The 115,343-nt window shown below is 60.8% G+C and carries 100 protein-coding genes (2 of these 100 cut by a window edge); 36 read left to right on the forward strand and 64 right to left on the reverse strand.

Translation table 11 applies throughout. The annotated features are described in order from the left end of the window. The 4 genes in view from ACB034_RS00220 to ACB034_RS00235 are tightly spaced (at most 59 nt apart) and all read left to right on the forward strand, a layout consistent with a single transcriptional unit that may run on beyond the window. On the forward strand, positions 1–727 hold the 3' portion of the coding sequence (locus ACB034_RS00220) for a FecCD family ABC transporter permease (RefSeq protein WP_371171770.1). 290 nt of this gene lie to the left of the window's left edge; the window shows 727 of its 1,017 coding nt (coding positions 291–1,017); its start codon lies off the left edge, out of view; the stop codon is at positions 725–727. 7 nt (positions 728–734) lie between these two features. Next, entirely contained in the window at positions 735–1,772 is a 1,038-nt protein-coding gene (locus ACB034_RS00225) for an iron ABC transporter permease (protein WP_342010766.1), read from the forward strand. Beyond that, positions 1,772–2,575 carry an ABC transporter ATP-binding protein gene (locus ACB034_RS00230; protein ID WP_371171771.1) on the forward strand — a complete coding sequence of 268 codons (804 nt, stop codon included), beginning with the start codon at positions 1,772–1,774 and terminating at the stop codon, positions 2,573–2,575. Before ACB034_RS00225 ends, ACB034_RS00230 begins: the two co-directional genes overlap by 1 nt. A 59-nt stretch (positions 2,576–2,634) precedes the next feature. After that, on the forward strand, positions 2,635–3,552 hold the full coding sequence (locus ACB034_RS00235) for an ABC transporter substrate-binding protein (RefSeq protein WP_371171772.1): 918 nt from the start codon (positions 2,635–2,637) through the stop codon (positions 3,550–3,552). A gap of 74 nt (positions 3,553–3,626) precedes the next feature. On the opposite strand, the gene ACB034_RS00240 is transcribed toward ACB034_RS00235, so the two are convergent. The 10 genes from ACB034_RS00240 to ACB034_RS00285 form a co-directional block, all read right to left on the reverse strand. Beyond that, entirely contained in the window at positions 3,627–3,989 is a 363-nt protein-coding gene (locus tag ACB034_RS00240) for a copper-binding protein (protein ID WP_371171773.1), read from the reverse strand. Positions 3,990–4,020: 31 nt separating this feature from the next. Continuing rightward, positions 4,021–7,170, reverse strand: coding sequence for an efflux RND transporter permease subunit (locus ACB034_RS00245; RefSeq protein ID WP_371171774.1), 3,150 nt, complete (start codon positions 7,168–7,170; stop codon positions 4,021–4,023). Positions 7,171–7,243: 73 nt separating this feature from the next. Beyond that, positions 7,244–8,758 carry an efflux RND transporter periplasmic adaptor subunit gene (locus tag ACB034_RS00250; RefSeq protein WP_371171775.1) on the reverse strand — a complete coding sequence of 505 codons (1,515 nt, stop codon included), beginning with the start codon at positions 8,756–8,758 and terminating at the stop codon, positions 7,244–7,246. Positions 8,759–9,023: 265 nt separating this feature from the next. After that, positions 9,024–9,533, reverse strand: coding sequence for a hypothetical protein (locus tag ACB034_RS00255; RefSeq protein WP_371171776.1), 510 nt, complete (start codon positions 9,531–9,533; stop codon positions 9,024–9,026). Between the two features lie 144 nt (positions 9,534–9,677). After that, positions 9,678–12,788, reverse strand: a complete 3,111-nt coding sequence (locus ACB034_RS00260) for an efflux RND transporter permease subunit (RefSeq protein ID WP_042028511.1) — start codon at positions 12,786–12,788, stop codon at positions 9,678–9,680. A 9-nt stretch (positions 12,789–12,797) separates the two neighbouring features. Continuing rightward, positions 12,798–13,997 (reverse strand): efflux RND transporter periplasmic adaptor subunit, encoded by a 1,200-nt coding sequence (locus ACB034_RS00265; protein ID WP_042028515.1) that lies wholly within the window; start codon positions 13,995–13,997, stop codon positions 12,798–12,800. A 315-nt stretch (positions 13,998–14,312) separates the two neighbouring features. Beyond that, positions 14,313–15,119, reverse strand: a complete 807-nt coding sequence (gene xthA, locus ACB034_RS00270; RefSeq protein ID WP_342016812.1) for an exodeoxyribonuclease III — start codon at positions 15,117–15,119, stop codon at positions 14,313–14,315. 251 nt (positions 15,120–15,370) lie between these two features. Next, positions 15,371–16,333, reverse strand: coding sequence for an ion channel (locus ACB034_RS00275; protein ID WP_338610473.1), 963 nt, complete (start codon positions 16,331–16,333; stop codon positions 15,371–15,373). Between the two features lie 49 nt (positions 16,334–16,382). Further along, positions 16,383–18,029 (reverse strand): tetratricopeptide repeat protein, encoded by a 1,647-nt coding sequence (locus ACB034_RS00280; protein WP_371171777.1) that lies wholly within the window; start codon positions 18,027–18,029, stop codon positions 16,383–16,385. A 152-nt stretch (positions 18,030–18,181) separates the two neighbouring features. Beyond that, on the reverse strand, positions 18,182–19,225 hold the full coding sequence (locus ACB034_RS00285) for an FAD:protein FMN transferase (RefSeq protein ID WP_371172054.1): 1,044 nt from the start codon (positions 19,223–19,225) through the stop codon (positions 18,182–18,184). Positions 19,226–19,520: 295 nt separating this feature from the next. Here ACB034_RS00285 and azu point away from each other — a divergent pair, with 295 nt between their 5' ends. Further along, positions 19,521–19,961, forward strand: a complete 441-nt coding sequence (gene azu, locus ACB034_RS00290; RefSeq protein WP_026457528.1) for an azurin — start codon at positions 19,521–19,523, stop codon at positions 19,959–19,961. 153 nt (positions 19,962–20,114) lie between these two features. Here azu and ACB034_RS00295 read toward each other — a convergent pair whose 3' ends face one another. The 15 genes from ACB034_RS00295 to ACB034_RS00365 all read right to left on the reverse strand — a co-directional run bounded on the left by ACB034_RS00295 (position 20,115) and on the right by ACB034_RS00365 (position 34,796). Continuing rightward, the gene (locus ACB034_RS00295) at positions 20,115–20,570 is read right to left on the reverse strand and encodes a PD-(D/E)XK nuclease superfamily protein (protein WP_342010775.1); all 456 of its coding nucleotides are present in this window, start codon (positions 20,568–20,570) and stop codon (positions 20,115–20,117) included. Between the two features lie 100 nt (positions 20,571–20,670). Continuing rightward, the gene (locus tag ACB034_RS00300; RefSeq protein ID WP_371171778.1) at positions 20,671–21,234 is read right to left on the reverse strand and encodes a HutD family protein; all 564 of its coding nucleotides are present in this window, start codon (positions 21,232–21,234) and stop codon (positions 20,671–20,673) included. Between the two features lie 82 nt (positions 21,235–21,316). Continuing rightward, a complete protein-coding gene (locus ACB034_RS00305; RefSeq protein ID WP_371171779.1) occupies positions 21,317–21,976 on the reverse strand; it encodes a YceH family protein in 660 nt (219 codons plus the stop codon). Between the two features lie 127 nt (positions 21,977–22,103). Beyond that, positions 22,104–24,242 (reverse strand): diguanylate cyclase domain-containing protein, encoded by a 2,139-nt coding sequence (locus ACB034_RS00310; RefSeq protein WP_371171780.1) that lies wholly within the window; start codon positions 24,240–24,242, stop codon positions 22,104–22,106. After that, positions 24,239–25,432 (reverse strand): extracellular solute-binding protein, encoded by a 1,194-nt coding sequence (locus ACB034_RS00315; RefSeq protein ID WP_371171781.1) that lies wholly within the window; start codon positions 25,430–25,432, stop codon positions 24,239–24,241. Before ACB034_RS00315 ends, ACB034_RS00310 begins: the two co-directional genes overlap by 4 nt. A 162-nt stretch (positions 25,433–25,594) precedes the next feature. After that, positions 25,595–25,813, reverse strand: a complete 219-nt coding sequence (locus tag ACB034_RS00320; RefSeq protein ID WP_026457390.1) for a YdcH family protein — start codon at positions 25,811–25,813, stop codon at positions 25,595–25,597. Positions 25,814–26,079: 266 nt separating this feature from the next. Continuing rightward, on the reverse strand, positions 26,080–26,691 hold the full coding sequence (locus ACB034_RS00325) for a hypothetical protein (RefSeq protein ID WP_371171782.1): 612 nt from the start codon (positions 26,689–26,691) through the stop codon (positions 26,080–26,082). 11 nt (positions 26,692–26,702) lie between these two features. Further along, positions 26,703–28,049, reverse strand: coding sequence for an MATE family efflux transporter (locus tag ACB034_RS00330; RefSeq protein ID WP_268855941.1), 1,347 nt, complete (start codon positions 28,047–28,049; stop codon positions 26,703–26,705). A 122-nt stretch (positions 28,050–28,171) separates the two neighbouring features. Further along, positions 28,172–29,995, reverse strand: a complete 1,824-nt coding sequence (locus ACB034_RS00335; protein ID WP_371171783.1) for a SulP family inorganic anion transporter — start codon at positions 29,993–29,995, stop codon at positions 28,172–28,174. A gap of 70 nt (positions 29,996–30,065) precedes the next feature. After that, positions 30,066–30,656, reverse strand: coding sequence for a nucleotidyltransferase family protein (locus ACB034_RS00340; protein ID WP_371171784.1), 591 nt, complete (start codon positions 30,654–30,656; stop codon positions 30,066–30,068). Further along, positions 30,643–30,903, reverse strand: coding sequence for a GNAT family N-acetyltransferase (locus tag ACB034_RS00345; protein ID WP_026457815.1), 261 nt, complete (start codon positions 30,901–30,903; stop codon positions 30,643–30,645). The genes ACB034_RS00340 and ACB034_RS00345 overlap by 14 nt, the downstream gene beginning before the upstream one ends. A gap of 144 nt (positions 30,904–31,047) precedes the next feature. Then, positions 31,048–32,232 (reverse strand): iron-containing alcohol dehydrogenase, encoded by a 1,185-nt coding sequence (locus tag ACB034_RS00350; RefSeq protein WP_342010782.1) that lies wholly within the window; start codon positions 32,230–32,232, stop codon positions 31,048–31,050. Between the two features lie 17 nt (positions 32,233–32,249). After that, positions 32,250–32,768: a hypothetical protein gene (locus ACB034_RS00355; protein ID WP_371171785.1), complete on the reverse strand. Its 519-nt coding sequence runs from the start codon at positions 32,766–32,768 to the stop codon at positions 32,250–32,252. Continuing rightward, positions 32,749–33,339: a TetR/AcrR family transcriptional regulator gene (locus ACB034_RS00360; protein WP_042028531.1), complete on the reverse strand. Its 591-nt coding sequence runs from the start codon at positions 33,337–33,339 to the stop codon at positions 32,749–32,751. The genes ACB034_RS00355 and ACB034_RS00360 overlap by 20 nt, the downstream gene beginning before the upstream one ends. Positions 33,340–33,353: 14 nt before the next feature. Further along, the gene (locus ACB034_RS00365) at positions 33,354–34,796 is read right to left on the reverse strand and encodes a coniferyl aldehyde dehydrogenase (RefSeq protein WP_371171786.1); all 1,443 of its coding nucleotides are present in this window, start codon (positions 34,794–34,796) and stop codon (positions 33,354–33,356) included. 212 nt (positions 34,797–35,008) lie between these two features. Between ACB034_RS00365 and ACB034_RS00370 the strand changes: the two genes are divergently transcribed. Further along, the gene (locus tag ACB034_RS00370) at positions 35,009–35,302 is read left to right on the forward strand and encodes a hypothetical protein (protein ID WP_026457877.1); all 294 of its coding nucleotides are present in this window, start codon (positions 35,009–35,011) and stop codon (positions 35,300–35,302) included. Positions 35,303–35,521: 219 nt separating this feature from the next. After that, positions 35,522–36,496 carry a nucleoside hydrolase gene (locus ACB034_RS00375; protein WP_342010849.1) on the forward strand — a complete coding sequence of 325 codons (975 nt, stop codon included), beginning with the start codon at positions 35,522–35,524 and terminating at the stop codon, positions 36,494–36,496. 38 nt (positions 36,497–36,534) lie between these two features. On the opposite strand, the gene fliB is transcribed toward ACB034_RS00375, so the two are convergent. Further along, complete coding sequence (fliB, locus tag ACB034_RS00380; protein ID WP_371171787.1) at positions 36,535–37,725, reverse strand: flagellin lysine-N-methylase; 1,191 nt, start codon at positions 37,723–37,725, stop codon at positions 36,535–36,537. Between the two features lie 170 nt (positions 37,726–37,895). On the opposite strand from fliB, the gene ACB034_RS00385 reads away from it, so the two are divergent. Then, on the forward strand, positions 37,896–38,231 hold the full coding sequence (locus tag ACB034_RS00385; RefSeq protein ID WP_026457869.1) for a DUF3634 family protein: 336 nt from the start codon (positions 37,896–37,898) through the stop codon (positions 38,229–38,231). A gap of 145 nt (positions 38,232–38,376) precedes the next feature. Next, the gene (locus ACB034_RS00390) at positions 38,377–38,745 is read left to right on the forward strand and encodes a DUF805 domain-containing protein (RefSeq protein WP_201981346.1); all 369 of its coding nucleotides are present in this window, start codon (positions 38,377–38,379) and stop codon (positions 38,743–38,745) included. A 62-nt stretch (positions 38,746–38,807) separates the two neighbouring features. On the opposite strand, the gene tauD is transcribed toward ACB034_RS00390, so the two are convergent. From tauD to ACB034_RS00425, 7 genes are all read right to left on the reverse strand, one after another. Next, positions 38,808–39,659: a taurine dioxygenase gene (gene tauD, locus ACB034_RS00395; RefSeq protein WP_371171788.1), complete on the reverse strand. Its 852-nt coding sequence runs from the start codon at positions 39,657–39,659 to the stop codon at positions 38,808–38,810. Beyond that, a complete protein-coding gene (gene tauC, locus ACB034_RS00400) occupies positions 39,656–40,495 on the reverse strand; it encodes a taurine ABC transporter permease TauC (protein ID WP_216992636.1) in 840 nt (279 codons plus the stop codon). The genes tauD and tauC overlap by 4 nt, the downstream gene beginning before the upstream one ends. Further along, on the reverse strand, positions 40,492–41,259 hold the full coding sequence (gene tauB, locus ACB034_RS00405; protein WP_371171789.1) for a taurine ABC transporter ATP-binding subunit: 768 nt from the start codon (positions 41,257–41,259) through the stop codon (positions 40,492–40,494). Before tauB ends, tauC begins: the two co-directional genes overlap by 4 nt. A 23-nt stretch (positions 41,260–41,282) precedes the next feature. Further along, positions 41,283–42,257: a taurine ABC transporter substrate-binding protein gene (tauA, locus tag ACB034_RS00410; protein WP_371171790.1), complete on the reverse strand. Its 975-nt coding sequence runs from the start codon at positions 42,255–42,257 to the stop codon at positions 41,283–41,285. Between the two features lie 368 nt (positions 42,258–42,625). Next, a complete protein-coding gene (locus ACB034_RS00415) occupies positions 42,626–43,729 on the reverse strand; it encodes an ElyC/SanA/YdcF family protein (protein ID WP_371171791.1) in 1,104 nt (367 codons plus the stop codon). A gap of 253 nt (positions 43,730–43,982) precedes the next feature. Next, positions 43,983–44,735, reverse strand: a complete 753-nt coding sequence (locus ACB034_RS00420) for a DNA/RNA non-specific endonuclease (RefSeq protein ID WP_338610435.1) — start codon at positions 44,733–44,735, stop codon at positions 43,983–43,985. Between the two features lie 240 nt (positions 44,736–44,975). After that, positions 44,976–46,868 carry a PTS fructose transporter subunit EIIC gene (locus ACB034_RS00425; protein ID WP_371171792.1) on the reverse strand — a complete coding sequence of 631 codons (1,893 nt, stop codon included), beginning with the start codon at positions 46,866–46,868 and terminating at the stop codon, positions 44,976–44,978. Between the two features lie 521 nt (positions 46,869–47,389). On the opposite strand from ACB034_RS00425, the gene ACB034_RS00430 reads away from it, so the two are divergent. Then, positions 47,390–47,539, forward strand: a complete 150-nt coding sequence (locus tag ACB034_RS00430) for a hypothetical protein (RefSeq protein WP_167335316.1) — start codon at positions 47,390–47,392, stop codon at positions 47,537–47,539. Between the two features lie 93 nt (positions 47,540–47,632). Here the strand turns inward: ACB034_RS00430 and ACB034_RS00435 are convergent, their stop codons facing one another. The 3 genes from ACB034_RS00435 to manA all read right to left on the reverse strand — a co-directional run bounded on the left by ACB034_RS00435 (position 47,633) and on the right by manA (position 53,103). Next, complete coding sequence (locus tag ACB034_RS00435; protein WP_371171793.1) at positions 47,633–48,139, reverse strand: hypothetical protein; 507 nt, start codon at positions 48,137–48,139, stop codon at positions 47,633–47,635. A gap of 269 nt (positions 48,140–48,408) precedes the next feature. Further along, entirely contained in the window at positions 48,409–51,087 is a 2,679-nt protein-coding gene (locus ACB034_RS00440) for a GH92 family glycosyl hydrolase (protein WP_371171794.1), read from the reverse strand. 804 nt (positions 51,088–51,891) lie between these two features. Further along, entirely contained in the window at positions 51,892–53,103 is a 1,212-nt protein-coding gene (gene manA / locus ACB034_RS00445) for a mannose-6-phosphate isomerase, class I (RefSeq protein ID WP_371171795.1), read from the reverse strand. 129 nt (positions 53,104–53,232) lie between these two features. On the opposite strand from manA, the gene ACB034_RS00450 reads away from it, so the two are divergent. Both ACB034_RS00450 and icd read left to right on the forward strand, forming a co-directional pair. Further along, positions 53,233–54,108: an AraC family transcriptional regulator gene (locus tag ACB034_RS00450; RefSeq protein ID WP_042028557.1), complete on the forward strand. Its 876-nt coding sequence runs from the start codon at positions 53,233–53,235 to the stop codon at positions 54,106–54,108. 166 nt (positions 54,109–54,274) lie between these two features. Further along, on the forward strand, positions 54,275–55,528 hold the full coding sequence (gene icd, locus ACB034_RS00455; RefSeq protein WP_371171796.1) for an NADP-dependent isocitrate dehydrogenase: 1,254 nt from the start codon (positions 54,275–54,277) through the stop codon (positions 55,526–55,528). A gap of 77 nt (positions 55,529–55,605) precedes the next feature. On the opposite strand, the gene ACB034_RS00460 is transcribed toward icd, so the two are convergent. The 4 genes from ACB034_RS00460 to ACB034_RS00475 form a co-directional block, all read right to left on the reverse strand. Beyond that, positions 55,606–57,060: a SulP family inorganic anion transporter gene (locus tag ACB034_RS00460; protein ID WP_371171797.1), complete on the reverse strand. Its 1,455-nt coding sequence runs from the start codon at positions 57,058–57,060 to the stop codon at positions 55,606–55,608. 397 nt (positions 57,061–57,457) lie between these two features. Then, positions 57,458–57,634, reverse strand: a complete 177-nt coding sequence (locus tag ACB034_RS00465; protein WP_124240153.1) for a hypothetical protein — start codon at positions 57,632–57,634, stop codon at positions 57,458–57,460. Between the two features lie 293 nt (positions 57,635–57,927). Beyond that, entirely contained in the window at positions 57,928–58,380 is a 453-nt protein-coding gene (locus ACB034_RS00470; protein ID WP_371171798.1) for a C40 family peptidase, read from the reverse strand. Positions 58,381–58,543: 163 nt separating this feature from the next. Next, the gene (locus ACB034_RS00475) at positions 58,544–59,452 is read right to left on the reverse strand and encodes a hydrogen peroxide-inducible genes activator (protein WP_042028560.1); all 909 of its coding nucleotides are present in this window, start codon (positions 59,450–59,452) and stop codon (positions 58,544–58,546) included. 145 nt (positions 59,453–59,597) lie between these two features. Here ACB034_RS00475 and ACB034_RS00480 point away from each other — a divergent pair, with 145 nt between their 5' ends. Further along, positions 59,598–60,200 carry a peroxiredoxin C gene (locus ACB034_RS00480; RefSeq protein WP_026457190.1) on the forward strand — a complete coding sequence of 201 codons (603 nt, stop codon included), beginning with the start codon at positions 59,598–59,600 and terminating at the stop codon, positions 60,198–60,200. Positions 60,201–60,344: 144 nt separating this feature from the next. On the opposite strand, the gene ACB034_RS00485 is transcribed toward ACB034_RS00480, so the two are convergent. The 6 genes from ACB034_RS00485 to ACB034_RS00510 all read right to left on the reverse strand — a co-directional run bounded on the left by ACB034_RS00485 (position 60,345) and on the right by ACB034_RS00510 (position 66,590). Further along, the gene (locus ACB034_RS00485; RefSeq protein ID WP_124240150.1) at positions 60,345–61,310 is read right to left on the reverse strand and encodes an alpha-L-glutamate ligase-like protein; all 966 of its coding nucleotides are present in this window, start codon (positions 61,308–61,310) and stop codon (positions 60,345–60,347) included. A gap of 3 nt (positions 61,311–61,313) precedes the next feature. Then, positions 61,314–62,852, reverse strand: coding sequence for an inactive transglutaminase family protein (locus ACB034_RS00490; RefSeq protein ID WP_026457188.1), 1,539 nt, complete (start codon positions 62,850–62,852; stop codon positions 61,314–61,316). 3 nt (positions 62,853–62,855) lie between these two features. Then, positions 62,856–63,614, reverse strand: a complete 759-nt coding sequence (locus ACB034_RS00495; RefSeq protein WP_371172055.1) for an ATP-dependent zinc protease — start codon at positions 63,612–63,614, stop codon at positions 62,856–62,858. An 82-nt stretch (positions 63,615–63,696) separates the two neighbouring features. Then, positions 63,697–64,674, reverse strand: a complete 978-nt coding sequence (cmoB, locus tag ACB034_RS00500) for a tRNA 5-methoxyuridine(34)/uridine 5-oxyacetic acid(34) synthase CmoB (protein ID WP_371171799.1) — start codon at positions 64,672–64,674, stop codon at positions 63,697–63,699. Beyond that, positions 64,671–65,420 carry a carboxy-S-adenosyl-L-methionine synthase CmoA gene (gene cmoA / locus ACB034_RS00505; protein ID WP_026458743.1) on the reverse strand — a complete coding sequence of 250 codons (750 nt, stop codon included), beginning with the start codon at positions 65,418–65,420 and terminating at the stop codon, positions 64,671–64,673. The genes cmoB and cmoA overlap by 4 nt, the downstream gene beginning before the upstream one ends. Before the next feature lie 321 nt (positions 65,421–65,741). Next, positions 65,742–66,590 (reverse strand): DUF72 domain-containing protein, encoded by an 849-nt coding sequence (locus ACB034_RS00510; RefSeq protein WP_371171800.1) that lies wholly within the window; start codon positions 66,588–66,590, stop codon positions 65,742–65,744. A 163-nt stretch (positions 66,591–66,753) separates the two neighbouring features. Between ACB034_RS00510 and ACB034_RS00515 the strand changes: the two genes are divergently transcribed. The 3 genes from ACB034_RS00515 to ACB034_RS00525 all read left to right on the forward strand — a co-directional run bounded on the left by ACB034_RS00515 (position 66,754) and on the right by ACB034_RS00525 (position 69,635). Beyond that, positions 66,754–67,005, forward strand: a complete 252-nt coding sequence (locus tag ACB034_RS00515) for an FmdB family zinc ribbon protein (RefSeq protein WP_005337686.1) — start codon at positions 66,754–66,756, stop codon at positions 67,003–67,005. A gap of 32 nt (positions 67,006–67,037) precedes the next feature. Continuing rightward, entirely contained in the window at positions 67,038–68,804 is a 1,767-nt protein-coding gene (gene aspS / locus ACB034_RS00520; RefSeq protein ID WP_201941080.1) for an aspartate--tRNA ligase, read from the forward strand. 90 nt (positions 68,805–68,894) lie between these two features. After that, positions 68,895–69,635 carry a YebC/PmpR family DNA-binding transcriptional regulator gene (locus ACB034_RS00525; RefSeq protein ID WP_042069917.1) on the forward strand — a complete coding sequence of 247 codons (741 nt, stop codon included), beginning with the start codon at positions 68,895–68,897 and terminating at the stop codon, positions 69,633–69,635. A 375-nt stretch (positions 69,636–70,010) separates the two neighbouring features. On the opposite strand, the gene adhE is transcribed toward ACB034_RS00525, so the two are convergent. Next, a complete protein-coding gene (gene adhE / locus ACB034_RS00530) occupies positions 70,011–72,677 on the reverse strand; it encodes a bifunctional acetaldehyde-CoA/alcohol dehydrogenase (RefSeq protein WP_371171801.1) in 2,667 nt (888 codons plus the stop codon). A 970-nt stretch (positions 72,678–73,647) separates the two neighbouring features. Here adhE and ACB034_RS00535 point away from each other — a divergent pair. The 7 genes from ACB034_RS00535 to ACB034_RS00565 all read left to right on the forward strand — a co-directional run bounded on the left by ACB034_RS00535 (position 73,648) and on the right by ACB034_RS00565 (position 81,468). After that, a complete protein-coding gene (locus ACB034_RS00535; protein ID WP_042028570.1) occupies positions 73,648–74,283 on the forward strand; it encodes a YchE family NAAT transporter in 636 nt (211 codons plus the stop codon). A 280-nt stretch (positions 74,284–74,563) separates the two neighbouring features. Then, positions 74,564–76,183, forward strand: coding sequence for an ABC transporter substrate-binding protein (locus tag ACB034_RS00540; protein ID WP_371171802.1), 1,620 nt, complete (start codon positions 74,564–74,566; stop codon positions 76,181–76,183). Between the two features lie 101 nt (positions 76,184–76,284). After that, the gene (oppB, locus tag ACB034_RS00545) at positions 76,285–77,205 is read left to right on the forward strand and encodes an oligopeptide ABC transporter permease OppB (protein ID WP_371171803.1); all 921 of its coding nucleotides are present in this window, start codon (positions 76,285–76,287) and stop codon (positions 77,203–77,205) included. Positions 77,206–77,219: 14 nt separating this feature from the next. Beyond that, positions 77,220–78,131, forward strand: a complete 912-nt coding sequence (gene oppC, locus ACB034_RS00550) for an oligopeptide ABC transporter permease OppC (protein WP_042028575.1) — start codon at positions 77,220–77,222, stop codon at positions 78,129–78,131. A 118-nt stretch (positions 78,132–78,249) separates the two neighbouring features. Next, positions 78,250–79,230: an ABC transporter ATP-binding protein gene (locus ACB034_RS00555; protein ID WP_124240143.1), complete on the forward strand. Its 981-nt coding sequence runs from the start codon at positions 78,250–78,252 to the stop codon at positions 79,228–79,230. Then, complete coding sequence (gene oppF / locus ACB034_RS00560; RefSeq protein ID WP_042028578.1) at positions 79,231–80,226, forward strand: murein tripeptide/oligopeptide ABC transporter ATP binding protein OppF; 996 nt, start codon at positions 79,231–79,233, stop codon at positions 80,224–80,226. A 297-nt stretch (positions 80,227–80,523) separates the two neighbouring features. Then, the gene (locus tag ACB034_RS00565; RefSeq protein WP_061475733.1) at positions 80,524–81,468 is read left to right on the forward strand and encodes a TerC family protein; all 945 of its coding nucleotides are present in this window, start codon (positions 80,524–80,526) and stop codon (positions 81,466–81,468) included. Positions 81,469–81,661: 193 nt separating this feature from the next. On the opposite strand, the gene alr is transcribed toward ACB034_RS00565, so the two are convergent. After that, the gene (alr, locus tag ACB034_RS00570; RefSeq protein WP_124240141.1) at positions 81,662–82,888 is read right to left on the reverse strand and encodes an alanine racemase; all 1,227 of its coding nucleotides are present in this window, start codon (positions 82,886–82,888) and stop codon (positions 81,662–81,664) included. A 163-nt stretch (positions 82,889–83,051) separates the two neighbouring features. Here alr and ACB034_RS00575 point away from each other — a divergent pair, with 163 nt between their 5' ends. Beyond that, positions 83,052–83,501 carry an isoprenylcysteine carboxylmethyltransferase family protein gene (locus ACB034_RS00575; RefSeq protein WP_371171804.1) on the forward strand — a complete coding sequence of 150 codons (450 nt, stop codon included), beginning with the start codon at positions 83,052–83,054 and terminating at the stop codon, positions 83,499–83,501. Between the two features lie 70 nt (positions 83,502–83,571). Here ACB034_RS00575 and tapW read toward each other — a convergent pair whose 3' ends face one another. Together tapW and ACB034_RS00585 are read right to left on the reverse strand one after the other, a co-directional pair. Next, complete coding sequence (gene tapW, locus ACB034_RS00580) at positions 83,572–84,711, reverse strand: type IVa pilus ATPase TapW (RefSeq protein ID WP_342013602.1); 1,140 nt, start codon at positions 84,709–84,711, stop codon at positions 83,572–83,574. A 59-nt stretch (positions 84,712–84,770) separates the two neighbouring features. Continuing rightward, complete coding sequence (locus ACB034_RS00585) at positions 84,771–85,127, reverse strand: DMT family protein (protein ID WP_005337656.1); 357 nt, start codon at positions 85,125–85,127, stop codon at positions 84,771–84,773. Positions 85,128–85,241: 114 nt separating this feature from the next. Here ACB034_RS00585 and ACB034_RS00590 point away from each other — a divergent pair, with 114 nt between their 5' ends. From ACB034_RS00590 to ACB034_RS00600, 3 genes are all read left to right on the forward strand, one after another. Beyond that, positions 85,242–85,973 (forward strand): substrate-binding periplasmic protein, encoded by a 732-nt coding sequence (locus ACB034_RS00590; protein ID WP_371171805.1) that lies wholly within the window; start codon positions 85,242–85,244, stop codon positions 85,971–85,973. 102 nt (positions 85,974–86,075) lie between these two features. Next, positions 86,076–87,083, forward strand: coding sequence for a vitamin B12 ABC transporter permease BtuC (btuC, locus tag ACB034_RS00595; protein ID WP_371171806.1), 1,008 nt, complete (start codon positions 86,076–86,078; stop codon positions 87,081–87,083). After that, positions 87,070–87,855, forward strand: a complete 786-nt coding sequence (locus tag ACB034_RS00600; protein WP_371172056.1) for an ATP-binding cassette domain-containing protein — start codon at positions 87,070–87,072, stop codon at positions 87,853–87,855. Before btuC ends, ACB034_RS00600 begins: the two co-directional genes overlap by 14 nt. 80 nt (positions 87,856–87,935) lie before the next feature. On the opposite strand, the gene ACB034_RS00605 is transcribed toward ACB034_RS00600, so the two are convergent. Next, positions 87,936–88,997 (reverse strand): 3-deoxy-7-phosphoheptulonate synthase, encoded by a 1,062-nt coding sequence (locus tag ACB034_RS00605; protein ID WP_371171807.1) that lies wholly within the window; start codon positions 88,995–88,997, stop codon positions 87,936–87,938. Between the two features lie 143 nt (positions 88,998–89,140). Here ACB034_RS00605 and ACB034_RS00610 point away from each other — a divergent pair, with 143 nt between their 5' ends. Further along, complete coding sequence (locus tag ACB034_RS00610; RefSeq protein WP_042069907.1) at positions 89,141–89,521, forward strand: diacylglycerol kinase; 381 nt, start codon at positions 89,141–89,143, stop codon at positions 89,519–89,521. 81 nt (positions 89,522–89,602) lie between these two features. On the opposite strand, the gene serA is transcribed toward ACB034_RS00610, so the two are convergent. The 4 genes from serA to ACB034_RS00630 all read right to left on the reverse strand — a co-directional run bounded on the left by serA (position 89,603) and on the right by ACB034_RS00630 (position 93,914). Then, positions 89,603–90,835, reverse strand: coding sequence for a phosphoglycerate dehydrogenase (serA, locus tag ACB034_RS00615; protein WP_026456869.1), 1,233 nt, complete (start codon positions 90,833–90,835; stop codon positions 89,603–89,605). Between the two features lie 209 nt (positions 90,836–91,044). Continuing rightward, complete coding sequence (gene rpiA, locus ACB034_RS00620; RefSeq protein ID WP_026456868.1) at positions 91,045–91,698, reverse strand: ribose-5-phosphate isomerase RpiA; 654 nt, start codon at positions 91,696–91,698, stop codon at positions 91,045–91,047. Positions 91,699–91,869: 171 nt separating this feature from the next. Next, positions 91,870–92,466: a 5-formyltetrahydrofolate cyclo-ligase gene (locus ACB034_RS00625; RefSeq protein ID WP_026456867.1), complete on the reverse strand. Its 597-nt coding sequence runs from the start codon at positions 92,464–92,466 to the stop codon at positions 91,870–91,872. Positions 92,467–92,588: 122 nt separating this feature from the next. Beyond that, a complete protein-coding gene (locus tag ACB034_RS00630; RefSeq protein ID WP_342013604.1) occupies positions 92,589–93,914 on the reverse strand; it encodes a Na+/H+ antiporter NhaC family protein in 1,326 nt (441 codons plus the stop codon). A 331-nt stretch (positions 93,915–94,245) separates the two neighbouring features. Here ACB034_RS00630 and dapB point away from each other — a divergent pair, with 331 nt between their 5' ends. The 4 genes from dapB (at position 94,246) to leuA (ending at position 102,248) form a co-directional block, all read left to right on the forward strand. Further along, positions 94,246–95,058, forward strand: a complete 813-nt coding sequence (dapB, locus tag ACB034_RS00635) for a 4-hydroxy-tetrahydrodipicolinate reductase (RefSeq protein WP_342013605.1) — start codon at positions 94,246–94,248, stop codon at positions 95,056–95,058. Between the two features lie 641 nt (positions 95,059–95,699). Next, the gene (gene carA / locus ACB034_RS00640; protein ID WP_042069900.1) at positions 95,700–96,863 is read left to right on the forward strand and encodes a glutamine-hydrolyzing carbamoyl-phosphate synthase small subunit; all 1,164 of its coding nucleotides are present in this window, start codon (positions 95,700–95,702) and stop codon (positions 96,861–96,863) included. 18 nt (positions 96,864–96,881) lie between these two features. Continuing rightward, positions 96,882–100,106, forward strand: coding sequence for a carbamoyl-phosphate synthase large subunit (gene carB / locus ACB034_RS00645; RefSeq protein ID WP_371171808.1), 3,225 nt, complete (start codon positions 96,882–96,884; stop codon positions 100,104–100,106). 483 nt (positions 100,107–100,589) lie between these two features. After that, positions 100,590–102,248, forward strand: a complete 1,659-nt coding sequence (gene leuA / locus ACB034_RS00650; RefSeq protein WP_371171809.1) for a 2-isopropylmalate synthase — start codon at positions 100,590–100,592, stop codon at positions 102,246–102,248. Between the two features lie 65 nt (positions 102,249–102,313). Here leuA and ACB034_RS00655 read toward each other — a convergent pair whose 3' ends face one another. After that, complete coding sequence (locus tag ACB034_RS00655) at positions 102,314–103,342, reverse strand: sterol desaturase family protein (protein ID WP_371171810.1); 1,029 nt, start codon at positions 103,340–103,342, stop codon at positions 102,314–102,316. Positions 103,343–103,616: 274 nt separating this feature from the next. Here ACB034_RS00655 and ACB034_RS00660 point away from each other — a divergent pair, with 274 nt between their 5' ends. Next, positions 103,617–104,744: a DUF1615 domain-containing protein gene (locus ACB034_RS00660; RefSeq protein WP_371172057.1), complete on the forward strand. Its 1,128-nt coding sequence runs from the start codon at positions 103,617–103,619 to the stop codon at positions 104,742–104,744. A gap of 41 nt (positions 104,745–104,785) precedes the next feature. Here the strand turns inward: ACB034_RS00660 and ACB034_RS00665 are convergent, their stop codons facing one another. Next, positions 104,786–105,784, reverse strand: a complete 999-nt coding sequence (locus ACB034_RS00665; protein ID WP_371171811.1) for a DUF1176 domain-containing protein — start codon at positions 105,782–105,784, stop codon at positions 104,786–104,788. Positions 105,785–106,021: 237 nt separating this feature from the next. Beyond that, the gene (locus ACB034_RS00670; protein WP_026456559.1) at positions 106,022–106,975 is read right to left on the reverse strand and encodes a hypothetical protein; all 954 of its coding nucleotides are present in this window, start codon (positions 106,973–106,975) and stop codon (positions 106,022–106,024) included. 102 nt (positions 106,976–107,077) lie between these two features. On the opposite strand from ACB034_RS00670, the gene ACB034_RS00675 reads away from it, so the two are divergent. From ACB034_RS00675 to ACB034_RS00685, 3 genes are all read left to right on the forward strand, one after another. Next, on the forward strand, positions 107,078–107,257 hold the full coding sequence (locus ACB034_RS00675; protein WP_197064527.1) for a hypothetical protein: 180 nt from the start codon (positions 107,078–107,080) through the stop codon (positions 107,255–107,257). After that, positions 107,257–109,230, forward strand: a complete 1,974-nt coding sequence (locus tag ACB034_RS00680; RefSeq protein WP_371171812.1) for a methyl-accepting chemotaxis protein — start codon at positions 107,257–107,259, stop codon at positions 109,228–109,230. The genes ACB034_RS00675 and ACB034_RS00680 overlap by 1 nt, the downstream gene beginning before the upstream one ends. A gap of 69 nt (positions 109,231–109,299) precedes the next feature. Then, positions 109,300–110,175, forward strand: a complete 876-nt coding sequence (locus tag ACB034_RS00685; protein WP_185377951.1) for an OmpA family protein — start codon at positions 109,300–109,302, stop codon at positions 110,173–110,175. Between the two features lie 65 nt (positions 110,176–110,240). Here ACB034_RS00685 and gloA read toward each other — a convergent pair whose 3' ends face one another. From gloA to rsxC, 6 genes are all read right to left on the reverse strand, one after another. Continuing rightward, on the reverse strand, positions 110,241–110,654 hold the full coding sequence (gene gloA / locus ACB034_RS00690; RefSeq protein ID WP_026458785.1) for a lactoylglutathione lyase: 414 nt from the start codon (positions 110,652–110,654) through the stop codon (positions 110,241–110,243). Positions 110,655–110,804: 150 nt separating this feature from the next. After that, positions 110,805–111,446 carry an endonuclease III gene (nth, locus tag ACB034_RS00695; protein WP_371171813.1) on the reverse strand — a complete coding sequence of 214 codons (642 nt, stop codon included), beginning with the start codon at positions 111,444–111,446 and terminating at the stop codon, positions 110,805–110,807. Positions 111,447–111,460: 14 nt separating this feature from the next. Continuing rightward, a complete protein-coding gene (locus ACB034_RS00700) occupies positions 111,461–112,213 on the reverse strand; it encodes an electron transport complex subunit E (protein ID WP_124238814.1) in 753 nt (250 codons plus the stop codon). A gap of 26 nt (positions 112,214–112,239) precedes the next feature. Beyond that, positions 112,240–112,872 carry an electron transport complex subunit RsxG gene (gene rsxG, locus ACB034_RS00705; RefSeq protein WP_216992614.1) on the reverse strand — a complete coding sequence of 211 codons (633 nt, stop codon included), beginning with the start codon at positions 112,870–112,872 and terminating at the stop codon, positions 112,240–112,242. 40 nt (positions 112,873–112,912) lie between these two features. After that, complete coding sequence (gene rsxD, locus ACB034_RS00710; protein ID WP_371171814.1) at positions 112,913–113,965, reverse strand: electron transport complex subunit RsxD; 1,053 nt, start codon at positions 113,963–113,965, stop codon at positions 112,913–112,915. 29 nt (positions 113,966–113,994) lie between these two features. Next, positions 113,995–115,343, reverse strand: the 3' portion of a protein-coding gene (gene rsxC, locus ACB034_RS00715) for an electron transport complex subunit RsxC (protein WP_371171815.1). 1,195 nt of this gene lie beyond the right edge of the window; the window shows 1,349 of its 2,544 coding nt (coding positions 1,196–2,544); the start codon falls outside the window, past its right edge; the stop codon is at positions 113,995–113,997.

Genomic DNA, 115,343 nt, shown 5'->3' on the forward strand with positions numbered 1-115,343 from the left:
CAATGCCGGCGCCGTCTTCGCCCTGGTGATCGGGCTCACCTGGTTCGGGGTCGAGTCCGCCTACGGTTATCTGCTCTGGGCCGGGCTCGGTGCCCTGCTTGGCAACCTCATCGTGCTGGGGCTCGGCATGATGATAGGCCGCTCCAATCCCCTCAAGCTCATCCTGGTAGGGGTGGCGCTGTCTGCCACCTTCGGCGGCCTCTCCAACTTCTTGCTGCTCTCCAACAAGATGGTGCTGGAGCAGTACCGCTTCTGGAATCTGGGCTCCCTCGCGGGGGCCGATATGGACGCCATCATCGCCGTGCTGCCGTTCGTGCTGCTCGCTTTCGCCCTCACCCTGCTGCTCTGCCGCCAGCTGACCCTGATGCAGATGGGGGACAGTCAGGCCCAGGCGCTGGGCATTCGGCCGACCCGGGTGCGGATCGGCGTGCTGCTGGCCGCCACCCTGCTGACCGCCAGCGCCATCGCCATCGCCGGCCCCATCGGTTTCGTCGGTTTCCTCGCGGCCTATTGTGGCCGTCTGGTGGAGCCGGTGAAGCTGTCGGTGCAGGTCTGTTTCTCCGCCCTGTTCGGCATGTTGTTCCTGCTGGTGGCCGACATTCTGGCGCGCTGGCTGATCCAGCCGTTTGAGCTGCCCAACGGGGTCATCCTGGCATTGATCGGCGCCCCCGTGCTGATCGCCATCGTGCGTCGCGGGGGCTTTCGTACCCTGCTGACCGTCAAGTGAGGCGCTGATGCTTACACCGACCGATATGCTCTGCCTGCGGGCGAGCGAACGTTCCATCCTGCTGCATCTGCCGAGCTGGCGTTGGCTGACGCTGCTGGCCCTGGCCCTGGCAGCCTTGATGCTGCTGGCCTTGAGTGTCGGCAGCGGCAAGCTGGGTTTTGCCGGCGTGCTCAACACCTTGCTGGGGGAGGGCTCGCGCCTCGATGGGATCACCCTGTTCAAGATCCGGCTGCCCCGCATTCTGGGGGTGATAGTGGCGGGGGCGGCCATGGGGCTTTCGGGCTGTCTGGTACAGACCCTGATCCGCAACCGGCTGGCAACTCCCGACATGGTGGGGGTCAACAATGGCGCCTCCCTTGGCATCATCATCTTCTCCCTCTACCTGACCCTGGGAAGCTGGCCCTGGTGGGCTGCGCCGCTCGGCGCCATCTTCGCGGCGCTGGTGCTCTATGCCCTCTGCCGCAAACCTGGTGAACAGGGTTACCTGTTCGTGGTGATCGGCATTGGTCTGTCCGAGATGCTCGAGGCCCTCGGCCAGTTCGTGATGTCCACCAAGGCGCTGCTGCACTTGAGCTCCCTCTACCTGTGGAACATGGGCAGTTTCATCGCGGTGAGTTACAACACCATCACCCCCATCGTCATCTTGTTGCTGCTGCTCTGCCCCTGGATCATCTACCTCTCCCGCTCCCTGGCGGTGCTGCGTTTTGGCCCCGAGATGGCGCGCTCCCTCGGGGTCAATGGCGACAGGGTGCAGTTGGGGATCCTGGCCCAGGCCATTCTGGTAGCGGCCCTTGGCACCGCCATCGGCGGTCCCGTGGTCTTTATCGCCATGGCGGCGCCCATCCTCGCCTCCTGGCTGGTGAAGGACAGAGTCGTGCCGCTCTGGCTGGCGGCTCTGAGTGGCGCCCTGCTGCTGCTCGCCAGCGACACCCTGGTTCGAGTGCTGGCCAGTCCCCACGAGGTGGCAACCGGCATCATGACCCGCATTCTCGGCGGCCTCTTGCTGCTGTTTCTCCTTGTTCACGATCGCCAAAGGGCCGACTGATGACGCTCACCGTAAACCGACTCCATTTCGCCTATCAGCAGACCACCATCTTGCGCGATATCTCCTTCAGCGTGCCAAAGGGCAAGCTGGTGGGGATCGTCGGCCCCAACGGCTGCGGCAAATCGACCCTGCTCAAGCTGCTTTGTGGGCAGATGGCCCCCCAGAGCGGGGAGATATTGCTCAAGGGCAAGCCCCTGACCAGTTACCCCATGAAGGGGCTGGCGCGTGAGCTTGCCTATCTGCCCCAGCGGCCGACCCTGCCCGCCGGCATCCTGGTGGAACAGCTGGTGCAGTACGGCCGCCACCCCCATCAGGGCTGGTTCAATCAGTGGAGCGAGGAGGATGCGCGCATGGTGCGATCGGCCTGCGAGCGGATGCAGCTGGAGGGGATCTGGTACCAGAGCGCCTCGTCGCTTTCCGGCGGTCAGGCACAGCGGGCCTGGCTGGCGATGATCCTGGCCCAGGACAGCGACATGGTGCTGCTCGACGAGCCCACCAGCGCCCTCGATATCGGCCACCAGACCGAGGTGATGGAGGCGATTCACCGCATCACCGCCGAGGGCAAGACGGTGCTGCTGGTGATCCACGATTTGGTGATGGCGGCCCGTTATTGCGACGAACTGATCGCCATCGGTGACGGGGAGATAGCTGCCATGGGCCCGGCCCGCGAAGTGGTGACCAAGCCCCTTATCGATCGCCTCTACCAGACCAGCGTCGATATCCTCCATGCCCCCGGCGATGGTGCCCCCATCATAGTGCCGCGTCGTCACTATGCAGATGATGCCGTGCGCCGGGCGAGTTGAAGCCATGACCCTGAATACCGTTTATACCAACGCAGTACCTCAAGAGAAGGAGTGAGATAATGAAGCGTTTTGCCTCCCTGGCCGCCACTATCCTGATGCTGGCCGCGCCCCTGGTTCAGGCGCAGGAGATGCGTCAGGTGACCGATGCGTTTGGCCAGAGCGTCCAGGTACCGGCCAATCCCCAGCGGGTGGTGACCTTGAGCGAGATTGATCTCGACAGCGCCCTCACTCTGGGGGTCAAGCCGGTTGGCGCCGTCAATGGTCGCGGTCAGCCGACCCTGCCGCGCTATCTGCTGGACAAGGTGGGAGAGGGGATCCCCGTGGTCGGGGATCTTGGCAGCCCCAACCTGGAGACCCTGATCACCCTGGAGCCGGATCTGATCCTGACCGGCCCAACCACCCCGGAGCAGCTGGCGCTGCTGCGGGAGATTGCCCCGACCGTGGTGACCGGCCAGTGGACCGACGGTTGGCAGCCGTTGCTGCGCCGTGTCGCCAGCGCCCTCAACCGTGAACAGGAGGGGGAGGCATTCCTGCAACAATACGAGGCGCGCCTGCAGCAGGCACGCACCACCCTGGCCGGGCATCAGGGGGAGAGCATCAGCATAGTGCGCTGGAATCCCAAGGGGCCGAGCTTCATGTATCCGGGCACCTTCGCCAGCAGCGTGGTGGAGTCGATGGGGCTGGTGCGCCCGGCCCAGCAGCAGGGCAAGGGGGCACCCCACTCCCCGGCCCTGAGTCTGGAGTCTCTCAATCTGCTGGATGCAGACTGGCTGGTGATCGGCACCCTGAGTGCCAGCGGCGATGCGGTGGAAGCGATGCGCCAGGCCGAGCAGACCCCGGCCTACCAGCAGCTGCCGGTGATCAGGGAGAAGCGTTTTGGCGCCGTGGATGGCTCACTCTGGACTTCGTCCGGCGGCCCCCAGGCGGCGCTCAAGGTAATCGCGGACGTGGAGACCCTGCTGCAAAAGCGTGGCTGACGAATCCATCCCGAGCCGATGAAACGAAAGAGGGAGGCTTGCGCCTCCCTCTGTTTATGGTCGTTGTTGACGGTTTATTGCGGCTGGATCTTGGTCAGCAGCAGCTTGCCATCGCGCATCTCGGCATGAAAGCTGACGGCGTCACCTACTTTCATCCCCTTGAGCTGGGCCGGCTCGACCAGGGTGAACACCATGGTCATGGCGGGCATCTTGAGGTTCGCGATGGCCTCGTGCTTGATGCCCACCTTGCCATTTGCCGCGTCGATGCGGCTGATGACTCCCTTGGTCATCACCCTCTCCTGCATTCCCTCCATCTGCTGCATGTCACCCATCTGGCTCATGTCATGGCCTTCGTGGTTCATCATCTCCTCGGCCTGTAGGCCGGTGTGGGTAGCGAGGCCTAGCAGCAGGGTCAGGGTCAGCGTCTTGTAGTTCATCTTGGTTTCCTTGTTTGGGTTGTCCGGTTGATCAGGGCGCAGCGGGCGTATCCGTCTGCGCAGTCGTGTGGTCGAGGGTCTTCAGGGTGCGGCTGCGCCAGAGGTAATAGGCGGCGGGCAGCACCAGCAGGGTCAGTACCAGGGCGGTCACCATGCCGCCTATCATGGGGGCGGCGATGCGCTGCATCACCTCTGAGCCGGTGCCCTGGCTCCACATGATGGGCAGCAGGCCCGCGATGATGGTCACCACCGTCATCATCTTGGGGCGCAGGCGCAGGGCGGCGCCGTGGACCACGGCCCGGTGCAGGCCGGCCTGGTCCGGTTTGCCGCCGGCCACCAGATCGTCCCAGGCGTGGTTGAGGTAGACCAGCATCAGCACGCCCGTCTCCACCGCCACCCCGGCCAGGGCGATAAAGCCGACCCCCACCGCCACCGAGAGGTTGAAGTCGAGCAGCCAGAGGGTCCAGATCCCGCCCACTACCGCCAGCGGCAGGGTGGTGAGGATGAGCAGCACCTCCTGGAAGCGGCGAAACGCCAGATAGAGCAGCAGCACGATAATGGCGACGGTGAGCGGCACCACGTAGGTGAGGCGCTCCATGGCCCGCTCCATGTATTCGTACTGACCGGACCAGCTGAGGGCGTAGCCCGCCGGCAGCACCAGCTGCTTGCCCACCTCGGCCTTGGCCTCTGCCACAAAGGAGCCGATGTCGCGGCCGCGGATGTCTACGTAGACCCAGCCGTTGAGGCGCGCGTTTTCACTGCGCAGCATGGGCGCCTCGTCGCTGATGTAGACCCGGGCCACGTCCGCCAGAGCGATCCGCTCCCCCTTGGGGGTAACCAGGGGCAGCAGCTCGAGGCTGGCCACCGAGTCGCGATAGCTCTGGGGATAGCGCAGGTTGATGGGGTAACGCTCGCGCCCCTCGATGGTCTGCCCCACCTCCATGCCACCCACCGCGGTGGCGAGCACCGCCTGCACGTCGGCGATATTGAGACCGTAGCGGGCCGCCTTGAGCCGGTCGATGTCCACCTTGACGTAGCGGCCACCGGCCACCCGCTCGGCGTAGACGGATGAGGCCCCCTCAACCTTGCCAACGATCTGCTCAAGTTGCTGGCCAAGTTGTTGAATGACCTTGAGGTCAGGCCCGGCAATCTTGATCCCCACCGGGGTCTTGATGCCGGTGGCCAGCATGTCGATGCGGGTCTTGATGGGGGGGACCCAGGCGTTGGTCAAACCGGGGAAGCGGATGAGGGAGTCGAGCTCTTCTTTCAGCTTCTCCGGGGTCATGCCGGGGCGCCACTGATCGCGCGGCTTGAGCTGGATGCTGGTCTCCATCATCACCAGATCGGCGGGATCGGTGGCGCTGTCGGCTCGCCCCGCCTTGCCGAACACGTTCTGCACCTCGGGCACGGTGCGGATGAGCTTGTCGGTCTGCTGCAAAATCTCCCGCGCCTTGCCCACCGAGATATTGGCCGCCGTGGTGGGCATGTACATGATGTCCCCCTCATCGAGCGGCGGAATAAACTCGGAGCCCAGGTGCTGGAGTGGCCAGAAGCCCGCGATCGTGACCACCAGGGCGGCGGCGAGGGTGGTCTTGGGGCGGGCCAGCACGGCGTTGAGCAGCGGGATATAGGCCTGGCTCAGGCCACGGTTGAGGGGGTTGGCCTGCTCGGGCAGTACCTTGCCGCGGATGAAATAGCCCATGATCACCGGCACCAGCGTGATGGCGAGCGCGGCGGCGGCAGCCATGGCGTAGGTCTTGGTGAAGGCGAGCGGATGGAACATGCGCCCCTCTTGCGCCTCCAGGGCAAACACCGGCAAGAAGCTCATGGTGATGATGAGCAGGGAGAAGAAGATGGCGGGGCCGACTTCGATGCTCGCCTCCGTGATGATCCGCCAGCGGTTCTTGTCGGTGAGCTCCTCCCGCTCCATGTGCTTGTGGACGTTCTCTATCATCACGATGGCGCCATCCACCATGGCGCCGATGGCGATGGCGATGCCCCCCAGCGACATGATGTTGGCGTTGATCCCCTGCAGGTGCATCACGATAAAGGCGGTCAAAATCGCGATGGGCAGGGTGATGACCACCACCAGGGACGAGCGCAGGTGGAACAGGAAGGCGAGACAGACCAGCACCACCACGGCGAACTCCTCCAGCAGCTTGCCGGAGAGGTTGTCGATGGCGCGCTGGATAAGGTCGGAGCGATCGTAGACGGTGACGATCTCCACCCCCTCCGGCAGGCTGGATTTCAGCTCGGCCAGGCGCTCCTTGACCCCGTCTATGGTGTGCTGGGCATTTTCGCCGTAGCGCATGACGATGATGCCGCCCACCACTTCCCCTTCGCCGTTGAGCTCGGCGATGCCGCGCCGCATCTGGGGGCCAGTGACTACGTCCGCCACGTCACCCAGCAGCAGGGGGGCGCCGCGCACATTGGTGCCGAGCGGAATCTGTTTTAAGTCCTCGACGTTCTTCAGATAGCCGTTGGAGCGCACCATGTACTCCGCCTCCGCCATCTCGATGACGGAGGCGCCGGTCTCCTGGTTGCCCTGCTTGATGGCGGTCTCGATGAGGGAGAGCGGGATGCCGTAGGCACGCAGCTTGTCCGGATCGACCCGCACCTGGTACTGGCGCACCATGCCGCCGACGGTGGCGACTTCGGAGACGCCGTTCACCGTCTGCAGCTCGTATTTCAGGAACCAGTTCTGCAGGGAGGTGAGCTCGCTCAGGTCGTGCTTGCCGGTCTTGTCCACCAGGGCGTACTGGTAGACCCAGCCCACTCCGGTGGCGTCCGGCCCGAGCTGGGGCTGGGCCCCGGCAGGCAGATTGGGGGCAACCTGACTCAGGTACTCCAGCACCCGGGCACGCGCCCAGTAGAGATCCGTGCTGTCGTCAAACAGCACATAGACGAAGGAGTCGCCGAAGAAGGAGTAGCCGCGCACCGTGGTGGCCCCCGGCACCGCCAGCATGGCGGTGGTGAGCGGGTAGGTGACCTGATCCTCCACCACCTGGGGCGCCTGGCCCGGGTAGGAAGTCTTGATGATCACCTGCACGTCGGAGAGATCCGGCAGGGCGTCCACCGGGGTTTGCTTGACCGACCAGAGCCCCCAGGCGGTGAGCATGAGGGTCAATAGCAACACTAGGAAGCGGTTGCCGACGGACCAGCGAATGATGGAAGGGATCATGACTGGGCTCCTCTCATTCGGTGGGCTGGCAGCAGGTTGGGTTTGTGCTCAATGCAGCGAAGCATGGCCGGGATCATGATTTATCCCCCATCTGGTGTTGGCTGTGATCCATGCCCTCCATGCTTGTCATCTCGCCCTTGGTCTCTTTCATTGCGTCGCCCGCGGCCGGTTTATCTTCCACATGGATCTGGATGATGCGGTACTCGTCCCCCTCCTGCTCTACCTGCAGATGCAGGGTCTGATCCGGTTTCAGCTGGCTGATGTCCACATCGTCGGCCACGGTGAAGTCCATCTCCATGGCGGGCCACTGCCACTCGGGGATAGGTTGGTGAGAGATGCCGAGGGTACGCCCGGCGAGATCGATGTTCTGCACCTGGCCCTGGGTCCACACCTGCATGGGACGCACCGCCGTCATGCGCTGGAAGTCGGAGTCGATGGCCGATTCGGAGTCGAGCAGGAACTGGGCCGAGCTGACGATGCTGTCACCGGCTTCGACCCCCTCATCGATGGCGACCTTGTCACCAAACTGGGGGCCCAGGGTGACGGCCACCGACTTGAAGTTGCCATCCCCCAGCGCCAGCACCAGCCGATCCTGGCTGCCGGTGCGGATCACCGCTTCGCTCGGCACCACCAGGCGGGGTTCCCCCTTGCCGGTGCTGATGCTCACCTTGGCGAACATATTGGGTTTCAAGAACTCGTCCGGGTTGTCAAAGCGCAGGCGTACCCGCAGGGTGCGGGTGCTGGCATCCAGGGTGGGGTAGAGGTAATCCACCCGTCCCTGCCAGCTGCGGCCCGGGGCATAGTCCAGGGTCATGGTGACCGGATCGCCGACCTTGATCTGGGCGGCCTGGCGCTCGAACACCTCGGCGCTCACCCACACCTGCTTGAGGGTGCTGATGTTGAACAGGGGCGCAGCGGGTTCCACATACTGGCCTTCACGCACCTTGAGCTCGGAGACATAGCCGCTGCTCGGGGCATAGATGCGCACCGTCTCCTGCACCTTGCGGGTGCGCTTGAGCGCCGCTATCTGATCCGCCGGTACCTGCAGGGACTTGAGCTTGCCCTCGGCGGCGCGCAGCAGCAGGGGATTGGTGGTATTGAGCGCCAGCAGGTATTCGTGCTGGGCGTTCACCAGGTCCGGGGCGTAGAGATCGTAGATAAAGCTGCCCCTGGTGACCTGCTGCCCCTCGTTCTTGATGGCGAGGTTGCGGATCCAGCCCGCCATCCGGGAGTTGATGGCTTCGAGGCGCTCCTCGTCATAGCCCACATAGCCGACCGTCTCGATCTGCTGGTGGACGGGCAGTTTCTCCACCTTGGCCAGCCGTACCCCCAGGTTCTGCTGGATCTCGGGGCTGATGGTGACGGTGCCGGGGGAGCCGCCCTGCTTCTCTTCATAGACGGGGATGAAGTCCATCCCCATGTTGTCCTTGGCGGGGGCATCGCGCTTGTCGCGGGGATCCATGGGGTTGACCCAGTAGAGCGGTGTCTTCTCCTTGGCAACCGCGGTGACTGTCTGTTTGGCCGCCCAGTAACCGCCGCCGGCCCCGAGGGCGAGCAGCAGGGCGGAGACGAGCAATTTCTGGCTCATAGGAAACCTCCCAGGCGCAGGGAAAGGGGGGCAAGGGCGCACGGATGCGCGGCTGCGTATTCGCTAAATCGGACTGATGACATGGACCATCTTCTCTTCTGTCGGATCGCCGGGCCGGTGACGAACAAGGGATAAGCGTCACACGGTTTGCCCGGCCAACGGGGCGTCAGGGACGCCCGTTCTCCTGCGCAGGTGGCGCAGGCTCAGGCAAGGAGCGCAGCCATGACAGGGTGACCCCTGATCAGGCACGCAAGAGATGGTCTTTCTAGTGGCGCAACACCGACAGCATCAGATGCCGGCGGGGCCAGGAGGGCGGGTGAGTACCGCGGGTTCTAAGGAAGGGGTCACGCAGCCAGAGATCCAGCAAGCGGGGCAGGGTCCCCAGCGGCAGCAGCAACAGGGGGAGTAGCAGAGCCGAGAGCAGCATGCCGAGCAGAGGCAGGGCATTGGCGGCGCCAGACAGCCCGGTCTGCATCTGGCACTCATCTCCCGTCACGGTCGATTCGCTTCCGGCACTGGCGTGGCAGGAGAGAGTCACGGAAGCGTTCTCCTGATCCAGCGCCATGGTGCGTGGGCCCGCGTCATTCCCATGGGACGGGATCATGGAGTCAGGCAGTGTTTGCGGCGTGAAGAGGGAGAGAGAGGCACTCGTGGTGGCCAGAGAGGCGCCGTGCCAGCTGATGCAGAGGGTCAGATTGCAGATGAGCATCAGCGCCAGCAACAGCCGGGCCAAGGCAACAGAGGGCAATCTTGCAGCAAGCTGGGTGAGTGACAATCCGGATATCCTTCGAGATCAGATGGTTGGACTGTAAACCTTACCTTGAGGAGAAGGTCAAGGCATGGCGCCTCGCGTGGCGGGCGATGATAAAAAAACACCCCCGCATGGGCGGGGGTGTTGGGCTGTCAGGAAGTGACAGGATTACTGCTTGGCCCGTTTCTCCGAGCCCTTCATGATGAGGCGGAAGAAGAGCGGGATGAAGAAGATGGCGATGAAGGTCGCCGCCAGCATGCCGCCGATCACCGGCCAGCCGAGGGCATGGCGGCTCGCGGCGCCGGCGCCGCTGGAGGTGACCAGGGGCACACAACCCAGGATGAAGGCGAGGGAGGTCATGACGATGGGACGGAAACGCAAACGCGCCGCTTCCAGGGCCGACTCGATGAGGGTCATCCCTTCTTCATGCTTCATGACCGCGAACTCCACGATCAGGATGGCGTTCTTCGCCGCCAGACCCACCAGCGTCACCAGACCTATCTGGAAGTAGACGTTGTTGGTGAGCCCCACGGCCCAGGTGGCGAGCAGGGCGCCGAACAGGGCGAACGGCACGGCGGTGATCACCGCAAACGGCAGGCTCCAGCGCTCATACTGGGCGGCCAGGATGAGGAAAATCATCACGATACCGAAGCCAAACGCCATGGCGGCGCTGCCGGCTGCCGCTTTTTCCTGGTAGGCGGCACCGGTCCACTCCAGCTTGGCGTCGTTGCCGAGGGTCTGGGCGGCGACCTCTTCCAGGGCTTTGATCGCCTGGCCCGAGCTCACGCCCGGCGCCGGCTGGGCCATGATCTTGGCGGCCGGGAAGATGTTGAAACGCTCGACCAGCTCGGGGCCGGTGGCATCGCGTACCGTCACCAGACTGGTGAGAGGGATCATCTCGCCGGTATTGGAGCGCACATAGACGTTGCGAATGTCATCCTTCTTGGCGCGGTAGTCCGCCTCGGACTGCAACTGCACCCGGTAGGTACGACCGAACTGGTTGAAGTCGTTGACATAAACCTGGCCGAAGGTGGCCTGCATGGTGTCAAACACTGCGTTGATGGGCAGCCCCAGCGCCTTGGCCTTCTCGCGGTCGAGATCCAGGAAGACCTGGGGCACGTTGGCGCGGAAGGTGGTGGTCACGCTGGCAAACTCAGGACGCTCCTTGGCCGCGTCGAGCAGGCGTTGTACCTCGCCCGCGAAGGCGTGCACGTCGCCGGTACCCCGGTTCTGCAGATAGCCTTCCAGACCACCGGTGGTAGACATGCCGGTGATGGGGGGCGGGTTGAAGGTGGCGGTGAAGCCATCGGCCAGCCCCATCAGGCTCAGACCCTGGAAAGTCTTGGCCAGGGAGAAGGAGTCTTGCCCTTCCCCTTGACGCTCTTTCCAGTCTTTGAGGGTAACGAAGGTGAGACCGCGGTTGCTGATGATGGAGCCGGACAGGATGTCAAAGCCCGAGAAGGTGACCACGTCCTTCACATTGGGGTTGGCCATGGCGATCTTGTCGAAGTCGTTGGCGACTGCCTGGGTACGGGTCAGGGCGGCGGCATCGGGCAGCATCACGGAGCCGATGAGGTAGCCCTGGTCTTCGTCAGGTACCAGAGCGCCCGGCACCTTGTGAAACAGCACATAGCTGCAGCTCAGGATGATGGCGATGATGCCAAAGGCCACGCCGACGCGGCGGTTGAGGAAGGCCACCCCGCGCACATAGCGACGGGTCAGCTGATCAAACGCGTTGTTGAACCAGACGAAGAAGCGGGCCGGTTTGTGGTGACCTTCTTTCAGCAAGATGGCGCACAGGGCTGGCGACAGGGTGAGTGCCACCAGGCCGGAGATGGCCACCGACACGGCGATGGTGATAGCGAACTGCTTGTACATCACCCCCGTCATGCCGCCCATGAAAGCAACCGGCAGGAACACGGCGGAGAGCACCAGCACGATGGCGACCACGGGGCCGGACACTTCCTGCATGGCGAGGATGGCGGCCTCTTTGGCGGAGCACTTTTTCTCGCTCATGATCCGCTCGACGTTCTCCAGCACCACGATGGCGTCATCCACCACGATACCGATGGCGAGCACCATGCCGAACAGGGTCAGCAGGTTGATGGAGAAGCCCAGCATCAGCATGCCGGCGAAGGTACCGATCAAGGACACTGGCACCGCGATACAGGGGATCAGGGTGGCGCGGAAGTTCTGCAGGAACAGGTAGACCACCACGAATACCAGCACGATCGCCTCAAGCAGGGTGTGAACCACCTCCTCGATGGAGATCTTCACGAACTCTGTGGTGTCGTAGGGGATCTGGTACTCCACGTCCTGGGGGAAACGACCCTGCAGACGCTCCATGGTGGCGCGCACCTGATCGGCCACGGCGACCGCGTTGGCACCCGGTTGCAGGTAAGTGGCGATACCGATGGCCGGCTTGCCGTTGGCACGGGCCAGTACGTCGTAGTCCTTGCCACCGAGCTCGACCCGGGCCACGTCACGAACGCGGATCTTGGAGCCATCCGGCATGGCGCGGATGATGATGTTCTCGAACTCCTTCACGTCATCCAGTCGTCCCTTGGTCTGCACTGTGTAGGTGAAGTCGGTGGGGGTGCTGGTGGGCTGGGAGCCGATCTTGCCCGCTGCGAACTGGGTGTTCTGCTCGCGGATGGCGCCGATCACGTCGCTCGGGGTGAGTTGCAGCTGGGCCAGTCGGTCCGGGCGCAGCCAGATCCGCATGGCGTAGTCGGTACCCCCGAACAGGGAGGTATCACCCACGCCGGGAATACGCTTGAGCTCGTCGATGATGTTGAGCAGGGCGTAGTTCGACAGATAGGTGGTATCAAACGAGCCGTTCGGCGACTGCAGAGTGATCACCTGCAGGATGGAGGTGGACTTCTTGCGCACCGTCACACCCTGCTTTTTCACCTCTTCCGGCAGTTGGGCCATGGCGGCCGAGACCCGGTTGTTGACGTCGATGGTCGCCTGATCGGGGTCGACCCCGATGTCGAAGTAGACGTTGAGGTTCATCTGGCCGTTGGAGGCGGAGCCAGACTGCATGTAGATCATGTTCTCGACCCCGTTGACCTGCTGTTCAATGGGGGCGGCCACGGTCTGGGAGATCACCTCCGGGGTGGCACCCGGGTAGAAGGCGGTCACCGAGACCACGGCGGGGGTGATCTGGGGATACTGCTCCACCGGGAGCGCGCGCATCGCCGCCAACCCGCCCAGCACGATAATGATCGAGATCACGCTGGCGAAGATGGGGCGTTCGATAAAGAACTTGGAAAACATGGGGGCTCCTTATTTGCCAGCGGCACCCTGGGTGATCTTGGCGTTGATCGCCTTCATCTCCTCGGCGGAAACCGGTTTGACCACGGCGCCGGGACGCGCCTTCATCAACCCTTCGACGATGTAGCGATCGCCGGCCTGCAGACCGCTGTCGATGATGATGCCGCTGCTGACGGTCGGGCCCAGCTTGACCGGACGCGGGCTCACCTTGTTGTCTGCATCCACCACCATCACCAGGCGGTCGGCTTGAGATTGAACGATGGCGCGCGGCGGCACCACGATGGCGTTCTTGCGGGTACCCAGATCGATGGTCAGGCGCACGAACTGGCCGGGCAGCAGGGCGCCGTCCTTGTTGTCGAAGATGGCGCGGGCACGGATGGTGCCGGTCTGGGGATCGACCCGAGTGTCGGAGAAGTTCAGACGACCGGGTTCAGGATAGGTGCTGCCGTCGGCCAGCTGGATATGGGTACGCCAGTCGGTGGCACTCTTGGCCTCGATAAGCCCCTTCTTGACCGACTTCTCGAAGTTGAGACGGTCCTGCTCCGAGTAGGAGAAGTTCACATAGAGGGGATCGAACTGGGTGATGGTGGTCAGCAGACTGCTGTCACCGCTGGTGGAGATGAGGCTGCCCTCGGACTGGGAACTCTTGCTCGCCATGCCGCTGATGGGGGCGGTGACCTGGGTGTAGCTGAGGTTGAGATCCGCCTCTTTCACCTTGGCCTGGGCCGCCTGCAGGCTGGCCACGGCCGCCTCGTAGTTGGCGATGGTGTCATCGTAGTCTTTGCGGCTCACCACCTGGCGCTTGAACAGCGGGATGATGCGATCCTTGTCGGCGCGGGCCTTGTTGAGGCGGGCCTGCTCCTGAGCCAGGGTGCCCTTGGCCTGCTCCAGCGCCACCTTGTAGGGGGCCGGATCGACCAGGAACAGCTCCTGGCCTGCGGTGACCGGCTGGCCTTCCACATAGGTGCGTTTGAGCAGGATGCCGCTCACCCGGGAGCGTACTTCAATTTCGCGAAAACCGGCTGTTTCCCCCACCATCTCGGTGGTGAGCGGCACATCGACCGGGGTGACCTCGTTAACCACCACAGGGACGGCAGGCATGGCGTTGGCTGCCGGGTCGGTTTCACCACCACAGGCCGTCAGTCCGCCGATCAGTGCCAGCGTCAACACGCTCTGTTTGAATCTCGCTATTGGGCTAGTCGGCACCTTCATCTTTACACTCCTGTTGGATGGATCGCCGTCGTGGCGATCCGCACTCTGTGCACAAGTCATGATTAACGTCATTACAAACGGAAAATCGGAAATCGGGATAATAGGATCACTATCTTGAACCTAACCTTCTCAAAGTGAAAGTTTTCACCTTTTTGATGGGCAACGAATTGTGGCAAGGGCCATCCGCCCGGCTCAAGCCCTTTTTGGGATTTGAATGAAAATGTTGGCGGGCCGCTGACGTTGTCGAGGGCCAATGTAAAAAGCCAGTGAAGAGGGGCCTCTACACTGGCTTTTTTATTAACATTTGACGTTTGTTCAGGCGAAGCAGGCCCAGATGGGGGCGTGGTCGGAGGGCTTCTCGATGCCGCGCAGTTCGTAGTCGATGCCGGTTTCGGTCACCTTGTCCTTGAGGGCATCGGAGGCCATGATGAGGTCGATGCGCAGGCCGCGGTTCTCGTCAAAGCCTTTGGAGCGGTAGTCAAACCAGGAAAAACGCTCGCACTCGGTGGGGTTGGCGGCGCGGAAGGTGTCGGTCAGGCCGAATCCTTCCAGACGGGCCATCCACTCGCGCTCGATGGGCAGGAAGGAGCACTTGCCATCTCGCAGCCAGCGCTTGCGGTTCGCCTCGCCGATGCCGATGTCGAGATCGGTGGGGGAGATGTTCATATCCCCGATCAGCACAAGCTGATCGCTCGGGGTGTGATGGGTCTCGAGGTAGTGCTGCAAGTCTTCATAGAACTTCTGCTTGGCCGGGAACTTGGTCTCGTGATCCTGATTCTCCCCCTGCGGGAAGTAGCCGTTCATCACCTTGATAAGGGAGCCATCTTCCCGCTCGAAGGTGGCCATGATCATCCGGCGCTGGGCTTCTTCATCGTCGGTGGGGAAGCCCTTTTCCACCTTGACCGGCTTCTGCTTGCTCATTATGGCCACCCCGTAGTGGGCCTTCTGGCCGTGGAATTCGACGTGATAACCCATGGCTTCCACGTCGGCGAGGGGGAAGGCCTCGTCGTGAACCTTGATCTCCTGCAGGCCGATCACATCGGGCTGGTGCTTGTCGATGATGGCTTGCAATTGATGCAGACGGGCGCGCAGGCCGTTGATATTGAAAGAGATGATCTTCATGTCCGGGATGCTCATGTCATTTTTATAAGTGGCTATTGGACTAGGAATCGGCGGTGGATGCAAGTTCGGGGGCTGTGACTGGCGCAGCTGCTCGGTAACCTGTTCACGATCTGTCGCGAGAGGTCGTCAGCAAGGTGAAGCGCAGCGCAGGAACCGGAGCGCATAGATATACGTGAGAACTCTTGGTTACAAATAAGCGAGCAGCACATGAGCCTTGATCACCGCCTCGCAGTAGGATCGTGGACAGGTTGTCAGCGGGTCATCTTTTTGACAAACACCACCACAAACAGCGCCAGCGTGAAGCTGCCGGTGAAGGCCTCGAAGGCGGCGCAGATCCGGGAGAAGCCGATGGGAGTAAAGTCGCCATAGCCCAGGGTGGTGAAGGTCACCACGCTGTAGTAAAGGCACTCCAGCAAGAAGATGGCATTTTGCTCCAGGGGGGCGTCGGGGCGGTAGATGAGGGGGTTGCCGTTGAAACTCAGGCCAAAGAAGAAGTAGAAGATGCTGCAGATGAAAATCAGCAACAAGGAGAAGAGCACCACTCGCATCGGGGCCTCGCCGTAACCGCAGAAGAGATCGACCACCCAGGAGGTGAAGCGGTGGCTCGACCAGAACGGCAGCTGCAGCCGGCGCATGGTGAGCTCCTGCTGGATGTAGCGGCCGGACATGGTGAAGATGCCCTGGGCCTCCGAGGCCTTGCGCAGATCCCGGTAGGTCTCTTCGGCCTCTTTGAGCCAGATGCGGGCCTGCACCGGATCCCGTTCCTTGCGCCCGCGCCGCTCCTGCATCAGGCACTTGCCGGTATCCAGGTTGTCGAGGCGGGTGTTGTGCCAGCGAATGCCGAGCAGATTGACGTCGTCGAGGGAGGCACAGTGCAGGTTGGCATCGCTGAGATCGGCCTTCATCAGACTGCCACCCTTGATGCGAATGCCGTAGAGATGGGCGCCCTGCAGGTTGGCCCGATAGAGGTTGCACTGCTCCAGCAAAAAGCCGTGCGGCGAGCCCTTCTTCACCAGATTGAGGCCGGCCAGGTTGGCGCGGGCCAGTTGCAGGCCGTGGCACAGTCCGCCCTGGTGGATGTAGTGCTCCAGTTCGCGAGCGGTGTGGGGATCCTGATGGTGACCATGGGGATCGTGCCAGCGGCACAGATCATGCTCTCCCGCCTCTTCGCTGCAGTGGCGGCCATCCGCCACCAGATATCGACACATGGCCATCGCCCGTCTCCTCCCCTTGCCGAGTCAATATCAGCATAGGCGAGACGGGTCAGCTGAACTGGTTGTACTCCTGGCGCAGCTTGCGAAAGCGATCCTGCTGGGCCGGGTTGAGAGGGATGCCGTCGAGGATATCCAGGGTGTCCTTGCACTCGGCGCCAAACTCCGGGCTCTTGCGATTTTTTTGCATCAACTGCAGCAGTACCTGGATCTTGTTGAGGGCGGCGCCGGTATTGGCGGGGGCGCGGCGCAGGGCCTCGCGAAAATGGCCCAGCGCCTGCTCCAGCTCGCCGGACTGATAGGCCTTGATGCCGAGCTCGTTAAGCTGCTGGTAGCGCTGGCGGCGCTCCAGCACCGTCTTGTCATCCCGGGTGGCCTGGATACAGGTGGTGAGCAGCCGATCGCCATCTTCCGCCAGCAGGCTCTGCAGGCTCTCGGCATATTCGAACTCGCCAAGTTGGTAGAGGGCGAGGATGGTCTCCCCGAGCAGGGCCGGCGGCATGGTGGCCGGCTCGTCGAGCCAGTTCTGGTTGGCGCGATAGAGCATCTTCTTGCCCTTGAGCAGCTCCCCCAGGGCGATCTGCACCCTGGCCTGGCAGATCTGCTCGAATACCGGGTAGTTGAACTCCGACATCATCAGGGAGTCGCGAATGCGCGACAGGGCGCTGTTCACCTGTTTTTGCAGGTTGGCGATGTGGTAGCTGTCGTTGCTGTTGAGGGCGTAGAGGGTCAGGGTCTGGATATAGGCCCCCAGGTAGTGGGGGGTGCGGTGGATGGAGTTGCGCGAGAGATCGATGAGCGAGAGCAACACATCCTTGGCCTGGGCGTAGTCGTGGCGCTGCAGGCACACCTCCGCGAGCCGGCGCGAGAGCGGCACCGACTGGGGGGAAATATCCACTGCCCGCCTGAGCTCCTGCTGGGCCTGTTCATCCTTGCCCAGCGCCAGCAGGGATTCCGCCAGCCAGCGATGGGCCTCCACCATCAGGGGCGTATTCTTGAGGGTCGCCTGCAGGTGGCTGACCGCTTCTTCATGAAGCCCCAGGGTATTGCATGCCTTGCCCAGGGTCAGCCGGGCCCAGCTGTTGTCCTGCCCGGCCAGCAGCTGGCGCATCAGGGTTCGGGCCTCCTGGGCCTGGCCCAGCTTGAGCTGGGTGTCGGCCTGCAGGCAGCGGCAATAGTTGGCAAAGCGGGGCACGGCTTCGGCCCGTTCGGCACAGGCGGTGAGCAGGGCGGGCAGATTGTTGTCGGCCAGGGCAGAGAAGATGCTGGAGAGGGCCTGACGGCGGGCCAGTGCGCGCTTCAAGCGAAACGAGAACTGCTCCTGGGAAAAGGGCTTCATCAGGTATTCGTCGGGCTCGGCCTCGAGGGCGCTTAGCACCATGGCGCGGGAGCTGTCGCCGCTCACCATGATCACCACGCTTTTGGGGGGGATCAGGTTCTGATCGCGCAGGCTCTCGAGCAGCTGGCGGCCATTCTCGCCGACCCCGAGATCGTAATCGATAAGGTAGATGTCGTAGCTGCTCTTCTGGCAGCGGCGGCGCGCCTCTTCGGCGTTGTTGCAGAAGGTGATGTCGCTGATGCCGATGTTGATCAGCATCGCCTTCATCATCACCTGAAATGTGCGTTGCTCGTTGACCATCAGAATGCGCTGGGGCTTGGGCGTGGTTTTCTTTTCAGGCTCTTTTTCCGGTGTCTGCATTTGTCAGGGTCGAGGCGCTGCGGGCTGATGGGGGCAGTGTGCCACCAAAGGGCCCGCAGAGGCAATTGGCCCGCAGCGATTGGATGGGGCAGACAAGAGGGCATTTAGCCTTGGTCAAATGAGCCTTGTCAGGCTCTTGTCGTTTCTGGCGTTCAGGATTTCTCCCGGGCCAGATAGGGGGCAAACTGGGGGGTGTACTGCGCCTTGAAGCCGTCACCACTCTTGACGATGAGATAGACCGCCAGCTGGTGCGCCTTGGCGAAGGCCATCGCCTGCTCGGGCCCCATCACCATGAGGGCTGTGTCGAGGGCATCGGCCTCGAGCGCGGTCGGGGTGATCACGCTTGCGGAGACCAGCTTGTGGGTGATCGGCTGACCGGTGGCGGGGTCGATGATGTGGGAGTAGCGCTTGCCATCAAGCTCGTAATAGTTGCGATAGCTGCCGGCGGTGCTGAGGGCCATGCCGTTCGGGCTCACCACGTCAGAGAAGGCGCCAGGTTGATCGGAAGGCTCGACGATGGCCACTTTCCACGGCTTGCCCTTGCTGTTGTTGCCCTTGCTGCGCACCGCCCCCGCCACCTCGATCAGGTAGTTGTTGACCCCCTTGCCTTCAAGCAGGGCGGCAATCTCGTCCGACGCGGCCCCTTCCCCCAGGGTGGAGAGATCGAGATAGAGGTCCGGAATGGACTTGCCGAGCAGGAAGTGATCCCCCTGGGGAAGCAGGGTCAGCTTGTCGATCCCGACCCTCTGGCGGGCATCATTGATGGCCTGTGCATTCGGTCGTTTGACCGGTCGCTTGTCCGGGCCAAAGCCCCACAGATTCACCAGCGGGCCCACGGTCACATCCAGCTTGCCGCCGGTGAGGTGACCGGCGTCGATCCCCTGCTGCACTATCTTGGCCATGGCGGTTGGAATGGCCATGGGGGCATTGGCGGGGCCCTGATTGAAGCGGGAGATGAGGGAGGCGGGATCGTAGGTGGAGATCTCCTTGTTCATCCGGGCCAGCAGGCGCTCCACCTCTTCTTTCAGCGCGGGCTCACCCCCCGGGAAGGGATCGCTCAGGGTCACCACATAGTAGGTGCCCATAGTTTTGCCCTGAATTCGGGTCTGGGCGGGTGGCGTGGGCTGGCAGCCGGTCAGGGCCAGCAACAGGACAAACAGCAGACCACGCAGGGCTGGCAGAGAGGAAATCGGCATCATGGAAAGGCGTCTCGCACAGAGGTTGCATCATCGGGGCGCTAGCTTAGCCAAGGGGAGGGCGGCAAGCACCGGAAAATGACCGGAAAAATTAAACAGCCCGGGTCACTTGCCGGTGAAAGGGAGGGGAAATATTGCCTGTCGGGTGAGCTGGCCCGCACCTTTGCGCTAAAGTCATCGCCGATTGAAGACAATCGGGTAAGATGAAGGTCGATTTTGACGACATCTTTGCTGGCCTCTTCCTGTTATGCCAAGCGAACCTGTCGTCATCCATTGCTCATCCAAGGAGAAGATGATGAAAAAGGCGATTACCCTGCTGTTTCTGACTACCCTGGCCGCTCCGGTGCTGGCTGACGAGTGCGCACTGGTTATCGAAGGCAATGATGCCATGCAGTTCAATCTCAAGGAGATGACGGTACCCGCCACCTGCAAGGAGGTGACGGTGACCCTGAACCATACCGGCAAGCTGCCGGTGACCGGCATGGGCCACAACTGGGTATTGTCTCCCACCGCCGATTACCAGGCCGTGGCCACCGCAGGCATGAGCGCCGGTGCCGAGAATGACTATCTGCCCAAGGATGATCCGCGCGTGCTGGCCCACACCAAGCTGATCGGCGGCGGCGAGAGCAGCAGCGTGACCTTCAAGACCGAGGGGCTGGCCGGTAAAGACCTCACCTTCTTCTGCTCCTTCCCGGGCCACTTCGCCATGATGAAAGGCACCTTCAAGGTCGGTTAATCGCCCTGGTAGCAACCAGCAAAAAGCCGGGATGATCCCGGCTTTTTGCTGGCGCAATATATTGCGGATGAAACATCCATCATAAATAAGAGCAAATAACGATGTATTACGCACTATCGTGCAATTTTCAGGGCGCGATAGGATAGAGGATACTTATAGCCAGAGAGTGAACTCCGCCAAGTCATAACATTTGACATTTTTATCGGCGCATTTTGCTGCTTCAGACTTCAACCACTCAAAGGCTGCTTTTTTATGTCCTTGGCCTTCAATCAAAATAATGACGTTTGGTTCTGGTGCTTTATGTGCACTTTGTAAAAAGAAAGGGAATTTACGGTCCACAGAGCCTGAGACCTGTTGTTGGTGAGGTTCTACCCTCGTTAAGCCATCAACAGGATGGTTGATAACAAAAGCACTAAAGGCTTTTAGTCCATACAGATCTTCATAAGGGACTCTGGCTTTGAAGGTTCTTGGAATAGAAAGGTCACTTCCTTCTACATATTTAAATTCTTCTAAAATGTCCCTAATTTTCTTCTGTAGCTGTTGATTACTTTTTTCTTCTTCCGTACTGAGCTCAGGTGGTGCTTCAAACCCGTCAAATGTGTATTGCATAGGATCTCTCATCACATAAACCAGAGAGATCCATACTACCCCCTACCGATTAAATATCAACCTGTGGATTATGTAGTCAATAAGAGTTGGCGGGAGTCTGTTATTGCATAGTTGATTGCAAGGTAAAGAAGGCGATGGTGGTCTTTTTCCCGCACTCGAAGTGGATGCTTTCCTCGCCGTTGATCACTAAGGTCTCGTTAGGCGCGACGCGTTGCCCCTGCACGGTGAGCTGGCCCTCCAGCAGGTGGCAGAGGTAGTGCTTGTCTGCCTCCAGAGTGAGGGTGAGCGGGAAGGGGAGGGTCAGCACCCGCACGTTGGCGCTGATGCGATCCGGATGGTAGATAAGCCCGAGATCCGTCACCTCTTTTTTCAGCAACTCGCAGTGGGTCTCGTCGTCGCCGCTGAAGTGGGCCGCCTCGAAGGTGGCGTAGGGGTGGCCGTTGAGCACGAAGCCGGCGCCGCTCACGGGCAACAGGATGCGCTGATAGCCGGGGAAGCGGGAAAAGGTGCCCGCCCCCTTGATGGGGGCCGAACTCAGCCGGTAGTCAAAGTCGAGCCCATCTAGGGTTGCACCCTTGGGGGAGATGAGGATCTGGGCTGTGGTGCCCTGCTTGTTCTTCCAGGGCATCTTCTGATGGTCAGACTCTTTGATCAGGGTGATCACGGCATTTCCTCATAATCGGTCAATAGACAGGGAGCCGGGGCTTGCCGCCCCGGCTCCCTGATAGGGCATGGGGATGATGGCGTCAGCCCTGACCATCCAGCGCTGCCAGGCGCGCCTCCATGACGGCCAACCGGTTTTTAAGCTCGCTCACCTCAAGCTCCAGCTCGCTCAGGCGATCCGCGGCAGGGGAGGCATAGGCGGCCACCGGGGCCGACTCCATCAGGGCCTGGATATCTACCTCGCCGCTGAACAGGTGGGCGTAGCGGGATTCGCGCTTGCCCGGCTCGCGAGGCAGCTTGACCACGTAGGGGCCGCGTTCGATCAGGGTATTGAGCACCGCATCCACCTGGGTGACGTCGTCGAAGCTGCACAGGCGGTTGGTGCGCGAGCGCAGCTCCCCCGGGGTCTGCGGGCCGCGCAGCAGCAGCTCGCAGATGATGCCAAGCTCGCGGGCATCGAACTTCAGCTCGCCGAACTCGGTGTTGCAGAATCTGTGCTGGTAGCGGGGTACCCGGGCGTTGAAACCGGCGGTGTTGACCACCAGGCGCTTTCTGATCAGCTCGTCCACCACGGCGCGGATATCGAGCTCGGAGAGCTCCAGCACCGGCTCGCGGTTGCTCTTCTGGTTGCAGGCGTTGACCAGGGCGTTGAGGGAGAGGGGATATTGATCCGGGGTGCAGATCTCTTTTTCAATCAGGCAGCCGATGACGCGGGCTTCCAGTGGGCCAAGTACTAACTCCATTTCCTACTCCCTTCTGAATCGATATAAGCAAGTGCCCCTATCTTAGTCATGGCCCGGATGGCGTCCAGCGTGGCGCCCCATTTTTGCGAAGCCGCCGCGGCCTTGGCGAAAGGCTCGCCAACCGGGCTCAGGGGCGCTCGCGATAGAAACGGGCCTTGTCGGCATACATGGCGTCGTCCGCCACCCGGCTGAGGTTGACCAGCGGGGTCTGTTCGCTGCAGCTCCAGCCGATGGCAAAGCGCAGGGGGAAGTGTTGCGCCCCATGATGCGCCATGGCGCTTTGCTGGCTCTCCTTGAGCCGGGCCGCGAGCCGTTGGCAGCCCGCCTCATCGGCCTCGGCCAGCAGCACGAACTCATCCCCGCCGATGCGGAATATCTGTTCGTCCTGGCGACAGTGGGTGAGCAGCAGCTGGGCCATGCCATTGAGCAGGGCATCTCCGGCCTCGTGGCCATAGTGATCATTGGTGTGTTTGAGGCCGTTGAGATCCAGCATGAAGAGGGAGAGGGGGCGCTCCGGGTGGCGGGCATGCACCGCCTGATAGTGGGCAAACGCTTCCTCGAAGGCCTGACGATTGGGCAGGCCGGTCAGGTTGTCGGTGCGGGCCACCCGGGCCAGCTCATCGGTGAAGAGCCGCCCTTCGATCCCGGTCGCCAGCTGTTTAGCAAACAGGTGGAGGATGGCGTCATCGTCAGGCTCCAGCCCTTCGGCGCTTACCATCAGGTAGCCAAACAGCACGCCACCCTGGCTGCCGGGCAGGGGTAGCACCCGCCAGATCTCATCGTGCCACGGGTATGGGCTTGGGGGGACATCTTCCGCCACCAGTCGGGTCAGCTTGGCGGTCAGGCGCGCACGCTCGGGGGCCGCCAGCTCCTGGGTCAGCACATAGGGATCCTGCCCCTCGCGCCGGATCACCAGCCCCCAGCGATGGCCATGGTAGAGCTGGGAGAGCTGATGCAAGGCGGAAGTGGCCAGCTGGGAGATGTTCACGTCCAACTGCTGGTGCAGGGCGAATTGCAGCCAGGATTGCAGTATGTGACGGCTGCGCTCTACCCGGCTCAGGGCCGAACGCAGCGCCGTGGTCTGGGTGGCCACCTCCAGCTCCAGCTTGTCGTTGAAGTCGCGCAGTTGCTGGTTGAAGGCCTCCTTCTCCCGGTTGGCCAGCTGCAACTGCTCGTTTTGCTGGTGCAGCGCCATCACCTGCGCCGAGATGGTGCGAGCCATCTCCTGCAGCAGGCGGCGCACCTCGTCGTATTCCACGAAGCGCAGCGGAGCGAGCTGTTGCTGGTAATCCCCCCGGCCGTAGCCACGTACCATGGCCGCCAGGGCGACCAGGGGTCTGCTGAGCCAGCGGGTGAGCCAGATGCACACCAGCACCACCAGCACCAGCATGACGACGATGGACCAGGTGAAGATGCGCTGGGAGTTGTTCAGTTCCTGCACCCGGTCGTTGTTGTAGCTGGAGAGGGTGATGGTCGCCTGCAATCCATCGCTCAGCAGGGGCCAGTCGATGGACATGGGGTGTTCCATCTCCAGCGACATGTCCGGATCGAGGGCGAGATCGGTGGGGACTGGGCTCTGATAGAGCAGCGTCTGATCATGGGTGATGCTCAGTGACTCCCGCCCCTTGAGATAGGGCTCCAGCACCCGGGCGATGTTCTTCCAGGGGAGGATCGCCAGCACGAAGCCGGAAGGTGTCTGCAACACGCCGGCCCGCTGGTAGTTGCGATAGACGGGGGCCACCAGGGCGATGCCGCCGCTCCCTTGTCCGCCCGGCATGGCACTCAAGGCGGGATCGCTGACGGGAAGCAGCAGGTGTTTGCCCTGGCGGGCTTCCCGGGTCTTGCTCCAGGTCAGCAACGGTGCGATGAGATCGCTCGATTCCAGCATGATGGCACGGCCGTTGACGTACTCGACCACCTGACCGGACTTGTCGAGCAGGTAGGCGGCGTGGATCAGATCGTTGCCCTTGACGAAGCTGGCGAGGATCAGGCGAGCGTGGCTCGAGAAGAGGAAATTGTCGATAGCCTGGTGGAGCACTCTGTCGTGGCTGAGCTGGTTGAGCTGGGTACCGATGAGTTCGCTGCGAAAGCGCACATCCCGGGCCATGCTGGCAAGGGCACGTTCGAGCTGATCCTGCTCGCTCTGGGCGATGATCTCGTGCTGCCGGGTCAGCAGCACCCCGCTGGCCAGCAGGGTGGGCAGCAGGGCGACGGCGAACAGGATGACCACCAGGGTCGGCCCCAGGCGAAAGGTGCGGGTACTCATGGTGCATTGACCTGAAGATGCTGGCGATCCGCCAGCTGTTGCATGTAACGGGCTGTGTCGGTCGCACTGCCTCCCTCCCGGGCCCGTTCAAAACCGGTGGCCATCGCCTGCCAGGCGACCGCCATGGCGCTCCCGGAAGGCATGGGGGCGCTGCGGGTGAACTGTTCAAGCAGCACGCGGGCACGGGGATCCGGGCTCTGGCAGATGGCGGCAAAGCTATCCCGATTGACTGGCAGCAGGGCGCCGCGGCGGTAGATGAAATCCTGGGTATCGCTGCGCTGGATAAAAGCCATCAGGGCCTGGATGACGGGACGGCGATCCTCATCCTCCATGGCGGATGCCGCAACGCCAATCACATAGGCGCCGCTCATGGAGCTCATGGGGCGTGTCTGCCAGGCGGGCAGCAGAGCCACCCCCAGTCTCTCGCCCATGTTTTTCGTCAGATCGCTGAAGGCCCAATCCCCGTTGATGAGATAGGCGCTCCTGCCCGTGCTGAAGCGGGAGAGAGCTGCGTCATAGTCGCCATCGGGATCGACCCAGCCCTGACGGGCCACGGTACGGTAGGCCTCCAGCGCCTGCACCATGGCAGGGGTATCGAGGGTGATGCGCCCGTCGGTCACCGGGGAGCCCCCGAAGGTGCGCAGGAAGGCGGCAAGATAATACATATCCTCATAGGGCCAGCTGATGGGCATTATGCCCCTGGCCGTCAGGTCGGGGGCGATCTGCGTAAACTGTTGCCACTCGGTCACCGGGGTGGAGACCAGCTCTTTGTTGTAAAACAGCATCAGGTGGTTGCCCTGCATCATGGGCATGCCCCAGCGCTGCCGATCGAGGGTGACATAGGAGAGCGTCTCGGCCATCAGCTCGTTGGAGAACCAGTCGGCCGGCAGGGGGGCGAGCTTCATCTGGCGGTAGAGTCCGAGAAAATCGGAGGGGATCAGCATCAGATCCGGCAGCCCCCTGGACTGGGCCGCCAGCAGGATATCCCCCTTGATCTTGCTGGGCTCTATCTGCAGTACGCTCACCCGCTGATCCTGTTCCCGGTTGAAGCGGGCGATCACCTCGTCGATGACGTAGCCGGCCTGTTGGGAGTGCCATAGCTCCAGCGCGGGGCCGCGGGCCTGCAGGGGAGAGGTGAAGCAGAACAGAGCAAGCAGCAACAGCACATGGAAGGGGAATGTCATATTCATATTATTGTCGGCGTTAGCCATTGAATCACAAGGGAAAAATTTAACAAATAACCGCCTTGGCAGGTAGCGCTATTGTCCCGCTAATTGACATAAATAGCAAAAAGCCCGGCGCGGAAGCCGGGCTGAGGGATAAATTGCTTATCCGGATATTCGTTGAGGCATCTATTGCTGTGGATGTTGCTTGAGGATCTCGTATATCTCCTCTTTCAGTTTCAGTTTCTGTTTTTTCAGATCCTTCACCTCGGAGCTGTAATCGCTGGCATGGTGTTTTTCCAGCTTCCTTATCTCCTCATCCAGGTCGTTGTGCAAGTCAAACATCTTCTGGAAATGGACATCACTGCTCTTCAGTTTCGAGATGAGTTCTCTGTACTCTGGGAACATGTAATGGAGCCTCCTTGGTTTCGTTTGATTGTGCCTGTGAATCCAAGCTACCCCTTCGCCGTGGTGAGGAATGTGATCCCGATCGAATTTGATGCCATTCGTTGGGTTCTGCCAGCGGGATATTTTTAACCAGTTGAATTTAAACAAGATAATAAAACCATCAATGATGGCGGTGCGACGAATTTGTGCGCATCTTCACAGAAGTCGGCCAACGCAGCGGCAAACAAAAAGGGACCCCAAGGTCCCCTCGATGACGGCCAGCAGGCTTACTCCCTGGTCTTGTCCGCCGGCTCTTTCTTCTTGCTCTTCTCAGGCAGCGGCTTGCCACCGCGAGCGATCACCTTGCCGGCCTCGAAGCCAATCTGGGCCGCCAGCTCCTCGAGATCCGGTGCCTTGGCCTGATCGCCAATGGCATAACGGTAGTTGGCGATGGAGAGCTTCTCTGCCACCGGGGTACCGGGGACGATGGGCTCGCGCCAGCCCTGGCCGATATGGGCCACCAGGGTACCGTTCATGAGGAGTTCGCCGACGATTTCCTGGGTCGGGGTACCCTTGCCGTAGGTGAGTCCCTGCGGATGCTTCTTGCCCACCAGCGGGGCGTCGCTGGCCGGGATCAGCTTGGTGCGGATCAGCCACTTGGGATCCTTGGTGTTACCCACCGCCTTGCCGGTCTGGTACTCGTTGATCTTGATGGTCTTGAGCATCTGGGCCATGAAGTCCTTGGTCAGCGCCTTCTGGGCTTCGCTGGTCTCATCGATGGCGATGGGGGCCACATACCAGGTCTGGGGCGCCACCGCCTTGGGGGTGGCGGGGGCGGTTTGCGCCAGTGTCAGCGGGCTGAGCAACAGGGCAGCGAGCAAGAGTCCTATCTTCTTCATTGTGATTCCACTTATGTTTCAACCAGAATTTTGTTTTGCCAGCGGCGACTGCGCCAGCGCCAGAACATGGCCAGACCGCGTACCCACTCGTCGCAGGCAAGGGCCAACCAGATGCCGACCAGTCCATAGCCCAGCATGATACCAAGGAAATAGGAAAGGGGTACGGCAATTCCCCACATGGAGATGAGCGCCATGTAGAGCGGGAAACGGGCATCCCCGGTAGCACGCAGGGCGTTGATCACCACCAGGTTGAAGGTGCGGCCGGGTTCGAGGATGAGGCTGATCAAAAACAGCTGCGCCACCTGAGTGATGATGTCGGCATCATCGGTGAAGAGCGAGATGATGGAGCGACCATTGATGGCGGCGGCCAGCGCAATGATGCAGGTGACGATGAGGCCGAGTTTGAGGCTTTTCATCAGTTGCTGGTAGGCGCGATCGAACTGCCTGGCCCCCGCCAGGTGGCCGATGATGATCTCGTTGCCAAGGCCGATGGAGAGGCCGAACAGCAGGATGAACAGACAGATCTGGAAGAAGTAGGACTGGGTGGCCAGCGCCTTGTCACCGAGCAGGCCGACAAACGCGGTCACCACCATGAACTGCAGCATCCAGGAGAGGTTCTCCCCGGCGGCGGGCAGGCCGATGTGCAACACCTTGCCCAGCATCTCGCGGCTGGGGTGCACGATATCGCGCGCCTTGAGGTGGATGCCGGTCTTTTTGGCCACCAGCCACACCAGCAGCACCACCCCTACCAGACGTCCTGCCACCGTGCTGATGGCGACCCCGGCCACCCCGAGTTGGGGCAGGCCGAACCAGCCGTAGAGCAGCAGCAGGTTGCCGACGAAGGTGATGAGGTTGACGATAAGCGTCACGTACATGGCCTGACGGGTGTGACCGTGGGCGCGCAGGGTGGCGGCCAGACAGAGCGCCGCCGCCTCCGGCAGCAGGCACAGACCGATGATCTGCAGGTAGAGGGTGGCGTCACTCATCAGGTGAGCGGGCAGGTTCATCAGCGTCAGCATGGTGCCGGCCCCGGCCATGACCCCGACTGCGGCGATGAGGCCGATCAGCAGGTTGAAGCCGATGGCGGTGTGGATCACCACCCGGCTCTTCTCCTTGTCGCCGGCCCCCAGATACTGGGTGATCACCACGCTGGTGCCGATGCTGACGAAGCTGAACAGGGTGATGGCGAGATCGAATACCTGGTTGCCGACCGCCAGCGCCGCTACACCTTGATAGGAGACATGGCCCACCATGAAGGTGTTGAGGGCGCCGGTGAGAAAGTGCAGGGCGAGATCGATAAACAGCGGCCAGGTGAGCGCGAACAGCGTACCCGGACCTGCGTGGGATTGAGTTTGCATGGTGTGTCCAACGGCTGGTGGCACGCGAACGGTGCCATCTGGTCGGGCATTTAACACCAAGAGGCTGGCGGGTGCAATCACCGGCCGGGGCTCTGCCCCGGTCGGTTGCGTGGGGCCGTGGCTCAGGCCGGGGTGGCACCCGCCTCCTGTTCGCTTGGCAGGGTGAGGCGCGCCGAGTCGGGCAGTGCGTCATCCTGGGGCCAGCGGGAGAGGAGGGCATCTGTGGTGCTCTCGGTGATCTCGTCATCCTTGAACACCGGTTCGCGGTAACAGCGGGTCATGCGCAGGGCCTGATACATGTCGGGGCAGAGGATGATCCCTTCATCCCCCACCCGTACCCCGGCCTGTTTGAGCCAGTGGGTCATCTGGCCGTGGCGGCCCGCCATCACCATGTGGATACCGCGCCGTTTCAGCTCCTTATGCAGCTCCCCCACCATGCTCATGACGCTGATGTCCTGATGGGTGAAGCAGGCCACCGCATCGATCACCAGGCACTGGGGACTCTGGGGATCCTGCACCAGCAGTGCCAGCACCCGCCGTTTGAAGTAGGGGGCATTGAAGTAGGTCAGCGGCGAGTTGAAGCGATAGACCAGGATGCCGGGAATGGCCTTGGCCTGTTCGTTGTCCCCCAGGGTGCGCACCACCCCTTCATCGTCCATGCCGAGCAGCTGATCGGTGGGGCGCATCACGTTGCGCAGGAACTGGAACAGGCCGAGCAAGACCGCGAGGGTGATCCCCGGAATAACCCCCATGGTCAGCACGCTGATAAAGGTGATCAGCGCCAGCCAAAACGCCGAGCGATCGGAGTGGCGCAGGGCCCACAAGCCGCGAAAATCGGTCAGCGACAGGGAGGCCATCACCAGCACCACCCCGAGCGCCGCGGTGGGAATGTATTGCAGCGGGCCGGTCAGATAAAAAGTGATGATGGCGATGACGGCCGCGGCGATGATGGAGACCAGCTGGCTCTTGCCGCCATTGGCGTCGTTGACCGCAGTGCGCGAATCGGCCCCGCTGATGGCAAAGCCCTGGGAGGCGGCGGCCGCCAGGTTGGCCATGCCCAGCGCCCTGAACTCCTTGTCCGCGTCGATTTCGTAACCGTTCTTGGCGGCGAAGCTGCGGGCAGTGAGCATCATGGAGACGAAGCTCACCATGGCGAGGTTAAGCGCCGGCAGCACCAGTTCGCGCATCAGGCCGGGGGGAAACTCCGGTATCTGGAACGCGGGCAGGCCGGAGCCGACGCTCCCCAGGGTGGCGATATGGAACTGGCCAAGATCCAGCGCCCACACCAGGGCCGCCGTCACAACCATGGCCACCATGGAGGAGGGCCAGGCAGGTTTGTAGCGCTTGGCCAGCAGCAGGGTAAGCAGGGCGATCAGGCTCATGGCCAGGGTCGGCAGATGGGTCTGGGTGATGTAGCTGGCGCCGCTGGCGATCCGCTCGATGAGGTAACGCTCGTCGAAGGTGAAACCGAAAATTTTGGAGAGCTGGCCCACTATGATGGTGATGGCCACCCCGTTGAGCAGCCCCATCAGGATTGGGCGGGAGAGAAAGTCCGCCAGCACCCCCAGTTTGAAGCGGCTGGCGATGAGGCACCAGAAGCCGGTCATGGCGGTCATGGTCATCACCAGCTGCCAGTGGCGGGTGGGATCCCCCGCCGCCAGCGGTGTCACCACGGCGGCGATGACGGCGCAGGTGGCGGCATCCGGGCCGACGATCAGCTGACGGGAGGTGCCGAACAGGGCGTAGACCATCATGGGCAGGATGCAGGAATAAAGGCCGACGATGGCACCGACCCCGGTGAGTTCGGCATAGGCGATGGCCACGGGCAGGGCCACGGCGGCCACCGAGAATCCGGCGCGAAGGTCCGGCATCAGCCAGGCGCGCTGGTATTGCAGCAGGGCGGCGAGGCCCGGTAGCCAGCGTTCGAGTGAGAAAAATTCGCGCATTATTTAACCCATTGAGTAACTTGGAGCTTTTTCATAGTCTGCCCAAGGTTATCGAAAGATTGCAATCCGGTTATGGCCAGTTGATCACAAGGTCAGGCCAGATGGTTTGCCAGCGTTTTTCCTGAATGCGCCGGGTGAAGACCTGGCTCTCCTGGGGGCAGTGGGGGTTGGCGCTCACTTGCAGCGACCAGTTGTGGGCAAAGCCGTAGGGGGCCAGCCACTCGAACTGACCATTCCCGTTCAGGCGCACACCGATGCAGGTGGGCACCTCGGCCCAGTGGCCGAGGGCCTCCAGGCTGCTGGTGAAGGGCTCGACCCGTTGGCGTGTGTGCATGCGGGTCTGGTTGCGCGCTTCCCAGCGAAGGCCCGGCACCCTTGCACTCAGCCAGGCCTCGTGATCCGGCTCGGCCAGCCCCGCCGGATCGCGTTCGTCCAGATAGATGAGATCGATGTCGTTCAGCGGGGTCGGTGCCGACTTGTGGTGCAGGTGATCCCAGATGAGGTTGCGGATAAAGCCGGCGCCGATAGCCCAGTCGGGCAGTGCCAGCTCGGCGGCGGCCGCCAGGCAGGCCATGCGAAGGGGATCTGCCCGCAGCAGGGCTTCGGTACGGGTTTGCAGGTGGAGTTCGTTGACAGACGGTGAAAGCTCAACTGTTGGCATGGCGGCGTAACCAGACATCGATGTAACTGCAGGTGGGCACTATAGTGAGCCCCTGTGCCTGGGTCCAGTCATAGAAAGCCTGAGCCAGCTGATCGGCGATCCCCTGCACCCGCAGCTCCGGCGGGACGAAAGTGCTGTAGGCATCGATGGTCTTGGCATCGAGGCGGCGGTAGCGCAGCCGTGACTCCTTGCCGTCTACCACACAGATGAACTGCTGCTGGTTGGCCTGATGAATGATCTCGTTCATGGTGTCACCTCTGATGCTAAAGGGCTGCCTGGACAGGATAAGGGTTAGCCAAGGTATAGAACAGATCATCGTGGCCCGTGGCCAATATCCTGCAGAACACCTGCCGGGGAGCGCGGCACCCGCGCTCCCCGATGTGCGCTTTCGTTACGCCCAGGCCCGCTCCAGCAGGGTGAGCAATTGCTCACGATCGGCATCCTTGCGATTGAACAGCATGGCACCGTCGTTGATGGCCAGGTCGCGGATCTCGGTCAGCAGCGAGCGATCGCTTACTCCTGCCTCATTCAGGGTGCGAGGCAGCTTGACCTCCTGCCACAGGGTATCGCGCAGGGCGCGAATGGCCGCGATGGTTGCCTCGGCCCGCTGGTGGGCGGGGGTGGCGGCAAAGCGCTCCGCCCCCACCAGCGGCAGCAGCAAACGGGCCAGCTCGCCATCCACCTCGGGGCGGTTGTAGTCGAGTACGGTGGGCAGAAAGAGGTTCATGCACAGGCCATGGGGCAGATGGCAGCGTGCCCCCAGGCTGTGGCCGAGGGCATGGACCAGCCCCACCATGGAGTTGGAAAATGCCATGCCCGCCAGGGTCGACCCTTCCGCCAGCTGCAGCCGCAGCTGGCGGTTTTGCGGATCCTTGACGATGAGTGGCAGGGCGCCGGCAATCTTTTCCACCGCCATCAGGGCGAGGGCATCGCTGACCGGATTCTTGGCGGTGCCGATAAAGGCCTCGATGGCGTGGGTCATGGCATCCATGGCGGTGGCGGCGGTGATGTTGAGGGGCAGCCCCTGGGTGAGGCGCGGATCGAGCACCGCCAGCTGCGGCAACAGGAAGGGGGAGGTGAAGGGGATCTTGCGCCCGCTCGCCTCATCCTTGATCACTGCCACCAGTGTCACTTCGGAGCCGGTCCCCGCCGTGGTGGGCACCACCGCCAGCGGCTTGAGGGGGCGGGTGAGGCAGCCTGCCCCCGCGTAGTCGAGCAGATGCTCTCCCCCAAGGCTTGCGAGGATGTTGACCGCCTTGGCGGTGTCGATGACCGAGCCGCCCCCCAGCGCCACCAGGCTGTCACAGCCAAGCTCTGCGTAGCGTTTGGCGATCCGTTCTACCACGGCGGTGGAGGAGTCGGCCGGGATCTCGTCCCAGATGGCGGCGACCGGCAGTTCCCCCTCGGCCAACACATTAGCCAGCAGGGTGGCAAGGCCGGTGCCATTGACCCCCTTGTCGGTCAGCAGCAGGGGGCGGTGCGCCCCCAGGCTCGCCAGCTCGCTGGCCAGCTGCTCCAGCGCCTGTTCGCCGGCCATCAGCTTGACCGGGCAGAAGAAATCGTAATAGCGGCTCATTGAGTGGCTCCTTGTTCTCAGCCGGTCACCAGACCCAGATAGATGTTGCAGGCCCGGCCGAGCTTGTTGGCCGGGGCCGGATAGTGGCGCAGCAATGGCAGCGCGATGAAGGCGGGCAGGATCAGGGACTGCAACTGCTCAAGCCCCCGCACCAGGTGCATGGCACAGGTGAGGTCCCCCTCCACCAGCAGCCGGTTTTCACTGAACGCCTGATTGACCCCGAGCCGGAAACTCAAGGCGCGAAACGCGATATTGGGGTGCTTGAAGCGCACCCGCAGCGGGTGGATGCAGGCGTGAGGGGCCGGCGGCGGGCCAGCCAGCCAGCGACCGCCCTGCTTGTGGATCTGCATGGCATAGGGGAGGCCACCCACCTCAAGGCGAATGGCCAGCCCGTCCGGCAGGGGGGCGAGCTCGCGGCGCACCGCCTCATCGATGCGGGCGGCGCGGCAGAGGGTGCGCCCCACCACCCACAAGAGGAGGGTGATCCAGAGGTGGCGGCCCCGGTTGGCCAGGGATTCAAGGGTTGGATGTGTCATCGAGGTTGGCTCCTGAGATGGCGGACCAGAACAGGGCGAAGGCACTGGCTTGCCAGTGGGCATCCTGCCCGAGCTCGGGTTGATCGACGAACAGGGAGGCGCAGGCCAGAAACTGCCCCTGGCACACCTCCAGCATCAGGGGGGCGGGGGCCTGCATCAGCTCGCCGCTCGCCTGACCCTGGGCCAGCAGGGCTGGCAGAAAACGCAGGGCATCGTTCAGCACCTTGCTGCGGGTCTCTCTGGCCAGCATGGGGGAGTGAAAGAAGCCCAGTACGAACTTGAGTTCATTGGGGTGCGCCAGCATCCACGCCATGGCCAGCTGCCAGTAGTGGCGGGTCTGCTCGCGCAGGGAGAGAGCGGGATCGGCCTCGCAGATGGCGGCCCCCATGCGCTGCTTGACGTCCTGATAGAGCTGCAGGATCAACGCCTCCTTGCTCGGGAAATGGTGGAACAGGGTGCCGTTGGCCACCCCGGCCGCCTTGGCGATGCGGGCGGTGGCGGCTCCCTGCAGGCCATCCTCGGCGCACAGGGCCAGGGCGGCGTCCAGGATTTGGCGACGCTTGTCGGTCATGGCGAACTCCTCGATCAGCGCAGGAAGAAGGCCAGCATCAGCTTCTGGATCCAGCCCTTGTAGGGCGGGTGGATCAAAGAGCCGGTGGTGAACTTGCCGCGGGTCAGCACGGTTTTCGCCTTGGAGAAGGTGAGGAATCCCTCGTGACCGTGGTAGTGGCCCATGCCGGAGGCGCCGATGCCACCAAACGGCACATCGTCGGCCGCCACCTGGAACAGGCTCTCGTTGATGGCCATGCCGCCGGAGTGGCTCTCCCGGGTCACTTTGGCCTGCAGTTCGGGATCGAAGCTCATCAGGTAGAGCGCGAGCGGGCGGGGCCGCTCGGCCACGTAGGCGAGGGCTTCCTCCAGGGTGTCGTAGGGGATGAGCGGCAGCAGGGGGCCGAAGATCTCCTGCTGCATCACCTGACAGCGCTCCGGCACCTCGGTCAGCAGATGGGGGGCCAGCAGGCGTCGGCTGTCATCCCGTGCCGGCGAGGCGCAGGGGTGCAGCTGGGCGCCCGCCTGATTGGCTTCCTCCAGCCAGCCAACCAGGCGCTGGTACTGGCGATCGTTGATGATGGCGCCGTAATCCGGGCTGGCCAGCCCCTTGGGATAGAGCCTGGCGAAGCGGGCGCGATAGGCGGCGATGAAGTTGTCCACCTCGGCGCGGGGCAGCAGCACATAGTCGGGGGCGACGCAGATCTGCCCGGCATTGAGGCTCTTGCCGAAGATCATCCGCTCCACCGCGGTGGCCACCGGCATGTCGGGGGCGATCAGGCAGGGGCTCTTGCCGCCCAGCTCCAGGGTGAGAGGGGTGAGCTGGGGCGCGGCGGCGGCCATCACCAGCTTGCCCACCTGGGTGGAGCCGGTAAACAGCAGGTGATCGAAGGGCAGAGAGCTGAAGGCGGCCGCCATCTGGGCATCCCCTTCGATGATCAACAGCTCATTTTCGTCGAACACGCTGGTGAGCAGGCTGCGCAGTACGGCATTGGTGTGGGGGGTGAACTCGGAGAGCTTGAGCATGGCACGGTTGCCGGCGGCGATGGCGGTGATGAGAGGGCCGAGGCTCAGCATCACCGGGAAATTCCACGGCACTATGATGCCGACCACCCCGAGGGGCTGGAAGTGCACCTCCACCCTGGCGGGGGCCAGCAGCAGGCCCGCGTGGCGGCGGTGGGGCTGCATCCAGCGTTTGAGGCGCTTTTGGGTGTAGTTGATCTGCATGATGCAGGGCAGTACGTCGGCGATCAGGCTGTCGTAGTGACTGCGCTGGCCGTAATCCTCTGCCAGCGCCTTGCTCAGGGGCTGTTTGTGCGCCAGCAAGGCCTGTTTCAGTTTGCCCAATTGCGCCTTGCGCTCGGCCAGGGTAGACATGGGATGGGCCATATAGGCCTGTTTAAGCCGGGCCAGCTGATCCGGCAGGGAGAGTTTGATGGCCTGGGTATCCTCAGGATGGTGAAACGGTGCCGCGCCCATGATCTTCTCCGTATAAAAAACAACCGACTGATTGGTCGGTCTAAATCTAGCGATTTGTTGCGCAGATGTAAAGCTGGCATGCTGAGGCCTCGCCACTGTGGGCTGGAGGCAAGAGAGAACTGTGTTACACCCCACACTTTTGCGGTTTGTTGATTGGTGGCTTATCTAATAAGGGGTAGTTTTCAACTATTCATCTACACGGAGAGAGCATTATGACCAGGGAACTGAACAGCTTGTTGGCCCGGCTTGAAGATGTGGTCGAGCGGATGCCGGACTGTTTCAACACCTATGAATTTGCCCAGAAGCTGGCGCTGCAATATCAGCCGGAATATTTTGCCGCCGGCCACTCCCTGGCCGAACACGAGGGCAAGGTGCTGCGGGTACTGCACCAGAAGATTGCCGAGGCGCTGGCGGTCAGTGATGTGGTGATAGAGGGAGCCCTGCTGCCCTGCGTCACCCCCTGGGGGGAGAAGGCCACCTCTCCGCGCTGGCATCGCAAGCACTAAGCCATAGAGGGTCTGTGCTCGCGGCTTGTCCCGACGCGTGGCAGATGCGGATAATGCAAAGAAAAGGGGCGCGGCGCCGGCAAGGTGCCGTGCCCCTTGCATCTTCATCGCCAGGCCCGGTTGTGACGGGTTCTGTGATCCCCTGCCGGGATTGGTTGCGGCGGGCTGGGTAGACTCTCCCCTTTGTCGCTGTAGGGAGGCCCCATGACTGACAACACCCTGACTCACAAGATTATTCTCGATACCGATCCGGGCATCGACGATGCCATGGCTATCCTGTTTGCCGAGGCGCACCCCGCCATCGACCTGCTCGCCATCACCACCGTCTTTGGCAACGCCACCATCGACAACGGTACTCGCAACGCCCTCTGGCTCAAGCAAAAATATGGCATGAAGGCGGATGTGGCCAGGGGCGCGGCGGGACCGCTTCGGCGCGAACCGGTCGGCCCCACGACCGTGGTGCACGGCCCGAGCGGCTTTGGCGATCTGGAAGCGGGGGAGGTCACTATAGCCCCGGATCCCCGTCCGGCCTGGCAATATATCGTCGAGGCGGTGAAGGCGGCGCCCGGCGAGATCACGGTCGTGACCATAGGGCCGCTCACCAATCTGGCGCTGGCGCTGCAGCATGCCCCCGAGATCACCAGGCTGGTGAAGCAGGTGGTGGTGATGGGGGGCGCCTTTGGCGTCAACGGTCATCGCGGCAATGTGACCCCCTATGCCGAGGCCAACATCCACGACGATCCCGATGCTGCCGACCAGGTCTTTACTGCGAACTGGCCCCTGGTGATCATCGGGCTGGACGTGACCCAGCAGAGCTTTTTCAGCAGCGCCTATCTCGATGCCCTGCGCGACGAGGCGGGGGAGCCGGGCCGCTTCCTGTGGGAGGTGAGCCGCTTTTATCTCAGGTTTTACTCCGATCGCATCGGCCTGGATGGTTGCCATGTGCACGACCCCTCCGCCATCGCCTATGTGATAGAGCCGACCCTGTTCACCCTGCGCGAGGGGCCGGTGCGGGTCATCACCCATGGCCCCGCCATCGGCCATACCCTGCAAAAGTTCGATGGCAAATCCCATCCCCATGATGAGTGGGCAACTTGCCCTGCCCAGCGGGTCGGGGTGGCGGTGCGGGACGAAGCGCTGCTCGCCCTCTATCGCGAAACCCTGGTGGCCTGGGGCGCCGGGCGCGGCGCATAACCCCTGGTGTGGCGGGCCACTCACCCGCCACACTCTCTTCACATGGCGCTATCCGGCGCCACCGCGGTTTGCAGCAGCGCGTAGAGGGCGACGTCGTTGTGCTCGCCCCCCTCGCTCAGCACCCTGGCGATGGCTGCTTCATAGTCGCCATTGTGCTGGCGCAGGCTGTGGTAGCTGTAGAAGAGATCCACGATATCCTGCTCGCTCAGCTTGTTCTCCATGGCCAGCAGGCAGAGGTAGCTGCGCAGCAGAAAGTAGTCGGCGATCAGCAGCTGATAGCACTGCTGCGGGGTGCGCTCCGGGTGGTAGGGAAAATTGTGGTGATAGACGTAATAGACCAGATAGTTGTGCAGGATATGGGGGCGAGCCGCCAGAAACGGGGCGACCTGATGGTGCCAGACTTCGTGTAGCTGAGCCAGCTGCCCGGTATTGAAGTCCCCGCTCAGCAGCCGCTGGATCTGCTCCAGACATCGCTGCATGGTGGCCAGTCCCCGTCCGGCTCTCGCCTTGGCATTCACCACCTGCAGGCAGGTCAGGTGATGCAGGGCTGACCACTGTACCTGGCTGATGAAGGGAAGCTGGGCAAAGGCGGCTGAGAGCTGACCGGCTGCCACCAACTGCCCAATCTGGGCCAGAAAGGCGTCATGGGAGAGGGGGGCGGGATCCCGGTGGATCAGCAGGCCAATGACCCAGAGTTTCTCCTCCACACTCATCCCGCTAGCCAGCAGCACGTCGAGAATATGGCTGTGCAACTGCTCGGTCAGGGGCGGCAGGATCTGCTCCTTGTAATAACCCTTGAAGGGGGTGACCTCCATCACCATGGCGGCGGGGTCGAGCAGTACCTGGCGGCACGCCTCTGGGCAGGAGAGGGCCAGACTCAGCTTGTGATGGCTGCCCAGCCGGTTCGAGACCCTGGGGTAGCTCTGGCAGGTGAGGCTCAGATCCTGCGCCCCGGCCCGCTTGTGGATCTGGCACAGCCCCTCGCTCAGGAAGGGGCAGTGCCCGGTGTCGTCAAGGTCGATGCTGGCCCACTCCTCGTTCGAGCGTCTGATCTGGGTCAGAGAACCCGCGGCGATGTGCTGGATCAGCGGATCCGGGTGTGCGAGGTAGTGACGGTAAGTCTTCTTGTCGATGTTGATGTGCCAGCCATGGCAGCAATTGTCTTCACACTGATCGCCAATACATTGAAATTGAGCATAAAACCTGGGGGTGAACTGGTGCGCAGTCATGAGGTCTCCGTCAAAGATTGGTCGTTTTATTAAAAGGTCTACCCGCAAGCAAGATGGGTGCCTGTTTGCCAATTGGAAAACGTCGACCCCCGGGGTGTGAGCCCGGCCCCATAAAAGGCACTCTCTTGGTGGTTATACTGCCAGATATCAAGACGTTGGGAGGGAACGACATGGCCTGGTTATCCTTGGGAGTGGCACTTGCTCTTATCTGGTGGCTGATGAAGTTGGGGCGTGGCGCCCTGTTCGAGATCCGGCTGCAACCTGGCAAGGTGGTGGTCAAGGAGGGCAAGGTGCCTCCCGCTTTTCTTGAGCAGATCAAGCAGATACTGCGTCACGAGACGGTGCGTGGACGGATCCTCGGCCAGCTTGATGGCGACAGGGTGAGGCTGGTGTTTTCCCGCTCCATTCCCGAGCCGGTCGCCCAGCGTTTTCGCAATGTCTTCCCCTATGGCGATTACCATCAGCCCGTGGCGCGGCGGCCCGGCCCCCAGGCGCGCAAGAGATAGCGGCCCCAAAGAGTATTGCCAGAGCGCTCAGCCTGATCTGATAGACAGGCAGGCGTTGCGGCGGGTCTTTTTGCTCGCACCCCGCCAGTGAACTCGTTAAGCTCTGACCCTATGCATTCTGTTTTCACTTGAGCCTGGAGGCGCAATGAACTGGTATCTTGCCGTACTCAAAAAATATGCCGTATTCAGCGGGCGGGCCCACCGCACCGAATACTGGATGTTCGTGCTGTTCAACCTGCTGGCCGTGCTGCTGATGAAGACGCTGGACAAGGTGCTGGGCAGCAACGAACTGCTCAGCGGCATCTACTCCCTGGCCGTATTGCTGCCGGCCCTGGCGGTGGCGGCCCGCCGCCTGCACGACACTGACCGTACCGGCTGGTGGTTGCTTATCGGCCTCATTCCCGTGGTGGGCACCCTGGTGCTGATCTACTTCCTGGTCTGTCAGGGGAATAGCGGCCCCAACCGCTTCGGGGACGATCCCAAGGCGCCTGCGCCCCAGGGGTTTATCAGCTAGGGAATGTAGCCATTAGTCATGAGATGAGGGAGGCCGATGCCTCCCTCTTTCGTTGGCGGACGTCAAGAGGCGCGCCAGAAAGGCTTGTCACCGAGCACGGTCGCCCTGTGCATGATGCGCCGGGCCGGCAGATAGTCGGCGTTGGCGTAATGCTGGGTGACCCGGTTGTCCCAGATAGCGATGTCGTTCTCCCGCCAGCGCCAGCGCACCTGATACTCAGGCCTGGCGATATGGCGAAACAGGAAGGCGAGCAGCGCCTCGCTCTCTTGCGTCGGCAAGTTTGGCAGGCGGGTGGTGAAGCCCTCGTTGACGAACAGCGCCTGCCGGCCGCTCAAGGGGTGGGTGCGGACCACAGGGTGGCGCAGCAGTGGGTGACGGGCCGCCGCCTCCTGCCAGCGCCGGTATTCTGCCGGGCTGGCGTTATGGCGATGGGCCGGAAACGATTTGGTGAAGTCGTGCTCGGCCTCCAGCCCTGCCAACAGTTGTTGCAACTGGGGGGAGAGCCCCTCGAAGGCGGCGATGCCGCTGGCCCACAGGGTATCGCCCCCCACCGGCGGCAGCTGCTTGGCGGCCAGAATGGCCAGTGCTGGCGGCGTCTCGATGAAAGTGACGTCGGTGTGCCAGTTGTCATTGTCCGGCGGATTGTCGTGGTGGGTGTCGAGCACGATGATCTCCTCGGCCTCCGGCGCGTGGGGGTACACGGGGTGAATGTGCAGATCGCCGAAGCGGTGGGCTAGCGCCCGCTGTGATAGCGGGGTGATGGGCTGCTCTCGAAAGAACAGCACCTGATGGGTCAGCAGGGCTTGCTGGATAAGTTCGAACAGCTGCCCGCTCAGGGGCTTGGCCAGGGTGAGACCGCTTATTTCGGCACCGATATGGGGGCCGAGGGGGGTGATGCGCAGGGAATTGCTCATAGTCCTTCTCCATGCCACGGCGTCAGGCGACGCTGCAGCGCACGTAAACCAAGTTCCAGAATGAAGGCGATCAGGGCGATCACCAGAATGCCCGCCAGCACCACGTCGGTGGCGAGAAACTCGCCGGCGGATTGCACCATGAAGCCCACGCCGCGGGTGGCGGCGATGAGCTCGGCCGCCACCAGAGTGGACCAGCCGACCCCGAGCCCGATGCGCAGCCCGGTGAGGATCTCCGGCAGGGCACCGGGCACTGTGACGTGCAACAGTACCTGCCAGCGGTTGGCACCCAGCGCCCGGGCGGCCCGCGCTCGCACCTGTTTGGCGCCCTGTACTCCCGCCAGGGTCGCCATGGCGATCGGCGCGAAGATGGCCAGATAGATAAGCAGCACCTTGGCGGTTTCGCCGATGCCAAACCAGATCACCATGAGCGGCAGGTAGGCGAGCGGTGGCACCGGTCGGTAGAGCTCGATCAGCGGGTCGAGCATGGCGCGCAGGGTGGGGTTGAGCCCCATGGCCATGCCCACCGTCACGCCGCACAGGGTGGCGGCCACGAGGGCGATGAGGATGCGCTGCAGACTGGCGGCGAGGTGTTGCCAGAGGGTGGCATCCATGAAGCCCTGCGGCCCTGCGATGGTGAGCAGCTGCTGCAGCACCTGGCCCGGGGGCGGCAGAAACAGCGGGCTGATCCAGCCAAGGCGCGCTACCAGCCACCAGAGGGTCAGCAGGGCGCCGAGGGTAAGCAGGCTCACCCCAAGCCGGCGTGGCAGCGGCCAGCGAAGTCTGCGGCGCAGGGCATGGCGGGCCGGGTTCAGGGAACGGGAGAGGGCAAGGCTCATGCAAACACCTCCCGCTCGGCGAAGACCCGGCCGAGCACGTACTCGCGCCGCTCGATAAAGGCGGGATCCGACTTGATGCTGCGGCAGGGCTCGCCGGCGGCGAAGCGGCGGCCAAAATCCAGGGTCAGCCGCTCCATCACCCGCCCCGGTGAGGGGGAGAGCAGCACCAGTTCGGTGGCCATGAACACCGTCTCCTCGATGTCGTGGGTGATGAGCAGCACCTGGCGGCGCTGCTCGTGCCACAGGCGCAGCAACAGGGTCTGCATCTGCTCGCGGGTAAAGGCATCGAGGGCGCCGAAGGGCTCGTCGAGCAGCAGCAGTTGCGGTTGGTTGGCCAGCGCCCGGGCGATGCCGACCCGCTGGCGCTGGCCGCCGGAGAGCTGCCAGATGAATGCGTGACTGGCCTCTTCCAGCCCCACCTTGCGCAGCATGGCCAGCGCCCTGGCCTCGCGCTCGCGGCGTGGCACGCCGGCCAGTTGCAGCCCGAAGGCCACGTTGTCCAGCACGTTGCGCCAGGGCAGCAGCCCCTCGTGCTGAAAGACCACCCCTCGCTCGGCGCCGGGGCCGGTCACCGGTTTACCGTGCAGAGTTATTTTCCCCTGCTGATGGGGCTGAAATCCGGCGATGAGATTGAGCAGGGTGGTCTTGCCGCAGCCGGAGGGGCCAAGCACCACCATCAGCTCCCCCGCATCCAGGGTCAGGTTGATGTTGTCGAGGACTCTGCGCCCGTCATAGTCGGCGCACAGGTGAGTGAGCTGCAACATGGCTACCTCCTTGTGATGCAGGGTCAGTGGGGTTGTGCCTTGACGAAACGGTCGGTCACGTAATCGCGATAGTCGCTGCCGGCGCTTCGCACCTTGCCCTGCTCCTGGAGAAAGCGGGCGGTGTCGATGATGGTCTGGTTTACCAGCTTGCTCAGCTCTGCACTCTGCTGGCTGGCGCTCAGGTAGGTGTTGCCGCGAACCAGGTCGGGCACGTCCGCCTCGGGCACGCCGCTCAAGGCTGAAAGTTTGGCGAGGTTGTCCGGCTTTGCCAGCCAGTCGTCGGGGTTGGCCAGGTAGTCGCGCTGGGCCGCCAGGGTGCTGTCGACGAAGGCCTGCACCAGCTCGGGATGGGCCTTGGCAAACTCTTTTCGCACCACCCACACATCCAGGGTGGGGGCCCCCCACCTGCCCACCTGAGCCGAGTCGGTCAGCACCTTGCCCTCCTTGTTCAGCTCGTTGAGGGCCGGTGCCCAGACATAGGCACCATCGATGTCGCCCCGCTGCCAAGCGGCGATGATGGCCGGCGGCTGCAGGTTGATGATCTGCAGGCTGGCCGGATCCACTCCCCAATGCCTGAGCGCCGCCAGCAGACTGTAGTGGGTGGTGGAGGTAAAGGGGACGGCGATGCGCTTGCCGGCCAGGGCGGCGGGGGAGGGAAGATCCTGTTTGACCACCAGCGCCTCCGAGCTGCCGAGCTGGGAGGCGAGCAGAAACACCTCGATGGGCACGTTTTGGCTTGCCGCCACCGCCAGCGGGCTGGAGCCTATGTTGCCGATCTGCACGTCGCCGGAGGCGAGCGCCCGTACCACACTGGCGCCGCTGTCGAACTTGAGCCATTTCACCGTGGCGCCGCTGGCGCGGGCGAAGGTGCCGTCGGCCTGGGCCACCTTGGCGGGTTCGGCGGAAGTTTGGTAGGCCACTGTTACCTCGATGGCGTTGGCCTGCAGGCTGATGATGGCGAGGGCCGCCAGCCAGAGAGAATATCCTTTCCTTGTCATGATGCTATTCCGTTATCAGGAGAGTGGAACAGCTGTTTTCCCATTTATCTGACTGACAATGAAAGAACAAAAATATTGTTAGGGTGAGCAATGGTTCTTAGAAAAAGAACGGTAATTCAATGTGTTTATTTATATATCTCAATCATCGAAGTCGATATTTATCAAGCGGGAAATAGCGTCTGAATATATTTCCCGGCGTGAGATAGAACGTCCGATAAATTGAGGAATGGCCACTTCTCTTTATCAGACAAGAGATGGTTCAATGAGCGATAGCGGCAAAAAGAGAGCCCTTTTTTGGCAATAATAAAACCCGCCAAAGGGGCGGGTTTTATTGTCCATCACGGATGGTTCGCCTTGAAGCCGGGGGATCAGCGCTCCAGCAGGGGGGCGGAGCGGTAGCTCCACATGCCGTAGGTACGCAGGGCGTCGCGGTAGATGCCAAGCAGCTCGCTCTCGCTCGGGGTGGCCAGCTCCTTGAGGGGCTTGTCCGGGTAGCTGACACTCACCACCTTGATCCCGGCCGGGCCAATCTGATCGCAGGCGATCTCGAGCAGGGTCTGGCCACGGCGCACATGGCTCGCCGAGCTGACCAGCACGGCCTGGTCAATCTGGTGACGGGCCAGGGCATAGGCGCTGTAGAGGGCGTTGTCCACCGTGCTGGTGGCGTAGTTCTCCTCAATGAGGCGGCTGCGATCGATGCCGTGCTTCACCAGCCAGTCGGCCATCAGCTTGCCTTCGGTCTGGCGATTCTGCGGTACCCCGCCGGTCAGGATGATGAGGGCATCCGGATCCGCCTTGGCCAGCTCCAGGGTGGTCTGCAAGCGGCCGAGCAGGATCTTGTCCATGCTGCCGTCCGGATTCAGGGCATAGCCCAGGGTGACGATGGCCCGTTTGCCCTCTTTGGCCGCCTTGATCTGATCGTCCGTCAGTTTGGTCTGCAGCGGCGTGGAGGTCACCCGCTGCACCCGGGCGATGATCTCCTCCAGATCGGCGGCGCGTCCGCCGTTGCGATCGGCCACCCTGGCCAGATAGGTGCGCGATGCCTCCTTGTTGCCCTTCACCAGTTGCCAGATGGCGAGATAGGAGTTGATGTCGAGATCATCGGGCGCCACCGCCTGGGCCTGTTCGAACAGGGCGATGGCCCGGGTCAGGTTGCCGTTGTAAATCTGGGCATTGGCCGCCGAGATCAGCAGATCGGTGCGATAGGGCTCCAGCTGATAGGCGGCCAGCAGCCGCTCGGTCACCAGCTCCATGTTGCTCGGCATCTTGGCGGTAAAGCCGGCGTGGGAGATCTTGGCCGGGGATTTGTAGATCTGCAGCGCTTCGCCGAGCAGCATGTCCACCGCCTGGCGTTTGCTGACCAGAGTATTGAGATCGCTCTCCATCTGCATCGTGCTGTCGGCCGCAAGCAGGGGGAGTGGGGAGAGGGCCAGCAAGCCGCCTAACGTCAGGGCAATCAGGGTCTGTTTCATCTGTGATTCCTCTGTGTGGGCGCCATCAGGCGCCATATTTGCTATCAGATGCCGTGTGCTGCTTATAAATGCGTGATAATTCATCGGCTTATCAATAAACCTTGGCATTAAAAGCAAAGTGAGAAATATAACAGGAAAGGGGAGAGCAAACTGTGAGACAGGCCGGCAAGGCCGGGGATTGAAACCGCCCCCGGGAAGGGCGGGAGTGCAGGCCAGCCAGATGGCATGGCCTGCGTGAGCGCATCGGCAGTAATCAGTTCCACATGGGGGATACCCTGGCCTCCAGCGTCTCCTGCTGCTCGTAGGGCATGTCGCTGAAGAAGTCGAGCTGGGTCTGCTCTTCCACCTCGCGCACCGAGACGCGATAGTTGGCGATCTGGCTGGTGGGGATATCCTCTTGCGGCATGATGAAGGCGATGGCCTGCAGCCTGGCCGGGTCCATCACTATCTTGTAGTAGGCGCTCGGGATCATCACCCCGTTGCCGATGTACTCTTCCGAGTGGGTGAAGACGGGGCCGGTGATCACTTGCACATCCTCGCGTGCGATGGCCCACTGGCGCACCTTCTCCTCCAGAATGCGCCACGCCTTCTGGTTCAGGGCCGGCAGTTGCGGCGTCATGTTGGTCAACAGGAAGCTCTGCTTCATGGTCACCTCGGTGGCGGCCATGTCGGCTGCCGGAGCCTGGTGGCCACGGTCATAGCCGGAACGCTTGTAGTCAGCCAAGGTGGCGCGAAAGGCGACCGGCACCTCCTTGTCTTCGGCAAAGGCATCCTTGCGTTTGACCTTGCCCTGAGCGCTCTCGGCCGTCATCCGGTAGGAGACCCAGTTCGCCACCTTGTAGTCGTAGTTGTAGCCCGCTGCGTATCCCTGACGGCACAACTCCTGATCCGAGCCGGCCGGGGCGCCGAAGCGCACGTGATCGCCGCAGACAAAGCCAGCGGCAAAGCCGGGTGCGGCACCGAGGATGAGGGTGATAGCCAGAACCAATCTATTGATTTTTATCATTTTTGTGATGCTCCAGTTTAGTAGGCGGAGCCATTTGACATGAGATCTGACCAGCTATTCAATTGCTGTTTTTTTACACGAAGCGGATTTGTGACGGCGCGCCGGGATTTGGGGGAAGGGTAGTTAATGTGTTTTAAATCAGTGGTTTGCCATATGAGATGATGAAAAGTTGGTCGCCGCTAACAGAGCAGGGGCCCGTAATGGGCCCCTGCTGCTGGTGGCAAAGCATGTCACGGCGGATCAGGCCGCATCTTGCCCCGTGCTTGCCCGGGTGCGGGCCAGCAGCCCGTCCGGGTCATGAATCGCCTCCCGGATCTTGGTGTCGATCACCTCGATATCCTTGAAGCGCTCGCGGTACTTGATGGCCACGTCGTGGGCCAGGATGACGCAGCGGGCGTTGGCCACATCTTTGGCGGTGATGCGGTTGATGATGCCATTGGCGCCCTGGGTCTCCACCTTGAGCTTGATCCCCGCCCTGGCGGCTGCCTTCTGCAGGCTCTTGGCGGCGAGGAAGGTGTGGGCCACACCGGAGGGGCAGGCGGTGATGGCGAGTACGCCCGCTTCTCCTTCCGCCTCGATGGCCTGGTAGTCATCTGCTGTGCTCGTTTCCTCTTCCTCCTCGGTCACCGGTTTTTTCAGCAGGTTGACTATGATGGCGGTGGTCAGGGCACCGAGCAGGGTACCGACGATATAGCCTATCTTGCCCTCGACCACCGGCAGTACGATCCAGCCCCCCCAGGGGGCATGGTTGATGCTGTTCATCATGAAGCCGGTGACGTTGCCGACTATGCCCCCCGCGACGATGGCCGGAATGACCCGTACCGGATCGGCAGCAGCAAACGGAATGGCCCCCTCGCTGATGCCGATCATCCCCATGATGGCGGCTGCCTTGCCCGATTCACGCTCCTCTTTCTTGTATCTTTTCGGGGACATCAGGGTGGCCAATGCCATGCCGAGTGGCGGCACGCAGATGGCGATACCGACGCCGCCCATCAGCCAGGGCTGGGTATCGACCTGGGTCTGGGCGAACAGGGTCGCCACCTTGTTGACCGGGCCGCCCATATCAAAGGCGGTCATGCCCCCCAAAATGGTGCCCAGCATCACCTTGCCGGAGCCTGCCATGCCGGAGAGCCACTGGTTCATCGATTCCATCATGGCGGCAATCGGTGCACCAATTACCCACATGACGATGCCGCATACCAGGAAGGTGCCGATCAGCGGATAGATAAAGATGGAGCCGAGGGAACTCATGGAGTCAGGCAGCTTTATCCGCTTGAGCTGGTTGACCACAAAGCCGGCGATAAAGCCCACCAGAATGGCCCCAAGAAAACCGGTCTGATAGTGCTGTACCGCCACCCAGGAGCCGATCATGCCGGGGGCCAGGCCCGGTTTGTCGGCCAGCGAATAGGCGATATAGCCACCGAGCACGGCAGTAAAGAGAGTGAGTCCGGCGATCCCCATGGTCGCCATGTCCTTGAGAAAACCAGTCTCTGGCACGGCCCCTTTACCGCTCATCATCACGGAGAGGGACAGCAGCACGCCCCCCGCCACGATAAAGGGGATCATGTGGGAGGTACCAAACAGCAGATGCTGTTTCAGGGTCGCGAGCCGCTCCTTGAAGCCGCGCTCCCTGGCAGGTTCTTCTTCTTCGGTGGGGAGGGTTGCCTTGGCGGGTTGCGCCGCGCAGGATCCTGCCGAGAGCAGCGACAGCACCTCATCGACTTTGGTGGCTGCCTTCATTTGCTCGATAAAACCCGGCGCCAGCAGGCGGGTTGAGAGCTCGGCCAACACCTCGATATGGTGGTTGGCCCCGCCCTCGGGGGAGGCGATCATGAAAAACAGCTGGGCGGGCTGGCCATCTTCGGAGCCGTATTCGATCCCCTGCTGGCTGATCCCGATGGCAATGGTCGGACGGCGCACCGCGCCGCTCTTGGCATGGGGCAGGGCCACACCCTGCTCGAAGCCGGTGCAGTCAAGCTGCTCCCGGGCCCAGAGATCACTGATAAATTGTTGCCGATCCGACACGGCGCCATCGCGCACCAGCAACTCGGTCATCTCGTCAAACAGGGCCTCCTTGCTGGTTGCCCGTAATGCCAGGCAGATGAGTCCGTCATTAGTCATGGTGGGTAACATTTCACTCTCCTTGCTCTTCCCGAGCGTCATGAGGTGGGGTCAGTTGTCCCGAATATTGTTCTCCCCTTGCCGCCCTGCCGAAATCGGACAAATGTGCCGTTCACTGGATTTTTGTGCGCTATGCCCCGCCCTGTGACCCTGCTCGCACTTTTATTGAACCGGTTAATGTTCATTTATCTTAATTAATTGCATTTAAAAACAAATAGTTGCAGGCAGATTCTATAGATGGGGAATCAACTGCTGAGCAATGATTCAATAGGGATAAAAACACGGGATGGAGAATTGTGTGATGGCCAAGGCGTGAGCGAAATGTGAGCGGATAGACAGAAATCGGCGGCAGCCGTGGGTGGGCCAAGTGGGGCTTATGTGGAAAATAAAACAAAATTTTAGATTGGTTTTACCACAATCAATCGTTTATTTCGTTGGGCAGTTGCGCGATTCCGGATGTCAGAATAGGGGAGAGCAGGTTGGCCAAGTGCCGTCAGCCAGTGTGTAACTCTATGAATGAAGGAGACATTCTGATGGAAAAACTAGACCAAGAGATCGACACCATGCGTCAGGAGCTGGAGCTGCAGGGTCTGAAACAGGCCCACGACAAGTGGCAAGCCCGGGTCGATGAGCTGGAGCGCATCCGCTCCTCTGAGCCTCACTCTGAAGAGGCCGAGTATTAGCCCGCTCTGATGGTCGCAGTCCGTTTTTCTGAGATAGCGAAAGGATCGCCAGAATAACCCAACCCCCACCGCCCAGCGGGCCGTGGGGGTTAATTATTGCGGCCCGGCACCGTTTTGTGCCTGCCACTGCTGCAGGCGTTGTTTCAGTGAACCCTCGCCCGGGCTGATAAAATCATCCAGCAGAAAACAGCGGCGATCGCCGGCAGTTTTAAATTGAAAGAGGACGGCTCTTGGCTCTTGCCGGGTCTCCGAGAGCATAAAGCGGTAATCCATGCTGACCGAGACGATGCCATCCTGCTGGCCAGCCAGGCGGAAGGTGATGGGCTCGGTGACCTCGCCATCTTGCGCACTGATCCAGGGATCGGCATCGATAGCGCACACCTCCCCTTCGCCATTACACTTGGCTTCCTCGCTCAGCACGGCAAAAAATGCCGGTGTTAGCAGCGCTTTCACCTTTGCCGGTTCTGTGTAATAGAAGTCCCTGTGTTCACTCCAAAAAGCCTTGGCCAGCTTGACCGCGGCTGCATTGTCACAGGCGGCGTAACCTGGGCCACTCGATAGTGCCAAGAGTAAAAGTGATAACCCGGAATAGCGTTTCATGATGTTCTTCCTGAACGTGCGCAGGTAACGGACGAGCGAGGCCCATGGATATGGCAAAAATGCGTGATAGCCAGACGGGAATCATACCCAATGACACAATGGGTTAAAGCGCGAAATCATAAAGAGTTGCGGTGTATCAAGAAATGAACCGACGATAACTGTTTTGTGCGCGTGCGACATGGGAAGGACCAGCAGATTGGCCCTCCCCAAATATGATATGGAAGCGATTTATCGCCAGAAGGGGGGATTCTTCCCCCCTTAAAACCGTATTAACGGGATCCCTCGGGCATATCGCTTTCGTGCAAGAAGGTGCCGATGCCTTGTGCCGGTGGCAGATCTTCGGGTCGGGCTCCCCACTCCTTGTTGGGGGTATCTCCCATCACAAATTCCAGCTCACCGCCATTCATGATGTCGTCATGGGTCAGGTAGGTGCGCGTGAATTCGCTGCCATTGAGTCGTGCCGACTGGATAAAGATATTGTCGCGGCTGACATTTGGCGCCTTGACTGTGAATCTCTTGCCATTGCCCACATCGATGGACGCCGTTTCGAACATGGGCGTCCCTATCTCGTAGATGCCGGACGATGCATTGACCGGGAAGAAACCCAGCGCACGGAACACGAACCAGGCTGACAGTGTGCCGAAGTCATCGTTGCCACAAATACCGTCAGGGGTGTTTTTGTAACAGACGTTGGTTGTGTCGACGATGACGGCCTGGGTTTTCCAGGGTTGGCCAATGTAGTTGTAGAGATAGGGCACGTGGATATCCGGCTCGTTGCCCTGCACATGCTGACCCACATTGCCCGTATTGAAGATGGGGAACTGGTTGTCCGCTGCGTTGCGATCCGGGTAGGTGGTCCAGTATTCGTCCAGCCGCCTGGCAAACAAGTCGCCACGTTTCGCCGAAGGATCCTGCTTCTGGTCGAAGCGGGTCATCAGGTCGATCAGGCCTGAAATATCGTGCTGGACGCTGAACGAATATTGCCAGCCGTTGGACTCGGCAAACGCCCAGTTGAACATCTCCGGACGCCAGTTTTTGCCGACTTCCCGTCCCGTTTTCGGATCTACCCAGTTGGCGTCAATAAAGTTGCCAGCATAATCGCGGGCCTTGAACCAGCCTTTGTATTGGCCACCAAAGTCAAATTGCGCTTGCCAGTTGTTCGAGCGATCCGCGAACTCTTGATAGCGAGGATCGTCTTCACCAAATACGGTCTTGACGGATTGGGCGATGGCCCAGTCGTTCATGGAGTACTCCAGCGAATAGGATGCAGTCCAGGAGTCTTTGAAGGGAGAATGGGCCGCCCAGGGGTCAGAGGGGGGTTGATCGTGAAGCTGGGCCGGTACATAACCCTGCTCTTCGTACTCCTTGATCCACGCTACTCCCTGGCTGGTCGAGGCGCGCGCATCGGTCACCATGGCATTCACGAGGCGTTCCTTGATCTGCTGGCGCTCTGCATCATTAAAACCAAGGTCAATCATGCGTTTATCAAGGGAGCCCTTGGATAAAACGTCATGGATGACAGGGGTCGAATGCATGCCCATCATCATGCCGGTCTCATTGCCTTTGAGAGTCCATTCTGGCAAGCGCCCTTTACGCATGTTGCCCTCATCGTCGATCCACTCCTCTTCTGCATAGGAGAGCATGGAGAGGACGACATCCGCGAGACGATCCGGTTCCAGGATGGAGGAGAGAGGTTGCACGGCGCGATAGGTGTCCCAGAGGGAGAAGGTGTCATAGCGGGTAAAGTCGGCTTTACCGTCTCTGTTGGCATCGGCGGTACGAACTGACTCTTTCAGCGTCTCGGTCAGCTTTCCGTCTTGGGTGTTGCCATCGGGATTTGCGCCGCTTCCCTGATGCACCTGGCGGTAGCGACCATCCAAATCGGAGTAGATAGTCTGGCCGAGGTAGGCATGATAGAGCGCCGTGTAGAAGGTCTGTTTGTACTCTTCATCACCGCTAACCCGGATTTTTCCCAGCTCGTTTTCCCATTTCCGGGTGGCGGCTTGCCGGACATCATCAAATGTCATGCCAGCCACTTTGGTCATGTTGAGCGAGGCGCCTGATTTGCCCTCCTTGCCTATTTCGACGCTGGAGAGGGCCACCTTGGCCTCAACGGTCAAGCCCGTCGTCGAGGTATCAAATTCCACAAAGGTGCGGACAGGCTGATAATTGTCGATCGCCTCGTTGGCCATTTCCGTGGTGCTTTGCCTCGCGTCGATATAGCGATCCCGTTCTTTGTCGTAGTAGGCAAAGCGGATGTTTTTGATTGGCTGATTGAACTCCATCACGAAGAACTCTTTCTGGCTGGGGGCCCAGCCATAAGAGAAGCGATAGCCTTCGATGCGGTTATTCTCCTTGTCCCACTTCATCTCTGTTCCTGATGTGCCGTCGATAAAACTGACACCCAGGTTAATCACTATTTCGGATCTCTCATCGCGAGGAAAGGTATAACGATGGACACCGACGCGATCGCCTGCAGTCAATTCGGCCTTGATGCCGTAATCGAGCAGATCCACTTTGTAGTAGCCCGCCGTTGCCTGTTGATCCTTGTGACGATAACGGGATGCTTCGAGATTGCCCCCCTTCTCTATCTTGTAATCGGATCGCGAGTTGATGGGCATCACCAGAATATCATTCAAGTCGGTGGCACCCGCCCCAGAGAGATGGGTACGAGAGAAACCGGCGATGCGTCTGTCGTGATAGTAATAGCCGGACGTATATTCCCAGCCAACAGCCCCATTATTCGGGGAGAGCTGGATCATGCCGTGAGGGGTGGTTGCGCCAGGATAGGTATTGCCGAGATTACCCGTACCGATTAATGGATTGACGTAGCGGGTGACACCCAATTCGGGAGGGCTGACAGGATCTTGCGTGTCCTCCTTGCATCCGGCAATGACCATCAACCCGGCTAGGGTCGCACAAGCGAGCAGGAGAGGAGCCTGTTTCATAATAAACTCCGTTATATTGTGATTGGTGTGTGATGGAAAATAGGGGGGCTGAAAACTTTTTCAGATGCAGGGTATAGGAGTCAGATAGTATTTGGTTGCGAGTAGGATCACACTCTATTTAAAACAAATAAAGGTGTAATCTATGTCTTTGATTATTGCATCTAGTAATTATTATCACAATAACTACAAATATTGGTTTTAATGCGACAAATGGATAGAGAGGATTTTTTCATGCAATTGCATTGTGCAGCTATATACTCCTTCCTTTTGTGCGGAATTTTTATATTGGTATTCATATTGTTTCCCGACATAACGCATTGTTATATCTTGATTTTTAATAGATGGGTTTATTAAATCATGAGTTTTTATGAGCGTTATATTGGATGAGGTTTTATTCTGATTGGAAATAATTAAATGTCGCATGCTGTCGATACGTTGAAGTCGAGAGCGTGAGCCGGATCTTATAAAGACGCGGCAGGAAAAGTATGGATTAACGGGAACTGTCTGTTATTAACTAACGTATTCTTTTAGGTCGCAGCCATGGATAGGGTCATCATTAGATGCCGCTTGGCAGAAACGGCGATATCCCGGCTCAAGACGCTGACAGTTAATAACTGCTGGTTGATCCAGAAAATAGTCCCGCCAGTATCTAAACATGGGTTAAAAGACGACCCTTCCTGTGCGGTTGATGGGGCGAGGGCGAATCAGTTAAGTCAGGTGAACAGTAACGCAGAGAACAACCGCAAGGGCCATCCATGATGGCCCTTGTGCGTGTATCGGCTCTTTAACTCGCCGGTTCGCGCCTTAGTAGCGGTTGCCTGCGCGGGCGACCCGGCCTTCGGCCAGCAGTTGATAACTGCCGGTGGCGGCGGGGATAAAGGCGGATTGTCCCTTCTCGAGACACAGGGTGTCATCACCGCGCTTGAGGATGACGGGGCCGTCGATGGCAAACAGGATCTCGGCGCTGGCGGTGGTGAGCTGATGCTCACCCGCCGGATAGACGCTGAAGGTAAAGTCCGGTACCGGCACCTCGAAGTGCTGTACCGCACTCTCGCGGCGGGGGGCCAGCAGGATCTGGTCATCCGGCTTGGGCAGGCAGTGGGTGCAATCCAGGAGCTCGGCTACATCTATGTATTTGGGGGTGAGGCCGGCGCGCAGCACGTTGTCGGAGTTGGCCATGATCTCAAGGCCGGTACCGCGCACATAGGCGTGGGGGGTGCAGGCATCAAGGAACATCGCCTGACCGGGCTGCAGGGTTACCACGTTCAGCAAGAGCGGCGAGAAGAGCCCCACATCCCCCGGGTACTGGGCGGCGAGGGAGGTAATGAGGGCAAAGGTCTCTTCGTCCTGATGTTCATTGGCGTAGGCCAGCAGATCGATCAGCGCCGCCTCTTTGCGTACCCCTTCCAGCATCAACAACTGCTGGAAGAATTGTTGCAACCCGGCTTCGCCCTGATTGGCTGCGTGAGCGGCGGCAAGGGCCCCGGTCAGATCGGCGATAGCCGCCAGCTTGACCCGCTCGAACAGCGCCAGGATGGCGGGAATGGATCGAAAGCCGTTCATCGCCTGATACGGGGTGAGCGCGAACACCAGTTCCGGCTTGTGGTTGGGATCCTTGTAGTTGCGATTGGCTGCCTTGGGCGAGATACCGGAAGCCTCTTCCCTGGCAAAACCGGCTTCAGCCTGCGCCTTGCTCGGGTGCACCTGGATGGAGAGAGCCTTCTCGGCGCACAGCACCTTGAACAGGAACGGCAGGCTGCCAAAGCGAGCGAGGGTTGCCTCACCCAGCACGGCGGCCGGGGCACTCTCGATCAGGGTGGAGAGCTTTTGTACCTGATCGCCGCAGGTGATCTCGGAGCAGCCGTTGGGGTGTGCCCCCATCCACAGCTCGGCCTGGGGTTTGCCCTCCGGATTGGGGATCCCGAACAGGGTGGTGAGGGAGTCATGACTGCCCCAGTCGTAGCCTTGAATCGGGTTTTGCATCAACAGAAAGGAGGGCAAGACGCTACTGCTCATAAGAATGCCTCGTTTTAAGATGAAGAGGAGCGGGTGAAGAAAAGGGTGGCATTGATAGTCCGAGCCGGACTATAACATGGGCCATTGCGTGCGCCGCAACCGCTTGCCTCTCTCTTGATCAGGATCAGCATGTCACTCATTTTCAGCCAGTTGCTTGATGGTGCCCTCGGTGAACAGGTTCCGTTCGACCAAATCTGGTTCGCCAGTGAACAGGGTCTGCCCCCAAGCTTCAGCTATCAGGTCAACTTTCCCCGCCTCGAGCTGGTGTTCAGCGGCGAGTACCTTAACCAGGTGTGGGACAGGGAGGCTGGCAGCAAGGAGATTGGTGTGCAGCCCGGGCAGGCGCTCTATATCCCTCCCAACGGCTGGAACAAGCCGCTCTGGACCACCGACTGCTCCGTATTGAGCCTGCTGTTTGGCAAGCGCCAGATAGGGTTCAGCCTGGTGAGCAAACGCCGGGAAGAGCCCGATTTTTTCGACGTGCAAAAACACAGCATCATGGCCCGGGCGGGTCATGTGACGGAGCATATTCTGGGAGCGCTCAATGTGCTGGCCGAGGATCCCGGTCGTGCGCCTACTGACGATCTGCTGCTGCAGGCGCTGCTCACCAGTACGCGTCAGTTGCTGGCAGAGTCCGCCGTTGACAGGCCGCGGGGGGCGGATCTGTTTCACGGCATCTGCATCTATATCCAGGAAAATTTTCACCGCCCCATTACCCGCGACTCCATCGCTCACCGCTTCAATGTCTCCGCCAGCCATCTTTCCCACCTGTTTCGTGAGCAGGGCCATATGCGCCTGGCCGATTACATCAGCTGGGTGCGCATCGACCGGGCCAAATTCATGCTGAAAAAGTACCGCTTCCGCTTGGAGGAGGTAGCCAGCCGTTGTGGTTACACCGATGTAAATTACTTCTGCCGGGTGTTCAAGCAGAAGACGGGATTGACGCCGTCCCAATACCGCGCCCTGAGCCAACCCCAGACATTGGCCTGCGAGGCCGAAGGATAGCGACTGGCGCCAGAGCCGCGGCCGGGGCGGGATTGTGACCCGGATCGCCCGGGGGCTACCTCTTTGGTCTGACATGGGTGATCGCCATTTTATTATGAAAATGAATGGGCTAAGATGGCCGCGCGCAACGATCAGATTGATAACAAACGGAAGTTAGGAGATGCCGATGGAAAGCAAAGTAGTTATCCCGACCCAGGGCCAGAAAATCACAGTCGATGCCAACGGCAAGCTGCAGGTTCCCCACAATCCCATCATTCCGTTTATCGAAGGGGATGGTATCGGCGTGGACGTGACCCCGGCCATGTTGAATGTGGTAAATGCCGCGGTCGAGAAAGCCTACAAAGGCGAGCGCAAGATCGCCTGGATGGAGATCTATACCGGCGAGAAATCGACTCATGTCTATGGCGAAGGTGCCTGGCTGCCGGCCGAAACCCTGGATTTCATTCGTGAATACTGCGTGGCCATCAAAGGCCCCCTGACCACCCCGGTCGGCGGCGGTATTCGCTCCCTCAACGTGGCCCTGCGCCAGGAGCTGGATCTCTACGTCTGCCTGCGCCCGGTACGCTACTACGAAGGCACTCCTAGCCCGGTCAAGCACCCCGAGCTGACCGACATGGTGATCTTCCGCGAGAACGCCGAAGACATCTATGCCGGCATCGAGTGGAAGGCCGACAGCGACGAAGCCAAGAAGGTGATTTCCTTCCTGCAAAACGAGATGGGCGTGAAGAAGATTCGCTTCCCCGAGTCCTGCGGCATCGGCATCAAGCCCATGTCCAAGGCCGGTACCGAGCGTCTGGTGCGCGCCGCCATCGAGTACGCCATCGACAACGACCGTGACTCCGTGACCCTGGTGCACAAGGGCAACATCATGAAGTTCACCGAGGGTGCCTTCAAGGATTGGGGCTACGCCCTGGCCCAGAAAGAGTACGATGCCCAGCTGATTGACGGCGGCCCCTGGTGCTCCTTCAAGAACCCGAAAACCGGCAAGACCATCGTCGTCAAGGACGTCATCGCCGATGCCTTCCTGCAGCAAATCCTGCTGCGTCCGGCCGAGTATGACGTCATCGCCTGTATGAACCTCAACGGTGACTACATCTCCGACGCCCTGGCGGCCCAGGTCGGCGGCATCGGCATTGCCCCGGGCGCCAACATCGGCGACGGCGTGGCCCTGTTCGAAGCCACCCACGGCACCGCGCCGAAGTATGCAGGTCAGGACAAGGTCAACCCGGGCTCGCTGATCCTCTCTGCCGAGATGATGCTGCGCCACCTGGGCTGGACCGAGGCAGCTGACCTCATCGTCAAGGGGATGGAAGCGGCCATCGCCAACAAGACCGTCACCTATGACTTCGAGCGTCTGATGGAAGGCGCTACCCTGCGCTCCTGCTCCCAGTTTGCTCAGGACATGATCGACCAGATGTAAGTCTGTACAGATGCAAAAGGCCAGCCCCATGGGGCTGGCCTTTTTTATGGGCGTGTGGCGCCTGAAGCGGCGTTCGGTCAGGTCGCCGGGGCGAATCGACCGAGCAGGGCAGCGCTGGCGTCGCTCACCCCCGTCAGCTGCACCTCGGTGCCGGCCGCCTCGAAGCGGCGGCGCACCGTAGCCAGGGCCTCGGCGGCGCTGAGATCCCAGAAGTGGGCATCACTTACATCGATCACCACCCGCTCGAGGGATTCGCCGGTGTCAAAGCCGGCGCAGAACTGCTCGGTGCTGGCGAAGAAGACCTGGCCGTGCACCCGGTAGGTGCGGGTGGCGCCGTGGCGCTCGCTGTCGCTGTGCACCAGCAGGGTACGCGCCACCTTGTGGGCGAAGAAGAGACAGGCCAGCAGCACGCCGGTCAGTACCCCGAGAGCCAGGTTGTGGGTCACCACCACCACGGCCACCGTGCTCAGCATCACCAGGTTGGTGGCCAGCGGCGTCTTGTGCATGCGCAGCACTGAGCCCCAGGAGAAGGTGCCGATAGATACCATGATCATCACCGCCACCAGGGCAGCCATGGGGATCTGGCGGATCCATTCGTCCAGGAACACCACCATGACGATGAGCAGGGCCCCCGCCACCAGGGTGGAGAGGCGGCCACGGCCACCGGATTTCACGTTGATGACCGACTGGCCAATCATGGCGCAACCCGCCATGCCGCCCATCAGGCCGGCGGCGATGTTGGCCAGCCCCTGGCCCTTGCACTCGCGGTGGCGATCGCTGCGGGTGCCGGTCATGTCGTCGACGATGGCGGCGGTCATCAGGGATTCGAGCAGCCCCACCACGGCCAGGGCGGCGGAGTAGGGGAAGATGATGGCCAGGGTCTCGAGATTGAGGGGCACGTCGGGCCACATGAAGACCGGCAGGGTGTCCGGCAGGGCGCCCATGTCGCCGACCGTGCGCACCTCGAGGCCGATGCCGACGCTGACCGCGGTGAGCAACACGATGCACAGCAGCGGCGAGGGGAGCAAAGTGCCGATGCGCGGCAGGCGCGGGAACAGGTAGATGATGCCAAGCCCGGCTGCGGTCATGGCGTAGACCTGCCAGCTGACGTCGGTCAGCTCCGGCAACTGGGCCATGAAGATGAGGATGGCCAGGGCGTTGACAAAGCCGGTTACCACCGAGCGCGAGACGAAGCGCATCAGGGCGCCGAGGCGCAGGTAGCCGGCCAGGATCTGCAGCAGGCCGGTGAGCAGGGTGGCGGCCATCAGGTACTGCAGACCGTGCTCGCGCACCAGGGTCACCATCAAAAGGGCCATGGCGCCGGTGGCGGCGGAGATCATGGCCGGGCGACCGCCGGTGAAGGCGATGATGACGGCGATGCAGAAGGAGGCGTAGAGCCCCACCTTGGGATCGACGCCGGCGATGATGGAGAAGGCGATGGCCTCCGGGATCAGGGCCAGGGCCACGACTGTGCCCGACAGCAGATCCCCCCTGATGTTGCCAAACCACTCTTGTCTGATGCGCTCACGCATGGATTGTTCTCGCTCGTTGCTGGCGCCCTAGGCGCTCATTGTTTTTGTGGGCGCGGTCGCCGCGCGGCGCGCGACTCTAACAAAGGGGAGGGGGAGGGGCAAGGCGGAAGTGGGGTGATGTGGCGGCGTACCACTCATTTCAATCGTGCTTGGGTAGTTGAACCGTTGAGGCGACATGCCGCAGGAGAGGCGAAAGAGAGTTTTATGGCTGTATGCGTGCGCTGTGCAAGGGCTAGAGCCGAGGCTTCTGTCGTCTGGTGCGAACTGATGGCACAGGGATGACATCGACATCAGGTTGCCGCGATTGGCAACAAAACGGAGATGAGGAGGGGAGCCGGAAAGGGTAAACAAAAGAAAGCCTTGCAGCTCGGGGGCTGCAAGGCAAGGAATCGGATGATTAAGTGGTTCTTTCCAGATGGTGCTGGTAGATCTGCTGCCACTTGTCCAGCTCGGCCTCATCCCCTTGCTGCTGCCAGAACTCGCAGATGGAGCTGGCCAGCTCGGAAGCCATGGCATGGTCACCGTCACGACGGCTCATCAGGTATTGTCCCAACCAGCTTTGATATTGCTTCATTGCACGATCTCCTTATCAAATTGACGATTGAAACCCGTGTTGTGTGGCCAGTCGCTCGTCCCGCGCTGACGCTGCGTGGCCGCTCCTGCCACACCACAGCTGTTGCGTTTGCCTGTCTGGGGCATTGTTTTCATACGAAGGGAAACCCGGCGCAACAGGGCTATGCCTGAAAAAGGGTCACCACTTTATCACAAAATGAGCAGAAACGCAGGTTTTGGGTTCAATTGGGTTATAAGCAATGATCCATGGCCCTTCACGGGAAGATGAAAGGACTGGTAAGTGGGCCTGGTACCTTATTGGGTCAGGCGGCGAGCCTGCCAGTAGCGGCTGTTCCAGTAGACATTGTCGAGACGGGAGCGGATCACCCCCTTGCTGGTGGAGGCGTGGATAAACTCCCCCGATCCCGTGTAGACCCCGACGTGGTACTGGCGCCAGCCGGTCTTGAAGAAGACCAGATCCCCGTGTTGCAGCCGATAACGTTCGACCGGTGTGCCGAGGGTGGCCTGGGATTCTGTGGTTCTGGGCAGGGAAAACCCCATTACCTGCTGGTAGGCCAGCTGGGTGAAGGCGGAGCAGTCGAGGCCGGCCCGGGTCGAGCCCCCCATGCGATAGGGTACGCCGCGCCACTGCTGGTAGAAGCCGTCGAAGGCACTGCTCTGGCGAGGGGCGGGTAGCGTGGGTTCGGGAGTACTGGAGCAGGCAGCCAGCAGCAGGGTCAGTATGGATAGCAGCAAGAAACGATACATCGGTGCTCTCTCTACAGATCAGGCTTGGACACCGGCGTCAGAAGATGACCGGCACGACAACTTTTCCATCATAAACAGGGATCTGGCCCAAGACCTAGTCTCAAATGGCAAAAATGCGGGGCTGCGTTAAAAAAAACGCCAGCCGGAGGGCTGGCGTTTGAGCTTATTTGGCCGGGCTGATCAGCGGGGTGAGCAGCTCCGCCAGCTTGTAGAAGGTCTGCACCCGGGTTGTGCTGGGACGCCACACCAGGCCTATCTCGCGGTAGGATTTTTCGCCGGGCAGCGGGATGGCCACCAGATCCGAGTTGTCGAGAATGCCGGCATCTATGGCCATCTGGGGCAGGAAGGTGGTGCCCAGGCCCGCCTCTACCATCTGCACCAGGGTGTGCAGGCTGGTGGCCGCGAACGGGTTGATCTTGCTCTTGTCCCGCAGGCGACAGGCGCTGACCGCATGTTCGGTGAGGCAGTGCTCCCGCTCCAGCAGGAAGATGCTCTGGTTGGGCAATTCCTTGTAGTCGAACGGGGTGTGCAGCCCGGCCGCCATGCTGGCAGGCATCACCATGTGGAAGGGATCCTGGCCGACGGTCTTGCAGTGAAAGCCGCCGATCTCGATGGGCAGCGCCAGGATCAGCAGATCAAGCTGACCCTGCTCCAGCTGTTTGAGCAGATTGCTGGTGGTGTCTTCACGCAGCAACAATTCGAGGTCAGGATAGGTCTTGCTGCACACCTTCAGCAGTTTGCTGAGCAGGAAGGGGGCAATGGTGGGGATGCAGCCGAGGCGCACTGTCCCCTGCATGACTCCCCCCTGATGTTGACCTAGTTCCATCAGATCCCGCGCGTCGGAGAGCAAATTGCGAGCCCGCTCGACGATTTCCATGCCGACCGGGGTCATAATGAAGCTCTTGTGGTCCCGCTCCACCAGTTGCAGGTTCATCATGTCCTCCAGGGTCTGGATCCCGGTACTCAGGGTCGACTGGCTGACATGGCAAGCCTTGGCGGCGCGGTTGAAGTTTTTGTGCTCGTCGAGAGCAACCAGATATTGCAGCTGTTTGAGGCTGGGCCAACGTTGCATAGAAAAACCCGATTAATGCTATCTATTTAATTTGATTTGACTAATCTACCACCGGGCCTATAGTTTGTCGCTTGAATTAGATGGACCAGGCCCAAGGTGGCCCAATCCTGAGCGGATTGTTCACTTCACAAAAGAGGAATTGAATATGGTATTGGTAGGCCGTCCCGCACCCGATTTTACTGCCGCAGCCGTTCTGGGTAATGGCGAAATCGTTGATTCTTTCAACCTGTCATCCCACATCAAAGGCAAAGCCGCCGTTGTCTTCTTTTACCCCCTCGACTTCACTTTCGTCTGCCCGTCCGAACTGATCGCCTTCGATCATCGTTATGAAGAGTTCCAGAAGCGTGGCGTGGAAGTGATCGGTGTTTCCATCGATTCCCAGTTCTCCCACAACGCCTGGCGCAACACCAAGGTGGAAGATGGCGGCATCGGCCAGGTCAAGTACCCGCTGATCGCCGACGTGAAGCACGAGATCTGCAAGGCGTATGACGTCGAGCATCCGGAAGCCGGTGTTGCCTTCCGTGGCTCCTTCCTGATCGACAAGAACGGCGTGGTTCGTCATCAGGTGGTGAACGATCTGCCGCTGGGTCGCAACATCGACGAAATGTTGCGCATGGTCGACGCCCTGCAATTCCACGAAGAGCACGGCGAAGTGTGCCCGGCTCAGTGGGAAAAGGGCAAGAAAGGCATGCAGGCCTCTCCGGATGGCGTAGCCAAATACCTGTCCGAGAACGCCGACGCCCTGTAATGGGTTGATGCGAAGTAAAAAACCGGTGCCAAGGCGCCGGTTTTTTTATGCCTGTTATTTGGATGGTGGATGCAGTAACAGCTTGTAGGGCAGGTATAAAAAAGCGCGCCATGGGCGCGCTTTTGGCATCGGGTAGCAACCGGATTATTCGTCGAAGATCCCGAAGTGATCCTTGGCGAAGTTGACCCGCTGCTCCACGTTCATCTTGACCTGGCCCAGCTTCTCAATGGTCTTGAGGTTGGGCACCAGGCCGCGGCCGTTGGCGATCTGGATGGCAAGGCCCGGACGGGCGTTGAGTTCCAGCAGCATGGGGCCGCGGAACTTGTCCAGCACCATGTCGGTCCCGATATAGCCGAGCCCCGACATCTCGTAGCAGGAGGCGGCCAGGGTCAGCAGGGTATCCCAGTGGGGCACCCTGAGATCGTAGAGGTCGAGTCCCGTATCCGGATGGTGGCGGATGGGTGAGCCAAACTGTACCGCCCGCAGGGCGCGACCGGTTCGCAGGCACAAACCCACTCCCACGGCGCCTTGGTGCAGGTTCGCTTTGCCGTCGGAGGCAGAAGTGGAGAGGCGCATCATGGCCATCACCGGGAAGCCCTTGAAGATGATGACCCGGGAGTCGGGCACCCCTTCAAACGAGTAGCCGTCGAACACGTCATCGAAGTTGATGAGCCCTTCTACCAGCGCCACGTCCGGCTTGCCCCCCAGAGAGTAGAGCCCCGCCAGGATGTTGGAGACATGGCGCTCCAGATCCTGGCCATTGCAGGCACTGCCGTTGGGTTTGTAGAAGAGGCCATCTTCCTGACGCAGGATCACCAGGATCCCCTTGCCGCCGGAACCCCGGGCCGGCTTGATGCAGAAGCCCGGCCACTCTTTCACCAGCTCGGTGATCTGTCCCACCCCGTGCTGCTCGCGGATGGTGCCGATGAGATCCGGCACCGTCACGCCTGCATCCAGCGCGATGCGCTTGGTCTGCAGCTTGTCATCCACCAGTGGGTAGAGACGGCGCGGGTTGTAGCGGCTGATGTAGGAGTGGTTGCGCTTGTTCATGCCGAGGATGCCTGACTGAGACAGGCTCCACGGGGTGGTGTACTTTTCCCAGAACCACATCTGTTACTTGTCCTTACCCGGCGTGGCGCCAGACTTCATCTCGTCCACCAGCGGCTTGAAGCGCTTGAGCTCGCTCAGCTTGTAACCGGTGTAGTTACCCATCAGCAGCACGGTCGCCATCAGCACCAGTTGCAGACCGAGGAAGTTGAAGGTGAGGTGACGGATCAGTTCGTTATCCATGGCCAGGTAGGCGATGACGGCCACCAGCAGGGAACCGCCGCCCTGGCGGAACACCTCTTTCGGACCCTCTTCTTCCCACAGGATGGACATCCGCTCTATGGTCCAGGAGAGGATGATCATCGGGAAGAAGGTGATCTTCATGCCGTCGGTCAGCCCCAGCTTGAAGGCGAATGCGGAGAAGATGCCGATCATCGAGATCACCATGATGATGATCGCCGATATCCGGGCGACCAGCAGCAGGTTCAACCTCGAGAGGTAGGAACGGATGATAAGGCCGGTGCCCACGATAAGCAGGAAACCAATGAGACCGGTCACCAGCGAGGTCTGGATGAAGGCGACCGCGATCAGCACCGGCATGAAGGTGCCCGAAGTCTTGATCCCCACCAGTACCCGCAGGAACACCACCATCAGCACGCCGATAGGAATGAGCAGCAGGCCTTTGAACAGGGCTTGCTCTTCCAGCGGCAGGCTGTGGATGGAGAAGTTCAACATCTCGGATTTTTCGAACTTCTGGGCCAGCGCGACGCTCACCGGTTGCTCCTGCTCGATCATCGAGAAGGTGACGCGGGAGTTGTGACCGCCGGTCACGTCCAGCAGGGCGCCCGAGTTGTACTCCCACAGCAGCAGGTTGGCCGGGCGGCCCTGTTCACCGGTCTGCGGGTTGAACAGCTTGTAGTCGGTCGGGCTGTTGAAGACTTGCAGGTAATCCACCAGCTCCTGGCGACGGCGGCCATCTTCCAGATTGAGGGCATGGACCACACGGGCCGGAATGTCGGCGTTGTTGAGCAGCTCGGCGATCAGGTTGGCACGAGACTTGTTCTTTTTCAGCAGCTCGGCGTTCTGTTCCTGCTTCTCGATCTCCTTGATGATCTCGCGAGTCAGGGTATAGCCGTCGGCGGAGCGTTCCTGGGCACGTTCCAGGATCTGCTTCATCGCGGTGGCATAGGGTTCGCTCTCGATCTGCTTCTCGATGGCAGGCGGCTGCGGGTTGGCGGCTGGCTTGGCGTGAGCATCCGCCATCATGTCGACGCGGTAGTAGAGCTCCTGACGGCCGGAAGCGGTGCGAATTGACCACTCGGCGCGGGCATCGCCATCTTTTTCGACAAACGAAAGGCCGTAGCCGGGGCTAGCGGCATTCTCGTTCATCAGGGTGAAACCGGGCTGGGTGCCAGGAATAGCCAGGGAGGCGATCACCGGCTCACCGGTGGCATCAAACTCCAGCTTGGCCTCGATGGACCAAATCTGGCGCTTTTCACCCGGCGTCAGGGGCACGTCCAGGGCGATGTGGTGATAGAGGGTCATCCCCAGGCCGACAATGTACAGCAGGGCAACCAGCAAATAGAACGGCTTGCGAGAAACCATGGATTATTTCACATCCTTGAGCTTGGGTTTGGACTGGATATATTCACGGGCCACGTCGACCACAGCGATATCCTTGAGGAACTCACGACCCAGCAGCACGGGGAAGGTCATGTCGCTGCGGTCTTTCAGGGTAAATTCGGCCTTTTCGGTCATATCGCCGATACGCACTGCCAGGCGAACCACGGGGCGACGGTCCAGATCGTCAGCGGAGGCCTGACGCACCCGCACGTGACGCACCAGCGGCGCCTCGATCTGGATCTTGTCGTCCATCTCCTGATGGCTCAGGAAGAAGCGCACCCAGTTCTTGCCGTTGCGCTCGAAGATGGTGATCTCCTGGGCGCTGATGGAGGAGGTGGTGGCGCCAGTATCGACCCGAGCCTGGAAGGCGTCGTTGGCGGCATCGACCCAGATCCACTCCGCTTCACCCACCAGCAGTTTGCCATCTATGGTGTGGCCCTGATCCGGGGCGGGGCATTTTGCCGCCGGAATTGGCAGGGGTTTGGGCGGTTCGGTCGGGAGGCTCGCGAGCTTGTGATCTACGTGCTTGACGGACTCTTTCATCTTGGTGACATCGGTGTTGAGCTGAACCAGCAGATGCTGTTGCTGGGCATACTGCTTCTGCTGCTGTTCCATGGCTGTTTGCAGGCGCTGTTCACTCTGGCTGAGCTCGCTACGCAGCTCGGCCAGGGTCAGAGCGGGGACCTGGGGAGGTTTTTCCATATTGACACACCCGCCGAGACTAAGCAGGGAGAGCAGGGTCATTCCTTTTAATTTGCTTTTCATGTCATTCATTTAACTGTGCTTCCTGGAATTTGGTCAGTGTAACGTCCACAGCAGCCATCGGCTAGTCTTTGGCCTTGCGCGCAATCAGTACGGCCCGCTTGGGGGCCGGGTGTCCTTCTACCGTGAGCGCCGGATTGTCCGGATCCAGATAATCACTCAGGGATTCATTAATCATCCAGTCGGTACGACGCTGTTCGTCGGTGCTGGTCATATTCTCGTCGACGATCCGCACATCGGTAAAACCGCAGCGTTCAACCCAGAGCTTGAGTGCTGCGCTGGACGGGATGAACCAGACGTTGCGCATCTTGCCGTAGCGGTCGGTGGGCATCAGTACGTCATTGACGCCGCCGTCGATCACCAGGGTCTCCAGCACCAGCTCGCCATCGTCTTTGAGCTGGTTGCGCAGCTGCTCGATGTGCTCGATGGGGGATTTGCGGTGATAGAGCACCCCCATGGAGAAGACGGTATCGAAGGCGCGCAGCTCCGGCAGCTCCTGGATGCCAAGGGGCAGCAGGTGGGCACGCTGGTCATTGCCTGCGAAGTGGCGAATGGCCTCGAACTGGCAGAGGAACAGTGGGCTCGGATCGATGCCGACCGCCAGCTTGGCCCCTTCACCCACCATGCGCCAGAGGTGATAGCCGCTGCCGCAGCCAACATCCAGCACATAACGTCCCGCCAGCGGGCTGATGTGGGGCAGCACCCGATCCCACTTCCAGTCGGAACGCCATTCGGTATCGATGTGGATGCCGTGCACGGTGAAGGGCCCCTTGCGCCAGGGCATGAAGTGGCGCAGCAGGCTCTCGACCTTCTTGCGTTCGCCTTCCCCCAGGCTTTCGGTCGAGCCAATCTCGACCCGCTCTTTCAACTCGATCTGGTCAGGTTCAACCTGGGGCAGTTTGTTGAGGGCCCGATTCCAGCGCGGCAGATCCCCGTGCTGGTTGTCATGCTGCCAGGCGTGCAGCTGGGCGGGCAGGGTATGCAGCCAGTGGCTCAGGCGGTTCTTGGCGATCAGCTGATAGAAGTTGGCAAAGTCGATCATGGCTGTTCGCTCCCGCTCGATTTGATGGCGATCATGGAGCCGAAGTTGAAGCACTGGAACCAGAGATCCTGATGGGCGAAGCCGGCCTCCCGCAGGCGGGCCTGATGTACCGGCAGGCTGTCGGTGCGCATCACGTTCTCGAGGGCGGTGCGCTTCTGGCTGATCTCGAGTTCGCTGTAGCCGTTGGCCCGTTTGAAGTCGAGGTGCAGGTCGATGAGCAGCTCGTTGACCGGTTCGTCCTCGAAACGGAACTTCTCGCTGAGGATCAGGATGCCGCCCGGGCGCAGGCCGTCGTGAATGCGCTGGATGAGGGCGGCCCGTTTTTCGGGATCCACGAACTGCAGGGTGAAGTTGAGCACCACCACGGAGGCGTTCTCGATTTCGATGTCGCAGATGTCTGCCTCCACCAGCTCCACCGGCACCTCGGATTTGAAGCCGGAGAGGTGGGCACGGGCCCGCTCGATCATGGGATGGGAGAGATCGACCGCCGTGATGCGACAACCCGGTTGATTGACATGGCGGCGCATCGCCTGGGTGGCGGCCCCGAGGGAGCAGCCGAGATCGTAGAGTCGGCTCTCGGGCTGGGCGTAGCGGGCGGCCATCATGCCGATGGCGGAGATGATGTTGCTGTAACCCGGCACCGATCGCTGGATCATGTCGGGAAAGACGTCGACGACCTGCTCGTCAAAACAGAAATCCCCCAGTCGGGCGATGGGGGCGGCAAAAATTTGATCTTTGGTATGCATGCTGGCGCAACCTGACCGTCGTTGAATAAACCGACGGCATTGTTCAATTGAGTCGTTGAGTGATAGCCATCAGAGTTGATATATCACCTTCTTTACGAACGGGTGACGGGTCATGAGCTCCCTGGACCGGCCCTGTTCGTACGGGTCATGTTCCGGACCCTTGAACCGGAGCCCCGTCGTCGGTTGCAACGGATTGCAATGCGAAACATTCGGGCCCCTCGCTTGGGGCGCTAGTGTAGAGGATTGTAGGCCATTTGTCTTGGCGCCAGGCCCAGCCAGACCAGAAAAATACGGCTTTTTTTACGCATCAGCCGATGGCGCTCAAAAGGGCAGCACTCCCTGGCGCGCGCGATCGTTTTCCCCCGGCCAGGAGGCCATCTCCTGACCAAGCAGATGGCTGATCTGGCGAGCAAGCTCCGGGGCTCTGGCGTTGTCGGCGGTGTGGATGAACAGGTAGAGATCCTTGCCCTCGGCGAGCCACTGCTGCCAGTGGGGGAGCCAGCCCGGCAAGAAGGGGTGATTGGCCGCCGGATCCGGCAGGCCGATGAGGCGCACCACAGGGGCTCGAGCGGTGGCCAGCAGATGTACCGGCAGCCTGGGTTTCTTGCCCTGGGCATCGATCATGGCAGCTGTGGTGGCCGGTACCGAGAAGAGCGGTCGGCTGTCCAGCATGATGCGGTTGATGCCCTTCTCCATCAACATCCTGTTCAGGGCGCGTTCGACCTCGCCCTTGGCGAAGAAATCGGGATGGCGTACCTCAAGGGCATAACGAAATTCGCCCGGCAACCGGTTGAAAAAGGCCTGCAGGCGGGGCAGTCCTTCGGGGCCGAAGCGGGCGGGCAGCTGCAGGGTGAGCAGCCCCAGCTTGTCGTGCAGCGGGGCGAGCAGCGCGATAAAGTCCGCTACCTGCTTGTCCGTGCTCACCAGATCGCTCTGGTGGCTGATGGTTTGCGGAAACTTGAAGTTGAAGCGAAAACGGGCTGGCACCGCATCGGCCCAGCGCTGTACCGTCTCGGGTGTCGGCAGGGCGTAGAAGGTGGTGTTTCCTTCCACCGAGTCGAACACGCTGGCGTAGTGGGCTAGGTGCTCGGCGGGTTTGGCGCCCAGGCCAAGCAGTTGCCCCGGCCAGGCGGGGTGGGACCATTGCGGCAGGCCCAGATAGAGGCTCATGCTGGTTGTTTGCTCCGCTCATGGAGAAGGTGCGACGTTTTTTTGGCCGAATTTAGGCATCGGAGGCAAAAAAACTGGGCAAAGGGGGTTGCTGGCCATTTTACCCAAATGGGGGTTTTCCTCTATAATGCCAGCCCTTTTGTTTTTCAATTTCTTGTGACCCATGCCTATCTACGAATATCGTTGCGACGTCTGTGGCCATGAATTGGCAAAACTGCAAAAGCTTTCCGATGCCCCCCTGACCGACTGCCCGGCCTGTAGCAAGCCGAATCTGGTCAAGCTGATATCGGCGGCAGGCTTCCGGCTCAAGGGAACCGGATGGTACGAGACTGATTTCAAACCGGGTAAGAAAAAGAATCTGGCCAGCTGTGAGACAGACGGTGCTTGCCAGTCGTGCCCGGCGGCCCAAGGTTAACCGTCTCTCTACAATTTCGAAGGAAGAAGTCCATGCGCTCTATCTATTGCGGACAGGTCAATGAGGCCCATGAAGGGCAGACCATTACATTGTGCGGTTGGGTCCACCGTCGTCGTGATCTCGGCGGTCTGATCTTTATCGACATGCGCGATCGCGAAGGGATCGTGCAGGTGTTCTTCGATCCGGACAAGCCGGAAGCGTTCGCTCTGGCCTCCGAGCTGCGTGGCGAGTTCTGCATCCAGGTGACCGGCGTGGTGCGCACCCGTCCGGAGTCCCAGCGCAACAGCGACATGGCCACCGGTGCCATCGAGGTGTTCGCCCACGAGCTCACCATCATCAACCGCGCCGAGCCGCTGCCCCTTGACTTCAACCAGGTCAACAGCGAAGAGATCAGCCTCAAGTACCGCTACCTGGACTTGCGTCGCCCCGAGATGGCCAAGTACCTGAAGACCCGCGCCAAGGCCAGTGCCTTCGTGCGCCGCTTCATGGACGAGCACGGCTTCCTCGACATCGAGACCCCGATGCTGACCAAGGCCACCCCGGAAGGGGCCCGTGACTACCTGGTGCCGAGCCGTGTGCACAAGGGCAAGTTCTACGCCCTGCCGCAGTCCCCGCAGCTGTTCAAGCAGTTGCTGATGATGTCCGGCTTCGACCGCTACTACCAGATCGTCAAGTGCTTCCGCGACGAAGACCTGCGTGCCGACCGTCAGCCGGAATTCACCCAGATCGACGTGGAGACCTCCTTCATGACCGCACCGCAAGTGCGTGAGGTGATGGAAGAGATGATCCGCAAACTGTGGCTGCATATCCTGAACGTGGATCTGGGCGACTTCCCCATCATGACCTTCGACGAGGCGATGCGCCGCTTTGGCTCCGACAAGCCGGATCTGCGTCTGCCGATGGAACTGGTGGATGTGGCAGATCTGCTGACCGCCGTCGAGTTCGCCGTGTTTGCCGGCCCTGCCAACGATCCGAAAGGCCGTGTGGCTGCCCTGAAAGTACCGGGTGGCGCCGAGCTCTCCCGCAAGCAGATCGACGAGTACACCAAGTTCGTCGGCATCTACGGTGCCAAGGGCCTGGCCTGGATGAAGGTCAACGAGGCCGGGAGCGGCATCGAAGGCGTACAGTCCCCGGTGGCCAAGTTCCTCTCTGACGAGATCGTGCGCGAGATCCTGGCCCGTACCGGCGCGGCCGATGGCGACATCATCTTCTTTGGCGCCGACTCCAAGAAAGTTGTGTGCGACGCCATGGGGGCCCTGCGCCTGAAAGTGGGCCGCGATCTGGGTCTGCTGGAGAACAGCTGGAAGCCCCTGTGGGTCATCGACTTCCCGATGTTCGAGGAAGATGGCGAAGGCGGTCTGGCTGCCATGCACCACCCCTTCACCGCGCCGAGCAACCTGAGCCCGGAACAGCTGAAAGCCAATCCGCTGGGTGCTTACGCCAACGCCTACGACATGGTGATCAACGGCTACGAAGTAGGTGGCGGCTCCGTGCGTATCCATAACAGCGAAATGCAGGCCACCGTGTTCGACATCCTGGGTATTACCCCGGACGAACAGCGCCTGAAGTTCGGCTTCCTGCTGGATGCCCTGAAATACGGTACCCCGCCCCACGCCGGTCTGGCCTTTGGCCTGGACCGCCTCAGCATGCTGCTGACCGGTACCGACAACATTCGGGACGTGATTGCCTTCCCGAAAACCACCGCGGCCGCCTGTCTGATGACAGACGCCCCCAGCTTCGCCAACCCGGCCCAACTGGGTGAATTGGCGATTGCGACCACCGTCAAGGGTGATGAATAAGCCGTAATCCGGCACCAAAGGCCGCAGCAATGCGGCCTTTCACGTTTCCCCTTGTGTTACTGAAAGTTAAAAATATAACGGAGAGTCCCTATGGCAGGTCACAGTAAATGGGCCAACATCAAACACCGCAAGGCCGCTCAGGATGCCAAGCGTGGCAAGATCTTCACCAAGCTGATCCGCGAAATCACCACCTCCGCGCGTCTCGGTGATGCGGATCCGGCCAACAACCCGCGTCTGCGTGCGGCGGTGACGGCAGCCCTGACCAACAACATGACTCGCGATACCATCAACCGCGCCATCCAGCGTGGCGCTGGCGGTGGTGACGGCGAGCAGCTCGAGACTATCGTGTACGAAGGCTACGGCCCGGCCGGTACCGCCGTCATGGTGGAGTGCCTGACCGACAACCGTAACCGTACCGTCTCCGAAGTGCGTCATGCCTTCAGCAAGAGCGGTGGCAACCTGGGTACCGACGGTTCCGTCTCCTACCTCTTCACCAAGAAGGGCCTGCTGACCTTCGTGGGCGTCGATGAAGATGCCCTGATGGATGCTGCCCTGGAAGCGGGTGCTGACGACGTGGTGACCGAAGAGGATGGTTCCATCGAGGTGTACACCACCCCGAACGATTTCGGTACCGTGCTCGACGGTCTGGAAGCCGCCGGCTTCAAGGCCCAGAGCGCCGAAGTGACCATGATCCCTTCCACTGAAGCCGAACTGGATGCCGAGACCGCGCCCAAGCTGATGCGCCTCATCGACATGCTGGAAGATCTGGACGACGTGCAGGAGGTGTACCACAACGGTTCCATTTCCGACGAAGTGGCCGCGACCCTCTGATCGCCCGCTCATGCTCTCCCGATGGCAGCCAGATGGCTGCCATTTTTTTATCCCGTCGGTAAAACCGGCTCTCTTTTTTCTTATCCTCGCTTAACGCTCCAGTCCTACTGACTCTTCTTGTCCGCTGGCGGTAGATGCGCTCGCCGTGGTTGTGCCTTCGCCTTCGTCTGATTGAGAGGGGGAAAATGCTGTGACTTGTCTGTGGGGACGGGCTGCACTTGGCACTGATTGCGGATGTCATAGCGAACAATGGGAGCATACGGCTGGCAATGCGGGGGGAGGGGAGGTTCTGTTGTCCGGTAAAGAAGGTGCAGGCTTTCAGGCAAAGAAAAGCCCGCGCAGTGGCGCGGGCTTTTTTAATCTCGGGACCGCTTATCAGGCCTTGGATTTTTTCTTGCTGGTTTCGGCTTTCACTTCCACCTTGTCAGCTACCTGGGCTTCTTCGGAGAAGGGACGGCCGTAGTAGGTATCCAGCAGGATGGCTTTCAGCTCGCTGATCAGCGGGTAGCGCGGGTTGGCGCCGGTGCACTGGTCATCGAAGGCTTCAACGGCCAGCTGGTCAACCTTGGCCAGGAAGTCGGCTTCGGCAACACCTGCGTCACGGATGGAGGCCGGGATGCCCAGGGTCGCTTTCAGCTCGTCCAGCCAGGCCAGCAGCTTCTCGATCTTGGCGGCGGTACGGTCACCGGCGGCAGTCAGACCCAGGTGGTCAGCCACTTCGGCGTAGCGACGACGAGCCTGCGGACGGTCGTACTGGGAGAACGCGGTCTGCTTGGTCGGGTTGTCGTTCGCGTTGTAGCGGATGACGTTGCTGATCAGCAGGGCGTTGGCCAGGCCGTGCGGGATGTGGAACTCGGCACCCAGTTTGTGGGCCATGGAGTGGCACACACCCAGGAAGGCGTTGGCGAATGCGATACCGGCGATGGTGGCAGCGTTGTGCACCTTCTCGCGGGCAACCGGGTCGTTGGCCCCGTTCTGGTAGCTGGAGGGCAGGTAGTCCTTCAGCAGTTTCAGGGCTTGCAGTGCCTGGCCGTCGGAGTACTCGTTGGCCAGCACGGAAACATAGGCTTCCATGGCGTGAGTCACGGCGTCGATACCACCGAAGGCGCACAGGGATTTCGGCATGCCCATCACCAGGTTGGCGTCAACGATGGCCATGTTCGGGGTCAGCTCGTAGTCGGCCAGCGGGTATTTCACGCCGGTGGCGTCGTCGGTCACGACCGCAAACGGGGTCACTTCAGAACCGGTACCGGAAGTGGTGGTGATGCAGACCAGCTCGGCCTTCACGCCCATTTTCGGGAACTTGTAGATACGCTTGCGGATGTCCATGAAGCGCATGGCCAGATCTTCGAACGCGGTGTCCGGATGCTCGTACATCACCCACATGATCTTGGCAGCATCCATCGGTGAACCACCGCCCAGGGCGACGATCACGTCCGGCTTGAAGGAGTTGGCCATCTCGGCACCCTTGCGTACCACGGTCAGGGTCGGGTCGGCTTCTACTTCGTAGAACACTTCCACTTCCATCTTCAGGCCCTTGAGCAGACGAACCACTTCGTCGGCGTAGCCGTTGTTGAACAGGAAGCGGTCGGTCACGATCATGGCGCGCTTCTTACCTTCCAGGTCGCTCAGGGCGATCGGCAGGGAACCACGACGGAAGTAGATGGATTTCGGAAGTTTGTGCCACAGCATGTTTTCTGCCCGTTTTGCGACTGTCTTCTTGTTGATCAGGTGCTTGGGACCCACGTTTTCGGAGATGGAGTTGCCACCCCAGGAACCGCAACCCAGGGTCAGGGACGGTGCCATCGCGAAGTTGTACAAGTCACCGATACCACCCTGGGTAGTCGGGGTGTTGATCAGGATACGGGCAGTCTTCATCTTGTCGCCGAAGTACTTGATGCGGTCGGCGTTGCGGTCCTGGTCGGTGTAGAGACCGGAGGTGTGGCCGATACCGCCCAGGTTGACCATGTCACAGGCCATTTCAACGGCTTCTTCAAAGTTCTTGGCACGGAACAGACCCAGAGTCGGGGAGAGCTTCTCGTGAGCGAACTCTTCCTCTTCACAGATCTTCACGCCTTCGCCGATCAGGATCTTGGTGTTGGCAGGCACGGTAACACCGGCCATTTCGGCGATCTTGACCGCAGGCTGGCCCACGATGTTGGCGTTCATGGCGCCGTTGATCAGGATGACTTTACGAACCTTGTCAGCTTCGTCCTTGCTCAGCACATAGCCGTTGTGAGTGGCGAAACGCTCTTTGACCTGTTCATAGATGGAGTCAACCACGATGGCGGCTTGCTCGGAGGCACAGACCACGCCGTTGTCGAAGGTCTTGGACATCAGGATGGAGGCGACGGCGCGCTTCACATCGGCGGTTTCGTCGATGACTACCGGTACGTTACCGGCACCCACGCCGATGGCGGGCTTGCCGGAGGAGTAGGCGGCTTTCACCATGCCCGGGCCACCGGTGGCCAGGATCAGGTTGATGTCGTTGTGCTTCATCAGAGCGTTGGACAGTTCAACAGACGGTTGATCGATCCAGCCGATGATGTCTTTCGGGGCACCGGCGGCAACGGCTGCATCCAGTACCAGCTTGGCTGCGGTATTGGTGGAGTTTTTGGCGCGGGGGTGCGGGGAGAAGATGATGGCGTTGCGGGTCTTCAGGGAGATCAGGGATTTGAAGATCGCGGTGGAGGTCGGGTTAGTGGTCGGTACGATACCGCAGATGATGCCTACCGGCTCGGCGATGGTGATGGTACCCATCTCGTCATCTTCGCTGAGGATGCCGCAGGTCTTTTCTTCTTTGTACTTGTTGTAGATGTATTCGGAGGCGAAGTGGTTCTTGATAACCTTGTCTTCGATGATACCCATACCGGACTCTTCGACGGCCATCTGGGCCAGAGGGATACGGGCGTTGTTGGCGGCCAGGGCGGCGGCACGGAAGATCTTGTCTACCTGCTCTTGGGAGAAGCTGGCGAATTCACGCTGTGCTTCCTTAACGCGGGCGACCAGTGCATCCAGTTCTGCCAAATTGGTTACTGCCATGTTTATCTCCTGATTATTTGAAAACTGTTTAGTAAGACGTTGGCAATGCCCGGCAATTATAGTTGGCCTGTCAAGGCGACAATTACTGCAACAGGGGTATTTACATGCCTTACTAAATTGTTTTCCGAGTCGATTATAGAGCGGGGTAGACCCAGAAAAACTTGATCTCGATCAAGTGTTGCAAAAGAACAAAAGAAATTTTATTTCACAATTTTTTTCTGGTCGGATGTTATCAAGTTGTGGAGTTGAACAAATCCTTTATGAACCCTGAATGAACGGTTTTAGTCCAGATTTTTCATCAAGTTAAGGCTTGATAAACAATTTGGAGGAAACCGCTGCATGACAGCCATCACACAGCCATTGTGATCAAACTTAACCTTTGACACTCGAGTGGTGGCAGATTTTCCACTGTCTGTTATCGATTTGTATATTTTGACCGTTTGGTTTGCCGTTTCTCCCCACCGTTTTTGGCGCTTTTTTACACGCAATTTCGCATTTCCCTTACCTTGGATAGAGGGGGAAGAGGTATGACCCGTTAGGAGCTCGTTATTGCCTTTAGCGTGGTACAAGGTGATCGGAATGCCCTTCCTTGCCGGGCTTCTGCAAAGGTGGTTTAGGCGCTGGCAGGCGGGCTGTGGCTGGCAGCTGGCATCTGATAGGCAATCATGACCCTCGGTTCCTGGTGTTGATCGTTGTGTCAGGAAAACGTCGGAACAGGAGCCGGAAAAACAGCCGCGGCGACAGGGGGGTGTGCCTGGACCACGGATTAGAGGAGGTAGCGACTTGCGCCGCGGAGATCGTTTCGCACTGGCTTATCTGTTGGGAAGAGGGGGAATCATTAGCGGAACTAACTAAAAAACCCCGATATTGGTGAGATTATTTAATTGGTGCGGATCCTGGCTATGGTGTAAATTTACGCACGCATTGATATGGAGTAGCCCGCGGGCTTGCACACTATTGGAAGGGGTCTATGGCGGCAATTGACGTCTCTTTATATCTGAAGTTTTTTGTCGGTTTGTTTGCGATCATCAACCCGCTTGGTCTGTTGCCGGTGTTTGTCAGTCTGACCAGTCACCATACCCCGGCCGAAAGAATGAAGACCAACACGACCGCCAATATCGCCGTGATGGTGATCCTGCTGGTCTCCATGACCATGGGGCAGCTGATCCTGGACGGTTTTGGCATTTCGCTGGCGTCGTTTCGCATCGCCGGCGGTTCGCTTATCACCCTGATCGCCTGGTCCATGCTGCAAGGCAAGCTGGGTGAGGTGAAGCACAACAAGCAGGAGAAAGGGGAGTTGGCGGTGCGCGAATCCATCGCGGTCGTGCCGCTGGCGCTGCCACTGATGGCGGGACCGGGGGCCATCTCGTCGGTCATCGTCTACGCCAGCCAGAGCCACTGGCAGCAGATGCTCGGCATGTCGCTGGTGGTGGTGGTGTTCTCGTTCTGCTCCTGGCTAATCTTTCGCGCCGCCCCCCTGCTGTTCAAGATCATGGGCAATACCGGCATCAACGTGGTGACCCGTATCATGGGTCTTATTATGATGTCGCTGGGTATCGAGATCATGGTGGCCGGGATCAAGGGTGTCTTCCCCAGCCTGATGTGAGCCAGATCCGTTTTATGAAAGCCGGTCCTCGTGACCGGCTTTTTATTGGTTGCTTTTTGAATGCCATTTTCTAGAATCGAGCGATTTGTATAAAAAACCGTCGGTTGCGGGGCATTTAAATACTGAAATTCTTGTCAAAAGCTGTTTTTTTGACCATGGATGGCCGTTGCTCCTGATAATATCTATTGCATCATCACAATAAGCAGGGAATTATGCTGGGAGCGGGTTGTTACCCCGTCATTGAAAAAATTGCATGGAATGTTCTTGTTGGAGTATGGAAATGACTCATAAAAAAACAATGATTAACACCCTCCTGGTGGCCGCGCTGTTTGGTGGCGCCACAATGGCACAAGCCGCCGATGTACCCGCCGGTACCAAGCTGGCCGAAGTGCAGCAGCTGGTCAAAGGCAACGGCTCCGAGCCCGCCACCCTGGACCCGCACAAGACCGAAGGAACGGTCGAATCCAATATCCTGCGCGATCTGTTCGAAGGTCTGGTCGCCTCCGGTCCCAAGGGCGAAGTGCTGCCCGGCGTGGCCGAGTCCTGGGAAACCGCGGACAACAAGAAATATGTGTTCCACCTGCGTAAAGACGCCAAGTGGTCCAACGGTGAGCCGGTCACCGCTCACGATTTCGAATTTGCCTTCAAGCGTGCCGTCGACCCCAAAACCGCCTCTCCCTACTCTTGGTATCTGGAGATCCCGACCATCGTCAACGCCTCCGACATCATCGCTGGCAAGAAGCCTGCCGACACCCTGAGTGTGAAGGCGGTCGATGACTACACCTTCGAGGTGCAACTGGAGAAGGCGATCCCTTACTTTGTCAGCATGCTCTCCCACACCACCACCTACCCGGTGCCGAAAAAAGTGGTCGAGAAGTTTGGTGACAAGTGGACCCAGCCCGGCAACATGGTGTCCAACGGTGCCTATGTGCTGAAAGACTGGGTGGTGAACGAGCGCGTCGATGTGGAGCGCAACAAAAACTACTGGAACGACGCCAAGACCGTCATCAACAAGGTGACCTATCTGCCGATCCAGTCCACCAACGCCGAGTTGAACCGCTACCTGGCCGGTGAAGTGGACATGACCTACCAGATGCCCATCGAGCGCTTCAAGCAGATGAAGAAAGAGAAGCCGGACGAGCTGAAAGTGACCGGTTATGTGGGCACCTACTACTACCAGTACAACGTCAAGCGCAAGCCGTTTGACGATGTACGCGTGCGTACCGCGCTCTCCTACGCCATCGATCGCAACGTGATCGCCGACAAGGTGATGGGCCAGGGCCAGACCCCGGGTTACACCCTGGTGCCTGATTTCGTGGACGGCTTCAAGCCGGTGGCGCCCGAGTGGTCCAAGATGACCCAGGCCGAGCGCGATGCCAAGGCGAAAGCCTTGCTGGCCGAAGCCGGTTTCGATGCCAGCAAGCCGCTGAAGTTCGAGCTGCTCTACAACACCGACGACAACCACAAAAAAGTGGCTGTGGCCGTCGCCTCCATGTGGAAGAAGCTGGGCGTGCAGGTGAGCCTGGTCAACCAGGAGTGGAAGACCTACCTCGAAACCAAGAAACAGGGTCAGTTTGACGTGGGCCGTGCCGGCTGGATCGCCGACTACAACGAAGCCTCCTCCATGCTGGATCTGATGCAGACCACCCACGGCAACAACGACGGCAAATACTCCAACCCGGCGTTTGACAAGCTGATGAACGAGTCCCGCGATCAGGTGGATGTGGAAGCCCGCAACAAGCTCTATGTCCAGGCCGAAGAGATCCTGGCCAAGGACATGCCGATCGCCCCCATCTACCAGTACGTGACTGCCCGCATGGTGAAACCCTATGTGGGTGGCTACCCGGCCAACCCGCTGGACAACCTCTACAGCAAGGACATGTACATCGTCGCCCACTGATGATGTAAAGCAACAAGTCGCATAACAAGCAGGGCCCGCCAGACGGCGGGCCTTTATTACAACCGCGACCATTTGGAAGCAGTACAGGACAGGAATTGTCTATGTTGAAATTTATTCTAAAACGTCTACTGGAAGCGATCCCGACTCTGCTGGTCTTGATCACCGTCTCCTTCTTCATGATGCGTTTCGCCCCGGGCAACCCCTTCACCAGCGAACGCTCGCTCCCCCCCGAAGTCATTGCCAATATCGAAGCCAAATACGGCCTCGACAAGCCCATCGGCATGCAATACTTCACCTATCTGGGCAACCTGGTACAGGGGGATCTGGGGCCCTCTTTCAAATACAAGGACTTCACCGTCAACGATCTGGTGAGCCAGGCCCTGCCTGTCTCGGCCAAGATCGGCTCCTTCGCCTTTCTGTTCGCGGTGACACTGGGGGTGACGTTCGGCACTATAGCGGCCTTGAAACAGAACACTATTATCGATTATCTGCTGATGTCGTCGGCCATGGCGGGGGTGGTGATCCCGGGCTTTGTGCTGGCGCCGCTGCTGGTGCTCTTCTTCAGCATCTATCTGGGCTGGTTCCCGGCCGGTGGCTGGCAGGGGGGCGGCATCCAGTTCATGGTGCTGCCGGTGTTCGGCATGATGATGTACTACATCTCGGCCATCTCGCGCATCATGCGCGGCAGCATGATCGAGACCATGAACTCCAACTTCATCCGCACCGCTCGCGCCAAGGGCTTGCCCCTGCGCCACATCATCCTCAAACACGCCCTGCGCCCGGCCATGCTGCCGGTGGTCTCCTACCTGGGGCCGGCGTTTGTGGGCATCATCACGGGTTCCGTGGTGATCGAGACCATCTTCGGCCTGCCGGGGATAGGTCAGTTGTTCGTCAACGGAGCGCTGAACCGTGACTACTCCATGGTGCTCGGCCTGACCATTCTGGTCGGTGCCCTCACCATCACCTTTAACGCCGTGGTCGATATTCTCTATGCCTTTATCGATCCGAAAATCCGTTATTAATCAGGGAGTAGACCATGGTTGTTTCAACTGAAAAACGCGAGGCCGTCGAGGCCTTCGCCCAGAAAGTGGACGTGGTGGAAGGGCGTTCCCTGTGGAAGGATGCCCGCCGCCGTTTCCTGCGCAACAAGGCGGCGCTCACCAGCCTCATCATCCTGAGCCTGATTGGCCTGGCGGTGATCTTCGGGCCGCACCTGTCCCAGTACACCTTTGACGATCCTGACTGGGGCGCCATGCAGACCGGTCCTGACATGGAGGCGGGCCACTACTTTGGCACCGACAGCCTGGGGCGCGATCTGTTTGTGCGTACCCTGCTCGGCGGGCGCATCTCGCTGATGGTCGGCATCATGGGGGCCATGGTGGCCGTCATCATCGGCACCCTCTATGGTGCCGCCTCCGGTTTTATCGGCGGTCGGGTCGACAGCCTGATGATGCGGGTACTCGAGATCCTCAACGCCTTCCCCTTCATGTTCTTCGTGATCATGCTGGTGACCTTCTTCGGCCGCAATCTGGCGCTTATCTTTATCGCCATCGGGGCAGTGAGCTGGCTCGACATGGCGCGGATCGTCCGTGGCCAGACCCTGAGCCTCAAGAGCAAGGAGTTCATTGAGGCGGCCCATGTTTGCGGCGTCTCCAAGTGGAAGATCATCACCCGCCACATAGTGCCAAACGTGCTCGGTATTGTGGCGGTCTACGCCACCCTGCTGGTGCCGGGGATGATCATGTTTGAATCCTTCCTGAGCTTCTTGGGCCTCGGTGTCCAGGAGCCCATGACCAGCTGGGGTGCCCTGCTGGATGAAGGCTCCAAGTCGATGGAAGTGGCCATCTGGCAACTCCTGTTCCCCGCCGGTTTCATGGTGGTGACCCTGTTCTGTTTCAACTTCCTCGGGGATGGTCTGCGTGACGCCCTCGATCCGAAGGATCGCTAAAAAAGCGCCGAAGGAGCGCTGGAACAACGCGCCGAGGGGCCGCACAGTGCGGCTCAATCTGGCGGATAGCGCATCGGATCGACAGGAATACGTCACGAAAGATCGATAAGGAGTTTTTATGAAGTTACTGGATGTAAAAGATCTGCGGGTCGAGTTCAAGACCCCGGACGGCAATGTGGTGGCGGTCAACGACCTCAACTTTTCACTGGCGGCGGGCGAGACCCTGGGCATCGTCGGTGAGTCCGGCTCGGGCAAATCACAGACCGCGTTTGCCATCATGGGGCTGCTCGCCAAGAACGGTGTCATCACCGGCTCTGCCAAGTTTCAGGGCGACGAGATCCTGAACCTGCCGGAGTCCAAGCTCAACAAGATCCGCGCCGAGAAGATCGCCATGATCTTCCAGGACCCCATGACCTCGCTGAACCCCTACATGAAGGTGCAGGATCAGCTGATGGAAGTGCTGATGCTGCACAAGGGGGTGAGCAAGGCCGAGGCGTTTGAAGAGTCGGTGCGCATGCTGGATGCGGTGAAGATCCCCGAGGCGCGCAAGCGCATGGGCATGTACCCGCATGAGTTTTCCGGCGGCATGCGCCAGCGGGTGATGATCGCCATGGCGCTCTTGTGCCGGCCCCAGCTGCTGATCGCCGACGAGCCGACCACGGCGCTCGACGTGACGGTGCAGGCCCAGATCATGACCCTGATGAACGAACTCAAGCGTGAGTTCAACACCGCCATCATCATGATCACCCACGACCTTGGCGTGGTGGCCGGCATCTGTGACAAGGTGCTGGTGATGTACGCCGGTCGCACCATGGAGTATGGCAAGGTGGATGATATCTTCTATCGTCCGAGCCACCCCTATACCGAAGGCCTGCTGCGCGCCATTCCCCGCCTCGATACCGAAGGGGAAGAGCTGCCCACTATCCCGGGCAATCCGCCCAACCTGCTGCGTCTGCCCACCGGCTGCCCCTTCCAGGAGCGCTGCCACCGGGTGAGCGAGATTTGCGGCCAGCAATCACCCATCCTGACCCCGTTCAACAACGGGCGGGAGCGGGCTTGCCACTGGGTTTCGGATGCCATCATCAAGGGAGTGAACTAAATGGGTACTGACAAGAAACTGCTGCTGGAGGTGTCCGACCTCAAGGTTCACTTCAGCATCAAAAGCGGCAAGGCATGGCCCTGGGCCAAACCCTCGGCCCTGAAGGCGGTGGACGGGGTGACCCTGCGCCTCTACGAAGGGGAGACCCTGGGGGTGGTTGGGGAGTCGGGCTGCGGCAAGTCCACCTTCGCTCGCGCCATCATCGGCCTGGTGCCGGCCACCGACGGCAAGGTGGTGTGGCTTGGCAACGATCTGACCAAGCTCGACCAGAAGGCGCTGCGGGAGAAGCGTAAAGAGATCCAGATGATCTTCCAGGACCCGCTGGCCTCCCTCAACCCGCGCATGACCATAGGCGACATCATCGCCGAACCCCTCATCACCTTTTATCCAAATCTTGCGAAGGAGGAGGTGAAAGAGCGGGTGCGCGCCATGATGAGCAAGGTGGGCCTGTTGCCAAACCTGGTGAACCGCTATCCCCACGAGTTTTCCGGCGGCCAGTGCCAGCGCATCGGGATTGCCCGGGCCCTGATCCTGGAGCCAAAGATGATCATCTGTGACGAGCCGGTCTCGGCGCTCGACGTCTCGATCCAGGCCCAGGTGGTGAACCTGCTCAAATCCTTGCAAAAGGAGATGGGACTGTCGCTCATCTTCATCGCCCATGATCTGTCTGTGGTCAAACACATCTCGGATCGGGTGCTGGTGATGTATCTGGGCAACGCGGTTGAGCTGGGAACCCGCAAGGAGATCTTCGCCAATCCGCTGCACCCTTACACCAAGGCACTGATGTCGGCGGTGCCCGTCCCGGACCCGGATCTGGAGCGCAGCAAGACCATTCAGATCCTGGAGGGGGATCTGCCGTCGCCCATGAACCCGCCGTCCGGCTGTGTGTTCCGCACCCGCTGCCCGGTGGCGGGTCCCGAGTGTGCCAAGACCCGGCCCCAGCTTGAAGGTAATTTTGACCACGCGGTCTCCTGCCTCAAGGTGGATCCGCTCTGATTGGAGCATGAGAAGAGGGCGCCCATGTGGCGCCCTTTTTATTTTTTGTGTGGGGGTGAAGATGCCTCTTGGCGTTACCTTTCGAGGCTGTTACTATCCGCCGCAACAAGGGGAGTAACTTCTCGCCGGTTTGTCGTCATTACGGTGCACACCTTTTCCTGCAGTGCACCCGGCAGCCGGGCAGTCGATGCAAATTGGCTGTAAGTGAGACCTTGCCGAGAGGCAAGGTGTATCTGCTCCAGACGCAAACCCACTGCCTCCCGGCCGTGGGTTTTGTTGTTTTGGGGAGAAGTGAATATGGGTGAATGGTGGATGTGGACAGGTTTCTTCAGCATAGTGCTGGTCCTGTTATGGATTGACATTCGTTTTGTCGGCGGCGGCAAGGCACACAAGGTATCCCTCAAGGAGGCGGGTATCTGGTCCCTCGTCTGGGTGAGCGTAGCGCTCTTGTTCAACCTGGCCATCTGGCTCTGGCTGGATCACAGTGCCGGGCGCGAAATAGCCAACCAGAAGGGGCTGGAGTTTCTCACCGGCTACCTTATCGAGAAGGCGCTGGCGGTGGACAATGTCTTCGTCTGGCTGATGCTGTTCGGCTACTTTGCCATTCCGGCCGAGCTGCAGCGCCGGGTACTGCTCTACGGGGTACTGGGTGCCATCGTCATGCGCGCCGGCATGGTATTCGCGGGCAGCTGGCTCATCGAGCAGTTCCACTGGATCCTCTATCTGTTCGGCGCCTTCCTGCTGCTGACCGGTGCCAAGATGCTGTGGGCGGCCGACAAGGAGCCGGATCTCGAGAACAACGCCCTGCTCGGCTGGATGCGCCGCCGCTTCAAGGTCACCGAAACCCTGGAGGGGGAGAACTTCTTCGTCTGGCGTGATGGTGTGCGCTACGCCACGCCGCTGCTGCTTATTCTGGTGCTGGTGGAGGTGAGCGATCTCATCTTCGCTGTGGACAGCATCCCGGCCATCTTTGCGGTGACCACGGATCCCTTCATCGTGCTCACCTCCAACATCTTCGCCATCATGGGGCTGCGCGCCATGTATTTCCTGCTGGCCGGTGTCGCCGAGCGCTTCGCCCTGCTCAAATACGGCCTGGCGCTGATCCTGATGTTTATCGGGGTCAAGATGCTGCTGCTGGATGTGTTCAAGATCCCGACCGGCATTGCGCTGGGTGTCGTGGCCCTGATCCTGCTGGCTTCCATGGGACTGAGCCTCTGGGTGACTCGTAAAAAGACCGCTTGAAGGCGCTGTAAATAATTTGGGGGGATCTGTTCAAGATCCCCCTGAGTGGCATCGCACTGAGCGTAGTAGCGCTGATCCTGCTGGCTTCCATGGGGCTGAGCCTCTGGGTGACCCGTAAGAAGACGGCGTAAGGTATATCAAAAGGCACAAGTAAAAAGGGCTCCCTAGGGAGCCCTTGTTTTAAGGTCGATGCTTACTGCTTGATCTTCTTGGGATTGGTGTAGCCCCAGACGGTGTACATGTCCGCCAGCAGAGCGCCGTTGTACTCCTCGAGATCCGCCTGTTTCACCTCGGCGTCACCCTGGCGGCCAAACAGCACCACCTCGTCACCGGGTTTGACCCCTTTCAGATCGGTCACGTCCACCATGATGGTGTTCATGGAGGTCTTGCCGACGACCGGTACCTTCTGGCCCTGGATCAGTACATAGGCCTTGTTGCTGAGCGCACGGCGGTAGCCGTCGGAGTAACCCAGTGGCAGGTTGGCGAGCAGGGAGTCGCGCTTGAGGGTGAAGGTGCGGTCATAGCCGACGGTGTTGCCCGCCGGGTAGTGGTTGACGGAGGCAACCTGGGTCTTGAACGCCATCACTTTCTTGTACTCGGTGTAGGAGGGGATGGTGTCGCCATAGATGATGCCGCCCGGGCGCACCATGTCAAAGTAGGCTTCCGGCACTTCCAGGGTGGCGAAGGAGTTGGCGGCGTGGATGGTGAGCTTGCTGCGATCCAGTTTGCCGGCGTCGATCAGCCACTGGTAGTCCTGTTTGAACTGAGCCAGACCCAGCTTGACGTCCTCTTTCTCTTCCACCGGGAAGTGGGTCATGATGCCGACCGGGGTGATCCCCTTGAGCTTGAGCATGGCCAGCGCATCTTCCTTGGAATCGGCCAGACGCAGGTCGATGCCGTTGCGGCTCATGCCGGCGGAGTTGAGACCAATATGCACCGGAATGTTGGTGTTGTGGCGCTTGGCGATGTCGGCGATCCCCTGGGCGCTGGCCAGGCTGCCAACCAGCTCTTCCATCTTGTAGGGCAGGGCCTGCTCAACCTCATCCGGGGTGGCGGCACGGACCCGCATCAGACGACCCTCGAAGCCCTTCTCGCGGGCCACGCGGGCCTCTTCGTTGCTGGCGATGCCGATGCAGGGGATGCCCGCCTTGACCACGGAGGGCACCAGCAGATCGATGCCGTGACCGTAGGCGTCGGCCTTCATGATGGCGCAGATCTGCGGGCCCTTGTCACCCAGGCGCTCCTTCAGGGTCTGGATGTTGTGCTCAAAGGCGGCCAGATCCACTTCCAGCCAGGCATTGGCGGCAGTCTGCTCCTGACCGTTGCGATGGTCATTGGCAAGAGGGAGATAGGGGGCAGCGACGGCTTGACCAGCCAGCAGACCGAAGATCAGGGTAGCGAGTAGGGTTTTCTTGTGCATAGACGTTCCTTTTTTATTCGAGTTGGGATAGTGCCGATACTAGCGTAGCGGTTTAGCGACAACTTGTTGTTATTATTATGATCTTGGCGACGGCTCGGCGATTGCCGAGTGATGGAGAGTCTATCGCAACCGAGCGTCGTGCGACACTTGTCAGAGGAATAAAATGGTCAATTTGGAGTTACGTCTGCCCCCCCCGCTGATCTTTACCCTGTCTGCTGCGGCCATGTGGGGAATGCGCGGTGGTGGGGAGCCTGCGGGCTGGCAATGGGGCTTGGGGGCCCTGCTGGTAGCGTTGGGCGCCTTGTTTGGATTCGGGGCTCTGCAGCGCTTTCACCACCACCAGACCACCGTCAGTCCGACCCGGCCGCATCATACTCGCCATCTGGTCACTTGCGGTGTCTATCGTATCAGTCGCAATCCCATGTATCTGGGGCTGCTCTGCTGGCTGCTGGCCTGGGGTTGTTATCTGGGGGGCGTCTGGGTTTGGCTGGGACCGGTATTGCTGGTGGCCTGGTTGACCCGCTTCCAGATCATCCCGGAAGAGCGGTTGTTGCAGGCTCGCTTCGGGGATGAGTATGCCCAGTACTGCCAGCGGGTGCGGCGCTGGTGCTAGGGCGGCGGTGACAGAAGAGGAAAGAAGCACAACCCCTTGGTTGACGAGGCTGTGCTTGAACTGCGCTGGATCAGAAGAGGTCGTCTTTCTCATCCTTGGTGGGTTCGAGGCTCCAGCCGGTGGCATCGCTGCTGCTGGCGATCTGGCCCTTCTCCCGCCACAACTTGATCTTGAGGCGCAGGTTATTGGCCGAGTCGGCGTTTTTCACTGCTTCTTCTTCATCGATCACCCCTTCCACCACCAGATCGAACAGGGCGCTGTCGAAGGTGACCATGCCGAGGGCCTTGGATTTCTCCATCACCTCCTTCAGGCCGCCAAATTCACCCCGTTTGACCATGTCACGTATGGTGTGAGTGCCAAGCATGATCTCCACCGCCGCCCGGCGACCGCCGTCCGAGGTCTTCACCAGCCGTTGGGAGACAAATGCTTTGAGGTTGTTGCCGAGATCGTTGAGCAATTGCGGGCGTCGCTCTTCCGGGAAGAAGTTGATGATGCGGTCCAGCGCCTGGTTGGCGTTGTTGGCGTGCAGGGTGGAGATGGCGAGGTGACCGGTTTCCGAGAAGGCCAGGGCGTGCTCCATGGTCTCGCGATCACGAATTTCCCCGATGAGGATCACGTCCGGCGCCTGGCGCAGGGTGTTTTTCAGGGCGGCGTGGAAGCTGCGGGTATCGACCCCAACTTCGCGCTGGTTGATGATGCTCTTGCGGTGGCGGTGAACGAACTCTACCGGATCCTCAATGGTGATGATGTGGCCGCCGCTGTTGCGGTTGCGGTGATCGATAAGGGCCGCCAGTGAGGTGGATTTGCCCGAGCCGGTACCCCCGACGAACAGCACCAGGCCCCGTTTTTCCATGATGGTGTCGAGCAGCACGGGGGGGAGTTTGAGATCTTCAAAGCGCGGGATCTCGGTTTTGATGTTGCGTGCCACCAGGGAGACTTCGTTGCGCTGCTTGAAGATGTTGATCCGAAAGCGGCCTACCTGGGGCAGGGAGATGGCGAGGTTCATCTCCAGCTCCCGCTCGAACTGCTCCTTCTGCTCCTTGTCCATGATGGCGTCGGCGATGCTCGCTACATCTCCCGGATTGAGGGGCGTCTCGGTCAGCGGGCGCAACACCCCGTTGAACTTGGCGCAGGGGGGGGCGCCGGTTGACAGATAAAGGTCTGAGCCGTCCTGCTTGGCCAGGATCTGTAGCATGTCTCGCAATTCCATTGTTTTGCCTCGTCTATCAAGGAGATGCCGTTAACGGGGATGTTATTGAGTGTACAGCGTCAGGCGCCGGTGAGTTTCTCGCGAAAAACAAAAAAGACCGCCCCCAGGATGCACAGCCCGGCCCAGAGGTAGTCCCATTTCAGATCTTCCTTGAGATAGAAGATGGAGAAGGGGACGAATACGGTGAGGGTGATCACCTCCTGCAGGATCTTGAGCTGCCCCACGCTCATGACGGTATGGCCGATGCGGTTGGCGGGCACTTGCAACAGGTATTCAAACAGGGCGATGCCCCAGCTCACCAGCGCCGCAATGATCCAGGGTTTGTGGTTCATACTCTTGAGGTGGGCGTACCAGGCAAAGGTCATGAAAACGTTGCTACACAGCAACAGACCGATACTGGTAAAGATTGGGTTCATTAGGTTCTCCTTTAAAATCAATTGCATTTTATCTCTGAACCATGGGTTTTCATAAGTGGGCGGTCAGGGTATTTTTAGTCAATCATGGATAGCGCAACACAAGGATCCAACCGAATGGGCAAGACAAGCTGGGGTGTGCTTGGTCTGCTGTTTGCCTGCCTGGCTCAAGGTGCTCCGACCCTGACGGTCGCCACCGATCTCTGGCCCCCTTTTCGGATCCTGCAACCGGATGGCGAGTTGCAAGGACTCGATGTGGAGATCCTGCAGCGTCTGCAGAAGGAGAGCGGCATCCAGTTGCAGATCCGGCGCATGCCCTGGGGCAGGGCTCTCAAGCAGATGGAATCCGGCCAGGTCGATCTCATGATTGGTCTGGCTCACACCGCCGAACGCGCCGCCTTCATCGATTATCTGCAACCCGCCTATTACCAGTGCTGGCCCGCTTTTTATGGCAAGCCCGCCACGGTGGCCGGTATCCGCCAGTATCGGGATCTGGCTGGAATGGAGGTGGGCTATGTGCTCAAGTCCGCCTACTTCGAACCCTTTGACTCTGATCCCGCACTCAACAAGCACGGGGTGCCGACCGAGGATCAGCTGCTTCGCATGGTGCAGCGGGGCCACCTGCCGCTGATGATAGGCACCGATTGTCAGGTTGATTACGCACTGCGCCAGGGTGACGGGGAGCGTCTTGGCAAGGCGGACTACCGCCCGGACAGTCCGGTGACCCTCTACCTTGGCATGAGCAAGCGCTCACCCCATCAGGCGCAAAAGTCCGCCCTGAGCACCGCCTTGCAGCGTCTGGTGGAGAGCGGCGACATAAAGCAGATGGCCAGTCACTACCAGCCTTGACCTTGGGTGGCAAGCCACTGTTATCATGCCCTTTTCCTGCAACCTTGCCCTGTCTGGCCGACAGCGGTGGCAAGGTTGTGCCTTCATGTTCGGGGATCTTGCGTGTACCTCTCTTTGCTCGCCCGCCAGCAACGCTGGCAGCGGCGCTGGCTCTTTGGCCTCGCCCTGTTGACCCTGTTGCTCTTTGTCTGTTCCCTCGCCTGGGGGGAGTTTGTGCTGCTGCCCTGGCAACCCCTTGGCGAGCTGGAGCAGCGCATCCTGCTGGAGCTGCGCCTGCCGCGCGCCCTGCTGGCCCTGCTGGCGGGAGCCGCGCTCGCCTGTGGCGGCGCCGTGCTGCAAGTGATGTTGCATAACCCGGTGGCCGAACCCGGCCTGCTCGGCGTCTCGAGCGGAGCTGGGCTGGCGGCCATGCTATCGATGGCGGTGGCCAAATCCCTCGGCGTCTATCTGCCGGGTTGGGGCTTGTCCCTTGCCGCCTTTGGCGGGGCCCTGCTGGTGACCATGATGCTGATCCGGCTGGCGCGCCGTGCCCGGCTCGGTCATGCCAGGCTGCTGCTGTTCGGGGTCGCCATCGGCATTCTCACCAATGCGGCCATGACCTGGCTGATGTACTTTGCCGACGATGCCTCTTTGCGCGAATTCATGTTCTGGATGATGGGCAGTCTCTCTTATGGCAGCCAGCAGATCGCCTGGTGGTGGCTGCTGTTGCCGCTCACCCTGGGCTGGCTCTGCTGGCAGGGCAAGGCGCTGCAGCAACTGCTGCTGGGAGAGACCCAGGCCCGCCTGATGGGGCTGGATGTGGACAGGATGCGGGTGCGATTGGTGCTGGCGGTCTGTCTGCTCACCGGGGTGGCGGTGTCCCTGTGCGGCGTCATCGGTTTTGTCGGCCTGGTGGTGCCCCATCTGCTGCGCTTGTGTGGCGGCAGCGATCAGCGCTTCTTGCTGCCTGCCTCGGCGCTGGGGGGCGGCGCCCTGTTGCTGGCATCCGATCTGGTTGCTCGCTCGGCCTTGAGTGCCGGTGAGTTGCCCATTGGCGTCATCACCGCCTCGGTCGGGGCCCCGCTCTTTATATATCTGCTGTTGAGGCAAGATGTCCATGCCAACACCTGAGTGCCACAATGATGCCGCGCCTCTGATTGAGGCCCGCGCCCTCGCCATTCCAGCGCGGCTGGCCCCTCTTAATCTCGCCTGGACGAGCGGCCAATTGGTGGCCCTGCTCGGCCCCAATGGCAGCGGCAAATCGACCCTGCTCGGCGCCCTGGCCGGCATTTTGCCTGCGCAAGGAGACGTCTTGCTGGATGGGGAAGTGCTCACTGACCTTGGTTGGCAGGCGCTCGCCCGCCGCCGCGCCATGTTGCCCCAGCGCCAGCCACAGCTGTTTCATATCCCGGTGTTTCAGGTGTTGAGTCTGGGGCTGGACGAGGGGAGTGAGCCAGCCCGCCAGCGCGAGGCTATTCAGGCCCTGTGCGAGGCACTGGAGCTGGATGATTTGCTTGCGCGGGATTTCAGCCGGCTGTCCGGCGGCGAACAGCAGCGCGTGCTGATTGCCCGTACCCTGCTGCAGGTGTGGCCCGGGCTCAATCTGGCGGGGCGCATCCTGCTGCTCGATGAACCTCTGGCCGGGCTGGACCTGCACCATCAGCTGGCCTTGCTGCGGCTGCTGAAGACGGTAGCCTGTCAGGGGCTGCTGGTGGTGATCGCCATCCACGACATCAATTTGGCCATCGACTGGGCGGATCGCATCCTCTGCCTACAGCAGGGGCGTGTGGTGAGCGAGGGCGGGGTCGAGCTGGTGGACCAGGCGCTGCTGGAGCAGGTGTTCCAGATAAGAACAGAGCGCATAGAGGCGGGTGGCCGGGTCTGGTTTATGCCCAGTTTGTAAGCGGGGTTTGCCTAATAAGAGAAGGGCCAGACATGCAGGATGTCTGGCCCTTCTTTATTTATTGTACGTTCTGACGAGGCTCAGCCCAACTTGTGCAGACGCACCTGGGCGGCCTCGGCCAGCATGGCCAGCAGGGTCTCGGTATCGTCCCAAGAGAGGCAGGCATCGGTGATGCTCTGGCCGAAGGTGGCGGCGCAGCCGTTCTCCACATCCTGGCGCCCTTCCATCAGGAAGCTTTCGGCCATGATGCCGGCGATGCCGGTGCGGCCACGGCGCAGCTGATCGCAGATATCCTGAGCCACCAGCAGCTGGCGACGGTGATCCTTCATGCTGTTGCCGTGGCTGAAATCCACCACCAGACGCTCAGGCAGTCCCACGTCGGCCAAGGCTTCGCAGGCCTCGTCGATGCTGGCGGTATCGTAATTGGGGCGGTGGCCGCCACGCAGGATCACGTGGCCATAGGGGTTGCCGGCGGTACGGTAGATGGTCATCTTGCCGTCCTTGTCCGGGGAATAGAAGATGTGGCTGTGACGGGCGGCGCGCACCGCATCGATGGCGATGCGAGTGTTGCCGTCGGTGCCGTTCTTGAAGCCAACCGGGCAGGAGAGGGCAGAGGCCATCTCGCGGTGTACCTGGGATTCTGTGGTGCGGGCACCGATGGCGCCCCAGGTGATGAGGTCGGCAATGTACTGGCCGGTCACCATGTCGAGGAATTCGGTGGCGGTGGGCAGGCCGATCTCGTTGATGTCGACCAGCAGTTTGCGGGCCAGCTTCAGCCCTTCATTGACGTCAAAGCTGCCGTCGAGGCGCGGATCGTTGATAAGCCCCTTCCAGCCGACGATGGTGCGCGGCTTCTCGAAATAGGTGCGCATCACGATGCACAGGCTCTCTTTATACTGCTCGCGCAGGCGGTTGAGGCGACGGGCATACTCATGGGCGGCGGCAGGATCATGGATGGAGCAGGGGCCGACGATGGCCAGCAGGCGCTGATCCTCTCCGGCCAGAATGGCTTCCACTTCGCGACGGGCATCCAGCAGATTCTGGGCAATGGTATCGTTGATCGGGAAAGCGTGTGCGAGCTCGCTCGGAGTGATCAGTGACTCCAGGCGACGGGTGCGCAATTCATCTGTGTGAATGGACATACAACTCAAGTCTCGAGTGGGTGGTGTCAGCCGCAGGGGCGAAAATGCAAAGGGATAAAATAAAGCAAAAGTCCACCGATTGAAACCTTGGGGGGCTCTGATAGGATGTGAGGCCAAAATCGATACCAAATGAGGTAGATAGCGTGGCAAAGCCAGGGGCAACCGGGGTTACCCGTATCATCAAGGCAACCGGTTACAGCATGAAAGGGCTCAAGTCTGCCTGGATCAATGAGGCCGCATTTCGTCAGGAGCTGATGCTTATTCTGTTGCTGATGCCGCTGACGTTCTGGGTGGGGGAGACCCTCAACCAGATCCTGTTGCTGGTCATCATCAGCTGGCTGGTGGTGATCGTCGAGGTGCTCAACTCCGCCATCGAGGCGGTGGTGGATCGCATCGGCCCCGAGCACCATGAACTCTCCGGCCGCGCCAAGGATCTGGGCTCCGCTGCCGTCTTTATCGCGCTGGCCCTCAACGCCCTGGTGTGGGGGGCGCTGGTGGGGCGCAATCTGCTGGGGTGGTGGTAAGCCAGCCTTCATTAAGCGAGCGCCATAAAATAAAAAAGCCCGTCATCATGACGGGCTTTTTGCTGGGCTGGACTCACGCCATCAGTGCAGGATCCGCGCACGAATGGTGCCGTCGATTTCTTTGAGCTTGGCCAGCGCCTTCTCGCTGTGCTCGGTCTCGACATCGATCACCACGTAACCGATGTGGCTGCTGGTCTGCAGGTATTGACCGGCGATGTTGATCCCCTCTTCGGCGAAGATTTGGTTGATCTTGTTCATTACGCCGGGCTGGTTGCGGTGAATGTGCAGCAGGCGGCTGGAGCCCTTGTGACCCGGCAGGGAGACTTCCGGGAAGTTGACGGCGGAGAGGGTGGAGCCGTTGTCGGAGTATTTGATGAGCTTGTTGGCCACTTCCAGACCGATGTTTTCCTGCGCCTCCTGGGTCGAGCCGCCGATGTGCGGAGTCAGGATCACGTTGTCCAGACCGCGCAGCGGGGTCATGAACTCCTCGTCGTTGGACTTGGGTTCGCTCGGGAAGACGTCGATGGCGGCGCCGGAGATGTGGCCGCTCTTGATGACGTCAGCCAGAGCATCGATGTCCACGACTGTGCCGCGGGAGGCGTTGATGAAGATGGCGCCCGGTTTCATCATGCGCAGCTGCTCGGCACCGATAAGATCCTTGGTGGAAGGGGTCTCCGGTACGTGCAGGCTGATGACGTCGGACATGTTGAGCAGCTCGACCATGTTGGGCACCTGGATGGCGTTGCCCAGCGAGAGCTTGTTCTCGATGTCGTAGTAGTAAACTTTCATGCCGATGCTCTCGGCGATGATGCCAAGCTGAGTACCGATGTGGCCGTAGCCGATGATGCCGAGCTTCTTGCCGCGGGCCTCCACCGAGCGGTTGGCGAGTTTCTCCCACACCCCGCGATGGCATTTGGCATTCTTCTCAGGGATGCCGCGCAACAGCAGCAGGATCTCGCCAAGTACCAGTTCGGCGACCGAACGGGTGTTGGAGAAGGGGGCGTTGAACACCGGAATGCCGCGGATCTGGGCTGCGTCCAGCTCGACCTGGTTGGTGCCGATGCAGAAGCAGCCGATGGCGACCAGCTTGTTGGCGGCATCCAGCACCTTCTCGGTGATCTGGGTGCGCGAGCGCAGGCCGATGAAGTGAACATCGCGTACCCGTTCGATCAGCTCCTCCTCGGACAGCGAGGTCTTGAGATACTCCACACTGGTGTAACCTGCGGCACGGAAGGTCTCTACCGTGTTGGGGTGAACCCCCTCCAGCAGCAGTACCTTGATTTTATCCTTGTCCAGTGAAAACTTGGCGGTCATGTCGATCCCTCTGTAAGTGTGCAACGCGAGTGCAGGTATGGTGTGTGAAGAAAACCGTAAAGTAGCAAAAACGTGCGGGAGAGGGAATATTTGTGACGAAAGTCAAATTTTTTGAAGTTTTCAACGATAGTTGCATGCAATACCTTGCAACTCGTTGAGGAATAAACAAAAACGGCGCCATCAGGCGCCGTCATTCATTCGCAGAGCGATTATTGGGTGATGACCCCATCGGGAGTACCAATCAGCACCACGTCTGCACCGCGGTGGGCGAACAGGCCGTTGGTGACCACGCCGACGATCGCGTTGAGCTGTACTTCCAGCCCCTTGGCATCTGTGATGGCCATGCCTTTCACGTCCAGAATGTGGTTGCCGTTGTCGGTGACCACCCCTTCACGCCAGACCGGATTGCCGCCAAGCTTTCTGATTTCGCGGGCCACGTATTCGCGGGCCATGGGGATCACTTCGACCGGCAGCGGGAAGGTGCCCAGCACGTCGACCGTCTTGGTGTTGTCGATGATGCAGATGAACTGATCGGCCACGGCGGCGACGATCTTCTCGCGGGTCAGGGCCGCGCCACCGCCCTTGATCATGTCACGGGTGGCGTTGATCTCGTCGGCGCCATCCACGTAGACGGAAAGGGCGTCGATCTCGTTGAGATCAAACACCGGGATGCCAAAGCCCTTGAGACGCTCGGTGGAGGCCACGGAGCTGGAGACGGCTCCCTTGATCTCGTCCTTCATGGTCGCCAGCGCGTCGATAAAGTGGTTGACGGTAGAGCCAGTGCCGACCCCGACTATGGTACCGGGAACCACATACTTGAGCGCAGCCCAACCGGCCGCCTTCTTCATTTCATCTTGAGTCATGATCGTTCCTTAAGAAAAAAGCGGGCGCATTATATCCAAGCCGTCCCCCCGGAGCGACCACCAGGCTCACGTTCCGGGGCAAAAAACCGCAAGATGTAAATCGTTTGCCTGTTTATTCCCCATTTACCTTGATCTGTTAACTGGATTCAGGGGGAGTGGAGCCTGGCGGCTCTACTCGAAACGCCAGCAGCGTCCCGGGGTGATGATCTGGGGCAGGGGCACGTCCCACTCCTCTTGCGGCACCGCCTCCACCTGTTGGCAGTCGTGGGCGATGCCAAGGGGCTTGGGTCCCATTCTGTGTTCGTGCCAGCAAGCGAGGGTGCGATCGTAATAGCCGCCCCCCATGCCGAGGCGGTTGCCTTCGGCATCGAAGGCAACCAGGGGCGTGCAAATAAGGTCGAGCGTACTGTGGGGCACCACCTGCAGCACATCGAGTTCAGGCTCCTCAATGCCGTAGCGGTTGCGCACCATGGGGCTGGTGGCGGTGTAGCGCAAGAAGAGCAGGTGGCCCGGGGTGAAAGGGTGCAGCACCGGCAGGTAGACCTCTTTTTGCTGGGCCCAGAGCCAGTGGATGGCGGGGAGGGGATTGATCTCTCCGTCGTTGGCCAGATAGAGCGCGATGCGTTTGGCCGCCAGGATCTCGGGGTGCTCCTTGAAGCGGGCCAGCAGCTCTTGGGCCGCCTGCTGCTGCTCGGCGTGGGTCAGGCTCTTTCTGCGCGTCCTCACCAGTTGGCGCAGGGATTGACGTTCGGGCTGGGACTCTTGCATGGGGCACCTCGAGAATGGCTGCGCAGGGGAAAGCGCCTTACCTTAACACATTACTCCGGCGGATCAGGGGAGGCCAGAGTGGCAAACGGCACCGGACAAGGCCATGACCGGTGCCGGCGGGATCAACGCTGGCGCATCTGGTGCTTGATGAACACTGCCGCCAGGGCGGCCAGGGCCAGTGCCATGGGGTAGAAGCTCATGCTCACCACCGACAGGGGCGAGAGCGCGAAGATGGAGCCGAGCAGCAGCGCCTGGGCTCCCCAGGGGATAAGCCCCTGCACCACGCAGGAGAAGATATCCAGCATGGAGGCGGCGCGGCGCGGGGTGACACCGTGGTGCTCCGCCAGATCCCGGGCTACCTTGCTGGCGACAATAATGGCGACCGTGTTGTTGGCGGTGCAGAGGTTGGTGAGGCCCACCACCCCGGCAATGCCCAGCTCGGCCGCCTTCTCGTTCTGCTCGCCACTGTGCTCCCGGGTGAAGCGGGCGATCAGGGCCGCGATGCGGGTGCTGATCCAGGCCAGCCCCCCCTGGCGCTCCATCAGGGCGCCGAGGCCGCCGATCAGCATGGAGAGCAGGAAGATCTCCTGCATACCGGTAAAGCCCTGATAGATGTCCTTGCTGAACTGGCCAAGCTCATAGCCGTTGAACAGGCCGACGAGGCCGGCGGCCAGAATGCCAATCCCCAGCACCACGAACACATTCACCCCGGCCAGGGCCAGACCCAGGATCAGCAGGTAGGGCATTACCTTGAACAGCTCGATGGCCGTGTTGCTGGCAGGGGCCTCGCCCACCGACCCCAGGGTCAGATAGAGCAGGATCACGCCGATGGCGGCAGGGGCGGCGATTTTGACGTTCTCGCGGAACTTGTCCTTCATCTCGCAGCCCTGGCTGCGGGTCGCGGCGATAGTGGTGTCGGAGATGATGGAGAGGTTGTCGCCAAACATGGCGCCGGAGAGGATGGTGCCCGCCATCAGTATGGGGTCGATGCCGGCGGCCTGGGCGACGCCCAGCGCCACAGGTGCCACGGCGCCTATGGTACCCATGGAGGTACCCATGGCGGTGGCAATAAAGGCAGAGATGAGGAAGAGCCCCGGCAGCAGGAACCAGCCCGGGATCAACGACAGACCGAGCGCGACCGTGGCATCCACCCCGCCGGTGGCCTTGGCCACGCTGGCAAAGGCGCCCGCCAGCAGATAGATGAGGCACATCGCCATGATGTTGCTGTGGCCGACCCCCTTGAAGAAGGTCTCGAGATTTTTGTTGAATCCCTCTTTGCCCAGCATCAGGGCCAGCATCACGGCGGGCAGGGCGGCGACGGGGGCGGGCAGTTGGTAGAAGGCAAACTCGACCCCTTGCAGGGTCAGCCAGGTACCGGTACCGATAAAGAGGGCGAGAAAGACCAGCAGGGGCAGCAGGGCCTTGGCACTGGGTTGAGTCTGGATCATGTGTTCCTCTGAAATTGAACAATGACCTCCTGTCGTTTGCTGTTTTGTGCCGAAATCTGAAGCGAATAGGGGAAAAACAGGGGGGCATCCTGCCCCGGTTGGGGGGTCTACAGTAGTGAGTCAGGGTTGATGGGTCAAGATGGACGTCCAGATGGATAGGGGTTTTTATCAGGGGATTTTGTACATTGGTACTAATCCGTCAAATATTCGGTTTTATTTAAATATCTCGTTGTTTTGTCGGGTGTGAGCCCTGGCCCACACCGGGCTTTTCAAAGGCAACGCGGGCTGGTAAAACGGTCTCTTTCCTTAATAAAGAGAAGAGAGGGTGGAGATGGACAATCCGATCCGTGTGGCCGTGATGGGCTGTAATGGTCGTATGGGCAAGGTGCTGCTGGAAGCCATTACCAATGCCGAGGGGGTAGTGGTCGGTGCAGCGCTGGAACGGCCGGGCTCTGCCGTGATTGGTCTGGATGCGGGTGAACTCAACGGGTTGGGCCGTCTTGGGGTGGCCATCAGTGACAGCCTGGACAAGGTGCGTGACGATTTTGATCTCATCATCGACTTCACCCGTCCCGAAGTGACCCTGGCCAACCTGGCGTTCGCCCTGGCCCACAACAAGCGGATGGTGATCGGCACTACCGGCTTCGACGAGGCGGGCAAGGCGGCCCTCAACGAAGCGGGCAAGGAGATCGGCATCGTGTTTGCCTCCAACTATTCGGTGGGCGTCAACCTGGTGTTCAAGCTGCTGGAGCAGGCCGCCAGGGTGATGGGGGATTACACCGACATCGAGATCATCGAGGGGCACCACAGACACAAGGTGGATGCACCGTCCGGCACCGCCCTCTCCATGGGGGAAGTCGTGGCGAAAACGCTGGGCCGCGATCTCAAGGAGTGCGCCGTCTATGGCCGCGAGGGGATCACCGGCGAGCGGGATCGCAACACCATCGGCTTTGCCACCATTCGCGCCGGCGATCTGGTGGGAGAGCACACCGTCATGTTTGCCGACATCGGCGAGCGGGTGGAGATCAGCCACAAGGCCTCCAGCCGCCTTACCTTTGCCAACGGTGCCGTGCGGGCGGGCAAGTGGCTCAGTGGCCAGCAAGTCGGTCTGTATGACATGCAGGATGTACTGGGCCTCAAGTAACACACTCTTCATCCCCCCGCTCTGCCGGGGGGATTGCTCGTCCACTCCCACTTTATCTACCAAAATAGGCTTTATGGTCGCTTTCTTGCTTGAATTGCCATAAATTCTTACTATTCTCGCTGCTCCCCAATTTTCCCTCTCCGGATTGTCATCGGCTCGTGACGATATTGCGGTCAAAAATCCCCCTTTTAGCCATTTTTTTACATTCACCAAAACAGACTAAAAATGCAAAGCAAGAAAAACGTTTTCTATGCGTTCTGGAAAATCTTCTTCGATTAAATGTGCGATATCAGGTCAGGTTTGTTTTTGTGTTATTTTTTAATTTGTTGTTTTTATTGTGGTTAAATTTGATTTCTGTGTCTATTGACGCATTGGGTGTTGCTTTTGGTGGTGGTTTTTCATTTTCTTTTGATGGTGGGGGTTGCAAAGGCAAAAAGTGCATAGATAATGGGTAATGTTGCTTGTTTATTGAATTTAGATGCATTTCGTCAGAGAAAAGACGTTGAAATGCCACTTTTTTTAAGTAGAATGCGCCCAATTTGCCAGAAATCTGCCGGGTTCGAGTCCTGTCAAAGACCGGAACCGAGCCCGCAACACCCAGGTAAATTGCTGAATTTAAAGCTAAATAACTGGAGGTTGTCTTGAATCACACTGCATTGCTAGTGCTGGAAGATGGAACTGTGTTCAAAGGCGTGTCGATAGGCGCCGAGGGATGTTCCGTTGGTGAAGTGGTTTTCAATACGTCGATGACGGGCTATCAGGAAATCCTCACCGATCCCTCTTATTCCCGTCAGATCGTTACCCTCACTTACCCCCATATAGGCAACACCGGCACCAACAGCGAAGATGAAGAGTCCACCCAGATCCATGCCCAAGGCCTGATCATCCGCGACCTTCCGATACTTGCCTCCAATTTCCGCAATCAGCAATCCCTCTCCGATTACCTCAAGTCCCACAATATCGTTGGCATCGCCGACATCGACACCCGCAAACTGACCCGCATCCTGCGCGAGAAAGGCGCCCAGGCCGGTTGCATTTATGCCGGCAAAGAAGTGGCGGGCAAGCAGGGCATTGAAGCAAGTGCAGAAGCGTACGCCCTCGAACAGGCGCGCGCCTTCCCCGGTTTGAAGGGGATGGACTTGGCCAAGGAAGTGACCGTCGCCGAGGCATACAACTGGACCGAGGGGAGCTGGCAGCTTGGCAAGGGGCACGTCACCCCGGATGCCGACCAGCTGAAATATCACGTGGTGGCCTATGACTTCGGCGTCAAGCGCAACATCCTGCGCATGCTGGTGGATCGTGGCTGCCGCCTGACCGTGGTGCCGGCCAAGACCCCGGCTGCCGAGGTGCTGGCGATGAACCCGGATGGCATCTTCCTCTCCAACGGTCCCGGTGACCCCGAGCCGTGCGACTACGCGATCACTGCCATCAAGGCCTTCCTTAATACCAACACTCCGGTGTTCGGTATCTGCCTGGGCCACCAGCTGCTGGGCCTGGCCTCCGGTGCCAAGACCGTGAAGATGAAGTTTGGCCACCACGGCGCCAACCACCCGGTGAAGAGTCTGGATGACAACACAGTGATGATCACCGCCCAGAACCACGGCTTTGCGGTGGACGAGCAGACCCTGCCCGAGTGCCTGCGTGCGACCCACGTCTCCCTGTTCGATGGCTCCCTGCAGGGCATCCATCGCACCGACCGCCCGGCCTTCAGCTTCCAGGGCCACCCCGAAGCGAGCCCGGGTCCGCACGACTGTGCCGGTCTGTTCGACCACTTTATTGAATTGATTAAGCAGTATCGCGCCTAAGGAAAAGGAAAGAGTTTCATGCCAAAACGTAACGACCTACAGAGCATCTTGATCCTCGGCGCCGGCCCCATCGTCATCGGCCAGGCCTGCGAATTCGACTACTCCGGCGCCCAGGCGTGCAAGGCCCTGAAAGAAGAGGGCTACCGCGTCATCCTGGTGAACTCCAACCCGGCCACCATCATGACCGACCCGGAGATGGCCGACGCCACCTACATCGAGCCCATCACCTGGGAAGTGGTGCGCGAGATCATCAAGAAAGAGCGCCCGGACGCCATCCTGCCCACCATGGGTGGCCAGACTGCTCTCAACTGCGCCCTGGCGCTGGAGCAGCACGGCGTGCTGGCCGAGTTCGGTGTCGAGATGATCGGCGCCACCGCCGATGCCATCGACAAGGCCGAAGATCGCTCCCGCTTTGACAAGGCCATGCGCAGCATCGGCCTGGAGTGCCCGCGCGCCGGCATCGCCCACAACATGGAAGAGGCGTGGAAAGTGCAGGCGGAAGTGGGCTTCCCTTGCATCATCCGCCCCTCCTTCACCATGGGTGGCTCGGGCGGCGGCATCGCCTACAACACCGAAGAGTTCGTCGAGATCTGCGAACGGGGCCTGGACCTGTCGCCAACGAAAGAGCTGCTTATCGATGAGTCGCTGATCGGCTGGAAAGAGTACGAGATGGAGGTGGTGCGCGATCGCAACGACAACTGCATCATCGTCTGCGCCATCGAGAACTTCGACCCCATGGGCATCCACACAGGTGACTCCATCACAGTTGCGCCGGCCCAGACCCTGACCGACAAGGAGTACCAGATCATGCGCAACGCCTCCATGGCGGTACTGCGCGAGATCGGTGTCGAGACCGGCGGTTCCAACGTCCAGTTCGGCATCAACCCGAAAGATGGCCGCATGGTCATCATCGAGATGAACCCACGGGTCTCCCGCTCCTCCGCGCTCGCCTCCAAGGCGACCGGTTTCCCCATCGCCAAGATCGCCGCCAAGCTCGCCATCGGTTACACCCTGGACGAGCTGATGAACGACATCACCGGCGGTCGCACTCCGGCCTCCTTCGAGCCAGCCATCGACTACGTGGTCACCAAGGTACCGCGCTTCAACTTCGAGAAGTTTGCCGGCGCCAACGACCGTCTGACTACCCAGATGAAGTCCGTGGGCGAAGTGATGGCCATCGGCCGCAACTTCCAGGAGTCCCTGCACAAGGCCCTGCGCGGCCTCGAGACCGGCAAGACCGGCTTCGACCCCATGGTCGACCTCAATGCCCCTGACTCCCTGACCCGCATCCGCCACGAGCTGCAGGATGCCGGCAGCGATCGCATCTTCTACATCGCCGATGCCTTCCGTGCCGGTCTCTCCATGGATGGCGTGTTCCGCCTGACCAAGATTGACCCCTGGTTCCTGGTGCAGATTGAAGAGCTGGTCAAACTCGAAGAACAGGTGAAAGAGCGCGGCATGGCCGGTCTCGATGCCGACTTCCTGCGCAGCCTCAAGCGCAAGGGCTTTGCCGACGCCCGTCTGGCCAAGATCCTGGGCGTGGCCGAAGGTGAAGTGCGTAAATTGCGTGCCCGCCACAACATCTTCCCGGTCTACAAGCGGGTCGATACCTGCGCGGCCGAGTTCGCCACCAATACCGCCTACATGTACTCCAGCTATGACGAGGAGTGCGAGGCCAACCCCACCAACCGTGACAAGATCATGGTCATCGGTGGCGGCCCGAACCGTATCGGCCAGGGCATCGAGTTCGACTACTGCTGCGTGCACGCGGCGCTGGCCCTGCGCGAAGACGGTTACGAGACCATCATGGTCAACTGCAACCCGGAGACCGTCTCCACCGACTATGACACCTCCGACCGCCTCTACTTCGAGCCGGTCACCTTGGAAGACGTGCTGGAAATCGTGCGGGTCGAGCAGCCCAAGGGCGTCATCGTCCAGTACGGCGGCCAGACTCCGCTGAAGCTTGCGCGGGCATTGGAAGCGAACGGCGTGCCGGTGATTGGCACGAGCCCGGATGCCATCGACCGCGCGGAAGATCGCGAGCGCTTCCAGTCCGCCGTGGAGCGTTTGGGCCTCAAGCAGCCGGAAAACGGCACTGTTACCGCCTTGGAGCAGGCCGTTACTTTGGCCTCGCGCATCACCTACCCGCTGGTGGTTCGCCCCTCCTACGTGCTGGGTGGCCGCGCCATGGAAATCGTCTATGACGAGCAGGATCTGCGCCGCTACTTCGCCGAGGCGGTGAGCGTCTCCAACGAGTCGCCTGTGCTGCTGGACCGCTTCCTGGACGACGCCACCGAGGTGGACGTGGACGCCATCTGCGACGGCACCGACGTGGTCATCGGTGGCATCATGGAGCACATCGAACAGGCCGGTATCCACTCCGGTGACTCCGCCTGCTCCCTGCCGCCCTACACCCTGTCCAAGGCCATCCAGGACGAGATGCGCGAGCAGGTGCGCAAACTGGCCCTGGAGCTTGGCGTGGTGGGCCTGATGAACGTGCAGTTCGCGGTCAAAGACAACGAGATCTACCTCATCGAGGTGAACCCCCGTGCCGCCCGGACCGTGCCGTTCGTCTCCAAGGCCACCGGCGCACCGCTGGCCAAGATTGCCGCCCGCGTGATGGCCGGTCAGAGCCTCAAGGAACAAGGCTTCACCAGCGAGATAATCCCGCCTTACTACTCCGTGAAGGAAGTGGTGCTGCCGTTCGCCAAGTTCCCGGGTGTCGACCCGCTGCTGGGGCCGGAGATGCGCTCCACCGGTGAAGTCATGGGGGTGGGCAGCAGCTTCGCCGAAGCTTACGCCAAGGCCCAGCTGGGTGCCGGTCACCAGGTGCCGCGCGAAGGTCGCGCCCTGCTCTCCGTGCGCCACGGCGACAAGGAGCGGGTGGTCAACCTGGCCGCCAAGCTGCTGGAGCTCGGTTATGACCTCGACGCCACTCACGGCACTGCGGTGACCCTGGGGGAAGCGAGCATCAACCCGCGCCTGGTGAACAAGGTGCATGAGGGTCGTCCGCACATCTTGGATCGCATCAAGAACGGCGAGTACACCTACATCGTCAACACCGCCGAGGGGCGTCAGGCCATCGAGGACTCCAAGCAGCTGCGCCGCGGCGCCCTGCAGCACAAGGTGGCCTACACCACCACGCTGCACGCGGCCTTCGCCACCTGCATGGCCATCAGCGTCGATGCCACCGCCAACGTGAACTCGGTGCAGGAGCTGCACGAGAAGGTGAACAACCGCTAAGGTGTAGACGCGGGCAGGAGACTGCCCACTGCGATGCACGCAAGACCCCGCCAGCGATGGCGGGGTTTTTTTATTGTCCGTGTGTCAGCCCGATGAAGGTGTCATCCAGAATAACAGGGCGAGAGGAGGTGAGAGTAACCCTTAATATAGGGTTTTTGTTGGCAAATATTGCCAATATAGCGGCAAATGAAGCAATCTTAGCAATCTCTCGCCCTCCCGGCCTCCCTATACTGGGTTCTCATACAAACAAGGTCGTCTGCACCGACATGCCCCCGGGTATAGTGCGAGAGGATCGAGGCCCGCGGCTTATCCGGCCGCAGCGGCCGGCCCCGGTGACCGACCGGGGCCACCGGAAAACCGGTCGCGGGGTTACCGCCTCGCGACTCGTCAGGGCCGGCGTTACCGCGTCAACCCGCTTCCCCTCCTTGCCCCGCCCGTTGTCAGTCGCCCGGCGCCTCGCATATCAGCCAAGGGAATCAGAATATGAGCTTCGATCATCGCAAATACCGCCGTGCCCCCGTGATCAACCTGGCGGATCGCCAGTGGCCCAACCGGGTGCTGGAGCGGGCGCCGCTCTGGTGCGCCGTGGATCTGCGCGACGGCAACCAGGCGCTGGTCGAGCCCATGACGGTGGCCCAGAAGCTGCAGATGTGGGCGCTGATGGTGCACATCGGCTTCAAGCACATCGAGGTGGGCTTCCCGGCGGCTTCTCAGCCCGATTTCGACTTCGTACGCGAACTTATCGATCGCAACCTGATTCCGGACGACGTCACCATCCAGGTGCTGGTGCAGGCGCGCGAAGATCTCATTGCCCGCACCTTCGAGGCCCTCAAGGGGGCGAAGCGGGCCATCGTCCACGTCTACAACTCGGTCAACCCGACCCAGCGCAACTATGTGTTCAACACAGGTCGCGACGGGGTCAAGGCCATCGCCGTGCAGGGGGCGCGCTGGGTGCGGGAGTATGCGGCCCGCAATCCGGGCACCGAGTGGAGCTTTCAGTACTCGCCGGAGAGTTTCAGCAGTACCGAGGTGGAGTTCTCCGTCGAGGTGTGCGACGCCGTTATCGATGAGTGGCGCCCGGCTGCCCGCCCCATGATCCTGAACCTGCCCGCCACGGTGGAGGTGAGCACCCCCAACGTGTTTGCCGATCAGGTGGAGTGGTTCTGCCGCAATTTGAAGGCGCGGCCCGAGGTGAGCATCTCCATCCATACCCACAACGATCGGGGCTGCGGGGTGGCCGCCGCCGAGCTGGCGGTGCTGGCGGGGGCGGATCGCATCGAGGGCACCCTGCTCGGCAACGGCGAGCGCACCGGCAACATGGACATCGTCACCATGGCCATGAACCTCTACAGCCAGGGGATCGATCCCGAGCTCAACCTCTCCGACATGGATGCCATCGTCGCCACCGTGGGGGCCTGCACCCAGATTGCCCTGCACCCGCGCCACCCCTATGCCGGCGAGCTGGTCTACACCGCGTTTTCCGGCAGCCACCAGGATGCCATCCGCAAGTCTCTCGCGGCAGAAAAACCGGATCACTACTGGGACGTGGCTTACCTGCCCATCGATCCTGCCGATCTCGGTCGCAGTTACGAGGCGGTGATCCGCATCAACAGCCAGTCCGGCAAGGGGGGCGTCACCTACCTGCTGGAGCGCGACCTTGGTCTGCAGTTGCCACGCTGGCTGCAAATTGACTTCAGCCGCCGGGTACAGGCCGAGGCCGAGGCTTGCAGCAGCGAGGTGAGCCCGGAGCAGATCCGCGTCCTGTTCGAGCGCCACTACCTCGAACCAGCCCACGGCTATCGCATCGGCCGCTTCCAGCTCGGCCACGACAGCCAGGAGAGCCTGCGCCTGGAGTTGCAGACCCCGGCGGGCACCTTGCAACTGTGCGGTGAGGGGGAGGGGGCCATCACGGCCCTGGTCAACGGCTGGCAACGCCACACCGGCATGCACATCGACGTGCTCGACTACTCCGAACACGCCCTCACCGCCGGCACCGAATCCCGCGCCGCCGCCTATGTGCTGCTGAGCGTCGATGGGACCCGCACCTGCGGGGTGGCCATCGGCCGCGATGTGGTTAGCGCCTCCCTGCAGGCGGTGATCAACGGTGCCGCCCAGCATCAGGCCCTGCGCCGGAGTGCCTGAGCTAGCACGCCTCTTCGCCAATAAAAAACGCCACATTAAAGTGGCGTTTTTTATTGTTGCCCGCCTCAATCGGCCAGGGCATTGCGCCCGCGCGGGCGGGGCAGGGCGCGCCACAGCTTGCGCGCCGTCACCAGGAAGGGGCGCAGGATGAGCACGCTCAGGCGGCTATAGCGCTCGTTGTCCCGGGGGCCGACCCCGAAGGAGAGGGGCTCGGGCTGACTGCTGGTCACATAGAGGGTGCCAAACCACCAGTCCCAGAGCGAGAGGTTGGTGCCGAAGTTGTGGTTGAAGTGGCGGGGATCCCGGCTGTGGTGGATCTGGTGCTGGGCCGGGCTGTTGAAGATGTGTTCCAGCCGCGGACCAAACGAGAGCCAGATATGGGTGTGGCGCAGGTTGGCGGCCAGGGAATTGAACACCAGCACCAGATAGCTGACGCCAAACAGGGTGTAGGGGCGCACAGTGCCGCCACACAACCAGTAGAAGGCGCCGGCGTAGAGGGCGAGACAGCTCCCCTTGACCAGCATCTCGCACAGTTTTTCCACCAGATGGATGCGGCTCGCCGTCGGCGGCACCATCACGGTCGCGCTGTGGTGCACCTTGTGAAACTCCCAGAGCCAGCGGCTGTGGAAGGCGCGGTGCAGCCAATAATGCACCAGATCGCTGATGAGGAAGACGCCCAGGCCATAGATCATCATCAGCCAGCTCGCCTCGGCCAGCCGGGGGCGCTCGCCCCACAGCCGGGTCAGGGCCGACTGGACATCCTCCGCCTGCAGCAGCCAGGGGTGGAGCAGGGCCAGGATCGGCAGGATCAGGGCCACATGGAGCAGCGCCCGCACCAGATAGTATTGGTAGTCGAGCAGGGCCGAGGGGTGCAGCCAGACGGCCCGCCCCCCGAGGAAACCGGCAAAGCTGCGGGCACCGGGATCTCCCTGGCGACGGCGATGGCGATAGAGCAGATAGGCGACCGTGCCCGAGACCAGCAGGAAGGGGGCACCCAGGCGCCCGTTGAAGTCGAGCAATCCGGTGAGGCAGTGCCAGAGCGGCGTGATCAGCCACTGCTGCACGGGGTCAATGAGAAGGGTCAGTCTGTCCATGGGGTCCATACCGTGAGCGTCCGGGCGGCGGCATTCTAAATGTAAATCACTCTCGATAAAAGCTTATCAATGGGCCTTTGTTACCCTGGTTTGCGAGGGGATGACGGCAGGGGCTGTCAGGCGCAATAGAGCGCTGCGGCTATCGGGCTTTAGCCTTGTGGATCAATCCTCTACAATGAGCGACCATTTGCGCGCCCGCCACTGGCCGGGTCTGCGCCCAGCCTCAGTACCGGATGCCTCGATGACGTTTTCACTCTCCTCAATCTCTCCTGCCATGCGCGCGTTGCCACTGTTTGTCACCCTGCTTCTTGCGGGTTGCGCCAGCGACCCGGGAGCCCCTGCGCAGGATGCGGCGGCCATCGCCAAGTTGCCCAAGGCGATGCAGCCGCGCAAGCCGGCCGATATGAAGACCCGCATCGTGCGCTTTCTGCCAAGACAGGTGCCGGACAAGCAGGGGTGGGCTAACGACGTGGTGACGGCCCTCACCAGTCAGGGACTCACAGTCAGTGATCACAACGTCTGCTCAGTGCTGGCGGTGGCGGAGCAGGAAGCCACTTACCAGGCCGATCCCGTGGTACCCAATTTAAGCAAGATCGCCTGGAAGGAGATCAACGCCCGTGCCGGCAAGCTGCTGATCCCGGAGTTTGTGGTGCGCACGGCCCTTTCGATCAACTCTCCTACCGGCAAGACCTATGCCGAGCGCATCGATCGGGTGCGCACCGAGCGGGAGATGAGTGAAATCTTCGAGGACATGATCGGCATGCTGCCCATGGGCAAGCGGCTCTTTGGCAACCTTAACCCGGTGCGCACCGGTGGCCCCATGCAGGTGAGCATCGCCTTTGCCGAGGCCAATGCCCGAGGCTATCCCTATCCCGTCAAGGACAGCATCCGCCACGAAGTCTTTACCCGTCGCGGCGGCATCTGGTTCGGTACCAAGCACATCTTCGGCTACCCGGCCGACTATCCCGACACCCTCTACCGCTTCGCCGATTTCAATGCGGGCTGGTACGCGAGCCGCAATGCCGCCTTCCAGGCCGCGGTCAGCCGCCTGAGCGGCAAGAGCCTGGCGCTGGACGGGGATCTCATTCGCTACAACTCCGACAAGCCCGGCAATACCGAGCTGGCGGTCTACACCCTCGCCAGCCGGGTCAATATGAGCAAAAAGGCCATCAGCCAGAGCCTGCGTCTGGGGGATAGCAGCGACTTTGCCAAGAGCGATCTCTACCACAGGGTCTTCACCCTGGCCGACAAGCAGGCAGGCAAACGGCTGCCCCGCGCCATCCTGCCGGGCATCCAGCTAAAGAGCCCCAAGATCACCCGCAACCTCACTACCGCCTGGTTTGCCAAGCGTGTGGATGACAGGGAGCAAGCCTGCGTCAGAAAGATGGCGACGATCCGCTGATATTCAAAAGCAACAAGGGCGGCCCAGCGGCTGCCTTATGTTTACTGTGCTTTGACCACCTTGCTGGTCAGTGTCGGTAGGTGCCAGGTGCCCCCCAGTGCAATCATGCGGCAGCTTCCGGTGGTGCTTTTCTCGCTCTGCACGAAGGTTTTGCCATCCCATACCCAGCTTTCGAAAGAAAAACAATCTCCTATCCCTCTTCCCTTGTGTGAGGCACTCAGTTCACCCATTCCATAACCATTGGCGTCAGTACTGATGAGGGTCGCACTGTCGGTGTCAAGCTCTGCGTCAATCAGAACGAATGCTGATCCGTCGTTGTAAGCGGCGAGCCAGCAGGGGAGCTGGATCAAGGCTCGTTCTTGGTTCAGGGGATAGAGCCTGCCACCTTCCGACTTTTCATAGGCCATGGGACAGGTATCTTGATCGACTTGCTGTTTTAGCCACTTGCCTATGCTCTGTAGCTCCGGCTTGGTGAGCGGACGAGAGAGATTGTCTGCGGCAACGGCACCGGCGTGGATCACGGGGGCCGACAAGGCAGGAGGAATGGATGTGATGGGTAGCGAGCCCTGTTTGGTCAGGGCTGTACTGGTATTCAGACGGCCTTGAAACTCATCCATTTTGAGAAAAATGGCATAGGCACCGGCACCGGATAGCGGTTCCTGATGTTTGTTCCATTCAAATACCACCTTGCCAGTCCCTTTGATTGCTCGGACTAGCGCTGCCGTTTGATGCTGGCTAAATGGAGTCCGCTCTTTTACGGTGCCGAGTATTTCGTCATTGATGCGCAGTGTTATCAAACCATCACTGGGGGCCGATGGGGTTTGTTCATCAACTTCAGTGATGGCCAGCTCGGCATTGAGTATCCCCTTGGCTCCTGCCTCTCGTGTGAGCAGAACTGATATTCCACCAGATCCTGCGCTGTAACCTGCGGATCGGCATGTCCGTGTGTTGTCGCAGGCCAGTTCCCAGTTCTTGTGTTGAAAAGAGATCCCTTCAGTAAAAGAGCCGAGCGCAGAAGCCAGCAGTGTTGCGATGAGCATGAGATGGTTCCAAAAGAATTAAGCAGGTCAGGATAGCATTCAGGATGGTGCAAATTGAATCTTGTTGTGGCGCGCATAAAGGCGCTTAGTGGGGCATTGACCTTCTACCTGAATGAAAAGACAGGTTTGTTCAAGCATCATTGCCAGTCATTTGAGGCAAGAAAAATGTGAACCTGAGGGAGATTAGCGGTTGAATGAAAGCTCTCTCACTCATGCTTAATGGCCGTTTACAGCTGGTTAGAAACTCATGGCCAGCCCGACGGAATAACCGCTGGTATGGCGGCTGAACATGTATCTGGCCACCAACCGGGTGCGGGTGACGAAGATATCGTACTTGCTGCTGTCGAGCTCCAGCCCCAGCCCCAACGAGTTGAGGGAGTTGAAGCCGAGCTGGCCGCGCTGATCCCCGAGATATTCGGTGCGGGCCCCTTCCAGCACATAGCGCAGGGGGCGATCTAGCAGAGTCCAGTCCAGCAGGGGGGCGCGGCGGCGCAGATAGAGCCCGAGGTTTTCCGCCTCGGCAGACCCGCGCACGCTGTGGGAGGTGCCGCCAAAGCTTTGTAGGTGCTGGTAGGAGTAGCGCAGCTCGGCATCGATATCCTGGGCGGGGGAGAAGAGCTCGTAATCGAGCATCATGGAGCCCCCCAGACCATAGACGTTGAGCTGGCCGCCATCGAGAAAATCCAGTGAATAGCCCCGGGTACGCTCCAATAGCCAGCTACCGATCCGCAGATCGCTGGCCACCACGCCAAGGGAGACGTTGGCGATGGGGCGAAGTACCCAGTGTCCCCCTTGTTCATCCCGGTGCAGGGAAAAATCCCAGCCGACGCCCCCCGAGGCGGTCAGGCTGTTCCAGCGGGTCGGAATGGTGCGGCTCTCGGTGCCATTGCTCATGACGAACTGGGGATCGTAACGACTGAATCCTATTGCCCCCTCCAGATAGACGGGGATCTGGTCGCTCATGGTTGAGCCACCGCCAAACTGGGTCATGGCGAGGGCTGCCGACTGGTTGGTGCCGCTGCCGATATTGAGATCGCTGGCGGTGATATCCGGCACGACCGTGTAGGTCATCAGGGCGATCACCGCATTGGCGCGCTCCTGCGCCCGAGCGGGATCCAGCTGGCCTGCATTGGCGGATAGGGCGGGAAGCGCCAGTAAAAGCGGCAGCAGCCAGAGAGGGGAAATATGCATGATGAGGTTCCGATCCGAGACATCCTGTCTTTTGCCTTACTGTAACGGGCTTGTGGCCAATGTCACCAGTGGCGAGCTTGCCAATATTTTGATAGTTATCGAATGAAGCTGTTTTATCCTCTCGAATCAGCATTCAAGAAGCGCCTGGTCATCGCGTCCGTGGCGGCAAGAGCCCTTATCCTGACCCAGGTCAAGGGAGTGGAAAATAGTTGGGTGGGTGCCGGAAAAAGAGAGAGAAGTGAATATAATCAATCAATTGATAGAGAAAACAGGAGCGCGTGATGAACAGACTGGGACTGGCTGGCAAGATGTTGCTGGCAATTTGCCTGCCATTATTGGCGCTGGTGTTTTTCGCTGGCCACTACGTGTACGACCGTTATCGGGTGTCGCAGGAGATGGAGCAGGCCCAGCAGATGCTGGTGCTCGTCAAGAGCAGTGCCCAGCTGGTTCATGAGCTGCAAAAAGAGCGGGGCATGTCGGCGGGGTTTATCGGCTCGGCTGGCAGCAAGTTTGCCGATGCCCTGCCACAACAGCGGGCGGCGGTGGATGAGGCCATCGCCAGATTTCGGGCCGAGGATCAGGGGATCGCCCATGAGCAGGCGGATCAGGGGCTGGCCCAGCTGGCCGGGATCCGCGATCAGGTCAGTCAGCTGACCATAGAAGCGCCTCGTCAGGTGGCCTTCTATAGCCAGTTGATCGCCTCCCTGCTGGGGGTGGTAGACGAGATCAGCCTGCGCAGCCGGGATGCGGGCATCGCCCTGCAGACCAACGCCTATGCCGCCTTCCTGCAAAACAAGGAGCGCATGGGGATGGAGCGGGCGACCCTGAGCAACGTGTTTGCCAAAGACAGCTTCACGCCCGCCGCCCTGCAGCAGTTCATGTCGCTGCTCGCTTCCCAGCAGAGCTATCTCGAGCGTTTCCGGGCGGTTGCCACGGATGAACAGATAGGGCTGCTCGATACCCTGCTGCAGTCTCCCGTGATGGAGGAGGTCAGCAAGCTGGAACAGGTCGCCCTCGACAAGATGGCGCAAGGGGGCTTTGGCGTTGATCCCGAACAGTGGTTTGCGGTCAGTACCAAGAAGATCGATCTGCTCAAACAGGGTGAAGATCAGCTCTACCAGCAACTCTTTGAGCGGGTAGCGCAGATGCAAATCAGCAGTCAACACAACTTCTGGTGGGGTACCCTTGCGGTGCTGGTCTGTTTGCTGTTGACCTGTCTCATCAGCTGGAAGGTACTGCGGGATCTGCATCTGGGCTTTGTCGCCCTGCACCGCACCTTCTCCCGTCTGGTCAATGAAAATGATCTGACGGTGCGGGTGAACTGGCAGTCCGGCGACGAGCTGGGGGCGCTTTCCCGGGATCTGAACCAGTTCCTGCAACACCTCGAAGGCTTGCTGTGCGAAGTGCGCCGCTCCTGCGATGTGCTGACGCGCAGTGCTTTTGCCTCCAACGAGGTGATCGCCGAGGTCAACGAAGGGGTCGAACGCGGGGTGGGGCAAGTGGATTTGGTGGCGACCGCCGCCACCGAGATGGCGTCCACCGTGGCCGAGATCGCCCGCAATGCGACCCAGACCTCCCAGGCAACCCAGCAGGCCATCGGCCGTGCCCGCCAGGGGGACAAGGAGGTGGATCAGACCATCGCCGCCATCGCCCAGGTGGCCGATACCCTCACCCAGACCCGTCAGCTGGTCAACAATCTGCATCAGGATACCGAGTCGGCAGTGGAGGCCCTGAGCCTTATCAAGCAGATCTCCGATCGCACCAACCTGCTGGCTCTCAATGCGGCCATCGAGGCAGCGCGGGCCGGGGAGTCCGGGCGAGGCTTTGCTGTGGTGGCCGACGAGGTGCGCACCCTGGCCAACCGTACCCAGCAGGCGGCCGATGATATCGAACAGATGCTCTCCCGCCTGCGTTCTGGCGCCAGCCAGGCGGTAGTGGCCATGCAGTCGGGCAGCGAACAGGCGGCGCTCAGCGTCACCGAGGCGAAACGGGCTGGCAGCGAGCTGACCGATATAGTGGACGAGGTGCGCAAGGTAAGCGAGATGACCGCCCAGGTGGCTACCGCCACCGAGGAGCAGCGCTACGTCACCGACGATATCCAGAACAACATGCTGACCATTCGCGAGGTGTACGAGGCGCATCGCCAGCACTCCGTTACCCTGCAAAAAAACAGCACAGAGCTGGATCAGCTGGCCCGCGAGCTGGCGGGGCGTATCGCCTGTTTCCGGCTGATGGAGCACCCCGCTTCCCACTGAGCCATTAATACCTAAAGCTTGGCCTGCCCTTGCCGATATCTGAAAAGAGATCGCGTGGAGGGCAGGCAATTGAACGCTTGGGTGTTAGGGTTGGTCAGCATATCAGTGAGTATGCAGTTGCAGGCGGGGGTCACCGAATTCGGTGCCGGCCTGGATCAATCCGTCTGGCGTTTGACCTCTGACAGCCAGATCGAGTGCCGTCTCGAACATCCCATTCCCAACTGGGGCACGGGGGCTTTCGTCAGCCGTGCCGGCCGCAAGATCAACCTCGATTTCGAGCTCAAGGGCAAGCGTCCCCAGGCCCAGACCCAGACGGTAAGCCTCGGCATCATGCCGCCCATGTGGCGTCCCGGCATCGCCGGGCGGGAAGTGAGCCAGCTGCGTTTCTTCAAGCAGTTTGATGGCCTGGTCGACGGGCAGACTGCCTGGACCATGCTGGACGAGCTGGAAGGGGGGCGCATGCCGACCTTTCAATATCGGGACTGGTATCGCCAGAACCGGGCGGTACGGGTCTCCCTCTCTTCGGTCAATTTCCGGGTCAAGTACCAGGCGTTTCTCGACTGTCTGAGCGGCTTGCTGCCCTACAGCTTCAACGACATTGCCTTTAGCGTGCTCACTTACGACAAGAACAGCGATCAGCTCTCCATCTCCTCCAAGCGGCGGCTGGCGATGATCAGCGAGTTCATCAAGGCGGACAAGAGCATCGACGTGGTGGTGATCGACGCCTACAGCGACAGCTACGGCGGCCGCTGGCCGAACCAGAAGCTCTCGGAGAAGCGGGCCGACGCCATCAAGAAGGTGTTCGTCGATCTGGGGCTGGATCCCGGCAAGATCTCGGTAGAGGGGCACGGCGAGAAGCAGCACGTCGCCTCCAACGAGACCGAGCAGGGCCGCGCCAAGAACCGGCGAGTGGTGATCAGCATGGGCCGCAACGGCGAGATTTGAGCACTGCCAAAGAGATAAAAAAAGAGCGCCAGAGCGCTCTTTTTTTATCTTCTGCGGATTGGGTATCAGTGGCTGTCGCCCAGTCCCATGCCGGCATCTTTCTTGGCGATCAGCTCAATCTTGTAACCGTCCGGATCTTCGACGAAGGCGATGACGGTGGTGCCGCCCTTGACCGGGCCCGGCTCGCGGGTGATCTTGGCGCCGGCGGCGCGCAGGGCGTCACAGGTGGCATAGATGTCGTCCGCTTCCAGGGCGATGTGGCCATAGGCGGTGCCCAGCTCATATTCGCTCACCCCCCAGTTGTAGGTGAGCTCGATGACGGCCTCATCCTTCTCGTCACCGTAACCGACGAAAGCCAGGGTGTACTTGTACTCGCTGTTCTCGCTCTGGCGCAGCAGCTTCATGCCAAGCACGCGAGTGTAGAAGTCGATGGAGCGTTGCAGATCGCCCACACGCAACATGGTATGCAGAATTCTCATTGCTCAGTTCTCCGGGTAGTTTTCTCTTTGTATTCACACAGCGCTTCGATACGCGAGAAGCCGCTGCCGCAGATGTTCGCGAGCGAGGCCGGTATGGCTGAAGGGCGCAGGGGCCCTGCGGTTCAAACCACCTTGTTCAGGTCACCGGGCTCAGCTCTCCGGGTAGACCTTTTCTTTGTACTCGCACAAGTCTTCGATGATACAGGAGCCGCAGCGCGGTTTGCGAGCCAGACAGGTGTAGCGTCCGTGCAGGATCAGCCAATGGTGCACGTCCAGCTTGAACTCGGCAGGGACCACCTTGAGCAGCTTCTCCTCCACCTGATCCACGTTTTTGCCCATCGCAAAACCGGTGCGGTTCGACACGCGAAAGATATGGGTGTCGACGGCGATGGTGGGCCAGCCAAAGGCGGTATTGAGCACCACGTTGGCCGTCTTGCGACCCACCCCAGGAAGGGCCTCCAGCGCCTCGCGATTTTCCGGCACCTCGCCGCCGTGGCGCTCGAGCAGTATGGTGCAGGTCTTGATGACGTTCTCGGCCTTGGTGTTAAAGAGGCCAATGGTCTTGATGTACTCCTTCACCCCGTCCACCCCGAGGGCCAGCATGGCCGCCGGGGTATTGGCCACGGCGTAGAGCTTGTCGGTCGCCTTGTTGACGCTCACATCGGTCGCCTGGGCCGAGAGCAGCACGGCGATCAGGAGCTCGAACGGCGAGTTGAAGTTGAGCTCGGTCGTGGGGTGGGGATTGTGCTCCCGCAGCCGCTCCAGGATCTGGCGGCGTTTCTGGTTGTTCATGGCTCCCTCTTGTCTCAGAGCTGGGTTGCCCGCGCTCTGGCGGGGGGCACGCTGCAGTGGGCGACGGTGGCCGACTGCTTCTCGTGGCGCCAGTCGTTGATGGCATTCTTGGCGGCAATGAGCAGCCCCAGACCGATGAAGCCGCCCGGCGGCAAAATGGCCAGCAGCAGGCTGGCATCGGCGTGGAACAGCTCGATTCGCAGGGATTTGGCCCAGTCGCCGAGCAGCAGCTCGGCACCATCAAACAGGGTGCCCATGCCGATGATCTCGCGCATCGCCCCCAGCAGCAGCAGCACCAGGGTGAAGCCCAACCCCATCATGAAGCCGTCGATGACGGCCAGCAGCGGCGGGTTCTTGGAGGCATAGGCCTCGGCCCGGCCTATGATGACGCAGTTGGTGACGATGAGGGCGATGAAGATGCCGAGCGCCTGATAGAGCCCATAGGTGTAGGCGTTCATCAGCAGCTGCACGCTGGTCACCAGGGAGGCGATGATCATCACGTAGACCGGGATGCGGATATCTTTCGGCACCCAGTTGCGCACCAGGGAGACGGCGAGGTTTGAGCCGATCAATACCGCCATGGTGGCCAGGCCCAGCCCCAGGGCGTTGGTAAAGGTGGAGGAGACGGCGAGGGTCGGGCACAAGCCCAGCACCTGCACCAGGGAGGGGTTGTTCTTCCACAGCCCCTGTACCATCAGCTCCTTGAATTCGCGCTTGCGGTTGTCCGGCTCGGCTGTCGGGACAGTGCCCGTTTCAATCTGTTCCATCTGTGTCATGACGGGATCGACTCCGGTTATTGGGCCGCCGGACAGGCCGGGGCGTTGCTTAGCCATTCGGGATGCTTTTGTTGCAGCGTCAGCAGGTTCTTCACCGCCTTGACCACGGCGCGCGGCGTGATGGTGGCGCCGGTGAATGCATCGAACTCGCCGCCATCCTTGGTCACCGCCCAGCTGGCCTCGTTGTCGGCACTCAGGAACTTGCCGGCGAAGCTGTTGATCCAGCCCGATTTTTTCAGCTCAATCTTGTCGCCAAGGCCAGGGGTCTCCTTGTGCTCGAGTACCCGCACCGCGCTGATCGTGCCTTTGGCATCGATGCCGACAATCAGGCGGATGGCTCCACTGTAACCGTCCGGCGCTATGGTCTCCAGTGCATAGCCGGTGGCGATGCCCCCCTTGGTGGCGGTATAGAGGGCCTGGGGTTGATCGCTGCCCAGGTATTTGCGGCTGGTCACCAGCTTGCAGCTGGCCACCAGATCGTTGTCATAACTTCCCTCCGGCAGCAGGGCCGAGAGGGTTTGCAACTTTTCCCGCTGCTGCTGCTGGGCCACTTTCTCTTTGGTCAATTCGTGGGTCAGCACCACCAGTGCGGTGCAACCCAGCGCGAACAGGGCCAGGATCAGGCCGTTTTTTCGCATGCTCTTTAACATGACAGGGCTCCGGCGGCGGTGACAAGAGGACGAAGAGAGATCATTTGCGACGGGCTCCATACACTTTCGGGCGAGTCAGGCTGTCGATCAGCGGGACGCAGAGGTTGGCCAGCAGCACGGCAAAGGCAAAGGCATCCGGGTAGCCGCCAAAGCGACGAATAATGTAGACCAGCACGCCGATCAGCACCCCGTAAGCCAGGCGGCCACGGGGCGTGGTGCTGGCCGTCACCGGGTCGGTGGCGATAAAGAAGGCCCCCAGCATGGTGGCGCCGCTGAACAGATGGAAGATGGGGGTGCCGGTGGCATCCGGGCTCAGCAGATAGCCGAGGGTGGCAGAGACCAGCAGGGCGCTGAGCACCGCCACCGGAATGCGCCAGTTGATCACCTTCTGCTGCAGCAGGAACAGGCCCCCCAGCAGGTAGCCCAGGTTCACCCAGCTCCAGCCGATACCGCCCCAGCCTTCAAACAGCGGGCCGCTCAGGATTTCGCTGGTGGTCAGCCCCTGGGTCAGGCCCGTCTTCAGGGTATCGAGCGGGGTGGCCATGGTGAGGCCGTCCACCCCCTGCTTGAGCTGGGCCATGCTGTAGCCGTCGAGGCTAAAACCGGTGAAAATCACCGACAGGGCGTCGCCAAGCCCCAAGTCATAGGCCCGCACGCTCTCTGGCGGCAACCAGCTGGTCATCTGCACCGGGAAGGAGACCAGCAGCAGCACATAGGCCACCATGGCCGGGTTGAACAGGTTCTGGCCAAGGCCACCATAGAGGTGTTTGGCGATGATGACGGCAAACGCCGTGCCCACCACCAGCATCCACCAGGGCAGCAGTGGCGGCAGGGAGAGGCCGATCAGCACGGCGGTCAGCGCCGCGCTGCCATCCAGCAGGGCGGGCTTGATGGCCCGGCCACGCAGCTTGAGCACCAGCGCCTCGCAGCCCAGCGCGGTCACCAGCGCCAGCAGGATCTGGATAAGGGTGCCCCAGCCGAAGAACCAGGTCTGGGCCAGAAAACCCGGCACGCAGGCGAGGATCACCAGCAGCATCAGGGTTCGGGTCTGTTTGCGGTTATGGGCAAACGGCGCAGTCGCGATATTGAACATGGAGAAGTCGGTTACCTCTGTTGTAACGATCAGTGTGGCGATGAGCCTTCGTTCGGCGACGTTTCAGTGGCACTGGCACCGGTATTGGCCGCCGCTTGTGCCGCCAGCTTCTTGGCCTTGGCCCGGGCCACGGCGGCGGCAATGGCCGCCTTCTTGGGATCAACCTCGGTACCTGCCGGCTCGGCCTGATCCTCGCTTGCTTCAGGGGTTGGCGTCGCCTCAGCGTGATCCGCCTCGCCCTGCTGCTGCGCCAGCTTCTTGGCTTTGGCACGAGCGATGGCAGCGGCAATGGCTGCCTTCTTGGGATCGACCTCGGAGCTTGCCGGCTCGGCTGGAGCCCGGCTTGCTTCAGGGGCTGGTGCTGCCTCTACCTGATTGCCTTCGCCGCTTTGGGCCAGCTTCTTGGCTTTGGCACGAGCGATGGCAGCGGCAATGGCTGCCTTTTTGGGGTCAACCTCGGTGCTGGCCGGCTCGGCCGGGGTCTCGCTTGCTTCAGGGGCCGGAGCTGCCTCAGCCTGATAGCCTTCGCCGCTTTGGGCCAGCTTCTTGGCCTTGGCACGAGCGATGGCAGCGGCAATGGCCGCCTTCTTGGGATCAACCTCGGTGCTTGCCGGCTCGGCTTGGGCCCGGCTTGCTTCAGGGAGCGGCGTCGCTTCTACCTGACTGCCCTCACCGCTTTGGGCCAGCTTTTTGGCCTTGGCACGAGCGATGGCGGCGGCAATGGCGGCCTTCTTGGGGTCGACCTCGGTGCTTGCCACTTCTGCCGGAACCGCTTTGCTGTCAGCGGTTGGCTCGGTGGCATCAGCCTCATCGCCAGCCCGGGCTTTCTTGGCCTTGGCCCGCGCCAGTGCGGCGGCGATGGCCGCTTTTTTCGGATCCGCCTCGGCAGTGGCTGCGGTGTCACTCGCTGCGGCAACCGCCGCTTCGGCCGCCTTGGCGGCGCGGCGCGCTTCCGCTTCCCGTTTGCGAGCCTCGCGGGCGGCGATCACTGCGCTGTTGTCGGGCAAGCCTTGTGCGGTGGCGGCAACGGCCGTGACAGGGGCCTCCTGCTTGGCCTTGATGCGGGCAAGGGCCGCAGCCACCGGGTCTTCACCCCCGGCGGCCGTCATGGCCTGACGGCGCTGGGCGGCGGCTTCGGCGTGGCGAGCCTCGCGGGCCGCTTTTTCCCGCTCGAAACGGGCCTGTTTGGCTTCGAAGCGCTGCTTGGCACGCTCGGCTTTTTCAGCCTCGGCACGCGCCTCGCGAATATCGTCCTTGGCAATCTTGTAGTACTGCACCAGCGGGATTTCGCTCGGGCAGACCCAGGCGCAGGCACCGCATTCGATGCAGTCGAACAGGTTGAGCTGCTCGGCCTTGTCGTATTCCCTGGCCCGGCTGT

Source organism: Aeromonas sp. S18(2024), assembly GCF_041402525.1.
Taxonomy (GTDB): Bacteria; Pseudomonadota; Gammaproteobacteria; order Enterobacterales; family Aeromonadaceae; genus Aeromonas; species Aeromonas enteropelogenes.

Bases quoted from the DNA above. Each gene is read 5' to 3' on its own strand.
- ACB034_RS00575 (WP_371171804.1), top strand. From the start codon at position 83,052: ATGGTCAATTTGGAGTTACGTCTGCCCCCCCCGCTGATCTTTACCCTG.
- leuA (WP_371171809.1), top strand. From the start codon at position 100,590: ATGAGCTTCGATCATCGCAAATACCGCCGTGCCCCCGTGATCAACCTG.
- dapB (WP_342013605.1), top strand. From the start codon at position 94,246: ATGGACAATCCGATCCGTGTGGCCGTGATGGGCTGTAATGGTCGTATG.
- ACB034_RS00285 (WP_371172054.1), bottom strand. From the start codon at position 19,225: ATGCCGATTTCCTCTCTGCCAGCCCTGCGTGGTCTGCTGTTTGTCCTG.
- ACB034_RS00495 (WP_371172055.1), bottom strand. From the start codon at position 63,614: ATGACCCTGCTCTCCCTGCTTAGTCTCGGCGGGTGTGTCAATATGGAA.
- ACB034_RS00370 (WP_026457877.1), top strand. From the start codon at position 35,009: ATGACCAGGGAACTGAACAGCTTGTTGGCCCGGCTTGAAGATGTGGTC.
- ACB034_RS00525 (WP_042069917.1), top strand. From the start codon at position 68,895: ATGGCAGGTCACAGTAAATGGGCCAACATCAAACACCGCAAGGCCGCT.
- ACB034_RS00245 (WP_371171774.1), bottom strand. From the start codon at position 7,170: ATGATCCCTTCCATCATTCGCTGGTCCGTCGGCAACCGCTTCCTAGTG.
- ACB034_RS00280 (WP_371171777.1), bottom strand. From the start codon at position 18,029: ATGCAGACACCGGAAAAAGAGCCTGAAAAGAAAACCACGCCCAAGCCC.
- ACB034_RS00680 (WP_371171812.1), top strand. From the start codon at position 107,257: ATGAACAGACTGGGACTGGCTGGCAAGATGTTGCTGGCAATTTGCCTG.
- ACB034_RS00475 (WP_042028560.1), bottom strand. From the start codon at position 59,452: ATGCAACGTTGGCCCAGCCTCAAACAGCTGCAATATCTGGTTGCTCTC.
- ACB034_RS00295 (WP_342010775.1), bottom strand. From the start codon at position 20,570: ATGCAATACACATTTGACGGGTTTGAAGCACCACCTGAGCTCAGTACG.
- ACB034_RS00600 (WP_371172056.1), top strand. From the start codon at position 87,070: ATGCCAACACCTGAGTGCCACAATGATGCCGCGCCTCTGATTGAGGCC.
- cmoB (WP_371171799.1), bottom strand. From the start codon at position 64,674: ATGATCGACTTTGCCAACTTCTATCAGCTGATCGCCAAGAACCGCCTG.
- ACB034_RS00420 (WP_338610435.1), bottom strand. From the start codon at position 44,735: ATGATAAAAATCAATAGATTGGTTCTGGCTATCACCCTCATCCTCGGT.
- icd (WP_371171796.1), top strand. From the start codon at position 54,275: ATGGAAAGCAAAGTAGTTATCCCGACCCAGGGCCAGAAAATCACAGTC.
- oppC (WP_042028575.1), top strand. From the start codon at position 77,220: ATGGTTGTTTCAACTGAAAAACGCGAGGCCGTCGAGGCCTTCGCCCAG.
- xthA (WP_342016812.1), bottom strand. From the start codon at position 15,119: ATGAAGATCATCTCTTTCAATATCAACGGCCTGCGCGCCCGTCTGCAT.
- ACB034_RS00565 (WP_061475733.1), top strand. From the start codon at position 80,524: ATGGGTGAATGGTGGATGTGGACAGGTTTCTTCAGCATAGTGCTGGTC.
- ACB034_RS00670 (WP_026456559.1), bottom strand. From the start codon at position 106,975: ATGCATATTTCCCCTCTCTGGCTGCTGCCGCTTTTACTGGCGCTTCCC.
- rsxG (WP_216992614.1), bottom strand. From the start codon at position 112,872: ATGTTAAAGAGCATGCGAAAAAACGGCCTGATCCTGGCCCTGTTCGCG.
- ACB034_RS00350 (WP_342010782.1), bottom strand. From the start codon at position 32,232: ATGAGCCGCTATTACGATTTCTTCTGCCCGGTCAAGCTGATGGCCGGC.
- oppF (WP_042028578.1), top strand. From the start codon at position 79,231: ATGGGTACTGACAAGAAACTGCTGCTGGAGGTGTCCGACCTCAAGGTT.
- ACB034_RS00515 (WP_005337686.1), top strand. From the start codon at position 66,754: ATGCCTATCTACGAATATCGTTGCGACGTCTGTGGCCATGAATTGGCA.
- ACB034_RS00470 (WP_371171798.1), bottom strand. From the start codon at position 58,380: ATGTATCGTTTCTTGCTGCTATCCATACTGACCCTGCTGCTGGCTGCC.
- ACB034_RS00250 (WP_371171775.1), bottom strand. From the start codon at position 8,758: ATGAGCCAGAAATTGCTCGTCTCCGCCCTGCTGCTCGCCCTCGGGGCC.
- ACB034_RS00360 (WP_042028531.1), bottom strand. From the start codon at position 33,339: ATGACCGACAAGCGTCGCCAAATCCTGGACGCCGCCCTGGCCCTGTGC.
- ACB034_RS00590 (WP_371171805.1), top strand. From the start codon at position 85,242: ATGGGCAAGACAAGCTGGGGTGTGCTTGGTCTGCTGTTTGCCTGCCTG.
- ACB034_RS00510 (WP_371171800.1), bottom strand. From the start codon at position 66,590: ATGAGCCTCTATCTGGGCCTGCCGCAATGGTCCCACCCCGCCTGGCCG.
- alr (WP_124240141.1), bottom strand. From the start codon at position 82,888: ATGCACAAGAAAACCCTACTCGCTACCCTGATCTTCGGTCTGCTGGCT.
- tauC (WP_216992636.1), bottom strand. From the start codon at position 40,495: ATGAGCCTTGCCCTCTCCCGTTCCCTGAACCCGGCCCGCCATGCCCTG.
- ACB034_RS00325 (WP_371171782.1), bottom strand. From the start codon at position 26,691: ATGAAGAAGATAGGACTCTTGCTCGCTGCCCTGTTGCTCAGCCCGCTG.
- ACB034_RS00235 (WP_371171772.1), top strand. From the start codon at position 2,635: ATGAAGCGTTTTGCCTCCCTGGCCGCCACTATCCTGATGCTGGCCGCG.
- ACB034_RS00700 (WP_124238814.1), bottom strand. From the start codon at position 112,213: ATGGAACAGATTGAAACGGGCACTGTCCCGACAGCCGAGCCGGACAAC.
- ACB034_RS00225 (WP_342010766.1), top strand. From the start codon at position 735: ATGCTTACACCGACCGATATGCTCTGCCTGCGGGCGAGCGAACGTTCC.
- azu (WP_026457528.1), top strand. From the start codon at position 19,521: ATGAAAAAGGCGATTACCCTGCTGTTTCTGACTACCCTGGCCGCTCCG.
- ACB034_RS00665 (WP_371171811.1), bottom strand. From the start codon at position 105,784: ATGCTCATCGCAACACTGCTGGCTTCTGCGCTCGGCTCTTTTACTGAA.
- tauA (WP_371171790.1), bottom strand. From the start codon at position 42,257: ATGACAAGGAAAGGATATTCTCTCTGGCTGGCGGCCCTCGCCATCATC.
- adhE (WP_371171801.1), bottom strand. From the start codon at position 72,677: ATGGCAGTAACCAATTTGGCAGAACTGGATGCACTGGTCGCCCGCGTT.
- ACB034_RS00655 (WP_371171810.1), bottom strand. From the start codon at position 103,342: ATGGACAGACTGACCCTTCTCATTGACCCCGTGCAGCAGTGGCTGATC.
- ACB034_RS00305 (WP_371171779.1), bottom strand. From the start codon at position 21,976: ATGGAGTTAGTACTTGGCCCACTGGAAGCCCGCGTCATCGGCTGCCTG.
- ACB034_RS00425 (WP_371171792.1), bottom strand. From the start codon at position 46,868: ATGTTACCCACCATGACTAATGACGGACTCATCTGCCTGGCATTACGG.
- cmoA (WP_026458743.1), bottom strand. From the start codon at position 65,420: ATGCATACCAAAGATCAAATTTTTGCCGCCCCCATCGCCCGACTGGGG.
- ACB034_RS00335 (WP_371171783.1), bottom strand. From the start codon at position 29,995: ATGCGCGAATTTTTCTCACTCGAACGCTGGCTACCGGGCCTCGCCGCC.
- ACB034_RS00275 (WP_338610473.1), bottom strand. From the start codon at position 16,333: ATGGCCATGTGTCGATATCTGGTGGCGGATGGCCGCCACTGCAGCGAA.
- ACB034_RS00230 (WP_371171771.1), top strand. From the start codon at position 1,772: ATGACGCTCACCGTAAACCGACTCCATTTCGCCTATCAGCAGACCACC.
- ACB034_RS00435 (WP_371171793.1), bottom strand. From the start codon at position 48,139: ATGAAACGCTATTCCGGGTTATCACTTTTACTCTTGGCACTATCGAGT.
- ACB034_RS00490 (WP_026457188.1), bottom strand. From the start codon at position 62,852: ATGGTTTCTCGCAAGCCGTTCTATTTGCTGGTTGCCCTGCTGTACATT.
- tapW (WP_342013602.1), bottom strand. From the start codon at position 84,711: ATGGAATTGCGAGACATGCTACAGATCCTGGCCAAGCAGGACGGCTCA.
- ACB034_RS00340 (WP_371171784.1), bottom strand. From the start codon at position 30,656: ATGCCAACAGTTGAGCTTTCACCGTCTGTCAACGAACTCCACCTGCAA.
- tauB (WP_371171789.1), bottom strand. From the start codon at position 41,259: ATGTTGCAGCTCACTCACCTGTGCGCCGACTATGACGGGCGCAGAGTC.
- ACB034_RS00555 (WP_124240143.1), top strand. From the start codon at position 78,250: ATGAAGTTACTGGATGTAAAAGATCTGCGGGTCGAGTTCAAGACCCCG.
- ACB034_RS00260 (WP_042028511.1), bottom strand. From the start codon at position 12,788: ATGTTTTCCAAGTTCTTTATCGAACGCCCCATCTTCGCCAGCGTGATC.
- rsxD (WP_371171814.1), bottom strand. From the start codon at position 113,965: ATGTTCAATATCGCGACTGCGCCGTTTGCCCATAACCGCAAACAGACC.
- ACB034_RS00440 (WP_371171794.1), bottom strand. From the start codon at position 51,087: ATGAAACAGGCTCCTCTCCTGCTCGCTTGTGCGACCCTAGCCGGGTTG.
- ACB034_RS00625 (WP_026456867.1), bottom strand. From the start codon at position 92,466: ATGCAAGAGTCCCAGCCCGAACGTCAATCCCTGCGCCAACTGGTGAGG.
- ACB034_RS00540 (WP_371171802.1), top strand. From the start codon at position 74,564: ATGACTCATAAAAAAACAATGATTAACACCCTCCTGGTGGCCGCGCTG.
- ACB034_RS00345 (WP_026457815.1), bottom strand. From the start codon at position 30,903: ATGAACGAGATCATTCATCAGGCCAACCAGCAGCAGTTCATCTGTGTG.
- ACB034_RS00485 (WP_124240150.1), bottom strand. From the start codon at position 61,310: ATGTGGTTCTGGGAAAAGTACACCACCCCGTGGAGCCTGTCTCAGTCA.
- ACB034_RS00315 (WP_371171781.1), bottom strand. From the start codon at position 25,432: ATGAATATGACATTCCCCTTCCATGTGCTGTTGCTGCTTGCTCTGTTC.
- ACB034_RS00585 (WP_005337656.1), bottom strand. From the start codon at position 85,127: ATGAACCCAATCTTTACCAGTATCGGTCTGTTGCTGTGTAGCAACGTT.
- gloA (WP_026458785.1), bottom strand. From the start codon at position 110,654: ATGAGAATTCTGCATACCATGTTGCGTGTGGGCGATCTGCAACGCTCC.
- nth (WP_371171813.1), bottom strand. From the start codon at position 111,446: ATGAACAACCAGAAACGCCGCCAGATCCTGGAGCGGCTGCGGGAGCAC.
- ACB034_RS00385 (WP_026457869.1), top strand. From the start codon at position 37,896: ATGGCCTGGTTATCCTTGGGAGTGGCACTTGCTCTTATCTGGTGGCTG.
- serA (WP_026456869.1), bottom strand. From the start codon at position 90,835: ATGACCGCCAAGTTTTCACTGGACAAGGATAAAATCAAGGTACTGCTG.
- ACB034_RS00480 (WP_026457190.1), top strand. From the start codon at position 59,598: ATGGTATTGGTAGGCCGTCCCGCACCCGATTTTACTGCCGCAGCCGTT.
- ACB034_RS00465 (WP_124240153.1), bottom strand. From the start codon at position 57,634: ATGAAGCAATATCAAAGCTGGTTGGGACAATACCTGATGAGCCGTCGT.
- ACB034_RS00630 (WP_342013604.1), bottom strand. From the start codon at position 93,914: ATGATCCAGACTCAACCCAGTGCCAAGGCCCTGCTGCCCCTGCTGGTC.
- ACB034_RS00265 (WP_042028515.1), bottom strand. From the start codon at position 13,997: ATGAAGGTGCCGACTAGCCCAATAGCGAGATTCAAACAGAGCGTGTTG.
- ACB034_RS00430 (WP_167335316.1), top strand. From the start codon at position 47,390: ATGGAAAAACTAGACCAAGAGATCGACACCATGCGTCAGGAGCTGGAG.
- ACB034_RS00450 (WP_042028557.1), top strand. From the start codon at position 53,233: ATGTCACTCATTTTCAGCCAGTTGCTTGATGGTGCCCTCGGTGAACAG.
- ACB034_RS00310 (WP_371171780.1), bottom strand. From the start codon at position 24,242: ATGAGTACCCGCACCTTTCGCCTGGGGCCGACCCTGGTGGTCATCCTG.
- tauD (WP_371171788.1), bottom strand. From the start codon at position 39,659: ATGAGCAATTCCCTGCGCATCACCCCCCTCGGCCCCCATATCGGTGCC.
- fliB (WP_371171787.1), bottom strand. From the start codon at position 37,725: ATGACTGCGCACCAGTTCACCCCCAGGTTTTATGCTCAATTTCAATGT.
- rpiA (WP_026456868.1), bottom strand. From the start codon at position 91,698: ATGACTCAAGATGAAATGAAGAAGGCGGCCGGTTGGGCTGCGCTCAAG.
- ACB034_RS00355 (WP_371171785.1), bottom strand. From the start codon at position 32,768: ATGACACATCCAACCCTTGAATCCCTGGCCAACCGGGGCCGCCACCTC.
- ACB034_RS00365 (WP_371171786.1), bottom strand. From the start codon at position 34,796: ATGGGCGCGGCACCGTTTCACCATCCTGAGGATACCCAGGCCATCAAA.
- oppB (WP_371171803.1), top strand. From the start codon at position 76,285: ATGTTGAAATTTATTCTAAAACGTCTACTGGAAGCGATCCCGACTCTG.
- ACB034_RS00605 (WP_371171807.1), bottom strand. From the start codon at position 88,997: ATGTCCATTCACACAGATGAATTGCGCACCCGTCGCCTGGAGTCACTG.
- ACB034_RS00675 (WP_197064527.1), top strand. From the start codon at position 107,078: ATGAAGCTGTTTTATCCTCTCGAATCAGCATTCAAGAAGCGCCTGGTC.
- ACB034_RS00320 (WP_026457390.1), bottom strand. From the start codon at position 25,813: ATGTTCCCAGAGTACAGAGAACTCATCTCGAAACTGAAGAGCAGTGAT.
- manA (WP_371171795.1), bottom strand. From the start codon at position 53,103: ATGAGCAGTAGCGTCTTGCCCTCCTTTCTGTTGATGCAAAACCCGATT.
- ACB034_RS00460 (WP_371171797.1), bottom strand. From the start codon at position 57,060: ATGCGTGAGCGCATCAGACAAGAGTGGTTTGGCAACATCAGGGGGGAT.
- carB (WP_371171808.1), top strand. From the start codon at position 96,882: ATGCCAAAACGTAACGACCTACAGAGCATCTTGATCCTCGGCGCCGGC.
- ACB034_RS00535 (WP_042028570.1), top strand. From the start codon at position 73,648: ATGGCGGCAATTGACGTCTCTTTATATCTGAAGTTTTTTGTCGGTTTG.
- ACB034_RS00330 (WP_268855941.1), bottom strand. From the start codon at position 28,049: ATGCAAACTCAATCCCACGCAGGTCCGGGTACGCTGTTCGCGCTCACC.
- ACB034_RS00390 (WP_201981346.1), top strand. From the start codon at position 38,377: ATGAACTGGTATCTTGCCGTACTCAAAAAATATGCCGTATTCAGCGGG.
- ACB034_RS00415 (WP_371171791.1), bottom strand. From the start codon at position 43,729: ATGAAACAGACCCTGATTGCCCTGACGTTAGGCGGCTTGCTGGCCCTC.
- ACB034_RS00240 (WP_371171773.1), bottom strand. From the start codon at position 3,989: ATGAACTACAAGACGCTGACCCTGACCCTGCTGCTAGGCCTCGCTACC.
- ACB034_RS00660 (WP_371172057.1), top strand. From the start codon at position 103,617: ATGCGCGCGTTGCCACTGTTTGTCACCCTGCTTCTTGCGGGTTGCGCC.
- aspS (WP_201941080.1), top strand. From the start codon at position 67,038: ATGCGCTCTATCTATTGCGGACAGGTCAATGAGGCCCATGAAGGGCAG.